Source organism: [Clostridium] fimetarium (assembly GCF_900111235.1).
In the GTDB taxonomy this organism is placed as follows: domain Bacteria; phylum Bacillota; class Clostridia; order Lachnospirales; family Lachnospiraceae; genus Clostridium_N; species Clostridium_N fimetarium.
The window spans coordinates 57,672-173,014 of the sequence record NZ_FOJI01000003.1 but is presented as its reverse complement, the minus strand read 5'-3'; the positions used below and the strand labels follow the sequence as shown (position 1 = coordinate 173,014).

At 33.9% G+C, this 115,343-nt stretch carries 101 protein-coding genes (2 of these 101 cut by a window edge); 93 read left to right on the top strand and 8 right to left on the bottom strand.

The window, feature by feature from the left end; translation table 11 throughout:
• Both carB and BMY18_RS05200 read left to right on the top strand, forming a co-directional pair.
• Positions 1–1,309 carry the 3' end of a carbamoyl-phosphate synthase large subunit gene (carB, locus tag BMY18_RS05205; protein WP_092451295.1) on the top strand. It extends 1,892 nt beyond the left edge of the window, so only the last 1,309 of its 3,201 coding nucleotides appear in the window; its start codon lies beyond the left edge, outside the window; its stop codon occupies positions 1,307–1,309.
• Between the two features lie 249 nt (positions 1,310–1,558).
• Positions 1,559–2,512, top strand: coding sequence for an SseB family protein (locus BMY18_RS05200; RefSeq protein ID WP_170841304.1), 954 nt, complete (start codon positions 1,559–1,561; stop codon positions 2,510–2,512).
• A gap of 72 nt (positions 2,513–2,584) precedes the next feature.
• Here the strand turns inward: BMY18_RS05200 and BMY18_RS05195 are convergent, their stop codons facing one another.
• Positions 2,585–3,103 (bottom strand): hypothetical protein, encoded by a 519-nt coding sequence (locus BMY18_RS05195; protein WP_242940966.1) that lies wholly within the window; start codon positions 3,101–3,103, stop codon positions 2,585–2,587.
• 219 nt (positions 3,104–3,322) lie between these two features.
• Between BMY18_RS05195 and BMY18_RS05190 the strand changes: the two genes are divergently transcribed.
• The gene (locus tag BMY18_RS05190) at positions 3,323–5,431 is read left to right on the top strand and encodes a sensor domain-containing phosphodiesterase (protein ID WP_242940965.1); all 2,109 of its coding nucleotides are present in this window, start codon (positions 3,323–3,325) and stop codon (positions 5,429–5,431) included.
• Positions 5,432–5,872: 441 nt separating this feature from the next.
• Entirely contained in the window at positions 5,873–10,012 is a 4,140-nt protein-coding gene (locus BMY18_RS05185) for a right-handed parallel beta-helix repeat-containing protein (RefSeq protein ID WP_092451289.1), read from the top strand.
• Positions 10,013–10,135: 123 nt separating this feature from the next.
• Here the strand turns inward: BMY18_RS05185 and BMY18_RS05180 are convergent, their stop codons facing one another.
• The 3 genes from BMY18_RS05180 to BMY18_RS05170 are packed head-to-tail and all read right to left on the bottom strand — an operon-like array spanning position 10,136 to position 13,208.
• Positions 10,136–10,861, bottom strand: a complete 726-nt coding sequence (locus tag BMY18_RS05180) for an amino acid ABC transporter ATP-binding protein (RefSeq protein ID WP_092451287.1) — start codon at positions 10,859–10,861, stop codon at positions 10,136–10,138.
• On the bottom strand, positions 10,848–12,347 hold the full coding sequence (locus BMY18_RS21605) for an ABC transporter permease subunit (protein ID WP_092451286.1): 1,500 nt from the start codon (positions 12,345–12,347) through the stop codon (positions 10,848–10,850). Before BMY18_RS21605 ends, BMY18_RS05180 begins: the two co-directional genes overlap by 14 nt.
• A gap of 18 nt (positions 12,348–12,365) precedes the next feature.
• Positions 12,366–13,208, bottom strand: a complete 843-nt coding sequence (locus BMY18_RS05170; RefSeq protein ID WP_170841303.1) for an AraC family transcriptional regulator — start codon at positions 13,206–13,208, stop codon at positions 12,366–12,368.
• A 237-nt stretch (positions 13,209–13,445) separates the two neighbouring features.
• Here BMY18_RS05170 and BMY18_RS05165 point away from each other — a divergent pair, with 237 nt between their 5' ends.
• From BMY18_RS05165 to yfcE, 9 genes are all read left to right on the top strand, one after another.
• Positions 13,446–15,152, top strand: a complete 1,707-nt coding sequence (locus tag BMY18_RS05165) for an ABC transporter ATP-binding protein (RefSeq protein WP_092451282.1) — start codon at positions 13,446–13,448, stop codon at positions 15,150–15,152.
• Positions 15,153–15,253: 101 nt separating this feature from the next.
• Positions 15,254–17,056 carry an ABC transporter ATP-binding protein gene (locus tag BMY18_RS05160; protein WP_170841302.1) on the top strand — a complete coding sequence of 601 codons (1,803 nt, stop codon included), beginning with the start codon at positions 15,254–15,256 and terminating at the stop codon, positions 17,054–17,056.
• Between the two features lie 155 nt (positions 17,057–17,211).
• Positions 17,212–17,994, top strand: a complete 783-nt coding sequence (gene hisA / locus BMY18_RS05155; protein WP_092451278.1) for a phosphoribosylformimino-5-aminoimidazole carboxamide ribotide isomerase — start codon at positions 17,212–17,214, stop codon at positions 17,992–17,994.
• Between the two features lie 92 nt (positions 17,995–18,086).
• A complete protein-coding gene (locus BMY18_RS05150) occupies positions 18,087–18,719 on the top strand; it encodes an epoxyqueuosine reductase QueH (protein WP_092451276.1) in 633 nt (210 codons plus the stop codon).
• A 197-nt stretch (positions 18,720–18,916) separates the two neighbouring features.
• Positions 18,917–19,630, top strand: a complete 714-nt coding sequence (locus tag BMY18_RS20980; protein ID WP_170841301.1) for an alanine-zipper protein — start codon at positions 18,917–18,919, stop codon at positions 19,628–19,630.
• Positions 19,631–19,826: 196 nt separating this feature from the next.
• A complete protein-coding gene (locus BMY18_RS05140) occupies positions 19,827–20,504 on the top strand; it encodes a hypothetical protein (RefSeq protein WP_092451274.1) in 678 nt (225 codons plus the stop codon).
• Between the two features lie 430 nt (positions 20,505–20,934).
• A complete protein-coding gene (locus BMY18_RS05135) occupies positions 20,935–21,225 on the top strand; it encodes a PadR family transcriptional regulator (protein ID WP_334292364.1) in 291 nt (96 codons plus the stop codon).
• Positions 21,226–21,306: 81 nt separating this feature from the next.
• Positions 21,307–22,362, top strand: coding sequence for a permease prefix domain 1-containing protein (locus BMY18_RS05130; RefSeq protein WP_092451270.1), 1,056 nt, complete (start codon positions 21,307–21,309; stop codon positions 22,360–22,362).
• Positions 22,363–22,364: 2 nt separating this feature from the next.
• Positions 22,365–22,910: a phosphodiesterase gene (gene yfcE, locus BMY18_RS05125; protein ID WP_092451268.1), complete on the top strand. Its 546-nt coding sequence runs from the start codon at positions 22,365–22,367 to the stop codon at positions 22,908–22,910.
• A 182-nt stretch (positions 22,911–23,092) separates the two neighbouring features.
• Here yfcE and BMY18_RS05120 read toward each other — a convergent pair whose 3' ends face one another.
• Positions 23,093–24,487: an MATE family efflux transporter gene (locus BMY18_RS05120; RefSeq protein ID WP_092451266.1), complete on the bottom strand. Its 1,395-nt coding sequence runs from the start codon at positions 24,485–24,487 to the stop codon at positions 23,093–23,095.
• Positions 24,488–24,804: 317 nt separating this feature from the next.
• Between BMY18_RS05120 and BMY18_RS05115 the strand changes: the two genes are divergently transcribed.
• From BMY18_RS05115 to BMY18_RS04865, 54 genes are all read left to right on the top strand, one after another.
• Complete coding sequence (locus tag BMY18_RS05115) at positions 24,805–25,209, top strand: hypothetical protein (protein ID WP_092451264.1); 405 nt, start codon at positions 24,805–24,807, stop codon at positions 25,207–25,209.
• Positions 25,210–25,651: 442 nt separating this feature from the next.
• Entirely contained in the window at positions 25,652–25,954 is a 303-nt protein-coding gene (locus BMY18_RS05110) for a hypothetical protein (protein WP_092451261.1), read from the top strand.
• A gap of 59 nt (positions 25,955–26,013) precedes the next feature.
• Positions 26,014–27,579, top strand: coding sequence for an ammonium transporter (locus BMY18_RS05105; protein WP_092451259.1), 1,566 nt, complete (start codon positions 26,014–26,016; stop codon positions 27,577–27,579).
• A 41-nt stretch (positions 27,580–27,620) separates the two neighbouring features.
• Positions 27,621–27,959: a P-II family nitrogen regulator gene (locus BMY18_RS05100; protein WP_092451257.1), complete on the top strand. Its 339-nt coding sequence runs from the start codon at positions 27,621–27,623 to the stop codon at positions 27,957–27,959.
• Positions 27,960–28,288: 329 nt separating this feature from the next.
• Positions 28,289–28,690, top strand: coding sequence for a Rid family hydrolase (locus BMY18_RS05095; RefSeq protein WP_092451255.1), 402 nt, complete (start codon positions 28,289–28,291; stop codon positions 28,688–28,690).
• Between the two features lie 219 nt (positions 28,691–28,909).
• Complete coding sequence (locus BMY18_RS05090; RefSeq protein WP_092451253.1) at positions 28,910–30,046, top strand: ornithine cyclodeaminase family protein; 1,137 nt, start codon at positions 28,910–28,912, stop codon at positions 30,044–30,046.
• A gap of 191 nt (positions 30,047–30,237) precedes the next feature.
• Positions 30,238–30,639 (top strand): (2Fe-2S)-binding protein, encoded by a 402-nt coding sequence (locus tag BMY18_RS05085; RefSeq protein ID WP_092451251.1) that lies wholly within the window; start codon positions 30,238–30,240, stop codon positions 30,637–30,639.
• The gene (locus BMY18_RS05080) at positions 30,636–32,246 is read left to right on the top strand and encodes an FAD-dependent oxidoreductase (RefSeq protein WP_092451249.1); all 1,611 of its coding nucleotides are present in this window, start codon (positions 30,636–30,638) and stop codon (positions 32,244–32,246) included. The genes BMY18_RS05085 and BMY18_RS05080 overlap by 4 nt, the downstream gene beginning before the upstream one ends.
• Positions 32,236–32,571, top strand: coding sequence for a (2Fe-2S)-binding protein (locus BMY18_RS05075; protein WP_092451247.1), 336 nt, complete (start codon positions 32,236–32,238; stop codon positions 32,569–32,571). The genes BMY18_RS05080 and BMY18_RS05075 overlap by 11 nt, the downstream gene beginning before the upstream one ends.
• Complete coding sequence (locus BMY18_RS05070; protein WP_092451245.1) at positions 32,564–33,682, top strand: NAD(P)/FAD-dependent oxidoreductase; 1,119 nt, start codon at positions 32,564–32,566, stop codon at positions 33,680–33,682. Before BMY18_RS05075 ends, BMY18_RS05070 begins: the two co-directional genes overlap by 8 nt.
• A 119-nt stretch (positions 33,683–33,801) precedes the next feature.
• Positions 33,802–34,029, top strand: a complete 228-nt coding sequence (locus BMY18_RS21250; protein WP_092451243.1) for a hypothetical protein — start codon at positions 33,802–33,804, stop codon at positions 34,027–34,029.
• Positions 34,030–34,180: 151 nt separating this feature from the next.
• The gene (locus BMY18_RS05060; RefSeq protein ID WP_092451241.1) at positions 34,181–35,005 is read left to right on the top strand and encodes a helix-turn-helix domain-containing protein; all 825 of its coding nucleotides are present in this window, start codon (positions 34,181–34,183) and stop codon (positions 35,003–35,005) included.
• 140 nt (positions 35,006–35,145) lie between these two features.
• Positions 35,146–36,654 (top strand): methyl-accepting chemotaxis protein, encoded by a 1,509-nt coding sequence (locus BMY18_RS05055; RefSeq protein WP_092451239.1) that lies wholly within the window; start codon positions 35,146–35,148, stop codon positions 36,652–36,654.
• A gap of 373 nt (positions 36,655–37,027) precedes the next feature.
• Positions 37,028–38,371 carry an APC family permease gene (locus BMY18_RS05050; RefSeq protein ID WP_092451237.1) on the top strand — a complete coding sequence of 448 codons (1,344 nt, stop codon included), beginning with the start codon at positions 37,028–37,030 and terminating at the stop codon, positions 38,369–38,371.
• A gap of 223 nt (positions 38,372–38,594) precedes the next feature.
• A complete protein-coding gene (locus BMY18_RS05045) occupies positions 38,595–40,313 on the top strand; it encodes a S8 family peptidase (RefSeq protein ID WP_092451235.1) in 1,719 nt (572 codons plus the stop codon).
• 257 nt (positions 40,314–40,570) lie between these two features.
• Complete coding sequence (locus BMY18_RS05040; protein ID WP_092451233.1) at positions 40,571–41,026, top strand: hypothetical protein; 456 nt, start codon at positions 40,571–40,573, stop codon at positions 41,024–41,026.
• Positions 41,023–41,175 (top strand): hypothetical protein, encoded by a 153-nt coding sequence (locus BMY18_RS20975; protein ID WP_170841292.1) that lies wholly within the window; start codon positions 41,023–41,025, stop codon positions 41,173–41,175. The genes BMY18_RS05040 and BMY18_RS20975 overlap by 4 nt, the downstream gene beginning before the upstream one ends.
• Positions 41,165–42,079 carry a ParM/StbA family protein gene (locus BMY18_RS05035; RefSeq protein WP_242940964.1) on the top strand — a complete coding sequence of 305 codons (915 nt, stop codon included), beginning with the start codon at positions 41,165–41,167 and terminating at the stop codon, positions 42,077–42,079. Before BMY18_RS20975 ends, BMY18_RS05035 begins: the two co-directional genes overlap by 11 nt.
• Before the next feature lie 20 nt (positions 42,080–42,099).
• Positions 42,100–42,540, top strand: coding sequence for a hypothetical protein (locus BMY18_RS05030; RefSeq protein WP_092451229.1), 441 nt, complete (start codon positions 42,100–42,102; stop codon positions 42,538–42,540).
• A gap of 19 nt (positions 42,541–42,559) precedes the next feature.
• Positions 42,560–42,742, top strand: coding sequence for a hypothetical protein (locus BMY18_RS05025; RefSeq protein ID WP_092451227.1), 183 nt, complete (start codon positions 42,560–42,562; stop codon positions 42,740–42,742).
• 234 nt (positions 42,743–42,976) lie between these two features.
• Positions 42,977–43,147 (top strand): hypothetical protein, encoded by a 171-nt coding sequence (locus BMY18_RS20970; RefSeq protein ID WP_170841300.1) that lies wholly within the window; start codon positions 42,977–42,979, stop codon positions 43,145–43,147.
• A 74-nt stretch (positions 43,148–43,221) separates the two neighbouring features.
• On the top strand, positions 43,222–44,271 hold the full coding sequence (locus tag BMY18_RS05020) for an ATPase, T2SS/T4P/T4SS family (RefSeq protein WP_092451225.1): 1,050 nt from the start codon (positions 43,222–43,224) through the stop codon (positions 44,269–44,271).
• Positions 44,268–45,752 carry a hypothetical protein gene (locus BMY18_RS05015; RefSeq protein WP_092451223.1) on the top strand — a complete coding sequence of 495 codons (1,485 nt, stop codon included), beginning with the start codon at positions 44,268–44,270 and terminating at the stop codon, positions 45,750–45,752. Before BMY18_RS05020 ends, BMY18_RS05015 begins: the two co-directional genes overlap by 4 nt.
• A 12-nt stretch (positions 45,753–45,764) precedes the next feature.
• On the top strand, positions 45,765–46,106 hold the full coding sequence (locus tag BMY18_RS05010) for a hypothetical protein (RefSeq protein ID WP_092451221.1): 342 nt from the start codon (positions 45,765–45,767) through the stop codon (positions 46,104–46,106).
• 125 nt (positions 46,107–46,231) lie between these two features.
• Positions 46,232–46,384 carry a hypothetical protein gene (locus tag BMY18_RS20965; RefSeq protein ID WP_170841299.1) on the top strand — a complete coding sequence of 51 codons (153 nt, stop codon included), beginning with the start codon at positions 46,232–46,234 and terminating at the stop codon, positions 46,382–46,384.
• Between the two features lies 1 nt (position 46,385).
• Positions 46,386–46,922 (top strand): hypothetical protein, encoded by a 537-nt coding sequence (locus BMY18_RS05005; protein ID WP_092451218.1) that lies wholly within the window; start codon positions 46,386–46,388, stop codon positions 46,920–46,922.
• Positions 46,923–46,925: 3 nt separating this feature from the next.
• Positions 46,926–47,543: a hypothetical protein gene (locus BMY18_RS21355; RefSeq protein WP_242940963.1), complete on the top strand. Its 618-nt coding sequence runs from the start codon at positions 46,926–46,928 to the stop codon at positions 47,541–47,543.
• Positions 47,544–47,632: 89 nt separating this feature from the next.
• On the top strand, positions 47,633–48,274 hold the full coding sequence (locus BMY18_RS04995) for a hypothetical protein (protein ID WP_092451217.1): 642 nt from the start codon (positions 47,633–47,635) through the stop codon (positions 48,272–48,274).
• Positions 48,275–48,310: 36 nt separating this feature from the next.
• Positions 48,311–50,215: an InlB B-repeat-containing protein gene (locus BMY18_RS04990; protein WP_092451215.1), complete on the top strand. Its 1,905-nt coding sequence runs from the start codon at positions 48,311–48,313 to the stop codon at positions 50,213–50,215.
• A gap of 237 nt (positions 50,216–50,452) precedes the next feature.
• Positions 50,453–51,457, top strand: coding sequence for a DUF5688 family protein (locus BMY18_RS04985; protein WP_092451213.1), 1,005 nt, complete (start codon positions 50,453–50,455; stop codon positions 51,455–51,457).
• Positions 51,458–51,570: 113 nt separating this feature from the next.
• On the top strand, positions 51,571–52,110 hold the full coding sequence (locus BMY18_RS04980; protein ID WP_092451211.1) for a JAB domain-containing protein: 540 nt from the start codon (positions 51,571–51,573) through the stop codon (positions 52,108–52,110).
• 4 nt (positions 52,111–52,114) lie between these two features.
• Positions 52,115–53,101, top strand: coding sequence for a DUF3991 and TOPRIM domain-containing protein (locus tag BMY18_RS04975; RefSeq protein ID WP_092451210.1), 987 nt, complete (start codon positions 52,115–52,117; stop codon positions 53,099–53,101).
• Positions 53,102–53,440: 339 nt separating this feature from the next.
• On the top strand, positions 53,441–53,770 hold the full coding sequence (gene mobC, locus BMY18_RS04970; RefSeq protein ID WP_092451208.1) for a plasmid mobilization protein: 330 nt from the start codon (positions 53,441–53,443) through the stop codon (positions 53,768–53,770).
• Positions 53,760–55,214, top strand: a complete 1,455-nt coding sequence (locus tag BMY18_RS04965) for a relaxase/mobilization nuclease domain-containing protein (RefSeq protein WP_242940962.1) — start codon at positions 53,760–53,762, stop codon at positions 55,212–55,214. Before mobC ends, BMY18_RS04965 begins: the two co-directional genes overlap by 11 nt.
• A 36-nt stretch (positions 55,215–55,250) precedes the next feature.
• Positions 55,251–56,585 (top strand): hypothetical protein, encoded by a 1,335-nt coding sequence (locus BMY18_RS04960; protein WP_092451206.1) that lies wholly within the window; start codon positions 55,251–55,253, stop codon positions 56,583–56,585.
• 12 nt (positions 56,586–56,597) lie between these two features.
• The gene (locus BMY18_RS04955) at positions 56,598–56,990 is read left to right on the top strand and encodes a hypothetical protein (RefSeq protein ID WP_092451204.1); all 393 of its coding nucleotides are present in this window, start codon (positions 56,598–56,600) and stop codon (positions 56,988–56,990) included.
• A gap of 114 nt (positions 56,991–57,104) precedes the next feature.
• On the top strand, positions 57,105–58,241 hold the full coding sequence (locus tag BMY18_RS04950; RefSeq protein WP_092451202.1) for a PcfB family protein: 1,137 nt from the start codon (positions 57,105–57,107) through the stop codon (positions 58,239–58,241).
• A 6-nt stretch (positions 58,242–58,247) separates the two neighbouring features.
• Positions 58,248–60,431, top strand: coding sequence for a VirD4-like conjugal transfer protein, CD1115 family (locus tag BMY18_RS04945; RefSeq protein ID WP_092451200.1), 2,184 nt, complete (start codon positions 58,248–58,250; stop codon positions 60,429–60,431).
• 270 nt (positions 60,432–60,701) lie between these two features.
• Positions 60,702–61,061: a major capsid protein gene (locus BMY18_RS04940; protein WP_242940961.1), complete on the top strand. Its 360-nt coding sequence runs from the start codon at positions 60,702–60,704 to the stop codon at positions 61,059–61,061.
• Positions 61,062–61,116: 55 nt separating this feature from the next.
• Complete coding sequence (locus BMY18_RS04935; protein WP_092451198.1) at positions 61,117–61,959, top strand: hypothetical protein; 843 nt, start codon at positions 61,117–61,119, stop codon at positions 61,957–61,959.
• A gap of 14 nt (positions 61,960–61,973) precedes the next feature.
• Positions 61,974–62,375, top strand: a complete 402-nt coding sequence (locus tag BMY18_RS04930; RefSeq protein WP_092451196.1) for a DUF4313 domain-containing protein — start codon at positions 61,974–61,976, stop codon at positions 62,373–62,375.
• 31 nt (positions 62,376–62,406) lie between these two features.
• Positions 62,407–62,985 carry a PrgI family protein gene (locus BMY18_RS04925; RefSeq protein WP_242940960.1) on the top strand — a complete coding sequence of 193 codons (579 nt, stop codon included), beginning with the start codon at positions 62,407–62,409 and terminating at the stop codon, positions 62,983–62,985.
• A 139-nt stretch (positions 62,986–63,124) separates the two neighbouring features.
• Positions 63,125–65,530, top strand: a complete 2,406-nt coding sequence (locus tag BMY18_RS04920) for a VirB4-like conjugal transfer ATPase, CD1110 family (protein WP_092451194.1) — start codon at positions 63,125–63,127, stop codon at positions 65,528–65,530.
• 93 nt (positions 65,531–65,623) lie between these two features.
• Positions 65,624–67,309 carry a zinc-ribbon domain-containing protein gene (locus BMY18_RS04915; protein ID WP_092451192.1) on the top strand — a complete coding sequence of 562 codons (1,686 nt, stop codon included), beginning with the start codon at positions 65,624–65,626 and terminating at the stop codon, positions 67,307–67,309.
• A 209-nt stretch (positions 67,310–67,518) separates the two neighbouring features.
• Positions 67,519–69,393: a C40 family peptidase gene (locus tag BMY18_RS04910; RefSeq protein WP_330385942.1), complete on the top strand. Its 1,875-nt coding sequence runs from the start codon at positions 67,519–67,521 to the stop codon at positions 69,391–69,393.
• Positions 69,394–69,593: 200 nt separating this feature from the next.
• Positions 69,594–70,022, top strand: a complete 429-nt coding sequence (locus tag BMY18_RS04905) for a hypothetical protein (protein WP_092451190.1) — start codon at positions 69,594–69,596, stop codon at positions 70,020–70,022.
• A 20-nt stretch (positions 70,023–70,042) separates the two neighbouring features.
• Positions 70,043–77,431: a helicase-related protein gene (locus tag BMY18_RS21600; protein ID WP_092451188.1), complete on the top strand. Its 7,389-nt coding sequence runs from the start codon at positions 70,043–70,045 to the stop codon at positions 77,429–77,431.
• Positions 77,432–77,623: 192 nt separating this feature from the next.
• Positions 77,624–78,304 carry a SpoVG family protein gene (locus BMY18_RS04895; RefSeq protein ID WP_092451186.1) on the top strand — a complete coding sequence of 227 codons (681 nt, stop codon included), beginning with the start codon at positions 77,624–77,626 and terminating at the stop codon, positions 78,302–78,304.
• Between the two features lie 152 nt (positions 78,305–78,456).
• Positions 78,457–79,350: a DUF6674 family protein gene (locus BMY18_RS04890; protein WP_092451184.1), complete on the top strand. Its 894-nt coding sequence runs from the start codon at positions 78,457–78,459 to the stop codon at positions 79,348–79,350.
• 660 nt (positions 79,351–80,010) lie between these two features.
• Entirely contained in the window at positions 80,011–80,376 is a 366-nt protein-coding gene (locus BMY18_RS04885; protein ID WP_092451182.1) for an ACT domain-containing protein, read from the top strand.
• Positions 80,377–80,721: 345 nt separating this feature from the next.
• A complete protein-coding gene (locus BMY18_RS04880) occupies positions 80,722–81,303 on the top strand; it encodes a class I SAM-dependent methyltransferase (RefSeq protein ID WP_207647426.1) in 582 nt (193 codons plus the stop codon).
• 399 nt (positions 81,304–81,702) lie between these two features.
• Positions 81,703–82,332, top strand: coding sequence for a CatB-related O-acetyltransferase (locus BMY18_RS04875; RefSeq protein ID WP_092451180.1), 630 nt, complete (start codon positions 81,703–81,705; stop codon positions 82,330–82,332).
• 229 nt (positions 82,333–82,561) lie between these two features.
• Entirely contained in the window at positions 82,562–83,059 is a 498-nt protein-coding gene (locus BMY18_RS04870) for a DJ-1/PfpI family protein (RefSeq protein ID WP_330385941.1), read from the top strand.
• 343 nt (positions 83,060–83,402) lie between these two features.
• Positions 83,403–83,918 (top strand): hypothetical protein, encoded by a 516-nt coding sequence (locus tag BMY18_RS04865; RefSeq protein ID WP_092451178.1) that lies wholly within the window; start codon positions 83,403–83,405, stop codon positions 83,916–83,918.
• Between the two features lie 363 nt (positions 83,919–84,281).
• Here the strand turns inward: BMY18_RS04865 and BMY18_RS04860 are convergent, their stop codons facing one another.
• Positions 84,282–84,680 (bottom strand): carboxymuconolactone decarboxylase family protein, encoded by a 399-nt coding sequence (locus BMY18_RS04860; protein WP_092451176.1) that lies wholly within the window; start codon positions 84,678–84,680, stop codon positions 84,282–84,284.
• Positions 84,681–84,780: 100 nt separating this feature from the next.
• Between BMY18_RS04860 and BMY18_RS04855 the strand changes: the two genes are divergently transcribed.
• The 4 genes from BMY18_RS04855 to BMY18_RS04840 all read left to right on the top strand — a co-directional run bounded on the left by BMY18_RS04855 (position 84,781) and on the right by BMY18_RS04840 (position 87,096).
• Positions 84,781–85,167, top strand: coding sequence for a MerR family transcriptional regulator (locus BMY18_RS04855; protein WP_092451174.1), 387 nt, complete (start codon positions 84,781–84,783; stop codon positions 85,165–85,167).
• Between the two features lie 302 nt (positions 85,168–85,469).
• A complete protein-coding gene (locus tag BMY18_RS04850) occupies positions 85,470–85,835 on the top strand; it encodes a winged helix-turn-helix transcriptional regulator (protein WP_092451172.1) in 366 nt (121 codons plus the stop codon).
• Between the two features lie 81 nt (positions 85,836–85,916).
• Positions 85,917–86,444 carry a cysteine hydrolase family protein gene (locus tag BMY18_RS04845; protein ID WP_092451170.1) on the top strand — a complete coding sequence of 176 codons (528 nt, stop codon included), beginning with the start codon at positions 85,917–85,919 and terminating at the stop codon, positions 86,442–86,444.
• A gap of 85 nt (positions 86,445–86,529) precedes the next feature.
• Positions 86,530–87,096, top strand: coding sequence for a DJ-1/PfpI family protein (locus BMY18_RS04840; protein ID WP_092451168.1), 567 nt, complete (start codon positions 86,530–86,532; stop codon positions 87,094–87,096).
• A gap of 67 nt (positions 87,097–87,163) precedes the next feature.
• Here BMY18_RS04840 and BMY18_RS04835 read toward each other — a convergent pair whose 3' ends face one another.
• Positions 87,164–87,541 carry a winged helix-turn-helix transcriptional regulator gene (locus tag BMY18_RS04835; RefSeq protein ID WP_092451166.1) on the bottom strand — a complete coding sequence of 126 codons (378 nt, stop codon included), beginning with the start codon at positions 87,539–87,541 and terminating at the stop codon, positions 87,164–87,166.
• A gap of 122 nt (positions 87,542–87,663) precedes the next feature.
• Here BMY18_RS04835 and BMY18_RS04830 point away from each other — a divergent pair, with 122 nt between their 5' ends.
• The 12 genes from BMY18_RS04830 (at position 87,664) to BMY18_RS04775 (ending at position 103,255) form a co-directional block, all read left to right on the top strand.
• Positions 87,664–88,185 carry a nitroreductase family protein gene (locus BMY18_RS04830; protein ID WP_092451164.1) on the top strand — a complete coding sequence of 174 codons (522 nt, stop codon included), beginning with the start codon at positions 87,664–87,666 and terminating at the stop codon, positions 88,183–88,185.
• Positions 88,186–88,402: 217 nt separating this feature from the next.
• The gene (locus BMY18_RS04825; protein ID WP_092451162.1) at positions 88,403–89,113 is read left to right on the top strand and encodes an MBL fold metallo-hydrolase; all 711 of its coding nucleotides are present in this window, start codon (positions 88,403–88,405) and stop codon (positions 89,111–89,113) included.
• A 1,174-nt stretch (positions 89,114–90,287) separates the two neighbouring features.
• The gene (locus BMY18_RS04820; protein WP_092451160.1) at positions 90,288–90,962 is read left to right on the top strand and encodes a response regulator transcription factor; all 675 of its coding nucleotides are present in this window, start codon (positions 90,288–90,290) and stop codon (positions 90,960–90,962) included.
• A complete protein-coding gene (locus tag BMY18_RS04815; protein WP_092451158.1) occupies positions 90,950–92,149 on the top strand; it encodes a HAMP domain-containing sensor histidine kinase in 1,200 nt (399 codons plus the stop codon). Before BMY18_RS04820 ends, BMY18_RS04815 begins: the two co-directional genes overlap by 13 nt.
• 90 nt (positions 92,150–92,239) lie before the next feature.
• Positions 92,240–93,130, top strand: coding sequence for an ABC transporter ATP-binding protein (locus BMY18_RS04810; protein ID WP_092451156.1), 891 nt, complete (start codon positions 92,240–92,242; stop codon positions 93,128–93,130).
• Positions 93,131–94,393 (top strand): ABC transporter permease, encoded by a 1,263-nt coding sequence (locus tag BMY18_RS04805; protein WP_092451154.1) that lies wholly within the window; start codon positions 93,131–93,133, stop codon positions 94,391–94,393. It abuts the gene before it with no gap.
• Positions 94,350–95,015: a hypothetical protein gene (locus BMY18_RS04800; RefSeq protein WP_092451152.1), complete on the top strand. Its 666-nt coding sequence runs from the start codon at positions 94,350–94,352 to the stop codon at positions 95,013–95,015. Before BMY18_RS04805 ends, BMY18_RS04800 begins: the two co-directional genes overlap by 44 nt.
• A 720-nt stretch (positions 95,016–95,735) precedes the next feature.
• A complete protein-coding gene (locus tag BMY18_RS04795; protein ID WP_092451150.1) occupies positions 95,736–96,719 on the top strand; it encodes a J domain-containing protein in 984 nt (327 codons plus the stop codon).
• Positions 96,720–97,165: 446 nt separating this feature from the next.
• Entirely contained in the window at positions 97,166–98,272 is a 1,107-nt protein-coding gene (locus tag BMY18_RS04790) for a hypothetical protein (protein ID WP_092451148.1), read from the top strand.
• A gap of 331 nt (positions 98,273–98,603) precedes the next feature.
• The gene (locus BMY18_RS04785) at positions 98,604–99,029 is read left to right on the top strand and encodes a hypothetical protein (RefSeq protein WP_092451146.1); all 426 of its coding nucleotides are present in this window, start codon (positions 98,604–98,606) and stop codon (positions 99,027–99,029) included.
• 367 nt (positions 99,030–99,396) lie between these two features.
• A complete protein-coding gene (locus tag BMY18_RS04780; RefSeq protein WP_092451144.1) occupies positions 99,397–101,487 on the top strand; it encodes an ATP-dependent nuclease in 2,091 nt (696 codons plus the stop codon).
• Position 101,488: 1 nt separating this feature from the next.
• Complete coding sequence (locus tag BMY18_RS04775) at positions 101,489–103,255, top strand: UvrD-helicase domain-containing protein (protein WP_092451142.1); 1,767 nt, start codon at positions 101,489–101,491, stop codon at positions 103,253–103,255.
• 360 nt (positions 103,256–103,615) lie between these two features.
• Here BMY18_RS04775 and BMY18_RS04770 read toward each other — a convergent pair whose 3' ends face one another.
• The gene (locus BMY18_RS04770; RefSeq protein WP_092451140.1) at positions 103,616–104,227 is read right to left on the bottom strand and encodes a hypothetical protein; all 612 of its coding nucleotides are present in this window, start codon (positions 104,225–104,227) and stop codon (positions 103,616–103,618) included.
• Positions 104,228–104,695: 468 nt separating this feature from the next.
• Here BMY18_RS04770 and BMY18_RS04765 point away from each other — a divergent pair, with 468 nt between their 5' ends.
• From BMY18_RS04765 to BMY18_RS04725, 10 genes are all read left to right on the top strand, one after another.
• On the top strand, positions 104,696–104,911 hold the full coding sequence (locus tag BMY18_RS04765; protein WP_092451138.1) for a hypothetical protein: 216 nt from the start codon (positions 104,696–104,698) through the stop codon (positions 104,909–104,911).
• Positions 104,895–105,977 (top strand): helix-turn-helix transcriptional regulator, encoded by a 1,083-nt coding sequence (locus BMY18_RS04760; protein ID WP_092451136.1) that lies wholly within the window; start codon positions 104,895–104,897, stop codon positions 105,975–105,977. The genes BMY18_RS04765 and BMY18_RS04760 overlap by 17 nt, the downstream gene beginning before the upstream one ends.
• A gap of 152 nt (positions 105,978–106,129) precedes the next feature.
• Positions 106,130–107,461 (top strand): hypothetical protein, encoded by a 1,332-nt coding sequence (locus tag BMY18_RS04755; RefSeq protein ID WP_092451134.1) that lies wholly within the window; start codon positions 106,130–106,132, stop codon positions 107,459–107,461.
• Between the two features lies 1 nt (position 107,462).
• Positions 107,463–109,565, top strand: coding sequence for a hypothetical protein (locus BMY18_RS04750; protein ID WP_092451132.1), 2,103 nt, complete (start codon positions 107,463–107,465; stop codon positions 109,563–109,565).
• A gap of 701 nt (positions 109,566–110,266) precedes the next feature.
• The gene (locus tag BMY18_RS21505) at positions 110,267–110,392 is read left to right on the top strand and encodes a hypothetical protein (protein ID WP_278280981.1); all 126 of its coding nucleotides are present in this window, start codon (positions 110,267–110,269) and stop codon (positions 110,390–110,392) included.
• Between the two features lie 91 nt (positions 110,393–110,483).
• Positions 110,484–111,473 (top strand): helix-turn-helix transcriptional regulator, encoded by a 990-nt coding sequence (locus tag BMY18_RS04745; protein WP_092451130.1) that lies wholly within the window; start codon positions 110,484–110,486, stop codon positions 111,471–111,473.
• Positions 111,474–111,538: 65 nt separating this feature from the next.
• Positions 111,539–112,576 carry a hypothetical protein gene (locus BMY18_RS04740; RefSeq protein WP_092451128.1) on the top strand — a complete coding sequence of 346 codons (1,038 nt, stop codon included), beginning with the start codon at positions 111,539–111,541 and terminating at the stop codon, positions 112,574–112,576.
• A gap of 214 nt (positions 112,577–112,790) precedes the next feature.
• Positions 112,791–113,945, top strand: coding sequence for a DUF429 domain-containing protein (locus tag BMY18_RS04735; protein WP_092451126.1), 1,155 nt, complete (start codon positions 112,791–112,793; stop codon positions 113,943–113,945).
• 586 nt (positions 113,946–114,531) lie between these two features.
• On the top strand, positions 114,532–114,774 hold the full coding sequence (locus BMY18_RS04730) for a helix-turn-helix domain-containing protein (RefSeq protein WP_092451646.1): 243 nt from the start codon (positions 114,532–114,534) through the stop codon (positions 114,772–114,774).
• Positions 114,761–115,343, top strand: partial view of a DUF4007 family protein gene (locus BMY18_RS04725; RefSeq protein ID WP_092451124.1) — the 5' portion only. The gene runs 299 nt beyond the window's last position; 583 of the gene's 882 nt are visible here — the first part of the coding sequence; its start codon is at positions 114,761–114,763; its stop codon lies beyond the right edge, outside the window. Before BMY18_RS04730 ends, BMY18_RS04725 begins: the two co-directional genes overlap by 14 nt.

Sequence of the window (115,343 nt, the reverse complement as noted above, 5' to 3'; positions counted from 1 at the left end):
AGTAGTACAGTTTGGTGGCCAAACTGCAATTAAGTTGACGGAAAGCTTAATGAAGATGGGCGTGCCTATATTTGGTACAGGCGCAGCAGACGTTGATGCAGCAGAAGATAGAGAATTATTTGATAAAATACTTGAAGAATGTGAAATTCCAAGACCTGCAGGTGGTACAGTATATACCTGCGAAGAAGCAATCAAAGTAGCGAATAGACTTGGATATCCAGTACTTGTTAGACCTTCTTATGTACTTGGTGGACAAGGTATGCAGATTGCTATTTCAGATGAAGATGTTACAGAATACATGGAAATTATCAATAGAATTCAGCAAGAGCATCCAATACTTGTAGATAAATATCTAGTAGGTAAAGAAGTTGAAGTGGATGCAGTATGTGATGGAGAAGATGTCCTCATACCAGGAATTATGGAGCATATCGAAAGAGCTGGTATCCATTCAGGAGATAGTATCTCCGTATATCCAGCACAGACCCTATCGATAAAAACAATAGATACAATCGTAGAATATACAAGAAGACTTGCAAAAGCACTTCATGTAAAGGGCCTTATTAATATTCAATTTATTGTAGCGAATGAAGAAGTATTCGTAATTGAAGTAAACCCTCGTTCAAGTCGTACGGTTCCTTACATTAGTAAAGTAACAGGTATTCCTATTGTAGAACTTGCAACAAGAGTTATCGTTGGAAATAAAATTAAGGATTTAGGTTATACACCTGGACTTCAAAAGAAATCAGATCACATCGCAATCAAGATGCCTGTATTCTCTTTTGAAAAAATAAGAGGCGCTGATATCAGCCTAGGGCCAGAAATGAAATCAACAGGCGAATGTCTTGGTATATCCAAAGACTTCAATGAAGCGCTATATAAAGCCTTTCAGGGAGCTGGAATTAACCTTCCAAAGTACAAACAGGTTATCATTACTGTTAAAGATGAAGACAAAGAAGATATTATTGAAATTGGAAGAAGATTTGAAGCGCTTGGATACAAGATATTTGCGACAAGAGGTACTGCGAAAGCCCTTAATGATGGTGGAGTAACTGCAATCAAAGTCAATAAAGCAGAGCAGGAAGCACCAACACTTCTTGATTTAATTCTTGAACACAAAATTGACCTTGTAATTGACACTCCTTCGAATGGTGTAGATAAAGCAAAGGACGGCTTTATTATTAGACGTTATGCAATTGAAACGGGAATTCACTGCTTAACAAGTCTTGATACAGTGAATGCATTGCTTACAAGTCTTGAGCATGCGCAGAACAATAAAACATTATCAATGGTTGATATTTCTAAACTATAAATATTACGAATTGAGGAATGCTTATAGTAGGAAGGATGAATTGCAAGCAAGCTTGCAATTCATCCTTTTTGGTTTAAGACGGTCACCTAAGGAGATAGCATAAGGCGATTACATCTGTAATTATCATTGCGATGCATAAAAAAATGTGATATTCTATAGAAAGTATGAATAAAGCGAATCAAAGATTCGCTTGCAAGAATGCTATGCACGCTGAAAGCTTTTGAAAGATACACAGAAATGAGGAGAATTATGAATCAGAAAAGAGCACAAGAATTAATAAAACATATGGTGGAAGACAAAGATAATGGTACGAATCTGATGAAGAATTTATCTTTATCAGATAGTATTTATTTAGAATCAGATATTTTAAATAATTGTATTCTTAAAGCAAATGAAATAGGGAAAGATACGGATGCTAATTATTTCGCACAAGTTATTGATAAGTTCCGTCCGGTTGTAATTGATAAGATTAAGAAGGCAGATAGATTATGGGTTGTATATTGCGATTCGACAGGTTATCCATATGAATTAGATAAAGACATGTTAGTATTGTTTGATTATGTCAACCACAAAGAAATTATAGAAAAACTTGAAAAGGCTGGATTTAAGATAACAATTATAGATGTTGATAGTCAAAAATTTAAGAATGAAGTAAGTCATATGTATAGAAATGGTTACAAATCAATTCGTTTTATAGATGGTAAATGTGAACCATTTGTAGTTGCACGTGAAGAATTATACTCATATCTAGAATTTTTTGATAAGAATTACATAACAAATCCAGCATTACAGCAAACAATGATTTCATTTTTTCAGGAATTTAGAAAGAAAGTTGATATTACTGCAAGAATTAATATGCTAGAGTCAAGACAAGAAAACATGATCAAAAATATTCAAAATGCAGAGTTTATGGTTCCTTGTACCAAAACTGAGACTGATGAAGAAGTTCAGATAATGCATCCTTTTATCGACCTTAGTGACAAAGTAGAATCTAAAGATGGGAAACCAGTAATTGCAATTCCTGCATTTACAGATGGCTTTGAATTAGACAAATGCTATATAGGAAAAAATGAAACAATGCTATTTAACTTTAAGGAATTAGTTGATCTAATAGAGGAATTAGATGCAAGTGGAATTATTATCAACTGCTTAGGAATTAGCTACTTTATGGGAAAAGAAGTTATAAGTAAGTTTATGCTGTAAAAAAATGGGCTGTTGCAAAAATAACTAATCTAGTAATTAGTTATTTTGCAACAGCCCATTCTTATATGATTCCTAAAATGGGAGCACGCACTCATTTTGATTTACATTGTTAGACATAAACTGTTTTACTGGTTTTTGAAGTTCAGCAGGGATATCTGCTTTGCGAAGCATAACAAGCATTTCACCTTTTTTGAACATCATATAGTAACCATACTTGTCATAGATAGTTGTGAAATCATTCCAGTGATATAGATATCGCAGGTCATATTCATTGATTTCAGCGAGGATACCATTTTCCATGAAAGTTATCTCACAAGGAGCAGTTTCTGACTGATCTCTATGTTTTAGATGATAATTCACAGCACTTCTAAATTGTGTATATATAAAAAATGGATAAACACAAAATATAATATATGCAATTATAAAAAATGGATTATAAAATCCCAAGAATAAAAACACAATACTTGTAAGAGCTGGAATAATTGAAATGATTGGTTCCAGTTTGTTTCTAAGAAATCTATTCCAAAACACTATTTTTTTATATTCAGCACCGCTTGCTTTTAGTATTGTTGTATAACGAATTACATCCATAAATGCCTCCAAAATATATTAATTAGTAAAATTACATATACTTACTTTAACATGATATTGGTGATTTCTCAATTAAAATATGAAAAATAATAATATTTATATCTATATCATGATTTTTATGTTCACAAATATACTAGATTAGGGTATAATGGCAATGTATATGTTATTTTATAAGTTTGATAAATTACTAAACATAAAATATAAATTTGAGGTGACGTTTTGACAGAGAATAGTAAGAAGGATGAAGTCCTCACTGATATAGTTCAGATGCTTGAATCAAATGAATCATTTACAGATATTGTAGAATTCATTTTTAGAAAGGCGGAAGAATATTTAAATACAACGAATGCTTGTTTACTACAAATCAATCCGAATGGAACATTGATTAGCACAATTGTTGATTATAAATCAAAAGTAGGTCGGAATTTGATGATTAATGACAGACCACTTTCTAAGTTTACAATATGCCGTAATGATGTTCTTATATTGAATGATATTTTGGTAGATGATAAATATAAAAAAATTATGGATATGTTAGGTGTAAAAACTTGCGTTACTGTACCAATAGTGATTAATGGTGTAATTGCAATGTATTTTGCTATCTTTGACAGCGAAAGAGCAATTGAGTGGGATAAGTTGCAGATTCAATTTATTAATGATATCTCGATTATAATTCAAAGCATTGCACAAAAAAAAATAACTGGTAATTCTTTGTTATCGTCCTACGAGGTGTTAAAAGAAATACTTAGTAATATTGGAAGTGGAATAATTGTATGTAACAAAGACAATGCAACAGTCCTTTTTGAAAATAGAATTGCACAGGAGTCACAAGAAATAAGACGTTCCATGAAAGCTGGAATTGAAGATTTTTTCGATGCGGATTTTGTTTACAATGGGAGAGCTACAGAATATTATGATTCAGAGTCTGGACTTTGGTTTGAAATCAAATTCGCTGATTTGACTTGGATTGACGGAAGCCGGGTTATAATATGCACAGCAATGGATATTACACAGAAAAAAAAGAATCAGCAAAAGATAGAATATCAAGCTCATAATGATTTCTTAACGGGGCTATACAATAGAATGAGATGTGAGAACGATTTGCAAAAAATAATCAAAAGTGCTATAAAGGAAAACGCAATTGGTGCTGTTTTGTTTATAGATTTAGACGATTTTAAGCATATCAATGACGGACTTGGTCATCAGTTTGGGGACATACTTTTACAGCAGATTGCAGCAGGGCTTCAAAGCATACCTGGACTTCGTGGAAATTGTTATAGAATGGGCGGTGATGAATTTATTATTATCATTTTGCCTGAGCTATACGAAAATATAGACAATATTATCATGCAGGTCACAACAATATTTAATAAACCTTGGTACCTCATGGAAACTGAATATTATTGTACTATGAGTATGGGAATTGTTGTGTTCCCATATAGTGGAACAGATGTGAATGAACTTATCAAAAAAGCAGATATCGCTATGTATGAAGCAAAGAAGAGCGGTAAGAACAGATATACTTATTATGATGAAGGTAATGACAGTAATTCCTCGAAGCGTCTTGATATCGAAAATAACATGAGATTAGCTGTTGCTTCAGAATGTACTGAATTTGTGGTTTACTATCAGCCAGTTGTTGATACATTTACTGGGGAGTGTGTTTCTTGTGAAGCACTTGTTAGATGGGACAGTAAAGCATTAGGTTTTATGGCACCTGGAGAGTTTATTCCGCTAGCGGAGTATCTGGGATTAATCACCTATATTGGAGATTATGTTTTAGAGGCGGCCTGCAAAAAATGCCGAGAATGGAATGAAAAAGGTCATCCAGATTTTAGAGTTAACATTAATCTTTCGGTTGTGCAATTGCTTCAGAAGAATGTTGTTGAAAATATAAGTCGAATGATTGATGTGACAGGAGTGAATCCTAAAAATATTGTTCTTGAGATTACAGAGACATTTGCAATTAATGATATGGAACGCGTCATGAAGATTATTAAAGGAATAAAAGCACTTGGCATTGGAATTGCGTTGGATGATTTTGGGACAGGCTACTCATCGCTAAATTACATCAAACAGCTACCACTTGATATTATCAAAGTAGATAAGACATTTATTGATGATATATTAGAAGATGATTATGCGCAAGCGTTCGTTAAATTGATTGTTGAATTATCTAAGACGATTGGTACAAAAATCTGTGTTGAGGGTGTTGAAAAAGTCGAGCAATATGAATTCCTTAAAGAAATAGGGGTTGATTTTATCCAGGGATTCTATTTTGGCAGACCAATTGCCGTTAAGGATTTTGAAAGGATTCATTTGAAATGATTTGTGGTGTAATTAATAGCAAGAGATAAATAATTAAACAGATATAAGTGATTAAATAGGCCATTAGTAATTAGGTACTCGGTGATTCTGGAAATAGCGGAATTGTTGAGTGCTTTTTTTGCTTTTGAGCTGTGGTTATAATTAGTCTAAATTAATATATGAAATTATACACATTAATTAGTGTTTATAATAGTTACATTTTACGATTATTTACCAGATATTTCATGTGGGCATCATAAAACTATACAATAACTACAAAAAACATTCGATTATTTAATTAAATAATGACATATTTACCATATTTTAGTTGACTAAATATGGCTTGTCAGACTATAATTAGAAATAGTTGGATTGCTTTATTACTACCTAAAAAGCATTGTATTGTGCTGGGAATGTTTTGCATCCGAAGGGTTAATAATTAACAAATAATAGGAGGAAATTATGAAGAAGAAAAGAAGGCAAAGGGTGATTGCTGTACTTATGGCAACACTCATGATTGTTGGGTTGATTCCAACAGATTTTGCAGTCTCAATTGCAAAGGCGGCAACTGCAACAACAAAATTCACACTTGATACAACCAGTAATCTGAAAGCAATGGCAGCAGGAGCTGCAACTGATGGTCAGGAACTAAAAGCAGGAACAGAAGATTATTTTACTCTTTTAATGAGTGCAAAGACAAAAATTGATTCAAGTTCAAAAACTTTTGCGGATGCATATGCTGCAACACAAAGAATTAACTTTGGTGCAGTAGGAACAACTGCAATGAATTCCTTGAAATTTACAACAGCAGGATCGGCTTCTGTTAAAATTTGGTGGGCTGAAGGTGGAGATGATAATCGTCAGATGACAATTATGAATTCTGCAGGAACATCAGTGGCAACAACAACAGATACATTAGCTAAAAATGCTGCATGCATTTCTACATTAACACTTGCTGATGCAGGCACATATTATTTAGGTGGTGTGATTGGCAATAACTATATTTTTAAAGTGGAAGTTGAAGTTACTCCTCCAGCGCCTGTTGAAAAAATTAGTGTAATCGATACGAGCAGTAATCTGACTGCAATGGCGGCAGGAGCTGCAACAGATGGTCAAGAATTAAAAGCAGGAACAGCTAATTATTTTACACTTTTAATGAGTGCAAAAACAAAAATTGATTCAAGTTCAAAAACTTTTGAAGATGCATATGCTGCAACGCAAAGAATTAACTTTGGTGCAGTTGGAACAACTGCAATGAATTCAATGAAATTTACAACAGAAGGAACGGCTTCTGTTAAAATCTGGTGGGCTGAAGGTGGAGATGATAATCGTCAAATGACAATTTTGAATTCTGCGGGAACTTCAGTGGCAACAACAACAAATACATTAGCTAAAAATGCTGCATGCATTTCTACATTAACACTTGCTGATGCAGGCACATATTATTTAGGAAGTGTTATTGGAAATAACTATATTTTCAAGGTTCAAGTAACAGATACCATTGGTGGTAGTGTTGTTAAGCCAGAAAGAAAAGCATGGGCAGATATAACTGCACCTACTATTGGCAAAATTTCTGCCGTAGATGGGGTTGTAACAGTGCCATTTGATATGGTAGTTGGATATGATGGAGCAGATAAAGTAAATGTAATTATGAAAAATGCAAGTGAAGAAATACTTGATACTAAGAGTTCTTCTAAAGAGGGAACAAATGCCTCCGTAACATTTACGCCTTCTGCATCTGGAGATTACCATTTCTCAATTGCGGCAGTTAGAGCAGATAATGCAGATAAAGTTGGAATTGATTCTACATTCGTAGGTTTCTCACTTCCACTTGCTAAAGCTTCATTTAGCAGTGCGACAAGCATTGGCGGCGGAAAAGTTGCACTTGTTTGGGCAGATGTTAAAGAAGCCACAGCTTATGATATTTCATACAGCACAGATGGAATAACATTCTCTACACCTGTTAGTGTAGTAGGAACAACAAAAGATGTTTCAGGACTTACAATTGGAACAAAATACACTTTTAAAGTTGTTGCAACAAGAGGTACAGATGTATCAGTGGCAGCTACAGTTGAAGCTACACCAACACAGCAAGCACTAAGAGTTTGGTCATATGCGGCATTTGGTTCAGGTGTAGATACGACAAATAATAGTTTTTCTGGTAGTGTTAACACCGGAGATTTACGTCTTTGGAGTTTGACAGGAAAAGGTAAAATAGTACCTGCTTCAACAGATGGGCTTGCTTACTATTATACAAAAATAGACCCTAGTCAAAATTTTACATTAAAAGCTAAAGTTACAGTTAATGCTTGGACATTTAGTAATGGACAAGAGGGATTTGGATTGATGGCAGCAGATGCTGTAGGTATTAATGGAGATGCTTCTGTTTTCTGGAATAATTCATATATGGCTTCGGTAACTAAAGTTGATTATGGTTATGACTCAACAACAGGCGCTTTGTATGACACAGTTAATGCAGGAACAGCACTTGGCGGCGATATGAAAGTTTCAATGAAATTAGGCGTAGGCGCACAAGAAAAAACAGGGGCAACAGCTGGAAACATTGCAACTGGAACAATTACAGCAGCAAATCAGACAATGTCTACACTTGAAAATTCAGCTTATATAAATAGTGCAACAACTGGAAATGTTGTAGGAAAATATACAAATACAACTCCTGCTAGTGCAACTTATAACAAAGGCTTAACAACATTTGATTTGACAATAACAAGAAACAATACAGGATATTTCATTAGTTACACAGATGAATTAGGTAAAACAAACACTAAAAAATATTATGATTATAACAGAACAGCATTAACACAAATTGATGCAAATGATATTTATGTTGGTTTCTTCGCTTCAAGAAACGCAGATATTTCAGTTAGTGATGTTTCATTAACAACAATTAATCCTGCTGATGATATTGCGGCAGAAGTACCAGAAACAACATATGTTACACCAAATTATACAGTGACATCACCAACGGCAACAGGTATTGTAGATTACAATCTTGTTTTCACAGGTAATGCCAATGGTGTATTAACAGTAAAAGATCCAAGTGGTAATGTAATTATTGATGCTGCAAGTGTTACGGCAGGAACATCAGTAATAGCACCAACAACAACATTAAGCAAAGGATCAAATGCATTTGAAGTAACATTTAAACCAAATGATAATTATGTTCCAGGTAGCTATCAATTATTATCATCATATGATGCAGTTACTTTTACACATACAGTTAGTTACAAAACGTATGGTGTAACAGGACAGTCAATTTGGGTATCACCAACGGGAACTTCTAAAGATTCAGGTAACAAGTCAAACCCAATGGATATATATACAGCAGTAAAATATGTTCAACCAGGACAAACAATTGTAATTATGGAAGGTACTTATAATCTTGAAACAACAGTTAAAATTGCTAGAGGTATTAATGGTACAGAGGCTAGTCCAATTACAATGGTAGCTGATTCAGCTGCTACAACAAGACCAGTATTTAATTTCGGAAAGTTAGCTGCAGGTATGGTGCTTGCTGGTAATTACTGGACTTATAAAGGCTTTGATGTTACTAATTCACAAGATTTTCAAAAGGGTATTCAGTTATCTGGTAGCAATTGTACATTAGATCAGGTAAATACTTATTACAATGGTAGTACAGGTATTCAGGTAAGTAGACTTTTGACTACTGATTTATTTGAAAACTGGCCAGCTAATAATCTTATCCTTAATTGTTCTTCTTACGGTAATGCAGATCCAGGATATGAAGATGCAGATGGATTCGCTGCTAAACTTACAGTCGGTGAAGGCAATATATTTAGAGGATGTATTGCACACAACAATGCTGATGATGGATGGGATTTATTCGCTAAAGTTGAAACAGGTAAAATAGGTAAGGTAGTTGTGGAAAATAGTGTGGCTTACGGTAATGGTTATCTTGAAGATGGAACCAATGCTGGTAATGGTAACGGATTCAAACTTGGTGGTTCAAGTATTACAGGATACCATGAGTTAAAAAATTGTATTTCATATAACAATAAAGCAAAAGGTATCGATTCAAATAGTTGCCCAGATATTAAAGTAACTAATTGTACAACATATAACAATGGTTCATATAATGTTGCTTTATATACAACTGATGCTAAAAATACAGATTTCTCTGCTAATGGTATTATCTCATATAGAACAACTAATTTAACGCAAGTAGAACAAATCAAGTTATTAGGTACACAAGATCCAACTAAAATAAATGCTGAAAACAACTTCTTCTGGAATGGTGTTGACAAGTCCGTTAACTCATTAAATGTAGCAGTGTCAGCTAATTGGTTTACAAGTTTGGATACATCAATTGTACCTACAAGAGATGGCGATGGAAGTATTAATATGAATGGATTGTTAACACTTACATCATTTGCTCCAGCAACTGCAGGTGCAAGACTTGCAGCTACTCCTTCATTAACGATTACAATTCCAACATCAGTTCCAGCACCTAAAACTGGTGACTCAACACCTATATACTTATTCTTCACATTAAGTATTATGAGTGGTGCAGCTTTAGTAGGATTATATTTCTACAATAAAAAAAGAAAGTTTGCTAAGTAACTATTATAATGATAATGATTAAATAAAAGAAACAAAAATAGGAGCAACCAAGTATTATTGGTAGCTCCTATTTTTGTTTTACATTATTGTTTGTCTTATTGTATACCTTTTCAATTTACGATTCTAATTCAAAACCTTCCGCAGGAAACTCTGAGTTCTTTCATTCTTAGGACTATTAAATATCTGTTCCGGCGTGCCTTCTTCAACAATCATACCATCGTCCATAAAGATGACTCTATCTGCAACTTCTTTTGCAAATCCCATTTCATGAGTTACTACAACCATCGTCATACCGCCCTGCGCGAGCTTCTTCATAACATCAAGAACTTCACCTACCATTTCTGGATCAAGGGCTGAGGTTGGTTCATCAAAAAGCATTACGTGTGGGTTAAGGGCTAATGATCTAGCAATTGCAACACGTTGCTTTTGACCTCCGGATAATTGAGCTGGATAGTTATCTGCTTTGTCAGCAACGCCAACACGCGTTAAAAGGTCCATAGCTGCCGTTTGTGCGTCTTCTTTTGACATGATCTTATGTTTGATTGGGGCAAGGGTTATATTGTCTAGTATTGAAAGATGTGGGAATAAGTTAAATTGTTGAAATACCATTCCTACGTCTCGTCTCATCATGTTGATATCCGTGTTTTTTTCCATAAGATCAATTCCATCTATTTTAATCGATCCTTCATTCGGTTCTTCTAAGCGGTTGAGGCAACGAAGTAATGTACTTTTGCCGGAACCGGAAGGCCCGATTACTACTACACATTCACCAGGTGTAATGTGAGTATCAATTCCTTTTAAAACTTCTAAGTTACCAAAATGTTTGTGCAAATTATTAATGTATATCACCTTTTCGTAACCTCCTTTCAAATAAATTCAAGAGTTTCGTTAAAATCTTAATCAAAATATAGTAAATAATTGCAATTGCAATTAATGGGTAGAAAGCTTCATAAGTTCTTGAAATAATGAAATCGGATGCTTTCGTTAAATCCTGAATAGCTATATAACCGACAATTGCTGTTTCCTTAATTAATGTGATAAATTCATTACCAAGTGCTGGAAGTATATTTTTGATTGCCTGTGGCATTACGATGTAACGCATTGTTTCGCCATATGAGAAACCAAGTGAACGTCCACCTTCCATCTGGCCATTGTCAACAGCAAGTATTCCTGCACGGATGATCTCGGCAACATATGCACTGCTGTTAATGCCAAATGTTAATACTGCAGCTATAAATCCAAATCGATTGTGGAAAACTACCATGTACATAATAAGAAGCTGCACCATGGAAGGTGTACCTCGAATAATATCAATATAGATATTGGCAATTCTTGAAAATATCGTTTTTTTGCCTGTTACAATTTCTGAGAGTTTCATTAATGCCAGAACAAAACCAAGAGCAACGCCAAGTAGAACTGCAAGTAATGAAATGGAAATCGTAATTCCAAGACCATTTAATAACCGCATATAGCCATTGGTTTGTACAAATACTCTGTCAAGTTTATCAACAAATTTGACAAATGGGTTAGTTGAAGTTGTAGCATCAGTAGTGCTTGTACCATTGATATAAGTGCCAACCAACTGATCAAATGTTCCATTTGCCTTGACACGAGCTAAACCTTCATTTAAATCAGCCAATAATGCTGTATTGCCTTGTTTGACAGCAATCGCATATTCTTCTGTAGAAGTATCTTCGACGATGTATTTTAATGATTCTTTATTCGCTTTTACAAATTCTTGTGCGGGGTTAGCATCAATTACGACGGCATCTACGCCACCATTTTTTAATTCAAGCACTGCGTCAGTACCTTTTTTGAAACGTTTTACATTTGTTGTAGAATCTGTAATAACTTCGTTATCATCAGCTGGTGTTGCCAAAAAATCACCGGTAGTTCCTTCTTGCACAGCGATGTCTTTACCATTTAAATCAGAAAGACTCGTGATTTTGCTGTTGATAGGAACGATAATATACTGTGTTGCAGTGTAGTATGCGTCTGAAAAATCGACACTTTGTTTTCTGTCTTCGGTAATTGTCATGCCGGCAATGGAAGCATCCAGACCACCCGTTGTTATGGAAGCAATTAAAGACTTGAATTCCATATTCTTAATTGTGACGTCATAACCCATCTCGTTACCAATTGCTTTTATTAGGGCAATATCAAAGCCATCTTCAACACCATCATTATTGATGTATTCAAATGGTGGAAATTCAGCGTTAGTTCCAACTAGTAAGGTCTTGTTGGTTGTGTTGGATTCGCTTTTTCCACAGCCGGTTAATGAAAATAGCAGGCATAGGACGAGAAGGGATAGAACTAGTCTAAATCTCTTTTTCATATTAGTTCTTTTCTCCTTTTATTTTTTTTGGTTATACTTTTTTCGAAAATTAGTAGGTGACAGATTCTCTGTTCTTTTAAAAACATCGCAAAAATAATTTGAATTAGAAAATCCACAGTTTTCGGATATTTCATTCATCGTTAGATTGGTTTCTACTAATAAGCGGCGCGCATTATCTAGTTTTGCATTATTTAGATATTCAGAGTAGGTACAGCCCATGGCCTTCTTAAATAATTTTGAAAAGTAAGTAGGCGTTAAATACACAATAGCAGCCGTTATATTTAGTGATGGACTGGTATAATAATTATTATCAATATATTGTACAGCCTTAATTATATGCGCTTCTTCCTTCTCAAGAATGATATTATTATTCGTGTTTGAAACTCTCTCCCGAATAGAAATTATAATTATTTGATTCAGTAGGCTCTTAAGAATAATCTCAGAATATCTATTATAATTATTATATTCATTTTGCATAGAAACAAATAATCTCATTAATTGATCTTGTGTGTCAAGATTAAAATGATAGATAGGATCATCAAAAATTCTATAAAATCCCTCTTTTCCAAGTGATTCAATTAAATCATTAATCATCTTATCAGTAAATTTAACACATATTCGTTCATAGGTAGTTTCGTTGAGGTAGGTATTTCTGAAATGGACATTTTTATTTATGAAAAAAAGAGTACCTGCATCAACAATATTAATTCGGTTAGGAGTAAATAGCTTTCGCTTACCACTTATAATATAGCTTAATGCATAAAAATCATTGTATTTATCGGGTATTCGCATTTCATAATAAGGCTCACGAATCTCTCTGTTGAAATTAATGTTTTGACCAGAGGTTAATGGTAAAGACATAATGTTCTCCTTCATAATGGTTAATAGCGCTTTCTATATATTAACACAAAAAACAAGAGATAAATAGGAAAAAATATAAGATATCAGAGGTGAATGAGGCAAATTAGATTTACAATATAAATACATAAAAGATCATTTATAATAGGAAATTAGGAAAGTATTATATACGCTTATATGCATTAGAATGCTGAAATTTAAAGCAGAATAGAGGGAAAAGTGAAGAATAGGAATTATTTAATGAAGATAATATTGTATAATTCACACTATCTATTTGTATTTACAATCATGGCATATATTATGGCCAAAATTGTCACGATTAGTGCAACAATGATTTCAAATGCAATTGATGATATACATAATATGAAGAATATAGATATTCATAGTCTTATAATTAAAACCCTTATTTTAATCTTAATATCAATGATTATGGCATTTGTAAAACAAATATGTAGTGAAAAATATAGTATAAAAATACAGAAACAATGCAAAAACTTCATTGCCTCTAAAATTCAGAGAATGGAATATGGATATTTTGATAATCATTCTGGTTCAATTATTACAAAGCTTACATCCGATATGACGGTGGTTGAACAATTATTTTCAGAAACAATACCAACAATAATTCAAAGTATAGTTACAATAATAACGGTCTGTATATACATATTAGCAATTAATAAAAAATTGTTATTTGGAGTAGTGGTATGCTATCCATTTGTATTATTAGTTACGAGCATAATAGCAAAAAAACTTGTGATTTTGGCGAAAAGAAGAAGGGGGAAATTCGACTTATTGGCAGAAACAGTAGGAGACTGCCTGAGTGGAATAGAAATCGTAAGAAGCTATGAATTACTAAAAACCGTTGAAAAAAGGATTGATCGTGTAGTAGAAGATATTCTGAAAAATGAGTCGTCGAGAAACAAGTACAATTCATTATCGGGAACATTACAGAATTTATTGAGATGGATTCCTAATGTAATATGTTCAGTGGTAGCGCTGATAACTACAATAAATGGAGAAATCACGGTTGGCGAGTTAATGGCATTTATCGTTGTGCTAAACCGTATTATTACTCCAATGAGTGAATTACCATTTATAATAAATGATTCAAAAGAATCGAAAGTGTCGCTAGATCGAATCAATGAGATTATGAATTATCCAGAAGAGGAGTCTGGTGATTTTCATACAAGCATAGAACATTCAGGGGCAAATGCAATTGAACTGAAGAACCTGTCTTTTTCGTATGAGGATAATAAGGATAGAAAGATTTTAAATCATTGCAATCTTACCTTTGAAAAAGGAAAAACAACAGCAGTTGTTGGGACCTCTGGAGCAGGAAAAACAACGCTGTTTAAAATCATATGTGGATTTCTAAAGCCTATAGATGGTGCGTATGAATTGTATGGTCATAATTTTAAGCAGTGGAATCTAATGCATGCAAGAGATCAGATTGCAAACGTGTCACAAAATATATTTTTATTTCCAGAAACGATTGCAGAAAATGTTGCATACGGTAAAGAAAATGTTGCGCTTGGTGAAATTATTAAATCCTGTAAAATGGCAAATATCCATGATTTTATCATAAGCCTTCCAGAGCAATATAATACATTGGTTGGGGAGCGAGGCGCGAAATTATCTGGTGGAGAAAGGCAGAGATTATCGATTGCCAGAGCTGTTTTGAAAAAAGCGCCAATTCTATTACTAGATGAACCAACGTCAGCACTCGATATTGGAACGGAGAAAATGATTCAGGAAGCAATCGATCATATTTCACTTAATTCTACTGTTATTATAATTGCGCATCGACTATCAACAATAAGAAATGCAGACAAAATTGTTGTGTTAGATAATGGACAGGTTGCTGAAAGTGGAACCCATGAAAGTCTAATTAGTCAAAATGGAATATATGCAGGCTTATATCATAGTGAACTAGAAAATAGCGATTGAAAGGTCACATGAAAGATGGGAGCATAAATGAAATGAAATGATACATGAAAAGATGGGAGCATAAATGAAATGAAAGGTCACATGAAAAGATGGGAGCATATATGAAAAGAGATCATATATTTATAGAATTCATGAAGATGTTGGATAAACGATTGTTTATATATTGTTTTTCCATATTTGGGATGACAGTGCTTTCAGCATTGTTTGATGTGATTGCCTCACTATTAACAAGGCAGATATTTAACGTGGCGCAGAGTGGAAATATGAATGGATTTTATAGAACACTTGTCATTTGTATTATAGTTGGAATATTCTCAGTAGTGGGTTCTAGAGTCTGCCAATATTATTATAATATGGCAGCAAAAAGAGGATATGCAAATATGCAGAAGCGTGTATTTGTAAAAGCAATGAAATTTCCAATGTCGTACTATGATAATCATCACAGTGGTGAGTTATTATCAACCCTATTATATGATACAGACAGAGCTACAGAAATATACACTTCAAGGCTTAGAAGAGTAGTCGCTCCTATTTTAGCAGTCATTGTATATATTATTGCAATGATTACTATAAATATATGGATGACATTGGCACTTGTTATACTTAATATTATTTTGTTTTTAATAAATTCGTTAATGGCAAAACCGATGAAAAGAGTGGGAAAAGAACTCTCAAAGAAAAATTCATCGATGACAGAAAAATTATCAAATATGGTTGAGGGTATTGAAACTTGCAAAATATATGATGTACATTCGAATGTAGCAAAGAAGTATATAGATGCAAATGAAGCATTTGCATGTGTACAATATAAAAAAATGGTACTAACAGGGATTCTGAATATGTTTAATGTTGGATTTGATCTATTTTGTTCACTCATGTTTTTGGTTATTGGAATTGTTTTTATTCAATCTAAGATGGCTAGTATTGGCGATGTTGCTGCAATATTTACAATGTACGCAGCACTAAGTGAAAGATTTCTTCAATTGGGGAGATATTATCCAGAATTAATGAATTGCATTGCGTATGCCGGAAAGTTATTTGCATTTTTTAATATGGAAGAAGAAGGTGATGACTTTAAATTTAAAAGTGAAGTAGGAAAGCAAAGTGATGTAGAAAAGCAAAGTGATGTTAAAGAGCAAAGTGAAATAGAAAAGCAAAGTGAAGTAGAAAAGCAAAGTGATGTTAAAGAGCAAAGTGATATAAAAGAACAAAGTAATAATAAAGAAGAGTGTAGTTTAGATATCGACGCAGAAGATTCAATCTGCCTTGAAAATGTTTCGTTTGCATATCATCCGGAGAACAGAATCTTGGATGGCCTATCATTTAACATCCCAAATGGAAAAAATGTTGCGTTAGTGGGTGAATCCGGCTGTGGGAAAAGTACAGTGGGAAAATTACTGTTGGAATTTTATCCAATTATTTCGGGGGAAATATCATTCTTTGGAAGAACATTTAATGAGTTAGGACTTCAAAGGATTAGAGAATTAATCGCTTATGTACCCCAGGATCCATACCTTTTCAGTGTAAGTATTAAAGAAAATATTAGATATGGAAAACTTGACGCTACAGATGAAGAGATTACCAAAGCCGCAAAATTAGCAAATGCACATGAATTTATTATGAAACAGGAAAATGGGTATGACACAGTCATTAAGAATAGAGGATTAAGTCTTTCTGGTGGTGAAAGACAGCGAATTGCAATCGCCAGGGCAATCATAAAAACATCTCCAATCATTTTGATGGATGAAGCAACTTCCGCCTTAGACAATAGCTCAGAGATATTGATTCAGCAGTCAATTGATAATATAAAAACTGGAAAAACAATTATTACGATAGCGCATAGACCATCTACTATAAATGGGGCTGATGTTATCGTTGATATGTCTAAAATGTTAATTATATAGTAACTATTGGAATTGTTTAGGTACTGAGCAGTTACACTATTAAAATTTAATAACATAAAAATCCTTGGATATAAGTATACGTTGATGTATAATATGATAAATCAGTATTACGAAATTCAAATAAAATGATTAGATTTTATGCGAGGAGACGATAAATGAACTTCAAACCATGCATTGACATACACAATGGAAAAGTAAAGCAAATTGTTGGAGGTAGCTTACTAGATACTGGCAACCAAGCCGAAGAAAATTTCGTATCACAGCAAGATGCTTCCTTCTATGCTCAATTATATAAGAAAAACAAAGTAAAAGGAGGGCATATTATCCTTCTTAATCCAGCCGATTCTGAGTATTATGAGTCGGATTGGAAGCAAGCGCAATTAGCCTTACAAAGCTATCCAGGTGGCCTTCAGATTGGTGGTGGGATTAACGCTGATAATGCAAAGGCATTTTTAGATATGGGAGCTTCTCATGTTTTGGTGACTTCCTATGTGTTCAAAGATGGTAAAATCAATTTTGATAATCTGGATGCAATTGTAAATGCAGTTGGCAAGGATAACCTTGTATTGGACCTTAGCTGCAGGAAAAAAGATGGCGAATACTATATTGTCACTGACAGGTGGCAAAAGTTCACTGAAGTAAAACTAACAGAAAGTACATTAGACCTCTTGGCAAATTACTGTGATGAATTTATGATTCATGCAGTTGATGTGGAGGGCAAGGCGAGTGGTATTGATAAAGAATTAGTTACAATGCTTGGAAATTGGTCGAAAATACCGATCACCTATGCTGGTGGCGTAGGCTCATTTGAAGATATAGAATTGATTAAAAAACTTGGACAAAATAAAATAGATGTTACCGTTGGAAGCGCATTAGATCTTTTTGGTGGCAATATGAAGTTTGAGGAAGTACTTAAAAAATGTGAGAATTTGCAGTAGAATCTAGAATTTGCAGTAGATTGAGAATTAGTAGCAATATCTAAGATCGGCAGGAAGATTTAGAAACAGCGGCAGTAAAGAAAGGAAATGCAATGTTTTACCCAGAAAAAGGATCAATTAATTTTCAGAAAGAATTGGACAAGTTGATTTTCAAACTTCAAGAGCAGGGCAAGGTTCCGACATTGCTGCTACATAGTTGTTGTGCGCCTTGTAGCAGTTATGTAATTGAATATCTGTCACAGTATTTTCATTTGACGGTATTTTACTATAATCCTAACATTTCTGAAATAGAAGAATATAAAAAGAGAGTGCAAGAACAAAAACGTCTCATTAGTGAGTTTCCAACAAAATATGAGGTCAGCTTTTTGGAGGGGAATTATGATAATGAGAATTACAATAAGAGTGTTTTGGGGCTTGAAGATTGCAAGGAAGGTGGAGCGCGTTGCTTTGTCTGCTATGATATGCGTCTGCGAGAAACGGCTAAAGTGGCAAAAGAAGGTGGGTTTAACTATTTTACAACTACACTTTCTATCAGCCCATTAAAAAACAGTGCTAAATTAAATGAAATTGGTCATAACCTTGGAATAGAGTATGGAATAGAGTATCTCTTATCGGACTTCAAAAAGAAAGAAGGGTACAAGAGATCAATTGAATTATCAAAGGAATATGATTTATACAGACAAAATTATTGCGGATGTATATTTTCAAAGAATGACGCAAACTAGTAGCGAGGTTGATTACTTCGCCGACTGTTTTATGCAATTTAATATAGTGTTTTCGAATATTTAGTAAATGTTTTTGAACTTTCAATATATAATATATAATCTTTTGCTATAATAACTTTGCAATTTCAATAGAATTGGTGGTATAATTATTTCTAAACATGTGAATATAATAGTAGTATTAAATAGGAGGCTTTATTATGGCTAAGAAAAAATCAATTGCAAAAGCATTTGTAGGAGTTACAGCGTTAGCTGTGGCTGGCAAAGTAGTATACGATAAGTACAAAATTCTAAAAGAAAAATTTGAAAAAGAAGAAACAGAAAGCATTTGTGATGAAGTAAAGAAATACAATGCAGTATGCACAAGTAAATCAATAGAAATTGAAGATGAAGATTTTGAAGGCTGCGAAATTAAAGCGATAGCTTCAAAACTTATTCTTGATTTAAGTCTTGCTGTATTTGAAAAAGATGCATATATTAATTTTAAAAGTGATGCAAGTATCGTTCAAATCATACTTCCAGAGGGTGTTAATGTAACCTGTGACATCGAAAATGTTGCAAGTGGTATCAAGAACTTAGTTCAAAATGCTATTGAAGAAGGTATTCCAACAGTATTTATTATCGGTAAATCAACAATTAGTTCTATAGAGATTATTCCAGCTAATTTTTATTCAGATGATGACGAATTTGAAGATGAAAATGATTTTGAGCCAGAAGACGTTACAGATGAAAAAGCTGATAAAGCAAACGAAAAAGCTGAAAAGGCAAACGAAAAAGCTGAAAAAGCAAACGAAAAAGCTGAAAAAGCAAATGAAAAAGCTGAAAATGCAAATGAAAAAGCTGAAAAGGCAGACGAAAAAGCAGAAAAAGCAGACGAAAAAGCTGAAAAGGCAAACGAAAAAGCAGAAAAGTAGATGAAAAAGCTTTATAAGTAGATAGAAAGTTATACTGATAAAGAGTATATAAAAAAATAAATAGCATGTGCAGGTCTCGCCTCATTTTATGGTTTGAAGCGAGACTTTTTTAATTCTAAAAAACTTGACGCATATATGTTCTGGTTTTATACTAGAATTACTTTATTCGATTTGATATTAAGAGGAGAAGTTGTAAATGAGCTGCAGAATTAAAATCGAGGAATATGTAGATGGATTAGATGACGAGGATATAATTTTTATCAGCAAATTATATTCAGAAAAATTTTCGAAATATTCTGAAGGCGCATTTTTTAAAATCATGGAGCGCATGGTGAAAGAAAAAAAACTAGTAAGATTATCAAAAGGTATATATTTCAAAAACAGTGAAAATTATACTTATAATGTTGACACAATTCTAAATTATTATTTTGGGGAAAACAATGATAATGGCATGTATATAGGTTATCAATTGTACCACAAATATGGCATTTCCGATGCGATAAAAGATTATTTTGAACTGTATTCTACCATAGTAGATCAAGATAAGAAAAATATAGGAAATATTGCAATTAGTAAAGTACCTATGGAATTGAATTATGATAATACAAGAATTATTGAAGCTTTTGAAATTTTACAAAATTACGACAGCATTGAGAAATTTAGTAAAGAAAAATTCTCTATATATGCTAGACAGTTTGCATTAGGATATAATGATGAAAGTGCATTAAGAGTATTAGAGAAGATGAAATATAAAAAGAGTTCGATTGCATTTATGAAGAGCATTTTAGATATGTATCGTGTGAATAATTCTCTTGGGAAGTACTTAAATTGTGCATCGAAGTATAAGATCCCCAAAGTTTCAAAAGTAAAATAAGATCAAGTTTATAGTTAACAATTCTATGAAATAGAAGTTATAGAAAAATTGTATTAATTATCTGATATATAGCCGAATAGTCCATAAAGACTGTTCGGCTATTTTTATAGTTCCAGTTCATAATGAAGCAGAAATGGCAAAATAGAATTTAATGAGGGGAAGAGAAATTATAATATATATAAATAAAAATATATCTCAAATAATTAGAAAAAGTACTTGACCTGTCGTGGTAATTATGGTAAATTATATTTACTACGACAGACGTAATACTATAAACGTAGTACTATCATCGTAGTAGATGAATAAAATATTATAAAGATTAGATCTAAAGAGATTAAATCTAAAGCAATTAAAGCTAAAGAGTTTAAATCAAAAGCGATTGGAGGAATGGCATGTGATAAGTAGCGATGGTATTAGAGGATATAATGATATGATTATATTATTCCTTGTGATGCATGAAGCCTCATATGGGTATGAGATATCTAAACAAATTAAGGAATTATCAGAAGGAAAATATATCATGAAGGAAACAACATTATATTCAGCATTTACTAGGTTGGAAAAGAATGGCATGATTGAATCGTTTTATGGAGATGAAACGAATGGAAAACGAAGGACTTATTACAGAATTACTGAGGCTGGAATTGGCTATTATAAAGAGAAGTGCGAAGAGTGGGAATTGACGAAAGACGTTGTAGAACGATTTGTTAGGAGTATATAAAAGCAAAACAAGAAAGTATATTTTTAAATATAAAAATCTAAAATTAGATATGGGCAAAAATGCGCAGGATTGGAGAAAAGTATGGATACAATTAAAATGTATATTGAAAATTTGTTTCAGAGTTTACCCAAAACAAATGAGGTGATTAGAGCAAAGGAAGAATTAATTGCAATGATGGAGGATAAGTATAATGAACTTAAGATCCAAGGGAAAAGTGAAAATGAAGCAATAGGTATTGTGATTTCAGAGTTTGGAAATATTGATGAATTAAAAGAAGAATTGGGTATTAACAATAATTCAAACGGATATGAAAATAATACAACTAATAAAGGTGTGCCGGTAAGAAGCATATCGTTAGAGGAAACAAAGGATTTCATCCAAAGCACTTCAAAATTCGCATTAAAAATAGCAATGGGAGTAATTCTTTGTATTTTGAGCGTGGTACCATTGATTATATTGGTGGGATTATCTGGAGGGGATAATTCGATTGATGTTGCGAATGGAATTCTGTTTTTTGAAGCAAATGCTGTACCAGAAAAAGTCGCTCTTGCAATCGGGCTAACGATATTATTTGTTTTTGTTGCAATTGCGGTTGCATTATTCATTATAAGTGGGTTACAATATGAAAAATATAGCTACATTAAGAAAGAAAACTTTGAACTTGATTATTTAGCTTCTAATTATGTAAAAGATTTGAAAGAAAATGAAACAGCGGAATTTGGAATTAAAATCACATTGGGAGTAATACTTTGTATTATTAGTGTGATTCCTGTTGTTATAGCCGGTACGTTATTTGATGATTTGAGTGACGGAGTGGCAGCTGTATGTGTGGGCTTATTACTAATCATAGTTGCAGCGTCTGTATATTTGTTTATTACGGCTGGGATGAAAAGGGACAGTTATAAGCAACTTCTTCACGAAGAGGAATATGCATCAAAAAATGTGAACAATGATGACCTTGCAGGAAAAGTTGCGTCTGTCTATTGGCCAATCGCAACTGCAATATATTTAGGATGGAGTTTTATTACAATGGATTGGGGCAGAACCTGGATAGTATGGCCGATTGCAGGTGTATTATTTGGAGGAATTGCAGCAGTTTGTAATATTATTGCACCAGGGAAAAAAGAAGGGAATTAAAAATGAAACTAATGGTAGCCTCAGATATTCATGGTTCTGCATACTATTGCAGAAAATTATTAAAAGCATTTGAACAAGAAAAACCAGATAAATTAGTTCTGTTGGGAGATATTTTGTATCATGGACCACGCAATGATTTGCCCAAAGACTATGCACCGAAAGAAGTAATAACTATGTTAAATGAGATCAAATCCGAAATAATATGTATCAGAGGTAATTGTGATTCGGAAGTTGATCAAATGGTACTTGAATTTCCAATAATGTCGGAGCAAGGATTGTTATACATTGACGGAAAAACGATATATATAACACACGGACATAAACTTGATGATAAGAATACCCCAATGATGAAAGAGGGTGATGTGCTGTTATGCGGACACACACATGTACCCAAATTTGAAAACAGAGGAAGTTATACTTACATGAATGCTGGTTCAATTTCCATTCCAAAAGAAGGAAGCGCTCATAGTTATATGATTATTGATGATAAGTTTTACTGGAAAGATCTTGATGGAAATGTGTATATGGAGCATTCATTACAATTATGAAAATACAATATAAATACAGATTAATAAAAAATATAATGTTAAAAATGATATACAAAAATAGTATACAAAAATAGTATTCTAAATAATATAAAAAAACAGTATAAAAGCGGCATACAATTGACAGAATTGTATGCCGCTTTTGGCTTGAGATATATTTACACTATAATAAGGGGTAAGCAGTTTTAAAGCTTCAAATTCCATTCCTTCTTTATTTGTCTTATTACAAAGAATGCAATGATTGAAGAAAATACGGCTGTAAGAATATTACTTGCAGCCATAACGATACCAACACTTTCGCTACCAAGTATCGTGAAATTCTGTAATGCCCACAAAAGTGGTATCCTGAATATAAATACACGGCAGAAATTAATTAATAACGTTAGTTTCGTTTTGCCAAAACCAAAAAAAAGAGCCATAATTGCACAGTTGATACCTAAGGGGATGCATCCGCCAAAAGCATCATAACGAAATACTTTGATAATTGTCTGCTGAAATTCATAATTAAAACCTTGTGAACTATTTGCAAAAACGAAACTAATCTGATCAATGAAAACATTAAGGATAATGTAGCATATTAGACCAATCAAAGATTCAATAATTAATAGTTTTTTAAATGCATCAAGTGCTCTATCCGGTCTGCAAGCACCAAGGTTCTGACTGATAATAGAGGCCCCTCCATCTTGAAAACCAGTTTCCAACTGAGTAGCAGTACCATTTATATTATTGGAAATTCCAAGGGCCCCAACGGTAACAGGCCCATAATTTTTACTCATGGCGTTAACAACTGTTTTACCCATTGCAAATGCTAATCGTTCAACCATAACTGGAAATGAAAGCGTAAGCATTGGTTTGACAACACGTTCTGTAAAAGTAATACTCTTTAAACTAAAAGTAAATGCATCATTTCCCCTACTGAGATTTCTGATAGCCATTATAAAAAGAAAAAGTTGAGCAAATACAGTTGCAACAGCGATCATAGTAATATCAGCATTTAGACCGTAGATGAATACCCCGGTAATTGAGAGCTTCAACATTATGACAAACATGTTGAGGCGTAATATTCTTTTTGAATTACCTCGCGCACGTTCAATTGCAATATATACATTATTAAAAATACTCATAACAGTAGCAATAAGAGTTACTATAAAATATTTTGTTCCAATTTCAATGAATTCGCTAGGTGTTCCACTAATCTTTAAAAGAAATGGCGTAAATGGTATCAACATGAGGACCAAGGCTGAGACTCCAACGCATATAGCAATCAATGTACTTAGCCTTTTTTTGACTAAATCATAATCGCCAGCACCATAACATTCGCTTATTTTTAATGTACTACCAACAGCAAGCCCAGTTCCAATTGCTGCAATCATATTTTGAAGTTGCGAAAGATATGCAACAGCAGAAACGGCAGTGGCACTGATATGTGATGCCATCATAGTATCAAGTATATTAAAAATGTGATTAACTAACTGAAAAATTGCAAGAGGGATACATACTTGAAGAATAACTCTCCACATATTTCCATTTAATGCAAACTCTCGAAATTTCTTGTCTTTATCCGATAGAGTTGTGTCCATGTAATTCCTTTCTCGTTAATGAATAATTATCTCTATGTAATGTAACCATTCATCGTAACCATTGACTGAGTTGAAATTAATTCAACCCTCCAACTTTATATATAATACAAAAAGAAATATGTAAATACCTATGAAATGATGCTTATAATAGTCAACTTTACAGAAAAATTGTCATAGTGATGTTTATTCTATAAATAAGGCACATTCTATAATTTTTATAAGAAAAAGTTTATAATTTTTTAATGTGATTTTCTTATAATTTATGATAGAGTATAAATAATATAGCAAGAGTTTTGTGGCTGAATGGAGTTGTGACAATGAATAGACTTAGAGAAAGAATGGCAGTATTTATGCAAGGCCGCTATGGAATGGATCAGTTGGGGAAAGTACTAACATATGGAACAGGAATTATTTTATTATTATCTATGATATTAAAAGTGGACTTTTTATATATGGTGGGTATTGTCGTACTTATCCTTAGCTATTTTCGCATTTTTTCTAGAAATATAGGAAAGCGATATGATGAAAATCAGAAGTTTCTTACTTTGCGTTATAAAATGCTTAGTAAAAAGAGTAAGTTTATGGACAGGATAAAAGATAGAAAAAAGAATTGTATATTCAACTGCCCTAATTGCAAACAAAAGATTCGTGTCCCTAAGGGAAAAGGTAAGATTAGCATTAAGTGTCCTAAATGTAGAATAGAGTTTGTTAAGAAAACTTGATTTGTCCACCATGAAAACTTACGAATTTTAGGAATTGTTTCGATGTAACGGCATATTATAGTTTAAGTAAATAAAATTGTTAATTTTTTTTAGAAAACTATTGCATTTGTAAAAACAGTGTGTTATCATAATTTAAAGTAATAATGAATATTGAAGACGATGAGGTCAAAACTAATTTTAGTTTTTGGCCTCTTTTTTTGTTTTCAAGGTTCATTCATGTATTATCAATTTTAAGATTCAGACAACACAATCACTTGTAATGAAAACTTCATATTTTTTATTATATTAATTTAACGAAGGAGTTAAAGCTAGCAATGGCTTTGGCTCCTTTTTTAAATATTTAATAAGGACGGAAATACAAAAGTGTTTCTAATAAATATTAAAAATGTGAAGTGAAAAATTACTACAATTCAATGAATCAATATTATAAGGAGGAGCAAGTATGAAGAGTCAGGTTGAAGTATCAACTAATTTCAAACAAAAAGCAGTAGTGATCAATTTGCTTTATGCGACAACAATTATCATTATACTATTAGGGGTTTCTTTTATTGTTTATAGCATGGTAAATAACGTGAGTTTTAAAGTGATTAATTCATCTGTTCACGGTGCCGTTTTTGGTCTAGTAGTTGCATATCTAGGCGCTAGGTACTTTTTATCAGTAACAAAGTTAAAAACCGAGTTATACAAAAGTACATCACAATTTTCTTGGAGTAATTTCAAGAAAGAAAAGAAAAAGAAAAAGTAAAACTGAGTATTGAAATAAAGCAGAGAAAAAATAACTGCTTCATTATAAGGAGGTATAATATGAAAAGATTAGTAAAGATAGTTAGTACAATGCTATTAGTGGGTATGTTGGTATCAATTTTCGCAATTCCGGCTTTTGCAGCAGGAGATCCAACAGGTGCATCGTACGTTACTCCGACAGGAACTGAGACACTGTCAGATGTTGCAACACAAGCAAACAAGGCTTATTACGGAGCCAACTTTACATGGGTAATGATCACAGGATTTATGGTATTCTTCTTCCAATGCGGATTTGCAATGGTAGAAACAGGCTTCTGTAGAGGCAAAAATGCAGCACACACAATGACAATGAATTTCATGGTGTTCTTGATAGGTGCAGTAGGTTACTTCCTAGTTGGATTTGCAATTCAATTCGGCGGTTCAGGCGGAGCAGTAGGCTTAGGAACCGGAGGTGGTGTGCTGGATGCCATGCTTAAAATACCGGGGCTTGGTGGAATTATGGGTTACAAAGGATTTATGTTAAGTGGTACTTATGATGCCGGCGTTTATGCATTGTTTTTCTTCCAGATGGTATTTATGGATACAACAGTTACAATACCAACTGGTTCAATGGCAGAACGTGTAAAATATTCGGCATATGTTATTATAGCATTCTTTATTTCAATGATCTTATATCCTTTCTTTGGAAACTGGGTATGGGGTGGTGGATTCCTTGCAACACTCGGATCAAACTTTGGTTTAGGTCATGGAGTTGTCGATTTTGCAGGATCAGCAGTTGTTCATTCAATGGGTGGTATGATTGCACTATCTGGTGCAATTGTAATCGGACCTAGAATTGGTAAGTTTAAAAAAGACGGAACTGCTAGATCTTTCCCAGGACATAATATTCCAATGGCAATTATTGGTACAATTATATTATTCTTCTGTTGGTTCTCATTTAATGCTGGTTCAACATTAAATGCTTCAGATTTTAGACTCGCAATTGTTGCAACCAATACAATGGTAGCTGGTGCAATTGGTGGTGTCGCTGCAATGTTTTATATGTGGATCAAATATGGTAAACCAGATCCTTCAATGACAGCGAATGGTGCACTTGCTGGACTTGTTGCAATCACAGCTCCTTGTGCATTTGTAAATGGTATCTCAGCATTTATCATTGGATTAATTGCTGGTATTCTAGTTTGTGTTGCAGTAAAATTTGTAGAAGACAAAATGAAAATTGATGATCCAGTTGGTGCAATTTCAGTACATTGTGTAAATGGTGTATGGGGAGTTATTGCAGTAGGATTATTCGCAGATGGTCAATATGGTGATGGATTAAACGGAGTTACAGGCGGAGTTACGGGCTTGTTCTTTGGAAGTGCTTCACAGTTATACGCTCAGTTGATTGCTGTTGGCGTTCTGATTGTTTGGGGATTTGGAGTTTCATTTGTATTCTTTAAAGTTCTTGATAAATTCTGGGGCTTAAGAGTTTCACCAGAAGTTGAACTTGCTGGACTTGATGTTCCAGAAATGGGCGTACTCGCTTATCCAGATACACAGATGACAACATCAGAATTAGATTATGATTCTGAGGATAATATGGAAATCAAACAATTAGCTAGATTCAAAGTAAAAGCGAAATAGTTGAACTGATTAAATTTGGATATAGAAAGGAAGGGAATCTTATGAAGAAATTAGAAATTGTTATTAGACCTGAAAAATTAGAAGAATTAAAAGAGATTTTAGAAGGAAGCAACGCAAATGGTCTTATGATAACCCATATTATGGGCTATGGTAATCAAAAGGGATACAAACAAATTTATAGAGGTAATGAAACTACTGTAAATTTGCTTCCTAAAATCAAGGTAGAATCTGTTGTAACACCTGAAGTTGCCGAAGTAGTTATTGAAAAAGTATTGAAAGCACTTAATACAGGTAATTATGGAGATGGCAAGATTTTTGTTTATGATGTTGCGGATGTTGTAAGAGTTCGTACAGGAGAACGTGGCGTTGAAGCGTTATAGAAGTTAAGCACATAGTTACATTTGAATGTATTATTAAAATTGAAATAAATAAGTGAACAGGCGTTAGGTAAGTATAACTTACTTGACGCCTGTTCTTTTTAAAAGTTTATCATAGAAAAAATCTACCAAATCAATATGTTATAACTTATCTGGAGGCTTCAGTTTAAGATTTACTACCATTTTGCAGTCCTTACACACATAACATTAAATGGATAAGTCTCTTTGGTTAAAGTTCAAGTTACTTCTGAAAATTACAATTTTATGCTCTGAACGTTATGTTACAGTAAGTGCAGTAATAAGAGTCTAATTAAGTACAGATTGGAGGAATTATGGAATTAATAAGAACAAACTATTCTTCAGGGGCACCATTAGAAGAAATAGTTGGATATTCTAGAATGGTTAAGACTGGCCCTTTCATATTTATTGGTGGGACAACATCAGTGCAGCCAGATGGTAAAGTATACGGCGAAGGAAGTTCATATGAACAGGCCAAATATATATTAGAAAAACAAGTGGAATTGCTTGGACAAGCAGGTGCTACAGCTAGCGATGTAGTTAAGATTAAAGCCTATACAACAGATATGAAGTATGCGAAAGAAATAGGAGATGCTTATTCTGAGATATTTCATGACATCAGACCATTATTTACGATGGTGGGAACAACAATGTTAAATAGGATATCACAATTAGTAGAGATAGAGATGGATGCAATTTTAGGTCAAAATTCTTAAGCTGTTGAGGTAAATATCAATTTCTAATTGTTTATTTCCCTTGCCTTTCCTTCTTACAGCAAAGAACGCTGTAATCAGCCGGTCTGCGGGAAATGAACAATTAGAAATTGATATTTACCATTTACATTAATCATCGATTTATTTTTGACAAAAAATTAAGCGAAAAAAGAAACAAAACAAAACTAAAATAATATGCGATAAGAGAGAGAGGATAAGATTATGAGTGATACTAGAATTGATTTTTTATATTTAAATGAAGAGGATATGATTAAGGCTGGAGTTAAGGAAATGGCTGGATGTGTAGAGGCTATGGAAGAGATGTTTAAATTATTGAAAATGGGTGATTTTCGTATGGGTGGTCCAAATGGTAATTCACATGGCGTTATGATGACGTTTCCGGCTGAGTCACCTTTTCCTAATATGCCTACAGATGGCCCGGATAGAAGATTCATGGCAATGCCGGCTTATCTTGGTGGCAAGTTTGATATGGCAGGTATGAAGTGGTACGGTTCAAATGTTGAAAATAAGAAAAAAGGTCTTCCAAGATCAATTCTTATGCTTACTTTAAATGATAAAGAGACAGGCGCTCCTATCGCATATATGTCAGCAAATGTCTTAAGTGCGTATAGAACTGGTGCAGTTCCTGGCGTTGGCGTAAAATATTTTGCAAAAGAAGATTCTAAGGTTGTTGGTATCATAGGCCCTGGCGTTATGAGTAAGACTGCATTTGCGGCTACGGTTGCAGTTAGAGCTGGTATTGAAACTGTTAAGATTAAAGGAAGAAGCAAGAAATCAATCGATGGATTTGTTCAGTATCTTAACGAAGATTTCCCGGAAATCAAAGATATCAGAATTGTAGAGACAGAAGAAGATGCAGTTAGAGATTGTGATATTGTACATATTGCGACATCAAGTCCAACTGGTGATATTAATGAATATCCATTTATCGACGAAGCATGGATTAAGCCAGGAGCAATCTTATGTTGTCCTGCAGCTGCAAGATTTGATGATGATTTTATTTTAAATAGAGCAAGAACAGTTACTGATAATATTCAGTTATACCAAGCTTGGGAAGAAGAAATGGAATTTCCAGCATATAATTCTATTCCGATTCCAGCAGTACGTTGTATGGATATGATTGCAGAAGGCAAGATGACAATCGATCAGATTGATGATTTAGGCGATGTATTAATTGGTAAGATTCCAGTACACCGCAAGGAAAATGAAATTGTAATATACTCAGTTGGTGGTATGCCTGTTGAAGATGTTGCATGGGGAACAATCGTTTATAGAAATGCAATTGAAAAAGGGATCGGAACGAAGTTGAATTTATGGGATGTACCAGCTCTTGCATAAGTAATCTATAAAAATAATCTACAAAAGTAATCTACAAAAGTAATCTACAAAAGTAATCTACAAAAGTAATCTACAAAAGTAATCTACAAAAGTAATCTACAAAAGTAATCTGCAAAAGTAATATACAAAAATAATCTACAAAAGCAATCTACAAAAGCAATATACATAAGCTATCAAAGGAGATGATTTAAATGAGAATTCAAGAACATCCAATTTTAGGAGAACCTCAAAAAGGTAGATTAATAGAATTTACACATGATGGAAATGCGATGCAAGGGTTTGAAGGTGAACCGATTGCAGTAGCACTTAGAGCAGCGGGTGTTATGGCTCATAGACATACTAAGAAATATGATAAACCAAGAGGAATATTTTGTGCGATCGGAAGATGTACGGATTGTGTAATGGTTGTGAATGGGAAAGCAAACGTTAGAACTTGTATAACCTCACTTGAAGAAGGTATGACAGTAGAAACACAGTATGGTGTATCTGCGAAGAAACCTGAAAGCATATCTGAGAATAAGCCTGAAAACATATCTGAAGATTTATCCGAAAGCAAGATAGGAAACATACCTGAAAAGGAGGGGACAGTATGAAACGTTATGATTTAATCGTCGTTGGTGCTGGTCCTGCAGGGTTATCGGCATCAATCGAAGCAGCAAAAAGAGGTCTAAAGGTAGTAGTATTTGATGAAAATTCTAAACCAGGTGGACAACTATTTAAACAAATTCATAAATTCTTTGGTTCAAAGGAACACAAAGCTAAAATCAGAGGTTTTAAAATAGGTGAAGAATTACTTCTAGATGCGGCAGAGGCAGGCGTTGAAGTCGTATTAAATGCAATTGTAATCGGACTCTTTGAGGAAAAAGAAGTAACCGTAAAAATTGAGGACAAAATACATCATTTCAAAGCTGATTCAGTTATCATCGCAACTGGAGCTTCTGAAAATATGGTTACATTTGATGGATGGACACTTCCGGGTGTAATTGGTGCAGGAGCAGCGCAAACTATGATGAATCTTCATGGAATTATGCCAGGGAAGAAAATTCTTATGTTAGGCAGTGGAAATGTTGGCCTTGTAGTTAGTTATCAGTTATTACAGGCAGGTTGTGAAGTAGTCGCTATTTGTGATGCATCTCCTAGAGTTGGCGGTTATGGAGTGCATGCATCAAAGGTAGCAAGATGTGGCGTTCCTTTTTATATGTCAAACACAATTATCAAGGCAGAAGGTACAGAGTGCGTAACTGGTGTCACAATTGGTGAGGTAGATTCCACATGGAAGATCATACCTGGAACTGAGAAGCATTTTGACGTTGATACAATATGTTTGGCTGTAGGACTTTCCCCAATGTCTCAATTAGCTAATATGGCTGGATGTGATATGGAAGACAACCCTAAGAAAGCTGGTCTGGTTCCTATCGTAGATGAATATGGTGAAACTTCAGTTGCAGGAATCTTTGCAGCCGGAGATGTATCAGGGATTGAAGAAGCAAGTTCAGCGATGATTGAAGGAAGAATTACAGGTATTGCAGTAGCTTATAGACTTGGATTTATTGATAAACAAGAATTAGAAGATAAGGCGAAAGAATTAGAAGTCGCATTATTAAGCCTCAGACAAGGGATGTTTGCTCCTGAAAACAGAGGTAAGAAAATTGATAAAACTGAAGAAGGCTGTGATATATCTGAAAATTTATTGGAAAAAGGCTATATTGCAGAAGAAGAAATTGTTAGATTTCCTGGATTTACGAGATCAAATGGGACACATCCGGTAATTGAATGTACTCAAAATATCCCTTGTAATCCATGTCAGGATGCTTGTTCGAAGAAATGTATCAAAATAGGTGATAAGATTACTTCACTCCCAAGTATAGACGAAACTAAGACATGCTCAGGATGCGGACAATGTGTGGCTTCTTGTTCTGGACAGGCAATTTTTCTTGTAAATGAAGAATATGAAGTAGGATATGCATCCATAACGATGCCGTATGAATTTTTACCACTTCCAGTCATTGGCGACAAAGGTGTTGCACTTGATAGAAGTGGACATGAAGTATGTGAAGCTGAGGTAGTTAGTATAAAGACGGCTCCAGTATTTGATAAAACAAATTTATTAACGATTAAAGTACCAATCGAAATGGTTGATAAAGCTAGATTTTTTTCAGCTAAAGCGGACCACAGGAATGAGGTTAAAAATGGTAAATGACAGAAGTAGAGATATAGGAGAATTTGTTCCAGCACCAGATGATGATATGATCATATGTCGCTGCGAAGAGATTACAAAAGGTGAAATTAGAAGTGCTGTCCATGATGGAATGTATACGCTCACAGATATTAGAAGATTTTTAAGAACTGGAATGGGTCTTTGTCAGGGTCAGACATGTGCGAAGCTTGTAAAAGGAATTGTATCAAGAGAACTTGGCGTATCACCAGCTGATCTTGAACCAGCGACAGCCAGAGCTCCAATGAGGCCTATTGAAATGAAAGTAATGGCAAATGATCTCAACGAGGAGGTGGCTAAACATGAGTAATTATGCAGATGTTGTAATTATAGGAGCAGGTATAATTGGATGTAGTGCCGCTTACAATCTTGCAAAAAAAGGCTGTAGCGTTATTGTATTAGAGGCAAATGATAATATCGGTAATGGTGGCTCCACAAGAAATGGTGGTGGTGTTCGTCAATCAGGTCGTGATCCAAGAGAACTTCCTTTGATTATGTATGGTATTAAAAATATTTGGCCAACGTTATCAGAGGAGCTTGGTGTAAATGTAGAGTATTATCAGGAAGGTAACCTTCGTTTAGGTAAAACAGATGCGCATATAAAGACATTGCAGGGACTCACAAACAGCGCTGTTTCGTGTGGTTTGGATGTTAGAATGATTGGTCAAGATGAGGCGAAAGCGATTAATCCATTTTTATCAAATGAAGTATTAGGAGCTAGCTGGTGTCCAACAGATGGGCATGCGAATCCACTTCTTACAACGCTTGCGTATTATAGAAAAGCAAGACAACTAGGAGTTCGTTTTTTTACAGGTGAAAAAGTTGTTAAAATAAATAAAATCAAAGGTAAGGCTAGGCAAGTTGTAACTGAAAATAATGTATATGAAGGAGATAAGATTATTGTTGCAGCAGGTTTTGCAAGCAGATCTATATTAAATTCAGTAGGGATTGATGTCCCTATGGTACCGGTTCTTCTTGAGACGCTAGTAACCGAAGCGGTTGAACCAATGTTTTATCAGATGCTTGGTACTGCAGCAGCGGACTTTTATGGTCACCAAAGCACGCATGGTTCATTTGTGTTTGGTGTAAATTCAGGAATGGAGCCTTATGCAAAACCAGGTTCGCCAGTTAGTTCCTCATCTGCAGCTTCAATTGCATGTAGAGGAATTATGAGCTATTTTCCAGCACTTGCTGATGTTAAGATCGTTCGAACATGGGCAGGCTGGATGGATTCGTGTGCAGACCATGTTCCGGTAATTAGTGCAGTAGAGGAAGTACCTGGTTTAGTGGTTGCCTGTGGCTTTTCAGGACATGGTTTTGGAATATCACCAACAGTTGGATTACTTCTTTCGGAATTGGCAATGGATACGAAAACGACACTTGATTTGAAGGCATTGCGGTATGATCGGTTTTGCCGGTAAGGATTTATAATCGTTAATTTTTCTTGCCTTTCCTTCAAAGGCAGGGATTTATAATCGTTAATTTTTCTTGCCTTTCCTTCAAACAGCATAGGGCGCTGTTTTCAGCCGGTCTGCGAAAAATGAACGATTATAAATCTGGTTTTAAGGGCAGGAGAAAAGACAAGGGTAAAGACAAAGACAAAGGCAAAGACCAAGGCAAAGGCAAAGACAAAGGCAAAGGCAAAGGCAAAGATAAAGATAAAGATAAAGAGAGAAAGACAAAGAGACAAAGAGACAAAGAGACAAAGAGACAAAGAGACAAAGAGACAAAGAGACAAACAACGAGAGGGTTGAATTTTGATAATTAAATATTGACTTTATTCTATGGGTATTATAGAATTAACTTAAGGTACGAAGACGTTCTAATGTCTTTCGCACCTTTTTTTTTTGAAAAATTTTGAAAATTTATTATTGTTTTTATATTATAAAAAACTACTTTCCATGGAAGGAAGATGAATTATGAAACCAATTCAACCTTATTTTGTTATGTCAACGTTACATTATAAAAAGGGGATATCTATAAGTAGAGGTATCGCACATTTTTATAATTATTATCAGGATCCATCTAATGTGAATAATGTAATTGCGATTCCGGATGGATGTGTGGATATGTTATTTGAGAAAGATGATTGTGGACTTCGTGGAAAAGTTTGTGGAACTGTTCTTGAGAACACGGTTATAGATAATAAAAATAATAAGGAATATTTTGGGGTTCGATTTTTACCCGGCGTACTTCCGAGCATTGTAGATGCTTCGATGTCTGAACTTGTTGAAAACCAGATTGATTTAAATGATCTTATTTTAGATAAGGATTTACTTAATCGAATGGAAGAAGCCAGATCGATGCAAGATACAATCAGAATATTTCTTGCAAGCTATGATTCTTGTGTTGCTAAAAAGTCAATATCAAATAATCATGAAGGCGCAATTAAATTGGTAGAGTTTGTTAAAAATGAGATATTCAATTCCTATGGTAATATAAAAATTGAGGAAATTGCCGCAAAGACTGGTTATACTGCAAGATATATTAATCAATTATTTAATCAATTTGTAGGGATAAGTCCGAAGACATTTAGTAAAATCATAAAGTTTCAAAATGTAATTCAGGCAATTAATCGCAATTCATCATCAACACTTACACAACTCGGAATTGAGACTGGCTATTATGATCAATCCCATTTTATTAAGGATTTCAAGAAATTTGCTGCATTAACGCCTAAAGATTATAGGAAAATGATCATAGAACATGATTACAATCATCGTCTAGAGGTTATTGAAGTTTAAATAATTATGCAATAAGTTAAAGAAGGTTTGGTTCATTTTCAATTGGATTTTACAAACCAATACAAAAGAAAAATAGAATGATTTTCAAGCACGATTATACAGATAGGTGCTTAAGATTAAAAAGAGGGACGTGAATTTTTATGGAAAAGAATAAATTCCAAAATCAAAGGGGTGTCGCTAAGAAAGTATTTTTAGTAGGATTGTTGTTAATAGCTGCGGCTACGTTCACAGTTATCAATATTTTTTGCTTATTAGTTTTAAATGTAAAGACAGGATATCTATTGATTTCAATTTCGCTTGCATCACTACTAGCAATTCTGACAGATATCTATTTGGTATATAAGGTACATTTATATTGTAAAGCTTTAAATGAAAAAATAGAAAAAGAGAGCTTTGGTAGAAAAAGTTTGTTGCGAAATATTTCTTCTAATTCTGAACAAGTATCGCGAACATTAAATGACGTTGTAAAAACAATAAGCGATTCCTATCAGGCATTTGAGGAATTGACGCAAACAATTGAGAGTATATCGTTAAGTACAGATACGCAAGCAACGGTTACAAGAGATGGTGAAGATGCTGCTAATGAATTGGGTAAGGTAATCGATAATATTCAAAAATATATAACGACGATGAATGATGAAATTAAAAAAGTAATTGAACTAAAGGATGAAGGAAGTAAAACGATAGCGTTATTGACTGTAAAGACAGTATCAAGTGCTAATTCTATAAATGAGATTGATACATTGATTAATGAAACAAATATTAATGCGGTGAAGATTAGTGAAGCAAGTAGCATGATAAAGGGTATTTCCAGCCAGACAAATCTTCTTGCACTTAATGCAGCAATAGAAGCGGCCAGAGCTGGCGAAGCTGGAAAAGGCTTTGCAATTGTAGCAGATGAAATAAGAAAATTGGCGGAACAAACAACGGAGTCAGCTAAGAAAATAGATGAAATAGTAAATAACCTTCAATTCAAATCAAATAGTGCAGTAGAAACAATAAACGCTGTGAAGAAGGATTTTAGCGAGCAGTACTTAATGGTAGAAAAAACTGCAGAAAAATTTGGTGGAATCAATTATGAGATTGAGCAAGTTGTATTATCTATTGATAAGCTCAATGGATCGAGCCAAGATATGGATAAAAAGAAAGAGGAAATTCTTGAAATTATCCATAATTTATCTGCGATTGCACAGGAAAATGCGGCAGGCACGGAGCAAGCCGCCGCATCTACAGAAGAACTTACGAATTCGATGAGTGAAATTGTTGAGAAATCCAAAGAATCCATAAAGTTCGTGATAAATTCCATGAATGAAGTAGCAAACGCTTCTAGTGAGAATGGATGCTTTTTCTACAGACATGATACAAACGGTGTATTTAATCATATAAGCCCTTCAGTCACAACTGTTTTAGGATACACGGTTGAAGAATTTATGATAGATTTCACTACTTCTATGACAGATAACCCAATTAATGCAAAGGCTGAGGAGTACACAGCTTTGTCAATTCAGGGGATACAGCAACAACCTTATTATGTTGAAGTGAAGCATAAGAATAAAAGTGTAAGAATGCTTGAAGTAACTGAATTTCCAGTGTTTGGTGAAAAAGGTTTGGTTGAAGCGGTTGAAGGTCTTGCAATTGATATTACATAATAAGAGTAAACAAGAACAATTAAGAGCAGATAAGAACAGCTGAGCACAAATAAGAACAATCAAGAACAATTAAGTATAACGAACATATCAATAGACGTTTCATGCGTGTTGTTCCGATTTTTACAATGATGTCGTTCTAGATTTGCTATAATAAATCTAGAACGAAGCGTTAACTAAAATACAGCAGGATAAGTACAACACTAATGTGGTTTCCAAACACACTTGTGCTGCGCGATGATTAAAGAAAGCTGACGCTAACGTAGGTATACTACAAAAGAAAATTGGAAAATCTGAGCAAAGGTGCTCTGCTGAAAAGCAGAACACTTTTTTTTATTTCCAAATCCTAAAAATAAAAACGAAAGAGGATAATGCTATGGAAAAAAATGAAACTCAAGCAACATTGAAACGAACACTGAAAACGAATGATTTGATCATCTATGGATTGGTATTTATGATACCACTAGCACCAGCTGCAATGTATGGAATATTTTTGGAGCCATCCGGAGGAATGGTAGCGCTCTGCTATTTGATTGGTATGATAGCAATGTTTTTCACAGGAATGAGTTACAAAATCATGTCTCAGAAATATCCAATGGCAGGCTCAGTTTATGTATATGTGCAGAAGGGAGTTACACCTTCCCTTGGATTTTTGACTGGATGGTCAATCCTTTTGGATTATTTACTACTTCCAGCCACTGTAGTAATTATTGGTAGTTCTTTTGCAAATGCACTTATTCCATCTATACCTACATGGGCATGGGGGATTCTTTTCATAGCATTTAGTACATTTATTAATGTGGTAGGCGTTGACTTGATGTCTAAATGTAGCTGGATTTTATTCGCTTTACAGATGCTTGTTATTCTTATATTCGTGATATGCACCATTCGTCTATGGATTAACGGTACTGTGAATTTCAATGCGATTTCTTTTTACAATCCTGGTCATTTTGAAATGTCTGGTATACTTCAAGCAACTGGAGTCGTTATCTTAAGTTACCTTGGATTTGATGCAATCAGCACACTCGCTGAAGAAACGATTAATCCAGAAAAAGCAGTTGGTAAGGCAATTATCGCTTCTATTTTGATAATCGGTGCAATCTTTATCGTAATTACATTTTTTGCAGGCCTTGCTTATCCAAACTATCAAGATTTGGATGTGGACACAGCATTTATACAAATCGTACAATATGTTGGTGGTACATGGTTCACTGTATTGACCACAATCACACTTGTTTTATCATTTGGTATTGCAACATGCCAGGCTTCTCAAGCGGCAGTGGCAAGAGTGTTTTTCGCAATGGGCAGAGATGGTGTATTACCTAAGCAACTTGGTTATATCAGCAAAAAGTATCAAACACCTGTTGTTGCCATTGTATTTGTAGGATTGGTTATTACACCACTTGCGATTTTTAGCTCTTTGGAAATAATTTCAACACTTGTTAGCTTCGGGGCATTGGTCGGCTTCATCTTACTTAACATTGCAGTCATTTGGAAATTTTTCATTAAAGATAAAGATGCAAAAAGGACGGACGTTAAATTTATTCTAAAATATCTTGCATATCCTTTGATTGGTCTGCTAGTAACACTGTGGATATTTACAAATCTTGGAATAAATGCACATGTTGTAGGAACTATCTGGCTTGTTGTAGGATTTCTATATCTGCTAGGAGTTACGAAATTCTTTAGTAAACCAGTTCCTCAGTTGGATATTGAGTAACATTTAAAGGAATTCATATTTTATAAATATCAAAGCAACTGCCGGTAAAATCTTCGGCAGTTGTTTTTTTGTTTTGATGGGACTAACAGCGCAGTATATATATTTTTGTAATTTCAAATTTATAATTTTAGAAGCATAATTATATTTAATATCTATCTAATATTTTCTATAATTCGAAGTTGCATAATATAATGTAATAATAATCACAATCAAGTAGGTAAATATGGCATCAACCCTAGCGGAACAAAAAAAAGAAAATCTTCTTAATATAAGTATGCAAGCGACAGAGGAAGAACGAGAAAAATCGATTGCTTTAAACACAGGGTACAATAAAGAAGAAAAAACCTGGGAGCTTATTGTAAAGTACAATGGTGCAATTGCAGAATTGGAAAAAAAATATAAGGATATAACTGTTGTAAGACTGATAAATGAATATGCAATTCTTACCGTTCCCGAGCATTTGGTTGATCTCATAGCTGCTGAAACGATGGTAGAATATGTGGAAAAACCGAAAAGGTTGTATTTTCAGTTAGCCTTTTCAAAATCAGTTTCATGTATCAATTCGTTGCAAAGTGGTGAAAATAATCCGAATAGTTTATATGGTAGGAATGTAATTGTAGGGATTATTGACACGGGAATTAGCATTGAAAATCCTGAATTTAGAAATCCTGATGGAACGACAAGAATTCTGGAAATTTGGGATCAGACAATTATTGGAACACCACCATATAATTACAAGATTGGGACCACATATTCAAGGGAGCAGATTAATCAAGCCCTAAAGGCGACGTCTGCGCAAGAAAGAAGAAAACTTGTACCAACGTCTGACATTCAAGGGCATGGTACTTCTGTTGCAGAAATCGCCTGTGGAAATAGTGGCGTAGCATCTAAAAGTGACATTATCATAGTGAAAATGGGACTCGCTGGCGAAACATCATTTCCAAGAACGACGCAGTTAATGCAGGCCGTCGATTATGTGATTCGAAAAGGAATTGATTATCAAAAGCCAGTGTCTATCAATCTAAGCTTTGGGAATAATTATGGAAATCATAATGGAAGTTCATTGATTGAAACTTATCTCGATGATATCTCGAATTATTGGAAGACAGTCATATGTGTAGGAAGTGGAAATGAAGCGGGAGGGGCAACTCATACCAGCGGGATTTTAGATGATAATGAAGAATATATCGTTGAGTTTGCGATAAGTGAATATGAATTATCGATTAGTCTTCAGATTTGGAAATCCTATTGGGATGAGGTGAATATTGAATTGATTACACCATCAGGAAAAACATTAGGTCCAATACTATCAACGAATCAGATAAATCGGTTTTATTCTGAAAAAACCCAGATTCTAGCTTACTATGGAGAACCAAGTCCATATAGCGTAATGCAAGAAATTTTCTTGGATTTTATTCCTACGAAAGATTACATAGACTCAGGTATTTGGAAAATAGTCCTTATACCTAAAAAAATAAAAAATGGTAACTTCAATATGTGGCTACCAGCAATCGGTGCCATTAACGTGGGAACAGGATTTTTAAACCCCAACCCATCCATGACATTTACAATTCCATCTACCGCATCAAAGGTTATCTCTGTTGGCGCATATGACGCTTATAATAGTAGTTATTCTAATTTTTCTGGAAGAGGTTATGTGGCACAAATTGGCGGCGAAACAGTGGTTAAACCCGATATTGTTGCACCAGGTCAGAATATTTTGCTTACAGGTGGCGGCAAATCGACAAGAGTGACGGGTACTTCCTTTGCTACGCCATTTGTGACTGGGTCGGCAGCGTTGTTGATGGAATGGGGGATTGTGAAGGGGAATGATGCGTTTCTTTATGGAGATGGCTGTGAGATAATAGGACTAAATCAAAGGAAACCTAGATTATATGGGGGTCCCACTGGGTTAGTCCAATTTTTTTTATTAAATATGTAACATCAAATTTGCTTGTATTTATCAGAGTTAAGACCGATTATCAACATAAATCAATCCGTCTTATTGATACTCTGATATCAAAGGAGGGATGAACATAAGGACTGAATCAGTTCTGGCTGACAAGCTAGTTTACTGCTTTGGTCCTTTATCATTATAAGGAGGACAAGCAATGAATCAGAAAGAACTGATACAGTACCAATGCATCAAATATCAAAAAATAACTTCTGTTTGTGAAACTTCGGTCGGAGGTGTAACAGATGGAAATCGACTTTTTAAATGTAAATATTAATAGTGAAGAAGAGCTAATTGAATTTGTAAATAACCTCAATATTGATATTGAATTTGCAAACATAACCAGGTCCAAAGAAGAGCAACAGCATACGTTAGATTTGAATTTTCTACTAAAAAAGTATAGAAAAATCAAATCAGAGGAAGGCGCAAAAGGTTTTCGAGTACAACATGATTGTAAATATTGTTTGTATTATGAAAGACCAAGAAGATGTTTTGAAACAGAGAAATGTCCATTAGATGAAGATGGAGGATTGAAACCTATACTTGAGCCAAAGAAATGTATTAGAGATAAGGATGGTAATTGTCCATATGGTAGAGTAATTGAAACTTGTATAGGTTACTGCATGAAAGACATTGTTGAAGAACATAGGAAACACTGGTTATTTCGGTACACAGAGATGGCAGTGAGGAAAAAGCAATGAATATTGTAATATTAATCACAATATTCGTGGTTGGGTTCATTTTACTAGTGTTGTATTCTCTCATAAGAGTTTCATCGGAGGCTGAAAGATATTATGAAAAGTTGGATCAAGAAAATCAAATTAAGGAGAAAAAACAAAATGGAAAATAACAACATTGAAGTAATTGGTATAGATCATGGTTGGGCCAATATTAAGAGTGTTTCACAAATTTTTTCGTCGGCAGTAGATGAGATTACGACAGAGCCGGCATTATTTGATAATATCCTTGAGTATGAAAGTAAATTTTATAGTATAGGTGGTAAGAGGCTAGAGGTAAAGAATACCAAGGTGGAAGATAATAATTATTATCTACTTACTCTTGCAGCTATAGCAAAGGAACTGGATAGACGAGGTATGAAAAATGCAAATGTACTTCTTGCAGTAGGGCTTCCACTTACAAGATTTGGTGCGGAAAAGCAGGATTTTATTGATTATCTGTCAAGAAAAAAGCAGGTAACTTTCCGGTTTGGGAAAAAGACCTATAATATTACAATTTTTAGAGTATCTGTATTTCCACAGTGTTACGCTGCTGTCACAGATCAGATATCAGAGTATGTAAGAAAGAGAGTGGTGGTTGATATTGGTTCCTGGACAATTGATATTATGCCAATAGAGGAAAAAATGCCGGATGAATCAAGATGTCATACAGTAAATGAGGGCCTTATTACCTGTATGCGCTCAATTAAAGATGAATGTACCAGACAGTTAAATGGAACGATAGAAGAAAGTGAAATTAAATATGTAATGATGACTGGCAAGAGTGATATTGATGCTAAATACTTTGCGATTATGGAAGCGGAAATCAAGAAATTTGCAACAAGTGTTTATCACAAACTAATCGAATACGGATACAATTTGGAAACGACTCCAATTACATTTGTTGGTGGTGGAGCAACAGTTATGAAACTTTTTGGTGGTTTAAAACAGAAGAATATTGAATATATCGAAGATGTGAAAGCCAATGCCAAAGGGTATGAAAGACTTGCAAAAATGTTTCTTAATAGTAGACGATGAGAAGGATAGGGGGCTTTGATATGGCTAAGAAGGACAGTGGAAATTACCATAATTTTCGACTGAGCAAGAGCAATGCACAGCATGTTAGAGTGGACAAAGTATTACGAGATTTGAATCCTGCTTTTGTGAAATCGAAGAATCAATATATTGCAGATGCAATTGACTATTATACGAGGGCACTTGATAACGATGATTTAACTATGAGTGGAGCTACGGCAAGCGCAAAAAAAGGTAGTTATATTACACGCGGAGAGTTGGATGAAATCAAGCGTGAAATTAGGGATAACGTAATGATAGAGGTTCAAAAGGAAATGCTTGCACTATTGGGAACATTCACCGGAAAGATGGCAACAACACTTCCTATCGTAGTACAGCAATCAGCTATGCGTAGTGCGGAAACAAAGGAATATGGTGTGGAAGCAGATGATACCATTAATGGATTAGCATCCAAGTGGGGCTAAAGAAAAGGAGGAACTCATTATGTTAAGGAGATTTTTCAGCTGCCTTTTATGGTTTTTAGGAATGATATTAAAAGGGGCTTTGAAAGTTATACTGACAGTATTTCAATTTACATTGGAACTGTTGAAGATTATGTTGTTGCTATCTGGACTAGTAATGAGGCTGTTTCTTGCATTTGTTAGAGCTGGAACACCACAAAGGTAATAAACTGATAAGGAGAGATAAGATGCATTTTATACGGGATAAACCATTGGATGTCTCCGTGTAACCGAATAGTAAGTCGAAGGACTTCCCAACTGTATAGTGGATAGGTTTGATACGGAAACAACCAAGCCTATCTCTTACAGAAAAGGGATAGGTAACAAGGAACAGCTACTTTATTGCAGGCTGTTCTTTTTTAACTTAAAACGACAAATAAGAAAGAATGAGGAATTGAAAATGAAAGAGATTTTTGAACAATATGGATCAGTAATTATAGCAGCAGTAGCAATCAGTGCGTTAGTAGCAATCATCGTAATACTTTTAGCAACAGATGGAGTAGTAGCAAAGTCATTTAAGGACTTAATTACCAACTTTTTCAACAGAGCATCTAGCACAATTACAGGTTAATCAGGCAGGAGAGAGAGTCGTACAAAATTGTTTAGCAAAGAGGGGATAATCACCCCTCTTAGAAAGGAGAAATTATGGAACATAGTACAAAATGGGAATTGGTGCCCGCGCATTTCGGTCCGCTTTGGTCATATGTTGAGGATGATGAAATTACGGATATTGACTTTAATGGCAGAGATTTGTGGATTACCAATACTGCAAATGAAAGAATCAAAGTGGAAGAACATGGTGTTACAAAGGAATTCATTGAGAAGTTTAGCCATTATATTGCCAATAACGTAAGTAAAGCATTTAACAAGGTGGAAAATCTGTTAGAGGCAGATACGGATACTCTTCGAATTAGCATTGTACATGAGTCTTCTGCTATTTCTGGAAGATCAGTATGTATTAGAAAAACGCTCCCAATCGTTCGAATGACGAGGGAAAGCATAATAGCAGATGGATATTGCAGTAAAGAAGTATTAGAACTTCTTACAAATTGTGTGAAAGCACGAATGAATTTTGTTTTCTGTGGAGAGCCGGGAGTTGGAAAGACAGAAGGAATCAAATTCTTTTCACAGTATATTCCTTGCAATGAAAGAGTCATCACCATTGAAGATACGCCGGAACTTCATTATTGTGAGATAAATCCGGATAAGGATTGTGTGGAATTAATGGTGTCGAAAGAATTCAGTTATACGAAGGCAATCAAGACAAGCCTTCGTCAGAATCCAAAGTGGCTGATGTTATCGGAAGCCCGATCCGTAGAAGTGAAGTATCTGTTAGAAAGTTGGTCTACAGGAATCCGCGGATTTACAACTATTCATACGGATGATGTAAGAAAAATACCGGATCGAATTCTGAATATGCTTGAGAGTAGGATGGACGCTGACCGAATGGAAAATGATATTTATATGTTTATTGATGTAGGAATCTTGATTCGAAAGAAACAGATGGAGGATGGAAAGGTACGAAGATATATCGACCAGGTGTGTTTCTTTTACAGAGAGGATGGTAAAAATATGACATTTCCAGTGGTGCTAAATGGAAAGCTGATAGATAAGAACTTTCCGAAGCCGATGATAGAGAAGTTTGAACGAATGGAGATTACTCCATTTATAGATGAAGGAGAGGAACGTCAATGAAGAAAAAGAGTGGACTAAGATATCTTAGATACCGGAATCTGACCCAGGAGCTGGCAAAGTACGGATATGAGTATACACCAAAGAAAGCCATTGTAGCTTATGGAATGATAGTGCTGTTGGCAGCAATTTTAGGATTGCTTTATAAACTGCAGCTTCCCTATATTGCTGCGATTGGAATGATTGGAATAGTATTTTTGCCAATGGTCATTTTACAGGCCATGAAAGGCAGGTATCATACCATCATGTTTTCCTTAGCAAATAATTATATGGAGCAGTTTTTGTATTCCTTTAAACGTAGTGGAACCGTTTTGAATGCATTATTAGAAACGGTAACAATTTTTGATGAGGGGATATTTCATGAGGTATTAGTAAAAGCCATTGAACATATTCAGTATGTAACAGACAGTGAAGATCCAGAAAGAGAAGCGTTGAATATAATAGGTGAGTTTTTTCACTGCGAAAGAATTGATGCAATGCATTCCTTTGTAATCGACGCCCAAAGAAGAGGTGGGGATGCAAATAATAGCATTTCACTTCTGGCAAAGAATAGAACTATGTGGGCAGAAAGAGTAATGAGTCTTCAAAAAGAATTTCAAATAGTAAAACGAAATATTATGATTGCATTGGTTGCAACTATGCTGATTTGTATTTTGCCCCTATATCTGCTTGGTGGAGATTTAGATATTAGTTCTATTCCACTATGCCAGATATCCGCAGTAGTGCTAATCGGAATCTGTATGCTGATTTATGTGAAGGCAGATAAAAAGCTTTGTAGAAGCTGGATTGAAAAAGAAGTGGATAGCACTGGAATAGGGAAGAAATATCTTCAGGTTAGAGATTACGATGAAGTAAAGGAAGCAAAGAGTAGCCAAAAGATGGCTATCATTCCTACAATCCTTTTTATTGGTGCATTTGTTTGTTTTAAGAATATAGCAATCCTAGTAACCGGAGTGGTAGTTGTGTTGTTTTTCCTAAATCAGCATAAAATCGGTCATAAGCTTGCCAAGAAAAAGGTGACGAGGGAGATCGAAAAGCAGTTTCCTAATTGGTTAATGGAAGTGGCGCTATTATTACAGACAGACAATGTGCAGATGGCAATTCGTAAATCAATAGAGAGTGCTCCAGAGGTATTGGTGTATGCATTGGAAGAATTGATTGATCAGTTAGAGGAAAATCCGAATGGAATTGAACCTTATCACAGGTTCTTGAAAGAATATCGAAATCCCGATGTACAATCAGCCATGAAAATGTTATTTGCACTATCTAGTGGAAATGCAGGGGATGTAACGAAGCAGGTGGAAGAGTTGATTGACCGTAACAATGCAATGATGGATAAGGCGGAGAAGTTAGAGCAAGAAGATAAGATAGCAGGAATGAAGGTATATATCTTATTACCATCACTATTAGCATCATTAAAGTTGATGGTGGACATGGCACTGCTATTAGTAGTGTTCCTTCAAAACCTGACTTTTGGAATGTAGGAGGGAGAGACTATGAGTACAACAATAAAAACATATGTGGGCATTTTCATACTCCTATTATCTGTATTTTCTATGGCTGGAGTGATGTCAGCTAGTATTGATGCAAACAATGCAAGAGACTTTCACGCTTCTGTAATGGCAGAAATAGAAGATTCTAATTTCGCACCAAGTGTTATTGGCGCCTGTAAAACGCAGGCAACAAATGCAGGATATGAATTATTAATTGATAGTAACAGCGTGGTCAAGGATGAAGATGGGAAACCGACATTAATGGAAGTGATTTTAAAATATCAATATCACATTGATTTCTTTGGTGTAGTAAGTGCTCAGCAAATCCGTGGGTTTGCAAGATAGGAGGAAGAGACTATGAAGATGATTATGGAGCAGTTTGGAAGTAGCATTATTTATGCCATTGCAGGAAGTGGGATGGCAGCAATTCTGATTGCCTTTTTAAAGGTAATCAGTAGTTAGGAGGCAAGATGCAAGAAATAATTGAAGAATATGGAGAATTTATTATTGATGCTGTAAGTGGTGTGCTTCTTTTGGGCATCCTAGTTTACTTCTTTTTGGGTTCTCCAATGACCTCATTGATACAGAAATTTATCATAAGTGTGTTAGGAGGCGGTATGTAGAATGAAAGAAATATTTCATGAATTTGGAACAATCATTATTTCCATTATTACAGCAGTACTTGTGATAGGAATTTTATTTGGAATCTCTGTTTCAGGTAACCATGGAATTCTAATAATTGCAGGAGCTTCTACAAACAAGGAAATGATAGACTATACGACATACAGTGATTTTGATGCAGTAGTTATGTGGCATAAACGTAGCAAACCGGAGGTGGCCTATACGTCCACTTTTGGAAGATTCTTTGCAATCGAAAATGCTAATTTTTTGAATCGGTATAATGCAAAGGATATGGAAGGTGTGATTTACCCAATGGATAAAGTTATCCTTGCAAAGTTATTTACAGATACGATGTTTGGTAAGGTTTTAGATATCAGAAAAGTAGATGGAATAAGTGTGATGAGCTTATACTCGGCTATTGATGGAAGTGTCCATTTTGCAAGTGCAGGAATTTATGAGGTCTATTTTCAAATCAGAGACAGGGAAAACCTGACCAGTGTCTGGAAAATACCGATTGCAGTGGATGAGAGGAGGGATTAGTAGGTGAAGAATGTATTTTTAGGATTTGGTATTACCATTTGTTCCATCATATCCATTGTAATCATCATGACCCTTTGTGGAACCAATATGAGACAAAATGAGCTGAATGATGCCGTGGACAGTGCGTTAAAGGATACGGTAGAAAATCAGTTTGATGACACAACCTATTCAGTAAACAGTAATGACGAGTTTGTGGCTGATTTTATAGAAGCTTTGTTGATTCAGATTAATTCTGACAGTACAATAACGGTAAATGTATTGGGAGTTGATTATGAAAAAGGATTATTGAGCGTAGAAGTGATTGAAAGCTATAAGCATCCAAACGGTAACATTGGTGCTGTATCCGCTATGAAAACTGTAATATTTGAACAAGATACAAATAATAGTTCTTCAGTAACAGACGAACAGGTTAAGATTACTTATTTACTTGCTGACAATATCATATACAAAGAATTTACCGTTAAGAAAGATTCTGATATAATAATACCACAGAATCCTTCAATGAATGGAAAAACGTTCCTTCAATGGAATGTAAATGGTTCAAGATACACTTTAACAGATAAGGATAATCATAAGGTTAAAGCAACAGGAAATATATCCTTAGTGGCTGTTTTTAAATAATGCAAACATTTATAATAGAATTATTAGCAATGAAATCATTTAGCAGTATCTAGAAATCTAAAAATAACCTATTAAGGGAGAATATTATTATGAAAAAAATCAAAATTATACTTTTAACATTATTATCAATTTTTATAATATGCTTATGTATCGCAAAAGTAGGTAGTTCAAATTCAACAAAGGCTGACAGCCAACTAGTTTCTGAAAACAGCCAGGAAATAACTGAAGACGGGAATGCAATAATAACAGCAAGTTCTGATGGAATTATGAATCAAAATTCGAGTGAAAGTACTACAGAGGAGATCCAAGTTGCTGTAGTACAAAACACAGAAGAACCAACTCAAGAGGCAGTGCCAAAACCAACTCGGGAGAATCAGGTGCTGACTCAGGAGAAAACTCAGGAGCAAACTCAGGTGCAAACGCAGGAGACAACACAGGAGCAAACACAGGCGCCTACTGAAGCACCAACTCAGGCATCAACAGAAGCTCTTGTAAAAACTACAAATAATTGCCCGTATACTTTGTACACAATTACAACCAGATATGTAGAAAATGGATTAGCCGGATCACTTGAATATATTGGATATTATTATTCAAACAATGAGCAGACTCAAGCTGAAATCGCAGTAGCAATGCAATTATATAAAATGGGATATATCAATAATATGTGGGTTAACGTGGGTGATTATGATGATCATAGAAAGGTAGCTTTTGCATATTACTGGAAATAGTTTTATATAAAGATTTATAATTTATATGGAGGGATAATGAGAAAAAAGAGATATTATTTATCATTAGTTATAATAGCATTATATTTTTTGTTAAATCAGCATCAAATGATATATGCAGAAGAAATAAATGAACTTGATTATAGAAGATTAATTTATATCAATGAAAATGGCGGGAGTGGTGCTTCGGCTAAATGGATGTATACAATTGATTCTGGTGGTGAGAATGATTGGGAAACAGCAGGCTCATGGTGGAATGGTTTAGGTGCAGGTGGAAAATATATTGATAGCACAGGAAATTGGCACATTATTCAAGATTTTTCAAATTCATATACAAATCAAATACAAATTGGAGAAATGTTTTTTCAACGTGTAGATTGTGTTGGAATCACCCCACGATTGTTATTATCAACACCATCACGTTATGGATATGATTTTGCCGGATGGACAATTGATAATGGAAGAACTGGTGAAGCGCATGATGGATATACTGCTTTTAATGTTGGATGTTATGCCGGGAATAATTTAACATTTACTGCACAATGGACTCCATGGGAAAATCCTACACCAATTCAAAGATTTCCGATTGACTTAAATTCTTATTTAGATAATGAGCAACACTGGGATTTAAGTAGCTTTGGAACAGCGGATGTATATATTAACGAAATAAAAGTTGCTGATGATGTCGAAGATTATTGTCAAACTGATTTTTTAACAGGAACAACATATATGATTAATGATATTAAAGCAAAGCCTGGGTACGCATATACCGGGCCTACTTTTTTTAGTGGAACATTAACCGATAATGGTGCCTGGTTATGGCCCACATTTGTGACATTAGTCACGTTTGATGTAAATGCTTATTTTAACGGAATAGAACAAGGATATCTTAGCCCCTGGGGGACAGCTGATGTATATATTAATGGTAATAAAGTTGTAGAAGATGGAGCCGATTACTATAATGTTAATCTTTCAAAAGGATCTAATTTCCTAGTAAATGATATTAAAGCTAATTTTGGTTATGATTACACCGGACCTGCATCATTCAGTGGCACATTAACAGCTCCATATACGTCTGTGGCATTACCATTTCAATTAAGTACATTTACGATTCAATTTGATGCTAATGGGGGACAAGGTTCTATGAATAGTATTGTTTTGAACAGCACTTTGTTAGAAAATCTACCGTCAAATACATTTACCAAAGCTACTACTTCAGGTCAAAGTAAATTTATTGGGTGGAGCAAAGATAAAAACGCTACAGTAGCCTCATATAAAGAAAATGGAAAGTTCACATTTACTTCAGGAGAAAGTATAATTACGCTTTTCGCTATTTGGGATGATTGTCCTGTAATTACAGCAAAAGACAGGTATTATACATTGTATGAAGCTAAAAATGGTATCATAACGCAGGCTAATTTACTAACAACAGTAACGGCAACGGATGACAAAGACAGTAATATTGTACAGAATTTAAAAGTTGCCGACTTTAATCCAAATGAATTTATTCAGTTCACATCAAAAGGCTCATCATTAGTTAAATATCAGGTAACAGATAGCGCAAGTAATACATCTAGTGTCACTGCTACAGTGTATATTGTGGATACAGATGATTCTAAGAAAGGTGATATTGATTCAGATGGAACGAAGACTTATGTGAGATCTATTGGTAAGAAGTATCTCATGGCAGACGCGGAGAATGGTGGATTGGAAGAAACATCAGTATGGAGGACAGATTCCCAATATAATATTTTGTTAGTGGAAATTCTTAACAATACAAAAAAGGAAGATGGTAAATGGGGAAGTATGGCGCAGACATGGGAGTTTACAAGTCAGAATGTTGAAAAGGTAAAAGAGTATATTGGTAGATCTGGGATCGGGAACGCAAAACATGAGGATTCATTAGATCGGTTTTTAACAATATATAACTTTTGCAAAAAGTAAATAAGAAATGCAAAGAAGATCAAGTGAAAATATGAATATTGAATTGTACATTAGCCGAGGACAATCCCCGGTTTTTTTAATGCCTAAAAATGACGAAGCATGACTTCATCAAGAAAGGTGGAAAGGAGCATTATGGCACTAGTATTAATGCAACGAAAGATTCCGCCATAGTGTGGAATCTTTATTAAGTTGCAGAGAAAATGAAAAAAAACAAATTTAAATTGGAGGAAGAATCATATGATGAATTACGAATTATTTAAAGAAGTAGTGGCAGAAAAAATCTTAGGGTACATGCCATCGGAGTATCAGAACAGCAGAGTGGATATCCATTCTGTATCTAAGGTAAATCAGACAATGGACGGACTTAATATTGTTCCAACAGATGAGAGAAGCGCAAAGGTGACTCCAACAATCTATGTAAATTCTATGTATGAGCATTACAAGGAATGCAATGATCTGGAGGAAGTATTAAGAGAAGCAGCAGGTTCTATCGAAAAAGCATTTCATCAGGCACCAGATATGTCTAATATGTTGGATTTTGATAAAGCAAAAGATAACATTATTATGCAGATGGTAAATACAGAACAAAATAAAGGAATGCTTGAAAATATGCCACATCGTGAGTTTCAGGATTTATCTATTATCTATCGCTGGTTAGTTGATAAAGATGGACAAGGGATTTCGAGTACTATGGTTAATGTAAGCCTGGCTGAAAAACTTGGGATGAATGAAGAACAGTTATTCCAGGCGGCTGTGGTAAATACAAAAATCCTTCTCCCACCTACCATTAAGTCTATGAATGAAGTGATCAGAGACATGTTTATGAAAGACGGAATGCCAGGAGAAATTGCAGATATGATGATCGAGGAAATGCCAGACGATAAAGTGATGTATATAATTTCCAATGAAAGAGGAGTAAATGGAGCTGCATCAATGCTATACGAAGAAGGTTTACATGGGTTAGCAGAAAAGCTTGGTTCTGACCTTTATATTATGCCCTCTTCGATCCACGAGGTCATCGCTGTATCAGCCAATATGGGTGATCCAAATGAGTTAGCCGAAATGGTAGCTGAAATCAACATGGATCAGGTGTCTCTTGATGAAAGGCTCTCCAATCAGGTTTACCACTACGATAAGGATTTAAGAAAGTTAAGCCTAGCTACAGATATTCCAAACAAAAGACTAGATGGACTTGTTGCAGAAGCAAACTTGATTTATGATTCCAAAAATCAGTCTAGATAGGATGGTGGATTTGATGGAAAGGGAAGTAACTATGGAAGAAATCGTCCAGCTTATGAAAGAGAGCCAGGACGATTTTATTATTCATGTTGAGTTTGGAGAGGCGGTGGTTTTGGATGCCAAAAAGGAATGAATTCAAACTTGATGTGATATCTGTAAGACTTGTAAAAGATGCTCCGATTATGTCGGAGCATCGTATTGTAAGTCCCCAAGATGCCGTTGATGTGATTGGGAAAGAGCTTTGTGAAATGGATAGGGAAGTATTATGTATCATCAATCTGAAAGCTGACAATACACCAATAAATTGTCATTTTGCAAGTATTGGTGCACTGAATCAGACGATGGCACATCCAAGAGAACTATTCAAATCTAGTATCTTATCCAATGCTGCTAGCATGATTCTTTTGCATTGTCATCCAAGTTCGAACTTGCAGCCTTCCAAAGAAGATACTATTTTAACGGACAGGATGATTAAGCTTTGCCATTTAATAGGAATACCGCTCTTAGATCATATTATTGTGGGTGGTGATAATAGCAGATACTTTAGTTTTAAGGAAAAAGGATTGCTACAAAATCCAAATAATGTATTTAATGCAGACTACCGCACACTAGATTTTGACTCTCCGATGGTGGCAGAGAAGGGAAAGAAGAGGTGATAAATTGGAACGATTTAACGAGGAAGAATTGGCGATTGCAAAAAGTGTAGATCTTACGGCAGTGGCTTCTCATCTGGGATATACAGTCAAACGAGTTGGAAAATATCATACGTTAAAGGAGATGGATTCTGTCAGAATATATGGAAAAAGTCATTGGTTTAGATGGTCCAGACAGTATGATAAAGGAGAAAATGGCGGTTCACAGATAGATTTCTTGCGAGTGTTTGCAGAAATGGAAGTGAAAGAAGCAGTGTTCTGGTTACTGGATTTTGCAGGATATCAAAATAATCCAGAATTAGAAAACCATGTCTCATTAAACCATCAGGTAGTTGTAATGGCAGAAGATAAGAAATTATTTATATTACCTGTTCCAACAGGAAAAAATACTTACTTGTATTCATATTTGAATCAGGAAAGAGCCATTAGTAAGGTAGTCATAGATTATTTCGTAAAGAAAAATATCATTTACGAAGCCAGAGATTATCACAACATTGTCTTTAAAGGAAATGATAAAGATGGAGTCACAAGGTTTGCAAGTATGCGAGGTGTATTTGACAAAGAAGGAAAGTCATTTAAGTGTGATGTAACAGGAAATGATAAGCGCTATGGGTTTAATGTAGTAAATGCTTATAGTACAGAATTAGTCGTATTTGAAGCGGCAATTGACCTGATGAGTTATATGGACATCTGTGCTGATTATGAAAGTAATAAGCTGGCACTTGGTATGCTTTCCGATGCACCACTTGAAACATTTCTTGTAGAACATCCGCAGATTAGCACTATTCGATTTTGTCTGGACAATGATGAGCCTGGAAGAACAGCATCAGCAGAACTGTTAGAGAAGTATTTGCAGAAAGGCTATAATGTAGAAGATTGCCCACCACCAAGGGGATACAAAGATTACAATGAATGGTTGCAGAAGGCAAAATTGGTGAAAAGAATGTTAGAGGAAAAAGTCATTATGAAAAGTGCACATGAAATGGCAAAGTGAGTCTGCTTTCCATAATGAAAATGGTAAAGCATAACCACAAACCATAATGGAATATTTAGCTTGATATTTAAAATAAGAAAATGTTGGAAAAATACGTTATGAAAAGTGTGTGCAAAATGCTAATCCATAACGGAAAAGTATAATGAAAATAGCAAATCATAACGGTTTTCCATAATGAAATATAAATATCAGGGGTTTTAGGGGAGTTTACTCCTCTGACAGGGTGCAGAAAGATGGAGCCATCTTATCCGCGTATCCTGCCATGTCGGTGGCTATTTTACTGACATGGAAAGGTATAAGGCAATATACTAAAAACAGGTAAAGGAGGTGCACAGAAATATGGCAGATACAATTCACTGTATTAAGAAGACTTTACGGCTAATGCCTACGGAAGCGAAGATGTTAGCTGAAAAGGCAAAAGTGGCAGGAATGTGTGAAGCCGATTACATTCGATTGCTCATTAGTCAGAAACCAAATGATTATCCACAGATTAGGAAGTTATTAAAAGACCTTATTAATGAGATAAATCATATTGGTATAAATGTGAATCAGATAGTCCACAGTCATAACATGGAACTTTATATGAAAGAAGACAAAGAAAAGCTGTTTGCTTATATGCGAAAACTAAATGTGACAGTTCAAGAGGTGGTGGTTCAGATTGGCGATTAGTAAGATCCTTTATATGAAGGATTGTGGAAATCATTTTCCGGGCAAACATCTTAAGGTTGCAATTGATTATATTTCAGAACCAGAGAAAACCCAGAATGGGAAATTTGTGGCAGGATTTAACTGCCAGCTGGATGCAGCATATGAGCAGATGAAGCAGACGAAAGAGAAGTTTGGTAAAACAGATAAAAGGCAAGGATATCACATTATCATTTCCTTTGAAAAAGGCGAAGTCGATGGTGATACAGCGTTTGAAATTATCGGAAAGTTCGCCAAAGAATATCTTGGAAGTGATTATGAAGCAGTATATTCGGTTCATGATAATACGGATCATATTCATGGGCATATAGTATTTAACAGTGTCAGCTTTTTGGATGGTATGAAGTTTCATTATAAAAAAGGTGATTGGGCAAAAAAAATTCAGCCTGTAACCAATCGGATATGTGAAGAATACGGATTATCAACAATTCAGATTGAAGCGGATCAAGCAAAGCCAAGTGACCATTATAAGGAATGGAATGAATACCGGGATGGCAAGTTTGTCTGGAGCAATATGATTAAACGTGATTTGGATGCTTGTATTATGCAGGCACCAACCTATGATAGTTTTTTAGAATTGTTAGCTGATAAAGGGTATGAAATCAAAGCGGGTAAATATCTTGCAATTAAGCCTCCTGGAATGTACCGGTATAAGAGATGTAAGACCTTGGGTGACGAGTATTGCGAAGAGAAAATCCGAGAACGTATCAAAGCTGAAGACTTATCTTCCTATAAGCCTTATCAAAAAAATATGCAGCCAAGAATTGTTTATTGTAAAGTAAATCGGTTTAAGAGGACGAAGTTTTCAGGACTTCAAAAGAAGTATTTTGCAAAGCTTTATAGAACCAGAAAGTTAAAGAAGAAACCTTATTCACAGTCATGGAAGTATAAGGATGATATTAAGAAAATGCATAAATTGCAGGAGCAATATTTGTTTCTTGTAAAACATGATATTCCTAATGTTGTGGAACTTGTAGCAACTACTGATAATCTGACGGATAAAAAGAAAGAAGTATCCAAAGAGAAAAGTAAGGTATTCAAGGACCGAGCAAAATTCAATCCCTTATTCGAAATGCTTGGTGAGATAAATGAACTAAAGGAATGTGAAAATAGTTTTGAATCTGGGGATAAATTCTTTGAGGATGAGCATAAACAGTGGATAACATTGGTTGAGAATCTCAAAAAGCAGGGCTATTCAATTGAAGAGGTAGAAAAACTAAAGGAGCATTATAGAAATGAGATTTCCAGAGTCAGGGATTTAGAAAAGATAGTGTTTAAAGAGCTTAATCTTGCAAAATCTATTCTTAGTGAAATCACAAAAGAGACGGAAGGAAGAACGCAAGAAGAGGTAAAAGAACAGTGGCAGACAATTAAAGAGAAGAAAGAAGTAAAGCAGCCAAAGCGATAGGCTGTATTTTTTTACGAAAAAATAAGGAGGTAACGTATGGAAGAGTCAACACAGAGCCTTAATAAAGCTAAAAATATGGCAGCGCAGGAGATTAGAAGAATAGGACTTGGTGAAGATGTCGTTGGACTTGTATCAGAAGATATTGAATTTGGGTTTTCGACAGAAGAAGTATTTCGATATGCAAAATCTGGTCTTAATATCAAGCAAATGAGCATTTATTCCAAGTGTCTTAGAAACAAGTGCAGTCAGGAAGTAATTGATATTATTACAACAGATTCATTAAATGCGAATCAGATGAGTGTGGCACTGGAGTTCTTTGAACGAGGAGTGCCAATAGAAACAATCAGAGATGTTATAGAAAAAAAGAATAATGCATTTGAAATGAGTCAGAGTTATCAGGGAGTCCTTGATGAAATGGAAAAGGCAGATACTGAGGTGCAGGTTGCACCGGAATATGTCAAATCTCTTTTTGAAGAGATAAAAAATGTTGTATCAAGTATCAAGTTCGATGAAAGTCGTTATGATGAGCTGAATGAGAAGTTAAAGATATTTGAGTCTTTTAAGGAGGATGTTGCTGTAAGGGATAATCTAGTAAAACAGCTGAGTGATAAAGACACCTTGTTATCCGATCAGCAGGATAAGATTAACCAGGCTAATTCTACGATAGCAAGACTTCGTGAAGAGAAAGAGAATATGGATAAGGAGATGAAAAAGATGCAGTCAAAGGTTGATGAATTACAAGAAGGCTTAAAAATTTCTAAACAAAAGGCTGAGCAAAGAACATCTGATGAGGCGTTAGATACTGCATCAGATATGAAAACTGATAATGGAATAATAGATAAGAGAAATAGTGACTTATCTCAAAAATCGATACAGTCACAAGTAAAACCGCAACAGAGGCAACAATTACAGCAGATGCACCAACCACAGCAGATGCAACCAGTGCAAATGCAGCAATCAGTGCAAATGATGCAACAGCAACAGATTCGTAGGCAACCAGTTTCACCACAGATGAATCAGACTGGTATCCCATATATTTATGCTATGCCAATCTATTACAACATGCCAGTAGCAGATGCTAATGGAAACGTAATGCAGACAGTTTCTGTAGAAAAGGAAATTAAGAAATCTACTATGGGTGTAATTAATATAATTTCAAATCTGATGTTTAAGAAAAAATCTAGACAAGACATTGTAAAGCTTGTTGCTACAGGCGAATTGATTCCGGCACAGCTAGCACTGATCAAGACAGCGATAGAAAAGGGACTGACAGAAAATCAACTCATAGAACTGATTAATAATAAAGTTCCGGCAGATCAGATGAAAGAGATTATAGAAATCGCAGTACTAGAAAATGAACTGGATGATTAGGAGGAAGAGAGAATGAGTTTAGCGTTTATTAGTGAAACAGTAACGGCAGTTAAGAATATGCCACAGTTTTCAAAGGAAGTGCAAAAGTTCGTTGTGGAATTTTCATTTAAGACAAAGGACAAGGATTTGACCAATAAGTTAATGGATGAACTTACTGTTCCGGATAGTGATTTTGAAATGATAAAAATGAAGTATCAGACGATGTATGACAAAAAACCAAAATGGGTTGGTCAGATAGAAAATCTCCTTGTAGCACTTGAAATGTATCGTGTTGAAGAAGAGAAAGCAATTAATAGACTTTCAGATGTATTAAAAGGATATGGAATTGATGTAACTCCAGAGGAAATTCGAAAAACAGATACACAAGAGCTTAAGGAGAGAGTAAAGAAAGAAATATTATTATAGTTATAGCACGTATTTGTGCAGAAAAGAGGTTAAGTGAAAAATACTTTTCACTTAAGATTTGTGCTTTGCACAAACTTATGATGCGCAGAAAAATGCGCAAGAATGGAGATTATTATGGCAGAAGAAATTCAGGAGGCGATACAGATTATCCGCGTGGCATATGAAGGCATTGAGATAGTAATGAAAGTAGGCAGCGGTGGTCTAGGCATTATGCAAAAAGGTGCAGAAGTATTAAAGGGTATGCTTGATTATGAGAAGACGCTTGGTAAAACATCAATGAAAAAGTTGTTGATGAAGGGCGGTGATTTACAAGTCCTTCAGTTTAAGACAGAAGATATGAAAAAAGTAGAGAAGATGGCAAAAAAGTATGGCATTCTTTATTCTGTATTACCAGACATGAATAAAACAGATGGACTATCTGAAGTTATCTTTCATTCGGAGGCAGTGCCTAGGGCCAATATGATGATTCAAAAATTGAAGTTTGGAAAGATTGCGAGTTTTGATGATTATCTTAAGAATGGAAATGAAAAGGATTTAAATAAACTTCTTGATTTTCTCAAGGGGCAAAAACTAGGAGGTACGGGGAACTTGCTCCCCGGAAAAATCCACACTGAGGATGCCACAAGAGCAGGTATTATTATAGAAGGTTTGATTGAAAAAGTTGGATTATTTGCTATGGAAAAACAGAGTATCAGTGTGGATGCTGTCAAAGAAAATTTTAGTATTGATAATGCGCAGGCAGAAAATGTGATTAAGCAACTTGAAACCATTGGAGTTCTTGAAAAAAGTGATATGACTGGACAACATAAAGTTATTATGGATAAAGAAGCATTTCAAAACAGAATTCGCGGATATCAGGATTTGGCTGCGAGAATGAAGGCAGTATCTGCATCAAAGAATTTAAACCTTTCTGATGTTACGATTTCAAAAACTTTAATTGTTATGGAAAATGATAATGCTGTTAAAACAAGGATTCCAGGTACTTGGGGAGACAAGGTGAGATATGTATGGATTAATAAGGAAAATGCAATGGATATTCATAATGGAAAAACCTTATTAACATTTTTGGACAAAGATAAGGATTATAAAATCTATGACGAAGAGAACCGTGTAGTGGAAACTATGAAGGGAGAAACCCTTTATTCCAAGCATTACGATAAGGTGGAGACTACTGTCAGAGATAAATACGATAAATCTCAGACTACAACAAAGAAACAGACTAAGACAACCACAGAAATAAAGAAGAGGTAAAGACCTATGCAGACAAATAAGAAGAAACCATCGGTAATATTTCTTATCTTCGGCTCAATACTGGCAGCTTATCTTGGATACCTTGTGAATGGAGCATGGGAGGAAGAGATGACGCTAAATAACTTCCTTCCTGTTTTTAATGAGGTATGTGCTGCACCATTAGATAATTACTATGAGCCATCTACAATAAAAGCTGTAATGATTGCGATTGGGATTTATACAATTGTAGTCATCATGTACTATACCAGTCAGAAAAAGATGATGCCAGGTAAGGAATTTGGTACCGCACAGTTTGCTAATGTAAAACAGGTTAACAAAGTGTTAGCAGATAAGGATGAAACATTCAACCGAATTTTAAGTCAAAATGTAAGAATGAGCTTAAATACGAGGCAAACGAAATTAAATAATAACGTCTTAATTATAGGAGGATCCGGTGCTGGAAAGACATTTTATGAGGTGAAACCAAATCTCATGCAGATGCCACATGATTGTTCTTTCATATGCACCGACCCCAAAGGAGAAATCCTTAGAAGTTGTGGTGGTATGTTAAAAAAGAACGGATATCATGTGAAGGTCATTAATTTGCTAGAGATGAATAAGTCAGATTGCTATAATCCATTTGCATATATCAGGGAAGAGACAGACATTGTAAAACTGATTACGAACCTGATATCCAATACAACGCCGAAAGGTGCAACACCAAGCGACCCGTTTTGGGAGAAAGCTGAAGGGTTGTTCTTGCAGGCGTTGTTTTATTATGTCTGGCTAGAAGAAAAGCCAGTAAAGCGGAACTTTGAAACAGTCCTAAAGTTAATGGGAGAGGCAGAAGTCGCTGAGAAGGGAAAACCTTCAAGACTTGATGTTAGAATGAAATTTTTAGAAGAGAGTTCAGTATTAGGTTCTAATCATCCAGCAGTAAAACAGTATAACAAATGTATGCGAGGGGCGGGAGATACAATTCGTTCCATTATCATCAGTGCCAATTCGAGACTTGCTTTCTTAGAGAATAAGCAGGTGCTTAGAATGCTGTCAAAGGATGATATGAACTTATCGGAACTTGGCATTGGAGTAAATGGTGATGGTGAGACAAAGACCGCACTCTTTTGTGTTATCCCAGATTCTGATAAATCCTACAATTTTATCGTTGGAATGCTTTATACGCAAGTTTTTCAAGAATTATATTATCAGGCAGATTTTAATTGTGGTGGTAGACTTCCGATACATGTCACTTTCATGCTAGACGAATTTAGTAATGTGGCTTTGCCAGATGATTATTGCTCTTTACTTTCCACAATGAGAAGTAGAGAGATTAGTTCGGTTATTATCATTCAAAATCTTGCTCAAATCAAGGCATTATTCAAGGACACATGGGAGACAATCCCAGGAAACTGCGATACGTTGGTCTATTTGGGCGGAAATGAGCAGAGCACTCATAAGTATATTTCAGAGTTACTTGGAAAAGGAACCATTGATAAAAAATCAAGTGGGGAAACAAGGGGAAGACAAGGCAGTTCAAGCCGTAATTTTGATGTGTTAGGAAGAGAGCTTTATACACCAGATGAGGTACGAAAACTGGATAATAAGAAATTATTTATCTTTATCCGTGGATTTGATCCAATCATTGATAACAAGTATATTCCATTTTTACATCCTGCATTTAATATGACGGCGGATGGTAAAGGGGAGGCCTATGTACACGTACCATCAAAGGGGTCCAATTTAATTGAACCGACCTTTGAGATATTGACAAAAAGTTCTCTAAAGTTTTACGAGCAATTAAAAGAAAAGGGCGGAAATATCTATATTGATAATCTGACTTATGAAGAATTTATGCTACTTGGAGATGCGGAACTTAGAAGTCGTTTTACTAATATAGATGAGAAAGAGCAGAAACAAAAGTTGAACAGTGAGCAGACAAAAGAATTGGAATTCGCAGAAGAAGAGGTCAGTAATGAAAATGAAACGTCTTCAGGCGGAGCATCTGTAGCAAGCCGCAAACCATTGAAAGAAGATACGGTCATGAATCGCCTTATTTACTGGGAGTTTTCTGAAGAACAGAAAACAGAAGGCAAAAAAGCTTTAGCTGCAAAGGTGCCAAAACAAACAATTCTAGAGTATTTCTATCCAGAAACATCACTTGAAGAAATGGCCCATATACGTGAAACGTTTGAGAGAGCAAGGCATAACTGATTTTCTGCAAAACAATAGATGCAGACTGACAACTCTCGTGTTCAGGGAGAAATCCATAGTGAACATTAAAGTCGAGAGTTTTTTATCAAGGACCAATCCTGTAAAAATAGAAACACATTAACAATAGCAGATAGAAATGAATCATGTGTCTAGTACAGATGACATTCATTCGGAGATGAGCCGGTGGAATGTATATCTGTCTTGGACAGATTATTCATTTCCGCTGGTATCTTAATCTGCACCCACACACATCTTAAAGGAGATTAAATTATGGGTAAGAAAGAGAATAATACAATCCCAGAAACTAAAAGAGAAGGATTTGTTATAAGATCGAAAAAGAAACTAACGCCAATAGTAGCAGGTGCAGTAATGGCATGCAGCTTAATGTCTACGCAGGTTATGGCTGCAACAGATACTAGTTCCGTAACAGCACCACTTGATAGCCTTAAGACACTTGTTATCGCTATTATCGGTGCAGTTGGTGTTATTATCCTTGCTAAGAACGTCATGGAATTTGCACAGGCTTATCAGCAACAGGATTCATCTACAATGAACTCAGCACTGAAAGGAATCGTAGCAGGAGTTATGATGGCAGGTATTTCATCAGTACTTACAATCTTAGGTTTCTAGAATTCAGGGCAGTTTATCTGCCCATTACAACAGAAAGAAGAGGTGAATAACAAGTATGGATATATTTAAACTTGGACAGAACATTCTTGATCTGCTTGAAATGGTATTTGGTTTCTGGAATAGCCAAGTTTCACTGGTATTCTCACTACTTGGACAGTCTCCGGTCAATTTTAAGAACGGAGGTCCGTGGGCAGTCATTGTGGGTATCGAACCTATTTTTGTAGCGGTGGGCTCATCCCTTGTGGTATTGTTCTTTGTCATAGGATTCTGTTCAGAGAGTGTGGATGTCAAGGAAGAAATGCGATTTGAAGTTATACTTCGAATGCTTATGAGAGTAGGAATAGCGGAATGGCTGGTAGCAAATAATGTCACAATTATGAAAGCGATTTTTACATCCGTAGGAAATTTGGTAGGATTATTAACTTCAGGAACAATACCAACGCTGACAATTGATAGCACACAGGCGGATATTATTAAGAATTTGGATTTTGGTCCAAGTCTGGTAATGCTGATATTGGCAGCATTGTTGTCAATAATCGTTATTATCTGTGGCTTTTTCTTGATATACACCGTATATTTCAGATTCTTAAAAATCCTAATTATTGTTCCTATGGGCGCAATTGCATGTGCTACTCTTAGCGGAAACAGAACGATAAGTCATACAGCAGTAACGTATTTTAAGTATTTCTTGTCGGTGGTTTTAGAAGCGGTAACAATAGCTTTGGCTATTATTATATGTAATGCATTTATCAATTCAGGGTTGCCGACATTTACAGGAAGTTATGCAGACTGGGCACAGACATTGATTTATCTGTGCGAAATGACATTTACCATAGCAATGACAGTAGGGAGTGTAAAAGGCGCACAGAATCTGACAAGCAGGGCATTAGGATTGTAGAAAGTGAGGAAAGAATGGAAAGAACATTAGAATTACAAACCCAGTGGGGAACCACCGAAAAGGTTCAGTTGGAAATTAGTAATTATATGAATATTAACGGATTGTATATCGGATTAAGCGCAGTGGGTGGTGAATACCCGGAAAGCTACGGCGATGTGACTGTGAATCTTGACAGTAAGGCACCTGATTATTGTAGCTATGTGGATACAAACAATATGCCGGAGATTGAAAAATTTATAAAAGATTATGATTTGGGGGAATTCACAGGGCTGAGTAAGCGTAGCGGCTTTTGTGAATTCCCTCTTTATATGTTTAATCCGGATAAACTAAGAGAACTCTGTCCTGATGGAATGGCAACTTATGAAAATAGCATTGGAGTTGCTAAGAAATTAGAGCAGAAACCGCAGATTAGATAGCAGGGACGAAGAAAGGAGAAAGTAACCGAAAATGAGCAAAACCCACAGAAAAATTTCGGTTACAGGTGAAGAAATGGTAATTGAAATCAATAAAGATATTGATAGGTATCAGGAATCAGTGGCAATGGGTCTAACAGTAAAACAGTTAATATTTTCTGTTGCATCTGTTGTATGTGGCGGGGGAATTGTGCTTTTACTTTATCGTTATATTGGACTTACTGGTAGTGCTTATATTGCAATACCAGTTGTTGCCCCAATTGCACTTGGAGGTTTTTATACGTATAACGAAATGAGCTTTTTTGATGTGATGCAAAGAAAAATTCATATGATGTTTGGTAATCAAGCACTTTCCTATGTATCGACAGAGGGGGAAATGGTGCTTAAAGCATACGAACTAGCATTTGCAAATACATCCAGAGTTCCGTCTATAAAGTATAAAGGCAAACAATTAAAAACAGGGACGGTTAGTGTTAATACAACTATTGGGAATCAGAACAATAAGGAAGCATTTGAGGCTGTGAAGAGAAAAATGAAGGTTATGATTATTGGTTGTATAGTGGCAATTATTCTGGCTATTGCGGGAACATTTGCTTATAAATACCTGGGATAAGAGAAAAAAGTAACACGAAAATATTGTTTGACCTCTTAGCGGGTCGGAACAATTCAGGCATTGGCCGGGATTGTTTCCGGCTGATGTGATTAGCGGGCAATGCGAATGGAGATTCGAGTGTCAGAAAGAGAGGAAACAGATGGGTATATTTAACAACGGATTTAAGGAGTTAAAGAAAGCAAGTGAACCGCTTTACCGTACTCCAAAATCTATTCAGCAGACCATTGAAATCATGGCGGTAGCAGAAAATGGTATTTTTGAAGTATCAAAGAATTATTATGCCAAGAGCTACCGTTTTTGTGATATTAACTATACGACAACCAATGAAGATGAGCAGATGGATATCTTTGAAAGGTACTGCAAGTTCTTAAATTCATTGGATTGTAACTTTAAAATCACAGTTAACAATAAAAATAAGAATATGATTGATTTGAGGGAACATGTGCTTTTGCAGTACAAAGAAGATGAATTTGACCACTTCCGAAAAATTTACAATGACATAATTGAAGATAAGATCCAGGAAGGAAGACAGGGTATAGAGCAGGAACGATATTTAACACTTACCATTGAACGTAAGAACTTTGAGGAAGCAAGAGCACAGTTTGCAACATTAGAAGCAACACTTCACAAAGCATTTAATGAATTAGGTACTGACATTGTTCCTTTAACAGGTAATGAAAAATTGAAAGTGCTTTATGATTATTACCATCTTGGAAATGAAGGAGAGTTTGAATTTGACATTAAAGATTCTAAAAAAGTTGGAACAGATTTTACAAATGACCTTTGCAACGGAATGATGAAGTACTTTCCAGATCATTTTGAAGATGAGAGTAAGTTTTGCAGAGCTTTATTTATTAAGAAGTATCCAAGTAGTTTATCCGATCGGTTCTTAAATGAGATTACCAGCCTTCCGGTTCATTCCATCACCAGTATTGATGTGGTACCGATACCAAAAGACCTTACAACAAAGACATTACAGAAAAAATATCTTGGAATTGAATCGGATATCATCAAACAGCAGAGAGTCCGTAATAAGAATAATGATTTTTCAACAGAAATCTCTTATGCTAAGAGAACGGAAAAGAAAGAAATAGAAGAAATTATGGATGATGTTCGTGAAAACGATCAGTGCCTGTTCTATGTAGCAGTGACAATCATTGTGATGGCTGATTCCAAGAAAGAGTTAGAAAGTGTCTGTGAAACAGTTCAAACCATTGGTAAAAGAAATTCTGTTATCATAGACGTTCATTATCTGAAACAGAGAGAGGCATTAAATACTGCATTGCCAATCGGAGTAAGGCAGGTGGAAACAATGAGAACTATGCTTACGCAGAGTCTTGCAGTTTTGATGCCTTTTAATGTGCAAGAGTTAAAGGACATTGGAGGTAATTATTATGGGATTAATCAGGTATCTAAAAATATTAATGTGGGAAATCGTAAGAAGCTGATTAATGGTAACGGATTTATCTTTGGTGTACCAGGTTCAGGTAAGTCATTCTTTGCAAAGCAGGAAATGGGAAATGTATTTTTAAATACAGATGATGATATTATCTGCGTGGATCCGATGAATGAATATTTTGACATTGCAAAGACATTTCATGGAGTAGTCGTTAATATGTCTACGTATACAGATAATTATGTAAATCCGCTTGATATGGATGTATGGAATTTGGATATCAATGATACAAAGGGATGGATTAGAGATAAGGGTGAGTTTATGTTGGGACTATGTGAACAGTGTATGGGAGACAGTTTAAATTCCAGACAGAAATCAATCATTGACCGTTGCATCCGAAAAATGTATCTGGATATTGCAAAATCAAAAGAAAAGTATATCCCGATTATGACAGACTTTTATGATATTTTGTCTTTACAGTCTGAAATAGAAGCAAAAGATATTGCTTTATCACTGGAATTGTTTGTAAATGGTTCCTTGAATATCTTCAATCACCAGACAAATGTTGATATCGAAAACCGCTTTATTGTCTTTGGTATTCGTGATTTAGGTGCAGAACTTTCACCTATTACAATGCTTGTAATGATGGAGAACATTCAGAACCGTATTTCAGAAAATGCGAAGAAGGGAAAGGCAACGTGGTTGTATTTAGATGAATTCCATGTGCTCTTAAATCGTGAGTATTCTGCTAAGTATTTGCAGCAGTTATGGAAAAAGGTAAGAAAGCAGGGTGGTCTTTGTACTGGAATTACGCAGAATGTCGTGGATCTGTTACAGAACTATGTGGCAACTACAATGCTTGCTAACTCTGAGTTTGTAGCATTACTAAAACAGGCGAATACAGATAGTTCTAAGTTAGCGGAGGTAATCGGAGTATATGATGCACAGCTTCGATTTGTAACTAATTCGTCAAGCGGTATGGGGATTATTAAATGTGGTAGTGTTGTGATTCCGTTTGATAATACTATTAGTAAGGATACAGACCTTTATAAGTTGTATAATACTAATCTTCATGAGAAGATTGCAGAAGAGAAGGCGAAAAAAGAAGCTTTGGAGATGCAAGATATGAATAAACAATATATTGATTGAAGAAAAGTAAAATAATAGTATAATATTATTAGTAGATGCTGAAGATGTTAAGTCATCTTCAGCAATTATGAAGTTGAACCAAAGGGGATAATTTTGATAGAGAATGAAAGAAGTTTATATTTACAATATCCTAAATTGTGTAAAGAATGGAATTATAATAAAAATGATACTACACCTGAAGAATTTTCTGTGGCATCTGGTAAAAAAGTATGGTGGATCTGCAAGGAAAATCATGAGTGGGAAGCACGGATATCGGATAGAGTGCGTGGAAACGGATGCCCATACTGTGCTGGCAAAAAAGCAATTGTAAGAGTGAATGATTTAGTTACTTTAAATCCCAAGCTGACTTCTGAATGGAATTATAACAAAAATGATGAGAAGAAGCCTGAACAATTTATGTCGCACAGTGGGAAAAAAATATGGTGGAAATGTAGAGTGGGTCATGAATGGGAAGCAACAATTGATAGTCGTTCGAGAGGAAATGGTTGTCCATATTGTGCAGGGCAGAAAGTAATTATAGGAATAAATGATTTAGCAACAATGGCACCAGAAATTGCGCATAGTTGGGATTATGTAAAAAATGGTACTTTGAAACCAACTGAAATATGTGTAAGTAGTGGGAAAAAAGTGTTTTGGCGTTGTGAATATGGCCACAGTTGGAACGTTCCGCCTAATAGGAGGGTGACACAAAAATCCGGGTGTCCAATTTGCTCTTCTGAGTTAAGAACATCGTTCCCAGAACAAGCGGTATACTATTATGCAAAGCAATGTTTTGCTGGAGTTGAGAATAGAGTAAAGCTTGAAAATGGAATGGAACTAGATATTTATATTAGTAAATATCACATTGGAATTGAGTATGACGGGCTTCTATACCACGAGGGATATAAAGCACATGAAAGAGAAAGCAGAAAGAATAGTTTCTGTAAAATACAAGGTATTCGGTTAATCCATATTAAAGAGGTAAGAAATGTTCCAGAAGAACAGCAGACTGATTATATTTATAGGGTAATAGCTGATAGAAGCAAGGGTTTAGATGCGGTATTGATATATTTATTTGAGTTGTTAGAGATGTATTTTACAAAGGAAATTAACTTAGAAATTAATACTGAACGTGACCAAGATAAAATTATGCTCCAATATTTGAATATTGACAACAAATTAAAGGGTTTATTTGATACCAGTATATTAGACGAATGGGATTATGTAAAAAATGATGGATTAAAGCCTGCCATGTTCTACAGAGGAAGTAAAAAGAAAGTATGGTGGAAATGTGAATATGGGCATAGCTGGAAAACAGCTATAAGTCATAGAACTAATGAAAAAGCACCTACAGGTTGTCCTTACTGTTCTAATCAAGCAATTTGGAAAGGCTTTAATGACTTAGTCACTGTCAATCCCAAATTAGCTGAACAATGGAACTATGAAAAAAATAATGACCTTTTGCCAGAAAATATTATGTACCGTAGTGTAACAAAAGTATGGTGGAGATGCGATTATGGTCATGAGTGGGAAGCGAGTATTAAGAAAAGGGAAGATGGACGGAATTGCCCATATTGTTCAGGTAAAAAAGTGATGGTAGGATTTAATGATTTAGCATCTCTTTTTCCAGATATAGCCTTAGAATGGAATTATAAAAAAAATGAAAATCTTTATCCGACTAGTGTCAGTAAAGGAAGTAATAAAATTGTATGGTGGGAATGTAAGAATGGTCATGAGTGGAAAGCAATGATTAATAAGAGGACATTGAGAAAAACTAAATGTCCATATTGTAGGAAATGATATTGGATTATCTTGAAATTTCATTTTGTTTAGTAAAGGAAATTAGAGGAAAACAGAACGTTATCAAAAAGACTTGCAAATAGATATAATAGAGTGTTTAGAAAGGATTAAACATATCATAGTTGAGATAAATTGAATATTATTTGTAGAGGAACATTCAAGCCATAAACTTGGATGTTCTTTTTCGTTTATAGAAAGAAGGTATAAATTTGAAAATAAAAAAAGTTGATGAAAAGCCAATGGTTATCCATACCAAAGCAGATACTAAGTTACATGTTCATCAAATGAAAGATGCTGCACTTGAAGGACAAAATTTTGATATCGTAGATCATTCTCCTAAGATAAAAGACGGTCAGATAAATCAGGCAGAGGTTAAGAAATCTGGAAAGGAGAGATATCGTAAGAGTAGCAGAAGAAACATAAAGGAATCCAAGAAATCCATTAAGGTGAATAATTCTTTAATTAAGCTAGCTGCTGTTGCAGGAGCCAGCGCTGCTACCAATCAAATGGAAGGAGACGAAGAAGTTAGGCAGAGTGCTCTGATTACTGCAACATTGTCAAAGCCGGGAAGAGATGCAGTCAGAAAGGGCAGTGAACTTTTCAGACAGAAGATAATGGCAGAGAGAAAACGAAAGATTAAGAAGGTAGAAGCAGGAAAGAAACTTGCCAAACGTGGTATTAAGAAAACAGCTGCTAATACAACTAAGAAAGTTGTAAAGGAAACAACTAAAAAGACTTCAAAAGTCGTGGCAAAAGAGACAGCAAAGGTAAGTGTTCATCTGGCTGGAACGGTTGCAGGTACTACGGCAACAGGTCCGGCAGGACTGTTAATTGGAGTCGCAGCAGGTAAGGCAGTTGGCTGGAAGATGGACAAAGGTGATGTAAAGCGAACCAACAGAAACCGTAAGATCATGTTCTTTATGGATAAGATGAAGTCCAAGGATGATCAGACGGATAGTATTGGAAAGATGGTAAAGGATTTGATTTTAAAAAGAGGCAGCTTAGTAATGAAAAAGATTGTAGCGGTCGCTCTTCCTGCTTTACTGGCTGTTTTTTTGTTGATGGCAATCGTATGTATTCCAGTAATTCTTGTGGTAGCAGTTATTTACAATTCTCCTTTTGCAATTTTTTTCCCGCCGCTTAGTGATGGAGATACAGTTATGACAGTGACAAGCCAGTATGTGGCAGAATTTAATCGTGATACAAGTACATTCGCAAATGACCATACCGGATACGATACAGGAACTATTGTTTACGTGGATTATGAAGGCTCTAATGCAGTGCCGAGCAATTACTACGATATCATGTGCGTTTACATGGTGAAGTTCGGGGGTGGTGACACTGCCACAGTTATGAAGGATACTTCAAAGGAGAGGTTAAAGGGTGTATTTGATGATATGTGCTCCTATACAACAACGACAGGAACTGAAACTATTGAAAATGATGATGGGACAACGTCTACAAAGACTGTTCTATATGTAAATATCACTTTAAAAACCTTTAGGAAAATGGAAACGCAGTATAATTTTTCAGTAGATGAAATCAAGATGTTAGAGGCTATGATGAGTCCGGAAGATCTGGCACGGATTGGATACACCGGAGGCAGTGGGGCTGGAGGTAATGAAGGTAGTAATGCAGTTTCAGTACTTTCACAGACACAGATTGAGACAATGGTCAGTGGAATTACTGATGCAAAAGCCAAAGCCACCTGTAGTTTTGTATTATCGAAAGTAGGTTATCCATATAGTCAGGATTATAGAGATACTGGTAATTATTATGATTGTAGCTCACTTGCCTACTATTCATGGAAGGCAGCAGGAGTTGAAATTAGTTTTGGTGGAGCAACATCAGCCGCAGCTGAAGGGCAGGGACTAGATGAAGACGGGAAAACGGTTTCTGCTGATCAAATGCAACCGGGAGATTTGGTTTTCTACAGCTACTTAAGTAATGGACGTTATAAAAATATTAGTCATGTTGCAATTTATGTAGGTAATGGTAAGACAGTAGAGGCATTGAATGAATCTGTTGGTGTTGTTTACAAAGATGTTAGTACAGGTAGTATTGTCATGGTTGCAAGACCATAAAAAATAAATAAATATTGTGAAAATAGAGACGAGGCCGGTATAGCTTTGTCTCTTCTTTTTGTGAAGCGCTATAGGATGAAACCGAATGAAATGATTTTAGTAACAGAAAAATGCAAGGAAACAGACATAAATGCACTTTTGCATTGGCATTAGATCCACAAATAAAAGAAAAATGAAAATAAAAAAGGATGGTAGAAATCATGGAAAATATAAAAAAAGTAATAGGTAAAGAAAAGATTGTTGTATCAATAGAGGCAGACTGGAATTTGGTTTTTGAAGAATTAAATAATCAGTGGAGCAAAAGTGGAAGGATGGCACAAAGTGTGCAACTTACAAATGATGATTTTATACAGCTTCAGTATAGACTTGGAATGAAATTAAATCAGAAGAAAGCAATAGTAGAAAATGATTGCAGTGATTTTACTGATTACTTTGCTGCACTTAAATATATTGCTCTTGCAGCTAGGTTGCTTGAAAATCTGGTGAGATCAAAGAATTGTTTTGCTTCAACGATTGGAGTTTTAAACCCAATCGAAATTGTTAAATCGTATTTGGATGAAGAAGAGTATGAAGAATATTGTACTTTGATGAATGTGGAAGGAAACTTTTTAGGAAGAAAAAATATCTAATTTGAAGTGAGGAGAAAAAAATGAGCGTAGATTATCAGGTAAGAAATCTTTACGATGACATGATTAATGATGTTACAACAAGTGGAGCAAAATGGCGTGATGTATGCAGATTGATAGGTCAGCTTTATCGTTACGAATTTGATAATATTCTCATGGTATATGCCCAGCGACCACATGTGACTTTAGTAGCAGATTTTGATACATGGAAAAAGGTTGATCGTTATGTAAATCGTGGAAGCAAAGGTATTGCCATCTTCCCTTCTAGGGCATTGAAACCACATTTGCGATATGTTTTTGATATTTCAGATACTGGTGGTAGAAATCAGAATCTAACATGGAATTTGGATGGTGAAAAGCTAAAGCAATATGTAGATTTGCTTATAACCGAAGGGCAGATAGAACAAAACAGTGACGATAGTCGTGAAAATTTAGAAAGTTTATTTAAGGACTTTATATCTTCGGAGATCAGAGTTATAATGAAAGAGGAATTCGAAGAAAGAATTACCGAACTTAAGCAGCTATCAGGGAGTGTGATTAAGGAAGATAATAATACGCAAGAGCCTACAGCAAGTGATATGTTAGAAAGAAGTATTATATATGCTGTAGGAACAAGATGTGGACTTGACTTATCCAACGAAGAACAGGATTTTAGTCAGATAGTAAAATTTTCCGATGAGGAAATTGTTTGCCGCCTTGGTTCTCTTGTTAGCGATGTCTCCTGTAGCGTTCTTAGAGAAATAAATCGTAACTTTAGACGCATGGATTATGAAAGGAGTATCGAAAATGGCAGAAGTAACATTAACTTACAAAGAAGTGGACGGACTATTATATCCCAATCTGGCAGTGCCAGTAGAACAGGAAGTGAGCCTGACAAAACTGGGGAAATACGGGATAATGGCAATGAATTATCTCAAGGAGAGCGAGAAGATCCGGTACAAATCACTTTACCGCTTTGGAAAACTAGCAGAGAAGATGAAGGAAGTGGAAGAGGAAGCGAATCAGCTGTTAGATCAGTTGATGGAGGGTTACCTCGAAAAGCACAAACCGAACGATCCGAATTCAACAATGGAAATGTGGAAGATAAGGGAACAGGCGAAGATGGAAGCAGAAGAAATCGTGCTTCATCAAGTAGTCTACAAGTTCCATTAGAAGATAAGTCGCAAGACGAAGAATTAAATAGTGAACTAGATGACATTAAATCATTTGGTAAAAGTAAGGAGGCCGAGTACCAACAGGCTTCCTTTTTTGATGCCGTAAATTCTGAAAAGAAATTAGGTCGATTCACGTATATGTCACCAAAGAAAGAACTAATTGTTCCTCATGATTATATTATTGATGTAATTAAAAGAGGCACAGGCTTTGAAGGTGGAAAGCATCGTGTCTATGATATTTTTCATAATATCATGGAACCGTCAGAACGGGCCAAACGAATCAAGAAGGAATATGGCCTTGGTGGTGCAGGTTGGCCAATCGATGGTTACGGGTTGCACGGATATGATTCCTTTAAATCGCAAGGACTCAGATTTCAGTGGAGAGATGAAGAAGGTGAGAAAGAGGGCTATTTAAGCTGGTCAGTCGTAGAATCTGAAATCGGAGCCTTAATCATGGCTGGTGAGTATTATGAAGAACGTATCAGTCTTGAAGAAATGTTTATGAACGGTGACAGGGAAGATACTGTCGTTGATTCTGGCAATATAGAGATAGAGGATGAAAAACTAGATGACTTTGCTATTCCGGATGAACAGGAGTCTTTTGAGAAAGAAGATATTTCAGAAGATATTTCAGAGCAGGAACCATTTGGCAATCTTACAGAAATGACCAATGAAGAACTGGAAGAAGAAGACAGATTAGTTACAACGGCTGAATATGGTGCAGAAATAGAAGCAGAAAATACAGAATTTGAAGCACAACATGTTACTGGAGATGTGATTGATACAGATGGAAGTGTTATAGAAACTATAAAGTCACAGTTTCCAGAAGGCCGGAAACAGTTTGAAGAGATGGATAGCGACCTTCGTAATGTCATTGAAATCTATGTAACAGAGTGTTCGTCTATTAAGCCTTTTCAACCATTTTTAAAGAACGTATATGAGAGTAACTTACTCCCGCCGGATAAAATCAGTTTTGTAATTAGAACGGTAAATCATAGTGGTAAAGAACATTCACAGGCTTATGCCAACAATGAGTATGGTCTGGTTGAATATGACCAGAGTCAGATGGGTGTTACAGTTAATTATAAAGATGCATTAGGAGAACGACATAAAACAGATGTTACCTTTGAGCAGATTTATGAGGTCTGTGGGTATCTGATCAAAGCAGGAACCTTTGTCAGCAATGACAGAGTGGGAAGTTTTGATCAGATGTGGAAGGATACACCATATGACAGGAAAGATCTGATGTATCAGGACTTTGAAAGAAGAACTGCAAGTCTTAATCCAAAGACAGAAAAGAAATGTAACTTTCATTATAATCTATGGGAGTTGCCAAAGGGTGGAGCCAAGACCAGATATAAATGGAATGTAGAAGCAATTACATTATTAAAGAAGATTGAAAGAGAAAATAGACTTGCTAGCGCAGAGGAACAGAACACTTTATCATATTATGTCGGTTGGGGTGGAGTATCAGAAGCTTTTGATCCTACAAATTCTGGGTGGAGGAATGAGTATGAAGAGTTAAATGGACTTCTTAGCAAAGAAGAATATGAAGCAGCTAGGTCAACGGTTAATAATGCTTTTTATACCTCGCCAGAGATAGCAAGCTGCATGCATCAGGCATTATTACAGTTCGGTTTTCGCGGTGGAAATGTATTAGAACCAAGTATGGGTGTTGGAAACTTCTTTGGAAGTGTTCCCACTCCTTTGCAAGGATGCAAATTATATGGCGTAGAAGTGGACGGTATTTCTGGAAGAATAGCAAAGCAGTTATATCAGACTGCAAATATTTCTATCACAGGTTTTGAAAAGACTACTTATCCAGATAACTTCTTTGATGTGGCAATTGGAAATGTACCATTTGGTGATTATAAGCTATATGATCCAAAGTATAATAAATATAACTTCCGCATCCATGATTATTTCCTTGCAAAAGCAATTGACCAGGTAAGACCGGGTGGAATTGTAGCATTTGTAACTACAAAAGGAACATTAGATAAGAGTAATTCATCGGTCAGAAAGTATCTCGTAGAAAGAGCAGAACTAATCGGTGCAGTTAGACTTCCTAACACTGCTTTTAAGGAAAATGCAGGAACAGAAGTAACAAGTGATATCTTATTTTTACAGAAACGTGAGAGAAAGTTGGATGTTGAACCAGACTGGTTACATCTTGGTTACACAGATGATGGAATAGCTGTTAATTCTTATTTTGTAGAGCATCCTGAAATGATGTTAGGACGAATGGAATATGATACTGGAAGATTTGGAGATAACAGTCGTTATACTGTATGTGTAAATGATGATGAAAACTTCAATATGTATGATGAATTGAATCTTGTTATCAAGCATATGTCAGCGCAAATGACTGATTTTGAGAGATTAGAGGAAGGATCAGAGGTAAGTGAAGATATTGTTCCAGCAGATCCTGATGTAAGAAACTTTACCTATACATTTTTGGATGGAAAGCTATATTACAGAGAAAATTCGCAGATGTATCGAAGGGAGGTATCGCAGGCTGTGGAAGAACGAATTCGTATGATGAATGAGATCAGAAGTGAAACCAGAAATCTGATTGAACTTCAGACAGAGGGCTGCAGTGAGGATGAACTTGTCAGTCAACAGAGACTTCTGAATAAAATCTATGATTCCTTTGTGGAGAAATATGGTTACATTACAAGTCAAAGCAATCGTAAGGCATTTCGTGATGATGCTGATTACCCGTTATTATGTTCCCTTGAGGTTATAGACGAAGATGGAAATATAAAAAAAGCAGATATGTTTTATAAGCAGACTATTAAAGCAAAGGTAGAGATAGTTCGAGTGGAAACACCAGTAGAAGCTTTAAATGTATCGGTTAATGAATATGGTGGAGTAAATATTCCCTTTATGCTTAGTATTTATCATCCAAGCATAGATAATGCTATGGACTCGTTTTCAGAAAGTGATACTTTATCGGTAAATACAAAAGTTGAGTTAGAGCGTAGCATTATGTTAGAAGAGCTGACTGGATTAATTTATCTGAATCCTACTGGGTATAATGTAAATAATCTCAATGCTGGATGGGAGACGGCTGATGAATATTTGTCAGGGAATGTAAGGGATAAGCTTCGAACTGCAAAAGCAATGGCGAAAGAAAATCCAGAAATATTTAAGCTAAATGCAAAAGCATTAGAACAGGTACAACCCTTAGATCTTGATGCATCAGAAATCGATGTACGAATTGGAACCACATGGATTGAACTAAATGATTATGAGCAGTTTATTTTTGAATTGCTTAACACCCCAAGGAGAGCGAGGGCGGTTAGAAGTCAGTATTACAATTCAGGAATTCAGCTTCACATGAACAAAGTTAGTATGGAATGGTTTATAGAGAATAAATCAATGGATAAGCATTCAATCGCAGCTACCAAGACATTTGGTACAGGCCGAGAGGATGCTTATTCTATTTTTGAGGATACGTTGAATCTTAAGACTGTAACTATAAAAGACAGAGTAGATGATGGAGATGGCAAGTATCATTATGTAGTAAATAAAAATGAGACTATGCTCGCCAGGGAAAAACAGAATCAGATGAAGGAAGCTTTTAAGGAGTGGATATTCAAAGATCCAAATCGAAGGACAAAGTATGTGGATTATTATAATGAGATATTTAATAACATTAGACTTCGTGAATATGATGGTTCACATTTGCAGTTCCCGGGAATGAATCCAGAGATTGAGTTAAAACCTCATCAGTTAAATGCGGTAGCCAGAATCTTAATGGGTGGAAATACGTTATTGGCACACTGTGTAGGAGCAGGTAAGTCATTTGAAATGATGGCAGCCTGTATGGAGCAGAAGAGATTAGGACTTGCCAATAAGACAGTTATGGTTGTTCCAAAGACACTGATTGGTCAGACAGCAAGTGAATTTTTGAGACTTTATCCATCTGCAAATATCTTGGTAGCAACGGAACGGGATTTTGAAAAGAACAGGAGAAAGCAGTTTATATCTAGGATTGCAACAGGTGATTATGACAGTATTATTATGTCCCACTCACAGTTTGAAAAGATTCCAATTTCGCCAGAGAGACGAGAACGAATGTTAAATCAGAAGGTGGAAGAACTAGTAGATGCCATTGACAGTATGAAATTGCAAAATGGTGAGAGATGGACAGTAAAGCAAATGGAGAGTCAGAAGAAAAAGTTAGAAGACCAGATTCGTGAGCTTTCTGATGAAAGCAGAAAGGATAATTTGATTAATTTTGAGGAACTGGGAATTGATTCTGTCATGGTGGACGAAGCTCACAATTTTAAGAATCTTGCTATATTTTCAAAGATGAATAATGTATCAGGTATTAGTAGTTCCGGTGCTAAAAAATCTACGGATATGCAACTGAAATGTCAGTATATCAATGAGATTAGCGGAGGCAGAGGAATTGTATTTGCAACTGGAACTCCTATCAGTAACACCATGTGCGAAATGTATGTTATGCAGCAGTATTTACAAAAGGATGCACTTGAGCAAATGGGCATTTATCATTTTGATTCATGGGCAACCAACTTTGGTGAGGTTACAACTGCATTGGAACTGACAGTAGAAGGCAGTGGATTCAGATTTAAAAGCAGATTTAATAAGTTTACCAATCTGCCGGAGCTTATGAATATCTTCCGTGAATGTGCAGATGTGCAAACAGCAGATATGCTTGATTTGGATGTACCAACGCTTAGAGAATGTAAATACAACATTGTAGAAAGTGAGCCTGACTGGTATGTGAAACAGGTCATGGAAGATTTTGTTGTAAGAGCAGAACGTATCAGAAATGGTGGAGTTGATCCGAGTGAGGATAACTTCTTAAAGATTACCCATGAGGCAAGACTCCTTGGTACAGATGCAAGGTTATTAGATGCAGATTCACCCAATAATCCGGATGGGAAATTAAATAAAGTAGTTGATAATGTAGTCTATGAGTACATGAAAGCTATCAAAGAGGAGAAGATTGGTTGCCAACTTGTCTTTTCTGATATTGGAACACCCAAATCGGCATGGTCCCCTGAAGGTCAGCCAGGTGAGTTTGATATTTACAACTATGTGAAGACAGAACTTGTAAGACGTGGAATACCTGCAGATGAGATAGCATTTATTCACGACGCAAAGTCAGATGCACAACGAGATGTATTGTTGAAAGCAATGAGGACAGGCAAAAAGAAGATTCTGATTGGTTCTACAGATAAGTGTGGTACTGGCGTAAATGTGCAGACACACCTTGTGGCTATGCATCATATCGATTGTCCATGGAAACCGTCTTGTATTGAACAAAGGGAAGGAAGAGGAATCAGACAAGGTAATGAAAATAAAGAAGTTGCAATTTATAGATATGTCACAAAAGGCACATTTGACGCGTATTCCTGGTCGCTTGTTGAGAATAAACAACGATTTATTAGTCAGGTCATGACAAGCAAATCAGTGTCTCGTACCTGTGAGGATATTGATGAAGCAACACTTTCTTATGCAGAAATTAAGGCAGTAGCAACAGGTAATCCGTTAATAAGAGAAAAAATGAAGCTTGATAATGATGTTCAAAGATTAAAACTTTTAAAATCTTCTTATGACAGTCAGAAATATTCTTTACAGGATAACTACATGGTTCGCTTTCCAAAGCTGATTAAGGCAGCAGAGGAAAAGCTTGTCTGTGTTCGCGACGATATTAAGGCGAGAGATAAGGAACTGATTAGCAATCCTGATTTTGTAATCAAAGTGGGAGTTGCTACATTTACAGAAAGAGTGGATGGTGGAACCGCAATGCTTGAAGCTATCAGTAAATGTAAGACAGGTAATACTTATCCAATTGGTAGTTATCATGGATTTGATTTACTTGTGGAGAAGAATTTTATGGGAATCAATTATATGGTTCTTCGAGGTACGACTGAATATAAGGCAGAACTTTCAACAAGTCCAGTTGGTAATATGGTGAAGATTGAAAACACCTTTAATAATCTGCAGGAGAATGAAGATTTTCTGGTAAAAAAGATAGATCAGTATCAGAGGGATATGGAGTCTTCGAAGTCTGAATATGAAAAGCCATTTCAGTATGAGGCAGAGTTAAAAGAAAAGCTAACTAGACAATATGAACTAAATGCAGAACTGGATCTGGAAAATGGCAAGGTCGAGGATGTGGACTTGAATGGTGTTGAGGATAAGAGTAGTGATCTGTCGGAGATTAATGTGGCAGAGAGAGGGAACAGCTATCAGACGGAATGGGAGAATAAAAGCAGATAGAATGTCAAAATTTCGTTTGAGCAAACGTGATTTTATAGTAAGTATTTGTATTTATATTAGGGATTGCTTTTATGGCAGTCCCTTTTAATAATCAGCAGCGTACAGCGCAGAAAAAGAAATAATAGGAAACTTAGAAAACTAAAGTGACTTAGAAAACGGAGCATGGCCGGAACATGCAGAAAGAGGTAACGTATGAAATATTCAATCATAGTAAATGATGTTAAAAGAAATGAGGGAAGTTTAAAAGGGTTTGCAGCGGTTACTTTTGGGGAGAGTTTCAAAGTGACAAATATAGCAATTATCCAGGCTGCTGATGGAAGAATATTTGTATCTATGCCAAGATATAAGACCAATCAGCAGAATGAAAATGGCCAGGATGTATATAAGGATATTTGCAATCCAATTACTAAGGAATTCAGAGAGGAATTATATGCAGATATTATTGATGCGTATGAAAATAAAGATGGCAAGAATTTCGTTAGTGGAGAAAAGACTGTTGAAATGCCAGAAGTTACGGTATCAGTCACTCCATATGAAAGAGAAGGGAGCAATATGAAAGCTCTGGCACGAGTAGTGCTAGATGACTGCTTTGTGATTAATAATGTTACTGTATTAGAAGGTAGAAATGAGAATAACTTCGTTGCAATGCCAGGTTATAAGACCAATCAGAAGGATGAACAGGGAAAGGATATCTTTCGCGATATTTGTTATCCGGTCACAGCTGAATTCCGAACAAAGATGTTTGATGCATTACTTGTTGATTATGAAAAAACGGTAGAAAAAAATGTAGAGCAGAGCAAGCAGGAAGCACAGGAAAATATGCAAAACTCTACAGCGAAGGAACAGCCAAGTAAGGATACACCATTTCGTTAAAGAAAATCAGTAAAGATGTTTGCGGGCAGTTAATTGGCTGTCCGCTATCAAAGATGGAGGAAATAGTTTTAAAAATTAATTATTAAATGCAACTTTGTGTCAGCTGATTAAGGCTTGCAGGTTGTGAGAAAGGGACGGTTAATAATATTAATATGGAAGAATTAAATAATAGTATGACGCAGGAAGAGGTTATTATAGAATTAATCAATCTGTTAAAACAGAATCAGATGCAGGATAAGGCAAATGGTGTATTTGAACTTGTATCCTGTATTGATGGATTGCAAAGTAAATTAGATCTGGTAGTTGGAGAACTTAATAGTGTTAGGGAACAACTTGCTAATATGGAGCAAAAGTCATTAAAAGATACCTTGTTAGAAATAGTTAATAAAATGGAAAGCAGATGCACGGAAATGAAAACACAGTTATTGGATGTAAAGGAGTCAGTGAAAGAAAAAGCATCTGAAATAGTTGCTTCTGTAAAGCAAAAAGGTAAAGAGGCATTAAATAGGGTGTCTGAATTCTGTGGTATAAAAGATAAGTTAGTTTCAATGAGAGAAAATGTTCGAGAATCTGTTGCAGATGTGAATCGAACAGTAGCTAAGATTGATGCATTTGGTAAAGGAATAAGGGAAGCTAATCAGAAAATAGCAAATACATTCCGTACATTTGCTGATAAAGAAATCGCTGATTATTCCATGCAGGAGAAACCATTTTCAAAGGCTGAAATAATAAAGAAACCATGGCAGATGAAAGGAAAACTGCTTAGTAGCATGGAGCTTCGATTGGATGCAGCGATTGATAGGGTAGATAATTTGGCAAGGGATGTGGCGCTGAAGCAGATGGAAAAGAAGTGGGATGAACTTAACGAAAACAGCCATGGCGCTATCGAAGTGGTTAAAGGGGACGTTGTACCATTAGTATCTGAGCAGAAGTACGAATATGGAAGTGAGTCTTTTGATATATTTCAGCAAGAACAAGAATCGAGATGTATAGTTCAACCAATAACTATCAAGACTTTACCGGAAAAAGAAGGAAGGAGTAGGTGATTCCATAATTGATGGAAAGTCCATAGATGAATTTAAATAGCTAGTAGGCAGTTAGTCATCTTAAACGGTGATTAGCTGTCTTTTTTAATTTAAATAGTGATGGTAAAAATCTTATTTTTTTGTTAAAATTACACACAGAACATTTCAAACTTAGATTTTATCCAAAGTTATAAGAAGAAAATGAATACATGGGAGTCATCTATGCAGTGATTTGCTGAAAATTCTTTACCATTATAGTAGAATTTTGTAAAAAGAACATAATCCAAATTAAAACATAAAGTTTATAAATATACAAATAGGCTGATATGAAAATGAGTTCAAAAGATTGGAGAAAATCAATGTCAAAAAGATATTCAGTGGCAAAGGGAAATGATTCATTAGGGTGTTGCAATATGGTTATATGGGATTTCCTTGTGGTCATGATACAATAATAAGTTGACATAGAATATATATTATGATAGTTTAATATATAATTAAATAAACCTACGCAATACTTTTCCGCCGGGTAAAGTATACTCATATTAGCGTTTGAATTCCATACCATTAGGCCACAGAAGGTATGAAAGTTCAAACGCTATTTTTATTTATGCGAAGATCATCGAAACAACCGTGTGAGTGCAAATATATTAGCTTATGGTAATAAACCAAGGAGGATAGTAAATGATTTTACAAGTAATCAACAAGGATTTTTCAATTTTTAAGGTGACAAGTTTGAATAGTGAGATTTTACAGAAGGAATATGTGTTTATAAGCAAAACAGACTCTGAATTGTCTGTTATATGTGAGAGTTGTAATGTAGTAGAGGGAAATACAAGTGTGGAGCATGGATGGGGGTGCTTTAGAATAGCAGAAGATGCTGCATTTGAAAAATATGGTATGATCGCATTTTTATCTGCGATAATTGCAAAGGAAAAGACTGCAATTTTGGTGGTTGCAACATATGACACAGATTATATCTTTGTTAAGAAGGATAAGTTTAACCCTGTAATAAAGGCACTAAAGGATAATGGATGTATGTTTATATAGAAAATAATGATGTAGATGATATGAATGGTCAGGGTAAGGAATAAGAGTGGTTTTAGTAAGTAATTTATTATCCATAAATTGGTAAGATTTTGTTGAAAAGTGTAAAAATTAAGAATATAATGAAATTAATGGGGAGAAAATGAAATATAATTAACATATCTAAAGTTATGAGCTCCCCATGAGAGTTTATAGCTTTTTTCATTGTGAGGATAAGAAGAGTTTTGAAATAATTAAACTACTAATTATAGCAATAATGGGAAGCTGCATTAAATGCGACTATGTTTGTTAAGACATTGTGATGGACATTTTATTGATAATCAAAAATAAAGACTTCGGGAGTGAGACATGACTATAAAGGATAGTATACAATTAACGAAAAATGGATTTGAAACAAGCTTCTTAGAAAGTAAATTCTATGAAAAGCAAACAGTAGATGATAATCACTTAAATCTGCTGATGAATATGATAGATGCCCAAAAAAGTGATGTGATATTAGATTTAGGAACTGGAACAGGATATATTGCTTTTCCTTTAGCAAAAAAATATAGTGATTCAACGATAATCGGGTTAGATATAGTTACTGAAACATTGAAAATAAATGCAGAAAAGGCGAGTAAGGATAATCTAGATAATTTAAAGTTCGCATCCTATGAGGGTATTAATTTTCCTTATAAAGATAATAGTGTGGATACGATTATCACAAGATACGCATTGCATCATTTCCCTGATTTAAAGAGTAGTATTAAGGAAATGTACCGAGTATTAAGACCTGATGGAAAATTAATTGTTTCTGATCCTACTCCAAATGAAAATGATACTAGTGGATTTGTCGATAAATTTATGCAAATGAAACCGGACGGACATATAAAGTTCTATCATTTTAATGAATATAAAGAAATGTTTCATTCTGCGGGCTTTCATTTTTAATCTAGTAAATTAACTAACATTAGATTTTTACGTAAGTAAGCAGAAAAATATACTTGTATTATGAAAGAAACAAATATGGAAATTACTGTAGGTTATAATTTGGAAATACGAGGAGACGAAATCTGGATTACTGAAAAAGTGTTGAACATGATATTTGTTAAAAAGCCAGATTAGATTATGATTAACCCAAAGCAAGATATGAAAAAACACATTTTCGATTACATTTACATAATTGAGTTCATCTTTGGAATAAGAAAAATATGAATATTGAATAAAATAGTAGTAACATTATGTGTGATAATTATATATTAAGTGTGAAAGAGGTGTTATAAGGTGAAGCGTTGTATTATATTTTCCGAGATAGTTTAAAAAATAGTATTCATAATTAGGAGGTTTCAAATGACTATTTCGGAAAAAAAATTATATCCCCGTACAGGAGATAAACAGACAATTTATTTAAAAAGTGTAATCAATGATTCAAACATTATTGTTGGCGAGTATACAATGTATAACGACTTTGTGAATGATCCTATACAATTTGAAAAAAATAATGTTTTGTATCATTATCCAATCAATCATGATAGATTAGTAATCGGAAAATTCTGTTCCATTGCTTGTGGTACTCGATTTCTCTTCAATAGTGCTAATCATTCTAAGTCTTCTTTGTCTACTTATCCATTTCCACTGTTTTTTGAAGAATGGGATTTAAAAAGAAGCGATGTCACTGACGCTTGGGATAACAAAGGTGATATTATAATTGGAAACGATGTTTGGATTGGTTATGAGGCAGTTATTATGGCGGGAGTTACCATTGGTGATGGGGCAATTATTGGTACCCGTGCAGTTGTTACAAAAGATATTCCACCTTACACTATTGTTGGTGGTGTTCCAGCCAAACCCATTCGAAAGCGATTTTCGGATGAGATTATTTCAGCTCTGCTTGAACGGCAGTGGTGGGATTGGTCAATAGAAAAGATTGCTCAGAACATAGGTGCAATCAAAGCTGGTTGTATTGAAAGGTTAAAGTAAAAGCAAAATATTCATCTGTGGAATATTTTTAATTCCACAGATGGATGTTATTGAAAAATTCATTTAAAAACAATTATGCAAGCAGTATTAATTCACAATATATTTATAAAGTATAATAATAAAAAAATCAGTAGCAAGGAGAATTAAATGAAGATTTTGTTGTTTTTAGCGAAGGGTTTTAAAACTATGGAATTTAGTCCGTTTGTAGATATTATGGGATGGGCAGAAAATGATTTGGAGTAGATGTTACTGTTGTGACATGTGGATTACAAGGCAGGTTTTGAGTACGTTTAATATCCCAGTAATAGTCTCTAAAATATTTGAAGAAATTAATATAGATGATTATGATGCTTTAGCAATCCCGGGTGGGTTCGAAGAGTTTGGATTCTATGAAGATGTATATGATGAGCGATTTCAAAGTTTGATACGAGAATTTGATGCAAAGAATAAAATAATTGCTACAATTTGTGTTGCAGCCTTACCTTTAGGTAGAAGTGGAATTTTAAATGGTCGAAAGGCAACTACTTATCATTTAGATGGAGGAAAAAGACAAAATCAATTGAAGGGATTTCATGTAAATGTAATAAATGAACCCATAGTAGTTGATCGGAATGTGATCACTTCGTATTGTCCTGAAACAGCACCAGGTGTAGCTTTTAAGCTATTAGAATTATTGACATCTATAGAACTGATGGAAATTGTTAAACAAGCTATGGGTTTTAAATAACACTAAGTAAAAAGATATGTGATTTTGCTTTCCATTATTACATTAAGCAGAATGTAATGTATGTAATCATTGTGATAAATGTATATATGAGCATAATGCGAATTTCATCTATTGACTAAAAGTGGAATACGCAGTTTATAGAGTTATATTTAGGAGAAGTCTGGGGATCGGGAACAATACCCGAAATTATTTTAGGGCCTATGTGTATACAGTGCCAAAATGAATTAAGTTTTTTGAAAGCAAATGGATTAGAAGGGACGAAAGTTTCAGCTTCAAAAGTGCATATAAGATAAATAAATACCAATTAGGATATGAAATTAGAGTTTAGCAAAGGAAGTGTACAATGGATAACGATACAAATGAGATTTTATTACTGCATATAATTAAAGATAAATGTGGCCTATTTTCCATCATAGAAAATAATATTGAACAATATAAAAAGCAATCTGGGATTTGGACAATGTGGGGTAAAGATAATTTCAATACTGATATATGTTTAGAAGTGGCGCAGACTAGAGATATTTTTAAAGAATTACAATATGATTTATCATATCTTACAAAAGTTTATATAAAAGAAAATACAAGAAAAAGATATTCCGCGCGAAGACTTTTTGAGTTTAATCAAAAATTTAGTGTTTGTGAATGTGATTCAAACAGAACATGTGCAAAATACCGGGACATAGCTAGTAGTTATTTTGAAGTTTGTGTTTACTTGATTTGTAATTCAAATGAAACAAGGGAAAAAAGAGAAAGTATGGAACTAAAATATGCAATTGATAATAAAGCATTATATTGGAATGCTTGGGGCAAACAAAGAAAAGATGCTAAAATGTATTATTCAAAGAAAATAATTAAATAAGTTTAATGGAATCGTGAAGATAACCTCACTACTAAAATATTCGACTTTTGTATAGTAAAACAAATTCCAACTTGTCGAGCGGTTCAATTCAGCTCAAAGTTAGATTTGTATTATTGACTATGATGGTCGTCATCTTACTTAGCAACAGAAGATGCTTAATCGTAGAGCAAAAAAACTAGGATTTGATGGATTATGGTGTGCTTCTGGCATTCCATATAAATATATGAATGGATTTATAAATCCATCAAATTTATCATTTTGTGGCCAATGCGTATTTTGTACGAATTGGCCATGAAAAGTTTATACTTTCTAATAAATCACTGTAGATTTACTAATAAGTCTGTAATAATAAATTCCAATAGTTTAGAAATTACTATTTTCAATCACAAGTTTTCTTTCATGAAATACTTTTTTTGCTACATTTATGGCATTTAAGACCTTTGGAAATCCGGTATATGGAATACATTGTAAAAAAGTTTCAACAATTTTAGCTGGTGAAATCTTAACATTAAGTGCACCATTAATGTGAACTTCCAATTGTGACTCACATCCACCTGCAGTTAGTAAACTCGTTATTGTAATCATTTCCCTTTCCTGTAAAGATAATCCTTTTCTTGAATAAATATCACCAAAAGCAAACTCGATAATATATTTCCCTAAATCTGGAGAAATATCTTCTAAAGACTTTATCACTTTTTCACCACATGCACCATCAATCTTATCAAGATTTTGTCTGCCTATATCATATCTTTTGGTGTTCATTTGTAAATACCTCCTATTTGTTTTATAATTTGAGCATAATGCTTAGACTATAGTCTAAGTCGATAGTTATTTTGATAAAGTTTTGATAAAGGAGAAAATTATGACAATAGGTGAAATATCAAGGGTGACATATATTTCGGAATACACGTTAAGATATTATGAAAAGAAGGAATTGATTAGAGTAGAACGAGATGCGAGGGGAAGACGTCTTTACACTGATGACGATATTGAATGGATAAAGTTCATTAAAAAACTAAAAGACACGGGTATGTTATTGAGAAATATAAAAAAGTATTCGGATTTGAGGTATATGGGGAATAGTACAATAAACGAGCGCATGGAAATATTAGAGAAGCATCGAATTGTTGTTTTGGAAGAACAACGCAAATGGTATGAATACCTTAATAATTTGGATGTTAAGATAGAAATTTATAGAAATGAATTATTGTTAGGAGTACTCAAAGATGAAGTGGATTTTGCCAAGTAGAACATAATGGCAAAGAAGCTCTATTTAAATGCATATAGCAGAGCCTAATGTACATAGAAAGTGCATTCAGGTATCTTTAAACCTACACCACCGTTATTTGACAAAGATATTGTGGAGAAGAAAATTAAAGGTAAGTTGAAAAAGTATATTGAAAATTCATGAAATAATAGGGGTTAAGTTATACAAGATAAGTTTATCAAAACTGATAACGGAAATGATATTTATGGCATGAGAATAAAAGAATAGAAAAATGTTTAAGGAAGGCTGTAAATTTATTATGCCAGGAGGTGAAATAAGTAATCATGAAAATAAGAGAGCAATTTACCTGCCCATTGGAAATGACTCATGACATTGTAAAGGGAAAATGGAAGACCATTATCCTTTATTCATTAAAAGACGGAAGACTATCTTTATCGGAATTACAAAAGAAAATAGAGGGGATAACTCAAAAAATGCTTTTGGAACAATTACGAGAACTGAGGGAGTATGGTTTGGTAGAGAAGGAAACAACAGAAGGATATCCGTTACACGTGGAATATTTTCTTGGCGATAAACGAGGAAAAATGCTGATAGAAGCTATAAAAATCCTACAGTTAGTTGGTGTTGATTATATGGTAGAACATGGGATGACAGAGATTTTAGATAAGAAAGGAATACGCTATAAATAAATACCCACGAAAAAGTGGGTAATTTTCTATTCAAATCATCTGTAGTAAACTTACAATATTAAATTGAAAGGTGGTTTTTGTATGAAAAATGCAATGATATTAATCGATATACAAAATGATTATTTTCTAGGAGGGAAGTGTGAACTGTATCAGGTAGATCAGGCGGCGATGGTTGCTGCTACTGCATTAGAATACAGCCGAAAAAGTGGAGATGAAGTTATTTTTATACAGCATATTAATAAAGATGTGCATGCTCTTTTTTTTTGTGAGGGAACTTTTGGATGTGAGATTCATGATTCAGTTAAACCGATACGGGGTGAGAAGATAATTATCAAACACAGACCTAATAGTTTCTACGAAACAGAATTGGAAGATTATCTTAAGAGCAAAGGAATTAATGAGTTACGTATTTGTGGAATGATGTCACATATGTGTGTCGATACAACGGTACGGGTAGCCAAAGATTTAGGATATACTATTAACTTGATTGAGAATGCGTGTACTACAAGAGATTTAAGCTTTGACGGTGTTGTATACCCGGCTAAAACAGTACATAATGTATTTATGGCAGCGTTGGTTGGAAAATTTGCTGAACTGAGCCAATTTTAACATTTAATATAAATCATAGTACGTTTTTAGTTTTTAGGAAAGGCGTGTTTATAATTACATAAAAATTTAATTTAACGGAGAAAATATGGGAAAAATACTATGTTATATTTACGATGGAATGGCTGATTTTGAAATTAGTTTATTATTACATCGTTTGAAGAATACAGGGAAAAAAGAGATTATATCAATATCAGAAAATTTGGAATCAGTATATGCACAATCAGGTTTGCATTATATTCCTGACATGGCAATAGATGAAGTTAATTGTTTTGATGATGTTGAAGCACTAATTATACCAGGGGGACCAATTAATAATGAGCAGAACAGTATCTGTCCTATAGCATTGAAAATGATTGAAAATAATAGATTAGTCGCAGTAATATGTTTTGGTCCACAATTTTTAGGAAGAGCTGGAATACTAGATCTATATAAATATACAACATCTTGTTCATCAGAAAAAATTAAATCACTGGGCTATAAAGATCCATACAATAGAATTAATTATGTTGAGTCGCGAACAGTAGTTGATAGAAATTTGATAACTGCAAAAGGATATGCATTTGTTGATTTCGCAATGCAAGTGTGTGATTACTTAAATATATTTGAAAATGAGGAACAAAAGTATGATCAACTTGGTCGTGTTAAAGAATAGATAAATTCCAGTTTTGTATTTAATGGGAACTTTCTTCATAAAACTTAGAAGTTCATTAACATATCTATCATTGCTTAACGGGTGTTGTTTTAACTTTGCTTTCGCTTAACTCAGATTTTGTTTTTCCCCATTCATTGATTATTTCAAGAGCGGGAAGAAGTGCCTTGCAGCTTTCCGTAATTGAATATTCCACATGCGGAGGAATTTGAAAGTAGTCTTTTCTAGTAACTAAATCATGCTGCTCCAAAGCCTGAAGGGAGCGAGTTAGCATAACGTTTGTAATCCCACAAAGATGGCGCCTAAGTTCGTTATAGCGCATGATTTTATAGCGAGAAAGTTCCCATATAATTGCCAATCTCCATTTTCCACCTATGATATCTAATGCACGGATTACAGGACATTTTTCTTGATAATATGGATTTATATTATATAATTGTTTTTTCATATAGGTAATTCCTTTCATTTTAAGAAACAAAAATGTGCGTACTTCTATTTTTATTCATTAAGTTTATAATCATTATTGTAGACAAGAGTAAGAAAGTCAATAGCTAGATTGGAGAAAATAACATGGACTATGATGAAATTATCAAAACAAGGTATTCTGTTCGGAAATATAGTGAAGAACCTGTTGAACAAGACAAATTAAACAAAATTTTACAAGCCGGAAGGATTGCTCCTACTGCGGGTAACCGACAGCCACAAAGGATTATTGTAATTGAGAATGAGGAAGCTTTTGAAAAAATCAAACAATGTACACCATGTCATTTTAATGCACCTTTACTACTTTTAGTATGTTATGACAAATCGGTTGAAAATAACAATCATTATGGAGACAAACGTCCTTATGGACAGGTTGATGCTAGCATTGTTCTGACACATATGATGCTAGAAGCACAAAATTTAGAACTTGGAACTGTTTGGGTTGGACTTTTTAACCCAGCATTACTGCGAGAGTATTTCCATATTCCCAATAATTACGAAATTTTAGGATTAATGCCGATAGGTTACCCAGATATGGATGCAATACCTAGTAAAATGCATAGCGAAAAATTTTTAATCGATCATACTGTTTTCTATAATTCATTTTAGAATCGAAGTCTTTCGAGAAGTCAACTTTGAAAATTGTAGCAATTATACTGGTCTTGTTGTTTTGACTAGTTTTATAATAAACTTTGTAAATTAAGTAAATCTATCAAGAGGTTTCCAAAACCATTTTGTAAATCGAACAATGAACTTGTTAGTTTCTATGTATAGAAAGACGAAGCAAAGATTATTTATATAATATTCAGAAAAAGGAGGAAATGAAATGACTGAACTAATAATATTACCATTATTGTTTGAAATGGGAGAAATGAAATTTTATATTTATCCAGTTATAATAAAAAACAATGATGATTTAATTTTAGTAGACACAGGATATCCTATGTTTTTGTCAGTAATAGAAAAAGCTTTTGAGAAAAATGGGTTGGATATCAGAAATCTTCAACAAGTTATTTTAACTCACCACGACCATGACCATATGGGAGCAGTAAAGGAACTTGTAAAAAAATATTCTTTTGTAAATGTGAAGTGTTCCGCAGAGCAAATTCCATATGTTTTAGGAAAAAAGAAATCACTTCGGTTAGAACAGGCAGAAAAATTGGGGGCAGATGATGGATTTGTACAAATGATAAAAAGTGTAGAGTATTTGGATTCTGCTTTGGAAGTTACAGATAATGAAATTATCTGTAATGGAGTAAAAGTTATTGAAACATCAGGGCATATGCCAGGACATATTTCCATTTATATTGAATCATTGAAAACCTTAATAAGTGGAGATATGTTAATTTCAGAAGGTGGTGTATTAGGTATTGCGGATGAAAAATTTGTGCTAGATAAAGGAGCAGAAATAAATTCACTAAAGAAAATTGTCAAATTTGATATTGAAAAAATTATATGTTTCCATGGCGGAGAGTATAAAAGCAATAATATAAAAGAAGATTTGAATAATATTATTGAAAGGGGATACAATGACTAAACAATAAATTTCGATTTGTAGAGTCAATAAACATGATTTTAGACTCAGGTACTTCGCATCTTTCTTAAATACTTCATAAGTATCATTTCTAAAATATAGTAAAATAATCCAAATTTAAATACTATAAACGAAAATCTAAGCAAGTTGAAAACTGCTTCCCTTAAAAATTGTCATTTATCAATATCATCCCTGAATCCGTTGTGCATTCTATATGTAGAGTGTTCTTATGATAAAACAGATGTAATTTAATGTTAGTATATTGATTTTATTTATTAAATATATACTGTTATTATTGTCGCAACTTTAGGCATTGCACTTCAAAATGGAAACCGTTATACAAAGAGTTCTGTTCTATTTCTTATATGATGGTGGTTAAAGGCTCTTTGAATAATAATCTATGAGATTAATAAAGGAACAAAGTTACAAATCTTTATAGGCTTGATGTAAACACGAGATAGGTGGTTACGTCAAGCCTTTTTTATTATATAAAAAATATCATCTATTTGTTCATGTACTTATTTTTTATAAAAGTTATCAAAATTATTAATATATTATCTAGTTCAGGTATTTTATTAATTGGTTGCTTGATTAAGTGCTTATAAATATAATAATTTGAGCAATTTTACTTGAAAATCTACAATGTATAAATTATTTATATATTACAATTTATAAATTATATTTAAACATGACACTTTTTAAGTTAAATTTAGACTTGATAAAGTAGGGTGGGATACGCATAGATATATTTGTGGCGTGGGATATCAGAAAAAATAATAAATAGGAAGCAATGATTTTGAAAAGAACATATGGACCAACCACAGAAGGGAACATCGAAAATTCTACAGAAGTACAGAAGTAAAAATGATGTAAAATAGCGTTCAAAGCTTGATTCTATTATAAAATCAAAATATAATACTATCGGTATGGAGTCACTCTAAAACTTCCAACTGAAACAGCGTGGCCGATTACGACCAAAAGACCTTTTATTGAAACAAGATCACCAAATAAATGAACCTCATTGAATCATATGATATCATTTCTTTGTATTGCGTTTATTACAAAATGTATTTATTGCAAGGCTTTTCAAATTAATACTCATTTTTATAGACAATTTATAGAGAAATATATGATAAAATAGTATCGAGAAAATAAATTTTCAAACAGAGGGGATAAGATGACATATAAAATATTAGTTGTTGATGATGAAAAAGATATCGTACAATTATTAAAAGACTATTTTGAAATTAAAGGATATCTTGTATATACTGCTTTGAATGGAGCGGAAGCATTGGAAAAAGTATCTGCTAAGCCAGATATTATTCTACTTGATATCAATATGCCTGGGATAGGTGGATTTGAGGTGTGCCAAAGGATACGTCAGTTTGTCAGCTGTCCAATTTTGTTTTTGACGGCAAGAATTGAAGAACAGGATAAGATTAATGGGTTAATGGTTGGGGGAGACGATTATATTACAAAACCATTTAGTATTGATGAGCTGGGAGCAAGAATTCAGGCACATTTGCGAAGAGAAGAACGTAAAATCGTAAAAGATGAAATTCAATTTGCTAGACAGTTGGTGATTAATTATTCAGAAAGAAAGGTTATGTTTGAAACTTATGAGATTAGCCTGACAAAAACAGAGTTTGATATTTTGGAGTTCTTGAGTATGCATAGAGGACAGATATTTAGTAAGGAATCCATCTATGAAAAATTATGGGGATGTGATAAGGATGGAGATAGTAATATTATTACTGAGCATATCAGGAGAATTCGTATGAAACTAGGAAAGTATCTTGATAAGGCCATCATAGAGACAGTCTGGGGAGTTGGTTATCAATGGACTTTATAGATGAAATTATAGGAAAAATAAAACTTCGGATAAACCGGGCATCATTGAAAAAGGCGCTGGGAATTTATATTATGGCGGCAGTGCTGATCGTTGTGGTATTAACGATATCAACAATTTCAGTTTGTGAAAGCTGGAAGAGTGTGGTATATGCAAAATATGGAATAGATGCGAATGATAGGAGTGTTGATAAAACTATATATTTTGAGATGAAATATTTTTCTATGATATCTGGAAATGATAGAATTTTAATTAAAATATTTGGTATGGTAGAAAATATTGCAGTGATTGTATATTCAATGAGTGCTATATGGATTACTTCCCTTACTTTCTATAAAAACAAGTTACAGGAGCCTTTGAATATCTTACAGGAGGAATCAATGCACATTGGAAGAGATGACTTAAGCTTTTCTTGTAGATATGACAGCCAGGATGAGATGGGAGAAGTTTGTGCTGCATTTGATCAGATGCGTCTGCAATTGGCTGAAAATAAAAAGAATATGTGGAAACTGATGGATGATCAGAGACAGCTGAATGCTGCATTTGCACATGATTTAAGAACACCATTGACCGTTATTCAGGGGTATACAGAGCTGCTATCTAAATATTATCCTGAAAGAAAAATAAGTGAGGAAAAACTTTATGAGATTTTGAATTTGATTAATAAGCAGGTCAAACGGCTACAGGAATTTTCAAATACAATGAAAGATATTCATACATTTGAAGTGTTGGAAGTTAAGCCGGTGAAGAATAGTATGCGAAATCTATATGAAAATCTGAAAACAATCGTTGATGGAATAAATGGAATGAGCAAACTGTCTGTGGAAATCAACTGGAATAAAGAAGATGCTGAGTTTTATTATGCGGAGCATATTATCCTAGAAGTGGCGGATAACCTAATTTCAAATTCCCTTCGATATGCAAATAAAAGAATTGAAATCAAGATTGAAAGTGAGAATGAATATATTAATATTTATATTAAGGATGATGGAAAAGGTTTTTCAAAGGAAGATTTATTTAACGCAGACAGACCATATTATTCAGATACTAATTCAGAGAATGAACATTTTGGGATAGGACTTGCAATATGTAAGATTTTGTGTGAAAAACATGGTGGATCCTTAAGCTTTGCCAATAGCATTTCAGGTGGAGCTGTTGTAAGTGTATCATTTTTTTGTCAGAAGAAATAAATTAGTTTAAAACAAAATTCAATATAGATTAAATATAGATAATTACATTTTATAATGGTAATAGATTCAGAAAGAAAGGAAAAATAAAGAATGAATGATGAAATTATATTAAAAAATGTAAATAAGCATTATGGGAAAAAGCATGCGTTGAAGGATGTCAATCTGACAATTGAAACCGGAATGTTTGGATTACTTGGAAGAAATGGTGCGGGCAAGACGACACTGATGAAGACTATTGCAACAATACTTAAGGCAGATTCAGGCGAAATTACAATATTTGGGGAAGATGTGAAGCATTCAAAAAACATTAGAAGTATGCTAGGGTATCTTCCACAGGATTTTTCTATGTATGGGAATATGACTGTTTATGAAGCAATGGATTATCTAGGAGTTCTTTCAGGTTTAAACAAAGCAACCAGAAAAGCAAGAATTCCTGTATTACTTGAAAGTGTTAATCTTGAGAAGAATATGACCACAAAGGTAAAAGCTATGTCTGGGGGAATGCGAAGAAGACTTGGAATTGCACAGGCCATTCTTCATAATCCCAGAGTGATTATAGTAGATGAACCAACAGCCGGACTTGATCCAGAGGAAAGAGTAAGATTTAGAAATCTCCTATGTGAAATTGCAGAGGATAGAATTGTTATTTTATCTACTCATATTGTAGGTGATATTGAAGCTACCTGTGAAAAAATAGCTGTTTTAGATGAGGGAGGAATCATATATAATGGCAGCGTTTCAGAACTTTTAGAGATGGCCGAGGGAAGAATCTATTCAGCTGAAATATCAAAAATGGAACTGGAAGAGCTTAAGAAAAAATATATTGTAATTGGTATATTGTCACATGAAAATCATGTAAATGTAAGGTTTATTACAAAAGATGCTAAAGAAGTGGTGGATTTCCAAGGAGCAAGCTGTTGTAAGCCCAGCGTTGAGGATGCGTATATGTACCTGATGAGTGGAAAGAGAGGTGACAAGTAAATGTTTGTTACTTTATTATTCAGTGAGTGTAGGCAACTGTTAAAGAGCATTACATATTATATCTTCTTGATTTGTATGGTATTGTTTTTTGTGACACAGCTTCAGGACTTTGAATTAATTTCTAAACCTGAGGTGTCTGATTCTGACTTTGGAAAAAAACACAGCACAGACAAGGATATCATAATGTCTTCAACGTTGACACAGCTTGCTAGAGAATATAATTACAATCAATATACAACTTATCCAATTGGTTTTTATAAAGAAGTAATTCTAACTGACAGTAAGCAGGAAAAAATTGTCTCGATCTTAGCAAAATCATCAGGGATGACAGTTGAAGAATTAAAGAAGATGTTTAAGGATTATAATGATAATCAAGTGACCACTGAAAGTGGATATACGATAGAAATGATTAATGGGGAAGGCCTTAAGATTCAGCCTTACAGTAATCTTACTTATGAAGATTTTTTGAAAAATATGAAAGAGGCTGATGAAATTATTGGCGGTGGAAGCAGTTATACAAAGGTGAATGTCTCTCAAAATGCAGAAGTGCCTATGACCTATGAAGACGCTATGGAAAATTATAATGGTATTTTGTATAAAGACCATGTATCTGGCGCATATGCCAGACTGTTTTCGGACTATATGGTGATTATACTTGGAATCCTTCCAGTTTTTTTAGCGGTGACAAGATGTCTCAGAGACAGACGTTCACAGATTTTTGAAGTTATTTATTCAAAAAAAATGTCATCTTTTAAAATTATATTTTCGCGCTATTTTGCACTGGTACTTATGATTCTTATTCCATTACTATTACTGAGTATTTCTCCTTTGCTTCAGTCATTGTATTATGCAGAAAGTATAGGCATCCATGGAGATTCGTTTGCATTTGTAAAATATATTATTGGGTGGATAATGCCGACGATTTTAATGTCACTATCGGTAGGCTTTTTCTTTACTGAATTAACGAATAAACCATTTGGAATATTTGTACAAATTATTTTTTGGATTCTAAGCTTATTTAGTGGAATAGGTAACCTTATTGGACATGTGGGTTGGAATTTAATGCCTCGATTTAATACTCTTGGAAGCTATGAGGTTTATAATTCAGTCTTTTCTGATCTGGTATATAACAGGCTAATGTTTACCGCTATTAGTTTTGTCCTTTTGGTTTTGACAGTAATTACTTATGAATTAAAGAGGAAGGGGGTATTAAAATTTTATGGTAAAGTATTTCAATATCGCAAAAGTCAATCTAAAGATTAACCTGTATCCGCACATATTACTTGCTGTGTTAATCTGTATAGCAGCTCCCTGGATTATGGGAGTTGAAAATTTGAACGAATATCAGACAGCACAAGTGCTAGAATTATATGTATCATTGATAGGCATGGTGTTATGCGTACCTTTGTTTATTCCAGATCAAAATACAAATATCAGAGAGCTGCTTCAATCTAAGAAAGAACCAATGTATATAGTCCAAATGATTCGATTATTAGAGTCTTTGATCATTATGACCGCAATAATGGCTGTCTTTTTATTATATTTAAAAAAAGCAAACTGCGAATTTGATTATGGAAAATATCTGTTTGCTGGAATGGCAAATTGCCTATTTCTTGGAGGGCTTGGTACAATTGCATATAGCATAATAGATAATATTGCAGTTGCATATATGATTCCAATTTTATATTATGTGTTATGTTTTGGTGCAGGTGATAAATATCTAGGAAAATTTTATTTGTTTTCACTTATTCGTGGAAGTTTTAGTGAAAAATTTTATTTGTTCGGGGCCGGAATTATGTTACTTGGAATTTCAATTATTTATAGGAACCTCAATTGCAAATTGAAATGTAACCCTTTCAATTTCAAATTGAGTGATAATTCTTAAATTAAGTATCTATTCCAGGTGGTTGCACCTTGGCTTACAAAAAGATTGGTATAAACTCAGATTTCAGTTGAGTGCCAGTCTTTTTTGTTGTCTTGTTTCTTGATAACATATAGCCTAAAAGAGTTGGTTGCAGAACGGAGGATATATGTCTGAATTTTACATAGAAAAAAATTTTTCTCGTAAATTGTATTGATACTAAAGCTATGGGCAGTGTTGCATTCATAGCTTTTAGATTAGAAAAATCAATTATTACAATTGACACTTTAAAGTAATGGAAAATATGTGCGAATGTCAATGAATTTCTGAGCCACCTGTGTGAGGATGAAAAAGTATACCACTTCGGTTATTATGCTAATGAATCTTTGAGCCACTTTATTTATAAAAAAAGGGAAACTTGTGATTTATTCTTCATATACCTTGATTTATTATTGTTACTTTATATTATCTTTGCGGCAAGAATTGCATGTGACCACATCTGAATAATGCATTAACAATAAATAATGATTATTCACCATATTTTGGTGAAATATGGTAGACTATTTTAAGAATTTACATTAGTGTTTATTTTTAGGAGCCCTTATTAGAGGTATATGTTGCAAATCATTAAGGTAGAGCATAGTTATTGTGATGCACCTGCAGAAACATTGGCAACTGATATCAGACAAAGAATAGGTACAAATAGTCTGGCTTGAAAATGAGTACAAAAGATTGGAGAATATAATGTCAAAAAGATATTCAGTAGCAAAGGGAAATGATTCATTAGGGTGTTGCAATTTGGTTATTTGGGATTTCCTTGTAGTCGCAATATTTGCAGGTTTATCACTAAATGAGTATTTAAAGTTACATCCTGTCTTTTGTATCATTGCAGGTATTGCTTCTGGTGGATTATTAATGTTCCTTATGTCATTGAAGTACATAGGAATCATATTGAAAGTTATATGTAGTCTGTTTTGGTCGTATGTAATTCTGTATCTGTTAGATGATTTATTTAAAATGACAGAAAAATTGGGAAATGATCCTATCTGGTTATGGACAATAAGAATAGTTGTCTTTCTTTTATGTCTTGGTATACATATTGCTGGAATGCAGAAAATTGCAGATGATGATTCATACGATTATCAACCCGTTGATGTAGAGAGAATGAGGAATAATAATTTATCATATTCAAATAGTTATGAAAATGAAGAAGATGATGAACATTTTCAGGATGAAATAAAAGATATAATTAATTCAGTTGAGAACTTGTTCAATGAGCGCAATGAAATTATGAACCAGGCTCAGCAGGTAATGATTGCAGGAGTTGGTAGTCGAGCGTTAGAACTTGCAATGAAAAGAAATGAGGAAGAATGTCCGGAAAAATTAGAAGTAATACAAAATCATATGCAAAGATTGAGCGTAGGTGTTCCTTCCAAGGAAGAAAATAAGATCTTATTAGATTTAAGAAAATGTATTGATTCAATCAAAACCTTGAATCAGTATGTAATGAATGAACTAAATAAGGTTCTTATGGATAATTCAACTAAGAATCAAAGTGTTGAATCAAATTTTGATGAAAGTTTATTCAGTGGATGTCAAGATAAGGAAGGTTTTACAAAGAGATATCGGAGTTTGATGAAAACATTTCATCCTGATAATGAAAATGGGGATGTAAAAATGACTCAGAAAATTCAGCATACATATGAGGAACTGACAAAGAAGTTATAATAATGGGCAGGACAATATATATGCCCGTCTTCTTGTATCACATGCTTATACAAAGAGAAAGTGGTCGATAAATTAGAGTGGTCAACGGTCTAAAATTGCAGCTAGTTAGGATTTCTTGATTTAGTAATACTGAGCTGTGAATAAAAATAAAGAGTAATGTATTATCCAGAAATTGGTAAGATTCTGTTGAAATGTGTAAAAATTAAGAATATAATGAAATTAGTGGGGATAAGAGGGAAATATAATTAAAAAATACAAAGCTATGAGCTCCCCATGTGAGTTTATAGCTTTTTTTATTGGGAGATTAAGAAGAGTTTCGAAATAATTAAATTACTAATTATAGCAATAATGCGAATTTCAAGCCTAGTGAATATAATGTCTGAAATGTGATGCTTAGTTTTGATTTTCAATGAGAGAGTAGTTCAAGCAAATTAGGAGGGTTAATAGTGAAAGTAGAAAGTAACGATAAATACTCATCTGGTAATGAAAAGGAAAGCAGTATGAATAAAGGGCAGAAATCATCTTTCAAACTAACTAAAGAGGTCTATGAAAAGGATTTCATACCTGTATATAATTTAGAAGAGTGTAGACCAAAAACATTTATTGAGTTTGAGGTTGTCTTATCGTTCCATATACCTATGTATACAAGTAGGACAGTTACATTACAGTCTGAACAAGAGTATTTCAGTTTTAGATTTGATATGGTTACAACAAATGAATCTTATAAGTATCTAATAGGTGAGGAGCTACAAATATTAAATGTTCATAAAACTAAAATGCTTATGATGGTAGCAGTTGAATTAGAATATGAAACAATCCTTCAAGATACAGAACGGTATTATAATGACTATTTTGACTTATTGCTTGGAAATTTAAACCAAATAGTATTGAATTATATGATAGTAAAGAAAGACGATGATTGTCATTATCTAACTAAAGAAATGTTACCTGCAGTAATACTAGTAAGGTCCACCAATCTAGAAACATGGGAAAACCAAAAAGGTTTATTCATGATACATACGCATTTACCTGTAGAAAAAGAGCTGTTATCAGCAAAAGAAGTACAAGAAGTGATGAAAATGCAGTTGGTGGTCTCATGGAATTTGAATCCTTTTTTAAGAGGTGAACAATTTGTATATACTGCAAGAAGGTATTTCAAACAAGGCTTCTATTTAGAAGCTGTAAATGCTATTCAGACAAGCGTTGAGGTTTTAATAAGGACGCTGTTTGAAGAATTGTTGAGGAGTGAAGGTAAGTTAGATAAGGAAATAGAGGAACAATTAGAGGACACTGCATTTATGGCAATAATAAAAAAGATTCTGTCCAGTTATTTGGGTGGTAGTTGGGATGTAACAAAAGATAAAACAGCAGTTGGAAAGTGGTATAAGAATACCTATGTACTTAGAAACAAGGCAACTCATAGTGGGAGAATACCAACTTTTCAAGAAGTAGATGAGGCTATATATGATGCCTTAGAGTTTAGAAAATTTATTGTTGAGAGGATTAAAGCAAACTATAAGAAATATCCGAAGCTGAAAGAATATATCATATAGTGTAATGAGTGAGTACTTAGGACTGGTATATCATATAGTGTAATGAGTGAGTACTGAGGACTGGTATATTTATAAAGAATTTCATTTGTTTTCCAAAGCTTACATCGAATCGAATCATATGAAACAGTGATTTGTAGATAAGAGATTGCCCATTATGTTTATGATTGACAAGACTTAAATGAAAAAAATAGGTAGAAATATAAATCATAATTTATACCTTCCCTATCCGACCATACTACCTTTCAAACTTTCAGGAAATAGTGTGAGAAATCAATATGATAACAACTATATAATTTAGGTGTGGACATTAATTAGAATGGAGAAAATTAATATGATTATAAATTTTTTTGAAACAGCTGAAGGACTAGATAAAAGGGCCGTCCAAGGTGGGATATATCATGTGGAATTATTAAAGAAGGGAGAAGAGCAAGCAATATCTTTGTATATTGGAGAATCTGTATGGATAATTGAAAGGTGTGGAATACATCTATATGCATTTTTTGAAAATCCAAGCTACTTTGGTTTGACTAAGATTGATTTGGAAGATGACAGTTTAATATTAAAATTTAGTTTTCGTGAAAAAATAGAAGGGAAAAAAAGTGTTTTGAGTATAGGAAAATATAAAGAAGCAGAATTAAGATATATAAAAGAAGATAATCCAATAACTCAGTTAAGTACAAGTGACAATCAAATTCGTAATATTGATGAGAAAGTAAGAAGAGTCCAAGATGAAATGAAGAAATTTGGTTTTAGGTAGTAACCAGTCTATCTTTAATATAATTATATCAATAGATGATAATTACACCACTAATAAATTCCATTTTGCGATGATGTCTTGTTACCATTATATATTTTAAAATGTGACTATTTGTAAAATGCCAAATGTAAATTATTAACAATATTGGAGGTGTATATATGTTAGGATAAGTTGATTAATAATCCTGATAATAATGACGTTGGTAAAAATGAGAGGAAGTATTACGTTATATGGGTCATATATATGATTGTTTAATAAATAATAATGGTAAAGCAGATTTTATTTTTATCTGAAAATATAATAGTTCATATAGGTCACTTTTATATATCAAGAAGTTAATACAGTTTTGAAGGGCGAGGGATGAACAATGTATATTTCTAATATTACAATTGAAAATTATAGAAGCTTTAAGTCGATTAAGGTCGATTTTCATGAAGGAATTAATCTTTTAATTGGTCAAAATAATGCTGGAAAATCTAATTTATTGCGTGCAATGGCAATCATATTTGATGGTTCAGCAAAGAAACAGTTGACAGTAGATGACTTTAATAACGATATTCTGTTAGATGATTTAAAAAAAGCACCTCCGAAGATAGTTATAGCTGTTAGCCTGTCACAATCTGAAAACGAAAATTTAATGGGAGATGAGTTGGTTACCGTAAGTAATTGGTTAACAACTTTAGAAGAGCCATACCAAGCAAAAATACAATATGAATTCTTCTTACCCAATAGTGAAAGAGAACGTTATTTAAATAAAGTATGTAGTTTAGATTCTAGAGAAAAAATTTGGGATTTAATTAAAAGTGATTTTATTAGAATGTATATCAATAAAATTTGGGTAGGAAATCCTGAAAATCAGGTAGTTGTAGATGGTGAAAATCTAAGTAAATTTGATTTTCAATTTCTAGATGCGATACGTGATGTTGAAAGGGATATGTTTAGTGGAAAAAATACATTATTAAAAAATGTTATAGATTTTTTTATGGATTATGAAATAAAATCAGATAATAGTATTACAGTAGAAAAACAAAAAGAGCAAATACAAATGCGTAGAGATGAATTTTCTTCTACAGCACAAGATTTGATTTTAAAATTGCAAACTAGGTTAAAAAGAGGAAATAAAGAAATTTTATCATATGCTAATGAGATTGGTGCATCATTTGATAAAGCAGAACCAAGTTTTGAAGGTAAGATTACGGAAAGTGAAATCTATTCCATATTGCAGCTAATAGTTAAACAAGAAACAGGCATGACAATTCCGATATCACATAATGGGTTAGGGTATAATAATTTGATATTTATGTCTTTATTGTTAGCAAAAATGCAGGTTGATTCGGATGGAAAGTATTTAGGCAGTAATGCAAAAGTATTTCCTATATTGGCTATCGAAGAACCGGAGGCTCATTTACATCCTACAATGCAATATCAATTTGTTGATTTTTTAAAGACCAACATAAAAAGTAATAAGGTTAAACAGGTTTTTATAACTTCGCATTCAACTCATATTTCCGCAGCGACAACCTTAGATGATATTATTTGTTTCTATAAAAATAATGGAAATATTCAAGTGGCTTATCCAGGTAAAGCTTTTACTTTTAAAGATGATAAAGGTAAGAAAATTGTTCAGAATAAAAGCAAAAAGTATGTTCAGCGCTTTTTTGATGCAACTAAATCCAATATGCTTTTTGCAGAAAAAATAATTTTAGTAGAAGGTATAGCTGAACAACTATTATTGCCAGTTTTTTTCGAGTATTTGAATAAGTCATTAGAAAAGAGTCATGTTGCGGTTATAAATGTAGGTGGGAAATATTTTGAACATTTCTTATATTTATTCGATAGTAATAATGAATATACAATTAATAGGAAAGTCGCATGTATTACTGATTTAGATCCGGCAAGAAGGAAAAAGAGTGATAATGAGAATCAGAATAAATATAAAACTTGTTATCCTTACGAATATAATTCAAGTATAGATGAATTTGAATATATGTATAATGAATTGATGAATAAATATGGAAAAGGAAAGCATGAGAATATATTATCATTTGTGCAACCAGAAAAGTATGGTAAAACCTTAGAATATCAGCTTGTTCTTGAAAATCCTTTATCAAGAATAATGATTACGGAGTCTATAGCAAATTCAAAAGAATTAAATGATCTGATGAATTTATTTGAAAACAATGAAACTTTGTCAAAGTTAATGAATAGATTGTCCAGTAGTGATGAAAATACCCGTATAATAGAATCATTGAAAAGAGCTGATGCTTCGTGGAGTGAAGATGATAAGAAGAAGGCGTTATTGGCATCTAGATATTTAAATTCTGTAGGTAAGGGTGAAAATGCTCTTGAATTGGCATCTGCATTAAAAGACAACTTAGAATTAAAGGATAAGGTTGGATATCAAAAATTTGTAGTGCCACTGTACATAGCAGATGCGATTGAATGGGTGTGTGATTAGTATGATTATAAATTCTAAAACAATAGTGGATATTAATCTAGACTATAAGATTGAAGCTGGACCGGGTGCCGGAAAAACACAGTTTTTAGTAAACCATATAAACAATGTATTACAAAATTCGGATAAACTTGGTTGTACAAGAAAAATAGCCTGCATTACATATACAAATACTGCAGTTGGAACAATTTTAAAAAGACTTGGAAAAGGCATTTCAAATAAAGTAGAAGTATCAACAATACATAGTTTTTTGTACAGTAATGTAGTTAAGCCATATTGTTCATTTTTGCCAGTGGAATATGATGTTTGCGTTGCAAAAATCAAAGGACATGATGACCCATTTGTAAACCATAAGTATGTTAGTAATTGGTTGGAAAAAGATAGTTGGGATAAGTTAAAACATCCAAATACAAAAAATCAACTACTTAATATGCCAACCTTGAATAAGGCATTACAAAATTGGCTTTTGTCAATGAAGTGTAATATTGAAAATGATAAGATGTTTTTTGTTTGCGATAATAGTAAAGCGAAATCGTATGATAAAAAAACTGGAAAGTTAATAGGGATAAATGGATTAAATTTAAAAATATTACAGGAAGACTTATTGGAATATAAAAAATTGCATTGGCAAAAAGGAAAGCTTGATCATGAGGATATTCTGTTTTTTTCATATATATTGATAAAAATGTATCCTTTTATCCTAACCGTCTTGCGTGCAAAGTTTCCTTACTTTTATATAGATGAATTTCAAGATACAAGTCCTATACAATCATTTCTTATAGAAGAAATTAGAAAATCAGAAAGTACAATAGGTGTTATTGGAGATAATGCTCAAGCAATATATGGATTTCAAGGTGCGAGTGTTTCTTTATTTACAAATTTTAAGGTTAATCCGATGAACATGCATACTATGCTTGAGAATCATAGAAGTTCAAATCAGATAATTGCTTTTTTAAATAGCATTAGGAAGGATATAAATCAACAACCTAGTGAAAATATTGATGATATGGATGTATCAATCCTAATCGGAGATAGAAACAAAGTATATTCAGAAGCAGTTAGCGTTTGCAATAAGCAATCTGTAGTTTCTCTTGCGAGAGATAATATTACTTCTAATGCAATGAAGGATGAACTTGAAGGTAACGAATTTGACAGAAAACTAATTGAAAAGTATTCTGAGCAAGATAGCAACGGTGATCGGAAGAAATATATTATTCCTTTTATTCAAGCTATTGAGTTGGCGAAAAATATAAAGTACAAGGAAGCTATAAAAAAAATAGATTGGATTTTTAGAACTGAAGAAAATCCACAAAAACAAGCACTTTATTCGTTATCATGTATGTTGAAAAGATATCATCAATATGACAAGGGTTCATTGATGGATTTTTACAATGTATTGTGTAATGCTTTAAACGTGAAACTTGCTGGCTTTAAAAAGGGATCTATTAAAGACTTTTATGAAAATAATCCATATAGATATATGGCTATTTGTGTAAACGTTGTCGAAGATACAAGCAATCATATTACTATCCATAAGGCTAAAGGAGCAGAATATAAGAATGTGTTTGTTATTGGTAATAAGGACATGTTAAATTTGCTCTTGAAACCTGATTTAGAGAATAATGAAGAACAAAGAATTTACTATGTTGCTATGAGTCGAGCTCAAACAAAACTGTTTATACAATTTGATAGTTTAAATGAAGCAGATGAAAAAAAGATTAAAAAACTATATAATGTAAATGTTAAAAGAATAGAAAATACTGCTGAATGACATTCTGGTTGTTAAAAAGTTAGTGGAATGAAATTTTTGTAAATCTGTAGTATTTTAAGCTATCACGGGAACAAATCATTACTACGGGATGAGACCATTTTCTTTAGGAAAAGAACTAAGTGCTTTGAGGAACAATAAAACTATGCTAGATGGAAATTAAGTAGTTATTTGTAGACGCAATGATTCGTGATATGTAAGCAAATTGGGTTTGAAATATATAAAAAAGTAACACTATGTAATTGTTATATAAAAGGGCTGATATTATCGTACACGAAATCATATTTAAGTTAAATATAAATAAAGTCATAAAAATTTAAAGAGAAAGACTTTAAATTCTTATGACTTTATTTTTAAGCTTGACTATTTTTTATTCTCATCCATTTTCTTTTCATTAGCAACTCCATTAACTTTATGCGTAACATCCGAAGCCTTTTCCGAAGCTATTTTAACCATTTCCACACTTCCAGCTTTCACTTTCTCAAATCCTTCTTTATCAAGTGTAAGTCCGTGATATGTCATACCCCCTGCAATTGCTGTTGCAACATAAGAAAATAGCAGAATGAAAAATCCGATTTGAGGAGCAGTCGAGCCATCTACACTTACATTTAAACTACTCATAACACTATTTGCAGTATCACTGGCAGAATTCATTCCGGATGAAAGCAAGAAATAACTGATGATTTCAAAGAAAACACAGGCGCCTGGAATTGCAATCGCAATTGTTTTGCGATACTTCTCTATCTGTTTGATATAATTCATTACGATTAATAAAATAGGCCCAATTAGAATAACTGAACTTATTATATGACCATTGCTGCCAGAGATGGCTTGAAAAGCGGAGGCATATACGCTGTCTGAGCAATAAGAGCTTTCTGCAGTGAATTTTACAAAGGGAAGTAATAACCCTAAAATAGAAACGGCAGAGCAAAGTGCAATAAGATTTTTGTTGATAAATTCATTTTTGATTTTCATATGTAACTCTCCTTTGATTTTTGATAAGTTAAATATATCATTCGTGTCAGACACCTCTACATGTCTTGGTAAAATTAAAATTATAAGAATTATAAAATAAATATTATAAGATATTAAAAAATATAAAACATGTTGGATTATGCAAAATTATACGATTTTATGCCTTAAAGATATTGATTTAGTTTAAGCAAATGATTATAATAAATTAAGTTTATAAATTGGTAAAAAAGTAAAAGGAATGATAAGTAAAAAGTAAAATAAGTAGTAAAAGATATAATTTAGAATTACTAAGTGGGATTAAAAACTACAGGACCTTGGAGTGGCAACCAGTTTTAACTTGATTGATGACATTGTTGGAGTATCTAACAATGTTTTTTCGCGTTTTAGAGGCAGAAAACGATTGCATACAAAAAGATTTATGAATTATTTTACCAGGACAAATATAGTGTCCTACATATATGATATTATATGGAAAAGGAAAGTGAGATAACAATTATGATTATGATGCAAATAATAAATGATATCTTGATGTGGCTAATTGTTGTTCCAATAGTGATTGTATTTGTTAAAATAATAAGAATCCTTAGAATGGTTATATTGACTACAAAGTATGGAAATAAAATCCAAAGAAGGGAAGAGCACTTTTGGGATATTTTAAGACTTTACGATGATGAAGAGCACTGAAATAAGAACATTAAAACAAAAGTACTCAGTAAATAAAATGGAGAAATCAAATAATAAATATGCAGGCCAGTGGAACCGAATAATGGGAATTCTTTGTAGAGGTTTAATGGGTCAACAATTATCAATACAGGAGTTGGCGAATGAATGCGAGGTATCAACGAAAACAATTTCACGAGATATTAATGTAATTAAAAATTTTCTAGCTAACAATTCAGAGCAATTAGACAATATAGAAATAGAATATGATAAAAAAAGCAACAAATATAATATTAGCATGAAGGGATTTCTCGATAACAAGGAAGTCTTTGCGTTAGTTGAGATACTCATTGGAAGTAGAGTGCTTCATAAAGATGATTTAGATAACATCGTTAATAAACTTAAAAAATTTACAAAGGGTAAAGACAGAGAGATGTTAGGAGAATTGGTAGGAAAAGAGCTACTGCATTATAACAGCGTGAAGCTAGATCATAGGGAAGAGTCGGTTTTCAATAGCGATAAAACGAACTCCGAAAATTATCTGATTGATAATGTCTGGGCCCTTACAAATGCAATACATAAAAGGAAAGAGATCTCAATTAATTATTATAAAATGGATGGAAATAAAATTGAGCGTAGGATTATCCCTTTATCAATAATGGTTAATGAATACTATTTTTACTTGATAGCCGCAAAGGCTGATGATGAAGAATTCTCTCCACGCTATTTTAGAGTGGATCGCATTACAGAAATAATCGAGCATCGTGCCACAACAAGAAATATTAACAAATATCGTTTTGATGAAGGTGCACTAAGATCCCAAATCCAATTTATGTGGCCGGGAACGTTGATGAATATAGCATTTGAATTTACGGGCCCATCAGTGCAGGCTATATTAGATAGGATACCAACTGCCCAATGCACCCGGGATGATAAGACTGGTAAAAATATAATTACAGCGGAAGTATATGGGGATGGGATAAAAATGTATCTGCTGAGTCAGGGGAGTTGGGTGAAGGTTTTGAGACCAAAGAGGTTGGTGGAGGAAATAAAGGGAGAGATTGAGAAGATGGGTTGTATGTATTGTTGATGTAAGTGGATAGAATTTAAAAAAGAAGAAATAGGAAAATATGAGCTGCTATAAGAGGTAGATAGTAACCGTATTTGTAATACCCGTATTTTAAGCGTTGTTTGCTAGAAGTTATAAAGTATACAGAATATATTTCAAAGGATGGTGATTGGGTGAATAAGAATAAACTAAAAAGCGCACAAAAAAAATATAATGAAGTTAAAAGTAAACAGATAGGTATAGCGGAAGAGACAAAAAGGGTAGCAAATGTTCTTGAAAATATAAATTCTAAAATTGATGATTTAGATGAGGAATTTACAAATAAAACTGGAATCACCAATAAGGAAGATATGACTTTTTTATTCATAGCAATTTTTTTACAATGTACAAGGTGGGCCTTGATGCCGAAAATGGACACGGATTTTAGTAAGGTGCCTGATTCTGAAAGGTTGGCGTCAAATACAACGCAAAAAGAGGGTATCTATGCTGGTGAGAAGTCCGGTAAAACATATGAAATGAAAAAAATTAATGAGATTAAAGGCAAAAATATAGTTAAGTATGATAAAGATAAAGGTTTATATCAAAATTTTTTGAATGGTGAAGGGGAATATGAACACATATCTTGGTTGGAAATTTTGTTTCGACCAGTTCCGTATGATGCAATGAATGCTATTGATGATACAAAAATAATAATACCAAGAATTAGGAATTTGAGTAATGCGGGTGTCAATATCAATGGTGTTAACCATCATGTTGCAACATTGGGACACGACCCTATTTTGGGGTGGATATTTGGTACGATGAATATACTGTCACGTAGGATTACATTTATAAATTTAATGACATTTAATGTTATATTGGAAAGTCCGCAGTTGGATAAGTGGAGACAGTATATTGATTATAAACCCAATACAAATATTTTAGATATGATAAATTATTGCGTTGGAAGTGTAAAAGAAGATGCAAAACGTTTACCAGCAGCTGTGGCAAGACAAGCAATGCACTTACAATCGGATAAGTTGACAAAAGAAGGATTACCAATCCCGTTTCTATCTTCGCTAAACCCAGAAAAGGCTCAGAATTTAATTAAAAATGGATGGAATAGCAATGAGGTAGAACGTTTAATTTCAAAAGTAGCTAAAGATGCTGCTATTGTAGGGATACAAGCAATAACCTGTATGATGATAAATCTGATTATAAAAGCTATTTATTTATTTTGTGCAGAAGAAGATAATAAGGAATATTTGGATTTAAGAGAGGTGAAAATAAGAAAAATACTGATGTTATCAAATGTGATAGCAAGTTCAAGTAATATTCTATATGTAGCATTTAGCAAAAATATAGGTAAATTAGATATCGGCGGAATGGGAATTACTTTGTTTAATTTGTTTAATGATAGAAAATTGATTAAACAAATTAAATATGAATTTATATCTAATGGATTAGAGAAAGAAATAATGGGCAATGAAAACTGGGAAGACAATTATTATTGGGAGGTAAAGTGATATGAGTAAAATTGATGATTATAAAATAGGCGCTAAGGCAGTGGCAGAACCAACTGCTAAAAAACTTAATAAGATAGTTTTGGATATGGAACGTACTGAAAGAGAAGAACAGAGGATTACTAATGAGTTTTTTGATGAAGTAATTGATGAATTTGAAAACATCGAAAATAATAACAATAATGTTAAAAAAATGATAAAATTTTCAGATATTAATGAAGATCGTGATGTGACAATTATTCTAGAAGTATTACGTAAATATTATACGCCTAAAGATGTTATTAAATCGGACAATCTGGTAGAATTTATTAAGGGTATTAACGCAGTAGCAAGAGAAACTCTTGCTACTAATTCTAATTATACTATTGAAGATATTAAAAAAACAGCTGACGTAAATGTATCTTTACTAGTATATTCTTTAGTATGTGTGTGCAATCAATTGGCCATTTCATATAGTCAGGAAGAATTTACATTAATTAGGGATGCAATGTTTATTTCAAATAGTGAGATGGATAGAATTGAGCAAAGGTTTAAAGAATGTGTAGAGAATTGTAATATTCAGACTTTAGTGGATATGTTTGTAAAAAATATGCCTGATGAAGAAGAAGAATATATAACAGTAATTAAAGCAGATGAAGAATATGAGACAGAGCAAAGTGTTGAAGAAGGTGGAAATTTTTCGGTACTTAGGAAGATTGTTGAAGATACAATGACTGAAATTGATGAAAAATATATATTTGGGGAAGAAAATCAGAAAAGAACAATTAATTTTATAAATAAACATGGGTTAGAAGTGGCTGAAAATACTTTGATTGCATTTATAGAATATTCTAAAATAGGTGTTTTGAATACTAAGTGTGTACTGTTTACAACTCATGCTATTTATATGTCTGAAAAAGAAAATGTGTGTAAGATATCATATAGTCAATTAATTCAAAATGGTAGAAAGATAATAAGCGAAAATGCTGCAGTGACTGAAGAAGATAAAACCACATTTTCAATTAAATTGTCAGATGATTTTATTATTAAATTTGATAATGTAAAATTTAATAATGATAAATTATTGAAATTATTTATTGCGATAATTAAAGACTTTGATGAAACTATGGTGGCGGATAAAGATACAGTAACTCGTATTGTGGATATGAAAGAAACGATTAAAGTAAATTACTTAAAAGCTGTATTTAATATTATTAAGTTTGAAAATCTTGGGGTTGAAGAGATCTTTAGGCTAGCTAGTGACATGAATTGCAATAATAGTACATATGCAATACTTGCTACATATTCAGAGAAAGGGGATGAAGTGTTAGAGTCATTGGTTGAGGCAATTAAAGAAGAAGTCCCTTATCCATCATTTAAATCTGTAGGATATGCTTTATTTCGTGATTGCTATAGACTTTTATACATTTCAAAAGGATGTGATTCAGCAACATTCAGAGTTAAAATGGAAGAGGCACAATATTTAAAGCAAATTAATATATTATTTGAACTACCAAATGGTGAGAATACAAGTAGCGTTAAAACTGCTCTTATAATTCCTAATATGGCATTCAATCAAATCACAGAAAAAGAGTTTAATAAAACAGCGCAAGCATTGATAATAGCAACAGCTACTATAGGAGTACCACTTGGAGTTGTTGTAGGAGCAGATGCTTTGTTTTTAAATACAATGTGGTTCTGGTTTATTCCTGGCATAGGAACTATAATTGCAACAGGAGCATTGGCAACTGGTGTCGTAACAACAGTAATTGGAATGCGGAATAAAGGTAAGAAAAATTTTTTAGAACAAAGAAAGGCTATTGTTGAGGATTGCATACATTCATACACTATGGCTCAAAGGATTTCTTATTCCTCAGATATTTCAGTGATAAATGCAAGTAGTGGTTATTATGATGAAATAAAACGAAAATTAATTATACAGCATAATCTAATACTGATAGCTGAATTTGAGTTTGGGGATAATAAACTGGAAAAGGCAAAAGAAATTACAGCAGAGACCTTAAATAAAGCAAAAAAAATGGGAGAAGATTCCTTAGAAATAGCAAAAAATATAACTTCAAAAATGGTGAAGAAAATAGGGAGTTTTCATAAAAACGAAAAAAGGTAAAGGTGATTGATAAGTAATGCAAGTATAATGTGAGATAGACTCCATTATAGCGAGGATTATAATCTCTTAATAACACTTTTATACAAACCAGAGTGATCATAGATAAAATTGGAAAGTTTTGACTTCTTGTTATACTACACGATACAATAAATAGAACTGTGGGGTTTCGTTGCGAGAACCCCACCAAATTAGTATTTGTTGTATAATAATTAAAGCTATTTTTAATAGGACTTTTTTCAGTGAAGTGATTCATTGGAAAGGATCCTTTTTTTCTATGCGTGGTTGTATTAATTGGTAAGCATTAATACAAAAAAATTGAAACAAATCAAATACATACTAAAGATAATAAATAGACTTTAGAATATTAGCTATTGCTGTTTGGATAACACTAATTATTAGTGCTGATGATTCTGCTCCATTTGGTTAATTTGAAAACAACTAATTTCTTTCCATTATGAATATTTTATGGTCTGCGCACAAAGATTACTACTTAATTAGATTAGTCCATACGGTAAAAGTGACCTTAATTTACTTCTTTTTGATTTACTTCGATTTACTTCCTTCGTTACTTTTGCAAATCCGTTTAATGGGACATATAAAAACGTATTCTACTTATACAAGGAATTTCAAGACGATTACATGGTATTCAAATTCTTTCTAAATTATTTAAATAAAAATATCTAGATAAAGGTGGAAATGTGATGGCAGAACGAATTTATTATTGGTTGTTTAAAAGAAAAAGAAGAAGTTGCAAATCATGCTGTATTGCATGCAAATATTATCAAATATGTAAGGCTGATGATGCAAACCAGAGAAATCATAGATAAAAAACAAGTCCTTTAATAATGACTTGTAATGTGGTATCTTTATAAATAGATGGGAAATTTTAACTTTAAATATCTATATGGAGGTCATATCATGGCAAAAGGAACAAATCAAAAATTAAAGTTAGTATATCTTATGAAGATATTACTAGAAAAGACAGATGAGACACATAGCATTACGATGCCAGAAATTATTTCATCATTAGAAGCCTATGATATAACAGCTGAGAGAAAAAGTATTTATGCTGATATGGAAGCACTTAGAACATATGGAATGGATATTATCGGAGAACAGAAAAATAAAACATATTATTATCATGTTGGAAATAGACAGTTTGAATTAGCAGAACTAAAGTTACTAGTGGATTCAGTTCAGGCCTCAAAGTTTATTACGGCTAAGAAATCAAATGAGCTGATTAAGAAAATAGAGGGGTTTGCAAGTAAGTACGAGGCAAAACAGCTACAACGTCAGGTGTTTGTTACAGAGCGAATTAAGACTATGAATGAGACTATTTATTACAATGTGGACAAAATACATGCTGCTATCGGAACAAATGTGAAGATAAAGTTTCAATATTTTCAGTGGAATGTGGATAAGAAGATGGAACTTCGCCATGGTGGAGAATTCTATTATATCAGTCCGTGGGCGCTTACCTGGGATGATGAAAATTATTATCTGATTGGATTTGATAGTGAGGCAAATATCATTAAGCATTATAGAGTCGACAAGATGTTGAAAATAGAATTGACGGAAGACAAACGCGAAGGGAAGGAGCATTTTACACAGTTTGATATGGCGGTATATGCGAAGAAGATGTTTGGAATGTTTGATGGAGAAGAGCAGACAGTAAAGTTGGAATTCGAGAATAGATTTGCGGGAGTTGTCATTGATCGATTTGGAAAAAATGTGACGGTTATTAAGACGGATGAAGAACATTTTACAGTAAATGTAAATGTTGCGGTTAGTGGTCAGTTTTTGGCATGGGTAATTGCGTTAGGGGATGGATCTAAAATTGTTGGACCAGAGAGTGTTGTGAGTAGGATGAGGAAAGAAATTGAACGATTAAATAGAATATACCTATGAAAAAGCGTTGTTTATTGTACTTTATTTAACAGATAATATCATGAAATAATCGGAGGGGTTTTATTATGAATATACAGGGACAAGTAGTAACACATAAAGCATTTGGCAAAGGTACTGTACTCAGTACAGATTGTAATCATATTGTGATTTCTTTTGCTAAAGTCGGAGAAAAAACATTACAATTTCCAGATGTCTTTATTTCATTTCTTAAGGCTGATGATGTGACTGTTTCTCAATATGTGGAGGGTTTGATTGAGAAAAAAAAGCAGCAAGAGAAAAAAGAAAGGGAAAGAAAAGAATTAGAATATCAGAAACACGATCAAGCATTTGATAAGAAAGTCAAGGCTGGATATAAAAAAATGGCAAGAGCAAATATTGCTTTCAAATGCAATTTTTGCGATGGAGGAAGATCTGACAAACAAGTTGGATATCATGGAGTATGTAGTGATCCTATAATAAATAACAATATAGAGGTGGAACACCGGACTTGGTGTAGTTCAGACAATTCGGCTTGTTTTAATTATTTTAATGGTAAAATATCAAGAGAAGCGTTGGATAATATTTGTGAAGATGGGGGATTTGTCTGTTATGAAAGTCAAATGTTAAGAGATTGGAAAGCACTTGCAGGTATTGTGCAAAATGGTGACCGTAAAGGGGATCCGATGAAACTGCATCAAGTGCAGAGAAATAGCCTTTGTGTCTTAACAACACGCAATCCGGGAAGCCGTGAAAGTGACAGGTACATTTTCGGTGTATTTCTGGTAGATGATACATATGAGGGCGATGGAGAAGATGAGGGTTATGTTTCAACCTCGTCAAAATATAAATTGAAACTTTCACCGAAAGAAGCGCAGAAGATTTTATTTTGGAACTATCATTCCAATAGTAACAATCCGGCGGTCCCAGCATGGAATTCTGGATTACATAGGTATTTTCAGGATGATGTTGCAATTCAAATACTAAGGGATATTGTAGAAGTAAAAAAAGAAACATCAGATTATTTATTGGCAGAAGAATTTTTAGACTATTTTTGCAATATCAGTCATGTTAATATAGCAGAAATTGCATCTCCGAGCGGAGCCTTAAAACGTAAGGTGATATAAATTAATTTAAAATTTTAAAAAGCAACGTAATATTATCAAATGGAATTGATAATTGAAAGGAAACAAACAATGAATGATATTCTCGTATTTTTAATAGTGATTGGATGGGTAAGTACAAAATGCACAAAATCTATAGATAAGACAAGAAGAAAAAGATGGTGGAGTGAAAAATAATTAATGTACCAATACATAAAAGAGAATTAAGGGAGAAAGTATGCAGGGATATAATTGTATTATTGTATTTAGTAATGATGGTAAGAAGCTATTGTTTTGTAAACGAAGTAAAGCACCTTATGAAGGACTATACAATCTAGTTGGCGGTAAAATCGAATATGGGGAAAATGGCTATGAAGCTGCTTATCGTGAATTAGAAGAGGAAACAGGTATTAACCAATCTAACATTCAACTTTCTCATATAATGGATTTTACATATTATAATCAAGATTGTTATGTAGAAATTTATGCAGGATATTTAAATTCAGAAATTGTATTACGTGAAGAAGCTCATCCTCTTGTGTGGTTGGATCAGAATGAGGATTTTTTCGATAGTGGTAAATTCGCGGGAGAAGGAAATATCGGTCATATGGTGGAACAAGTGAAATGCTATGGCCTTGGTATTCCTCAAAATCAAGAAAATCAGAAACTTGTAAATAAAATAGACATAGATAGTATTTGCATTGGAGTTGATGGTTGTAAAGGTGGTTGGATTACTGCAATTTTAAATCATGGAAAATTATTTCTCGAAAAATATAATTCTTTAAACGAAATAGTAACCATTTATAAAGATTTTGATGAGTTTTTGATAGATATGGTAATTGGATTAGCAGGTACAAATGAGCAGATTAGACCCGATGTTTATGCAAGAAAAATTATTAGTGAAAGATCGTCTACAATTTTCCCAGCACCTTGTAGACAGGCAATATATGCGGAAACTGTTTCAAAATCCTATGATGAAAATGTAAGGGTATTGGGAAAAAAATTTACACCATTAACTGTTGCGATTATGCCAAAGATGCGTGAAGTTGATAAGTTCCTTCAAGAAAATACGCAATATAAAAATATAATTAAAGAAAGTCATCCAGAAGTCTGTTTCGCAAGATTAAATGGCAGTACAGTATTATCAAAGAAATCTGACTTTAATGGTATAGAGGAGCGAATTCATATATTATCAAAATATATAAAAGACCTTAATCTTAATAAAATTATAATGACCTCGAAAAATTTCAAATGTAATATTGATGATATTATTGATGCAATATGTCTTGCCGTAACTGCTAATTTAGTTATACAGAAAAAATATGATGTAATTCCAGAATCGCCTATGAGAGATGATACTGGACTAATTATGCAGATGGTAATTCCTAAATGATAATAGTAATCGCCCCATGAATTCTGATGAGTAGAAATAGTGAATTCTATTTAATAAATTAAATTTTCTATACATATGTTTTAAATTTTGAGTAATGACAAGTTGTATTTTGGAAAGTTTTTTTTGGTTGTTCTCTGATATTGCAATTAGTCTAATGAAAAACTATAAGGGGTATTAGGTGGGGGATTTAAGTGGATATTTTAAAGTTTCAATTTTTAAGTTTAAATTTATAATCGGTTAAATGAAAAACTAAATTCCAGTTTCAATTGTTTGGAAGGGGGGAATTTAAAATTTCACTTTACGAAAATAAACTTTTACGCCTTGATGTCCTGATATTGAGGTCATAATAACTATACAAAAATAGAAAAAAACTTCATAAAAATGAAGTTTTGTGATATGATTATATTTAGTGCTTTCGCCTTAACTTAAAAGGAAAAATGAGGAAAAATGAGAATTATCGAGGAATTTATTCAGGATTAAAAAAAAAATGTTTAATTCATGGTTGGTTCTGCATTTTTTAAGGCATAAGCACATAGAGGATGTATATTATTACGAAAAATGTTTAGGAAAGATGGAAGGAAAACATATGGCAGTCTCTTACAAAAAGATGTGGAAGCTACTTATTGACAAGAATATGAATAAAGGCGAATTATGTCATGCAACCGGCATATGCGCCGGTACAATGGCCAAAATGTCAAAAGATGAACCAGTTACACTTACGGTGCTGGCAAAAATTTGTGATGTATTAAATTGTGATATAGGTGATGTTGTAGAAAAAATACCAGAACAAATTGAACAGGAAGGAAATACTAGCAATGGTTGTAAATAAGCATAGTAGTTTTTATATGAGAAGTGGATGGGGAACTAAAATTATCGAGGCAGTTAAGTCTGACGATATGATTTTCACCCCAAGTAATGAGCAACAGGCAGTTGACAATATTGGGCTTGGACGAGTTATTGTAAAGGCACTGCGTTATTGGTCTGATGCGATGGGATTGACAACGGAGAGTAAATCTTCAGAAGGTATTCAGCAGATCCCTACGGAATTATATAGATTAATAGAACAATATGATAAGTATTTTCAGAGACAGGGGTCTTTGCTTTTGCTACATAGAAATTTAGCAAAGAATATAGATAGTGCTACAGCATGGTACTGGTTATTTAATGAATGGAATGGCACTTCATTTGATAGAGAAGAGTTTGTTAATGGCTTTCATTCGTATTTAGCGGTTAATGGAATGAAAGTAAAAAAAGATGCAGTAAATAAAGAATTTAATTGTTTGAAAAACACATATTTTAGTGATAAGAAAATTGATTTAAAAACAGCTATGGACGAAGATACATATCCTTTTTTAGCACCACTTGAAATATTAAGAATAAACGATCAGAAAAAATATG

What these genes read in the sequence shown, in the direction of transcription:
- BMY18_RS05070 (WP_092451245.1), top strand. Translation starts at nt 32,564, where the DNA reads ATGAGTAATTATGCAGATGTTGTAATTATAGGAGCAGGTATAATTGGA.
- BMY18_RS04795 (WP_092451150.1), top strand. Translation starts at nt 95,736, where the DNA reads ATGTCAAAAAGATATTCAGTAGCAAAGGGAAATGATTCATTAGGGTGT.
- BMY18_RS05015 (WP_092451223.1), top strand. Translation starts at nt 44,268, where the DNA reads ATGAAGAAAAAGAGTGGACTAAGATATCTTAGATACCGGAATCTGACC.
- BMY18_RS04855 (WP_092451174.1), top strand. Translation starts at nt 84,781, where the DNA reads ATGACAATAGGTGAAATATCAAGGGTGACATATATTTCGGAATACACG.
- BMY18_RS05110 (WP_092451261.1), top strand. Translation starts at nt 25,652, where the DNA reads ATGAAGAGTCAGGTTGAAGTATCAACTAATTTCAAACAAAAAGCAGTA.
- BMY18_RS05090 (WP_092451253.1), top strand. Translation starts at nt 28,910, where the DNA reads ATGAGTGATACTAGAATTGATTTTTTATATTTAAATGAAGAGGATATG.
- BMY18_RS04860 (WP_092451176.1), bottom strand. Translation starts at nt 84,680, where the DNA reads ATGAACACCAAAAGATATGATATAGGCAGACAAAATCTTGATAAGATT.
- BMY18_RS05160 (WP_170841302.1), top strand. Translation starts at nt 15,254, where the DNA reads ATGAAAAGAGATCATATATTTATAGAATTCATGAAGATGTTGGATAAA.
- BMY18_RS04980 (WP_092451211.1), top strand. Translation starts at nt 51,571, where the DNA reads ATGCCAAAAAGGAATGAATTCAAACTTGATGTGATATCTGTAAGACTT.
- BMY18_RS04985 (WP_092451213.1), top strand. Translation starts at nt 50,453, where the DNA reads ATGATGAATTACGAATTATTTAAAGAAGTAGTGGCAGAAAAAATCTTA.
- BMY18_RS04990 (WP_092451215.1), top strand. Translation starts at nt 48,311, where the DNA reads ATGAGAAAAAAGAGATATTATTTATCATTAGTTATAATAGCATTATAT.
- BMY18_RS04935 (WP_092451198.1), top strand. Translation starts at nt 61,117, where the DNA reads ATGGATATATTTAAACTTGGACAGAACATTCTTGATCTGCTTGAAATG.
- BMY18_RS05200 (WP_170841304.1), top strand. Translation starts at nt 1,559, where the DNA reads ATGAATCAGAAAAGAGCACAAGAATTAATAAAACATATGGTGGAAGAC.
- BMY18_RS04940 (WP_242940961.1), top strand. Translation starts at nt 60,702, where the DNA reads ATGGGTAAGAAAGAGAATAATACAATCCCAGAAACTAAAAGAGAAGGA.
- BMY18_RS04890 (WP_092451184.1), top strand. Translation starts at nt 78,457, where the DNA reads ATGGAAGAATTAAATAATAGTATGACGCAGGAAGAGGTTATTATAGAA.
- BMY18_RS04945 (WP_092451200.1), top strand. Translation starts at nt 58,248, where the DNA reads ATGCAGACAAATAAGAAGAAACCATCGGTAATATTTCTTATCTTCGGC.
- BMY18_RS05115 (WP_092451264.1), top strand. Translation starts at nt 24,805, where the DNA reads ATGAATAGACTTAGAGAAAGAATGGCAGTATTTATGCAAGGCCGCTAT.
- BMY18_RS04870 (WP_330385941.1), top strand. Translation starts at nt 82,562, where the DNA reads ATGATTTGGAGTAGATGTTACTGTTGTGACATGTGGATTACAAGGCAG.
- BMY18_RS21600 (WP_092451188.1), top strand. Translation starts at nt 70,043, where the DNA reads ATGAGCGTAGATTATCAGGTAAGAAATCTTTACGATGACATGATTAAT.
- BMY18_RS05135 (WP_334292364.1), top strand. Translation starts at nt 20,935, where the DNA reads ATGATTATATTATTCCTTGTGATGCATGAAGCCTCATATGGGTATGAG.
- BMY18_RS04960 (WP_092451206.1), top strand. Translation starts at nt 55,251, where the DNA reads ATGGAAGAGTCAACACAGAGCCTTAATAAAGCTAAAAATATGGCAGCG.
- BMY18_RS05030 (WP_092451229.1), top strand. Translation starts at nt 42,100, where the DNA reads ATGGCTAAGAAGGACAGTGGAAATTACCATAATTTTCGACTGAGCAAG.
- BMY18_RS21605 (WP_092451286.1), bottom strand. Translation starts at nt 12,347, where the DNA reads ATGAAAAAGAGATTTAGACTAGTTCTATCCCTTCTCGTCCTATGCCTG.
- BMY18_RS05045 (WP_092451235.1), top strand. Translation starts at nt 38,595, where the DNA reads ATGGCATCAACCCTAGCGGAACAAAAAAAAGAAAATCTTCTTAATATA.
- BMY18_RS04950 (WP_092451202.1), top strand. Translation starts at nt 57,105, where the DNA reads ATGGCAGAAGAAATTCAGGAGGCGATACAGATTATCCGCGTGGCATAT.
- BMY18_RS05035 (WP_242940964.1), top strand. Translation starts at nt 41,165, where the DNA reads ATGGAAAATAACAACATTGAAGTAATTGGTATAGATCATGGTTGGGCC.
- BMY18_RS05010 (WP_092451221.1), top strand. Translation starts at nt 45,765, where the DNA reads ATGAGTACAACAATAAAAACATATGTGGGCATTTTCATACTCCTATTA.
- hisA (WP_092451278.1), top strand. Translation starts at nt 17,212, where the DNA reads ATGAACTTCAAACCATGCATTGACATACACAATGGAAAAGTAAAGCAA.
- BMY18_RS04740 (WP_092451128.1), top strand. Translation starts at nt 111,539, where the DNA reads ATGAATATACAGGGACAAGTAGTAACACATAAAGCATTTGGCAAAGGT.
- BMY18_RS04775 (WP_092451142.1), top strand. Translation starts at nt 101,489, where the DNA reads ATGATTATAAATTCTAAAACAATAGTGGATATTAATCTAGACTATAAG.
- BMY18_RS05080 (WP_092451249.1), top strand. Translation starts at nt 30,636, where the DNA reads ATGAAACGTTATGATTTAATCGTCGTTGGTGCTGGTCCTGCAGGGTTA.
- BMY18_RS05085 (WP_092451251.1), top strand. Translation starts at nt 30,238, where the DNA reads ATGAGAATTCAAGAACATCCAATTTTAGGAGAACCTCAAAAAGGTAGA.
- BMY18_RS05165 (WP_092451282.1), top strand. Translation starts at nt 13,446, where the DNA reads ATGAAGATAATATTGTATAATTCACACTATCTATTTGTATTTACAATC.
- BMY18_RS04805 (WP_092451154.1), top strand. Translation starts at nt 93,131, where the DNA reads ATGTTTGTTACTTTATTATTCAGTGAGTGTAGGCAACTGTTAAAGAGC.
- BMY18_RS04760 (WP_092451136.1), top strand. Translation starts at nt 104,895, where the DNA reads ATGATGAAGAGCACTGAAATAAGAACATTAAAACAAAAGTACTCAGTA.
- BMY18_RS20975 (WP_170841292.1), top strand. Translation starts at nt 41,023, where the DNA reads ATGAATATTGTAATATTAATCACAATATTCGTGGTTGGGTTCATTTTA.
- BMY18_RS05140 (WP_092451274.1), top strand. Translation starts at nt 19,827, where the DNA reads ATGAGCTGCAGAATTAAAATCGAGGAATATGTAGATGGATTAGATGAC.
- BMY18_RS05185 (WP_092451289.1), top strand. Translation starts at nt 5,873, where the DNA reads ATGAAGAAGAAAAGAAGGCAAAGGGTGATTGCTGTACTTATGGCAACA.
- BMY18_RS05195 (WP_242940966.1), bottom strand. Translation starts at nt 3,103, where the DNA reads ATGGATGTAATTCGTTATACAACAATACTAAAAGCAAGCGGTGCTGAA.
- BMY18_RS05105 (WP_092451259.1), top strand. Translation starts at nt 26,014, where the DNA reads ATGAAAAGATTAGTAAAGATAGTTAGTACAATGCTATTAGTGGGTATG.
- BMY18_RS20965 (WP_170841299.1), top strand. Translation starts at nt 46,232, where the DNA reads ATGCAAGAAATAATTGAAGAATATGGAGAATTTATTATTGATGCTGTA.
- BMY18_RS04770 (WP_092451140.1), bottom strand. Translation starts at nt 104,227, where the DNA reads ATGAAAATCAAAAATGAATTTATCAACAAAAATCTTATTGCACTTTGC.
- BMY18_RS04825 (WP_092451162.1), top strand. Translation starts at nt 88,403, where the DNA reads ATGACTGAACTAATAATATTACCATTATTGTTTGAAATGGGAGAAATG.
- yfcE (WP_092451268.1), top strand. Translation starts at nt 22,365, where the DNA reads ATGAAACTAATGGTAGCCTCAGATATTCATGGTTCTGCATACTATTGC.
- BMY18_RS20980 (WP_170841301.1), top strand. Translation starts at nt 18,917, where the DNA reads ATGGCTAAGAAAAAATCAATTGCAAAAGCATTTGTAGGAGTTACAGCG.
- BMY18_RS04730 (WP_092451646.1), top strand. Translation starts at nt 114,532, where the DNA reads ATGGCAGTCTCTTACAAAAAGATGTGGAAGCTACTTATTGACAAGAAT.
- BMY18_RS04995 (WP_092451217.1), top strand. Translation starts at nt 47,633, where the DNA reads ATGAAAAAAATCAAAATTATACTTTTAACATTATTATCAATTTTTATA.
- BMY18_RS04830 (WP_092451164.1), top strand. Translation starts at nt 87,664, where the DNA reads ATGGACTATGATGAAATTATCAAAACAAGGTATTCTGTTCGGAAATAT.
- BMY18_RS04880 (WP_207647426.1), top strand. Translation starts at nt 80,722, where the DNA reads ATGACTATAAAGGATAGTATACAATTAACGAAAAATGGATTTGAAACA.
- BMY18_RS04865 (WP_092451178.1), top strand. Translation starts at nt 83,403, where the DNA reads ATGGATAACGATACAAATGAGATTTTATTACTGCATATAATTAAAGAT.
- BMY18_RS05075 (WP_092451247.1), top strand. Translation starts at nt 32,236, where the DNA reads ATGGTAAATGACAGAAGTAGAGATATAGGAGAATTTGTTCCAGCACCA.
- BMY18_RS05150 (WP_092451276.1), top strand. Translation starts at nt 18,087, where the DNA reads ATGTTTTACCCAGAAAAAGGATCAATTAATTTTCAGAAAGAATTGGAC.
- BMY18_RS05005 (WP_092451218.1), top strand. Translation starts at nt 46,386, where the DNA reads ATGAAAGAAATATTTCATGAATTTGGAACAATCATTATTTCCATTATT.
- BMY18_RS04820 (WP_092451160.1), top strand. Translation starts at nt 90,288, where the DNA reads ATGACATATAAAATATTAGTTGTTGATGATGAAAAAGATATCGTACAA.
- BMY18_RS04810 (WP_092451156.1), top strand. Translation starts at nt 92,240, where the DNA reads ATGAATGATGAAATTATATTAAAAAATGTAAATAAGCATTATGGGAAA.
- BMY18_RS04920 (WP_092451194.1), top strand. Translation starts at nt 63,125, where the DNA reads ATGGGTATATTTAACAACGGATTTAAGGAGTTAAAGAAAGCAAGTGAA.
- BMY18_RS04875 (WP_092451180.1), top strand. Translation starts at nt 81,703, where the DNA reads ATGACTATTTCGGAAAAAAAATTATATCCCCGTACAGGAGATAAACAG.
- BMY18_RS05120 (WP_092451266.1), bottom strand. Translation starts at nt 24,487, where the DNA reads ATGGACACAACTCTATCGGATAAAGACAAGAAATTTCGAGAGTTTGCA.
- BMY18_RS04955 (WP_092451204.1), top strand. Translation starts at nt 56,598, where the DNA reads ATGAGTTTAGCGTTTATTAGTGAAACAGTAACGGCAGTTAAGAATATG.
- BMY18_RS04905 (WP_092451190.1), top strand. Translation starts at nt 69,594, where the DNA reads ATGGAAAATATAAAAAAAGTAATAGGTAAAGAAAAGATTGTTGTATCA.
- BMY18_RS04745 (WP_092451130.1), top strand. Translation starts at nt 110,484, where the DNA reads ATGGCAAAAGGAACAAATCAAAAATTAAAGTTAGTATATCTTATGAAG.
- BMY18_RS05130 (WP_092451270.1), top strand. Translation starts at nt 21,307, where the DNA reads ATGGATACAATTAAAATGTATATTGAAAATTTGTTTCAGAGTTTACCC.
- BMY18_RS05055 (WP_092451239.1), top strand. Translation starts at nt 35,146, where the DNA reads ATGGAAAAGAATAAATTCCAAAATCAAAGGGGTGTCGCTAAGAAAGTA.
- BMY18_RS05095 (WP_092451255.1), top strand. Translation starts at nt 28,289, where the DNA reads ATGGAATTAATAAGAACAAACTATTCTTCAGGGGCACCATTAGAAGAA.
- BMY18_RS04835 (WP_092451166.1), bottom strand. Translation starts at nt 87,541, where the DNA reads ATGAAAAAACAATTATATAATATAAATCCATATTATCAAGAAAAATGT.
- BMY18_RS05170 (WP_170841303.1), bottom strand. Translation starts at nt 13,208, where the DNA reads ATGTCTTTACCATTAACCTCTGGTCAAAACATTAATTTCAACAGAGAG.
- BMY18_RS04815 (WP_092451158.1), top strand. Translation starts at nt 90,950, where the DNA reads ATGGACTTTATAGATGAAATTATAGGAAAAATAAAACTTCGGATAAAC.
- BMY18_RS21250 (WP_092451243.1), top strand. Translation starts at nt 33,802, where the DNA reads ATGAACGATTATAAATCTGGTTTTAAGGGCAGGAGAAAAGACAAGGGT.
- BMY18_RS05025 (WP_092451227.1), top strand. Translation starts at nt 42,560, where the DNA reads ATGTTAAGGAGATTTTTCAGCTGCCTTTTATGGTTTTTAGGAATGATA.
- BMY18_RS04885 (WP_092451182.1), top strand. Translation starts at nt 80,011, where the DNA reads ATGATTTTACAAGTAATCAACAAGGATTTTTCAATTTTTAAGGTGACA.
- BMY18_RS04895 (WP_092451186.1), top strand. Translation starts at nt 77,624, where the DNA reads ATGAAATATTCAATCATAGTAAATGATGTTAAAAGAAATGAGGGAAGT.
- mobC (WP_092451208.1), top strand. Translation starts at nt 53,441, where the DNA reads ATGGCAGATACAATTCACTGTATTAAGAAGACTTTACGGCTAATGCCT.
- BMY18_RS04850 (WP_092451172.1), top strand. Translation starts at nt 85,470, where the DNA reads ATGAAAATAAGAGAGCAATTTACCTGCCCATTGGAAATGACTCATGAC.
- BMY18_RS04930 (WP_092451196.1), top strand. Translation starts at nt 61,974, where the DNA reads ATGGAAAGAACATTAGAATTACAAACCCAGTGGGGAACCACCGAAAAG.
- BMY18_RS04800 (WP_092451152.1), top strand. Translation starts at nt 94,350, where the DNA reads ATGGTAAAGTATTTCAATATCGCAAAAGTCAATCTAAAGATTAACCTG.
- BMY18_RS04765 (WP_092451138.1), top strand. Translation starts at nt 104,696, where the DNA reads ATGGAAAAGGAAAGTGAGATAACAATTATGATTATGATGCAAATAATA.
- BMY18_RS04785 (WP_092451146.1), top strand. Translation starts at nt 98,604, where the DNA reads ATGATTATAAATTTTTTTGAAACAGCTGAAGGACTAGATAAAAGGGCC.
- BMY18_RS20970 (WP_170841300.1), top strand. Translation starts at nt 42,977, where the DNA reads ATGAAAGAGATTTTTGAACAATATGGATCAGTAATTATAGCAGCAGTA.
- BMY18_RS04840 (WP_092451168.1), top strand. Translation starts at nt 86,530, where the DNA reads ATGGGAAAAATACTATGTTATATTTACGATGGAATGGCTGATTTTGAA.
- BMY18_RS04750 (WP_092451132.1), top strand. Translation starts at nt 107,463, where the DNA reads ATGAGTAAAATTGATGATTATAAAATAGGCGCTAAGGCAGTGGCAGAA.
- BMY18_RS04925 (WP_242940960.1), top strand. Translation starts at nt 62,407, where the DNA reads ATGAGCAAAACCCACAGAAAAATTTCGGTTACAGGTGAAGAAATGGTA.
- BMY18_RS05060 (WP_092451241.1), top strand. Translation starts at nt 34,181, where the DNA reads ATGAAACCAATTCAACCTTATTTTGTTATGTCAACGTTACATTATAAA.
- BMY18_RS05050 (WP_092451237.1), top strand. Translation starts at nt 37,028, where the DNA reads ATGGAAAAAAATGAAACTCAAGCAACATTGAAACGAACACTGAAAACG.
- BMY18_RS21505 (WP_278280981.1), top strand. Translation starts at nt 110,267, where the DNA reads ATGGCAGAACGAATTTATTATTGGTTGTTTAAAAGAAAAAGAAGAAGT.
- BMY18_RS04735 (WP_092451126.1), top strand. Translation starts at nt 112,791, where the DNA reads ATGCAGGGATATAATTGTATTATTGTATTTAGTAATGATGGTAAGAAG.
- BMY18_RS04780 (WP_092451144.1), top strand. Translation starts at nt 99,397, where the DNA reads ATGTATATTTCTAATATTACAATTGAAAATTATAGAAGCTTTAAGTCG.
- BMY18_RS05100 (WP_092451257.1), top strand. Translation starts at nt 27,621, where the DNA reads ATGAAGAAATTAGAAATTGTTATTAGACCTGAAAAATTAGAAGAATTA.
- BMY18_RS04845 (WP_092451170.1), top strand. Translation starts at nt 85,917, where the DNA reads ATGAAAAATGCAATGATATTAATCGATATACAAAATGATTATTTTCTA.
- BMY18_RS05040 (WP_092451233.1), top strand. Translation starts at nt 40,571, where the DNA reads ATGGAAATCGACTTTTTAAATGTAAATATTAATAGTGAAGAAGAGCTA.
- BMY18_RS05020 (WP_092451225.1), top strand. Translation starts at nt 43,222, where the DNA reads ATGGAACATAGTACAAAATGGGAATTGGTGCCCGCGCATTTCGGTCCG.